Genomic DNA, 115343 nt, shown 5'->3' with positions numbered 1-115343 from the left:
ACGTTCAGTCCCTCGACGATGAGCACGTCGGGTCGGCGCACGGTGATCTGCGCGTCGGGCACGATGTCGTACGCCAGGTGCGAGTAGAAGGGGGCCCGCACTTCGGGGGCGCCGGCCTTGACCTCGCTGACGAAGCGCAGCAGGGCGCGTCGGTCGTAGGACTCGGGGAAGCCCTTGCGCGCCATGAGTCCGCGCCGCTCGAGCTCGGCGTTCGGGAACAGGAAGCCGTCGGTGGTGATGAGCTCGACCCTGGGCGTGTGCTCCCAGCGCGCGAGGAGCTCGCGCAGCACGCGCGCGATGGTCGACTTGCCGACCGCGACCGAACCGGCAACGCCGATGACGAAGGGCGTGGTCTCGACGCGTTCGCGCAGGAACTCGCCCGTGGCGCTGCGCAACGCCTTGGTGCCGCCGACGTAGAGGTTCAGGAGCCGGCTCAGCGGCAGGTACACCTCGGCTATCTCGCTCATGTCGAGGGGCTCTCCGAGCCCGCGCAGCTGCACGATCTCGGTCTCGCTGAGCGGTGCGGGCACCGATGGTGCGAGCTCCGACCAGTCGGCCCGGGGGAGCTCCATGAACGGTGAGATCTGCGCGATGGGAGTCGACGAGGTCTGCGGGTCCGGCACCTCGACAGTCTAGTGTCGGCGTCGACGAGGCGCCGGGTCGCGGCATCCGTCCTCATGCAGGGCCGGCCGCGGCATCCGCCTTCCCGCTCGCGGGGCCGGTGCCGAGCGGGCCCAAGTACAATCGAGCCCATGTGTGGAATTGTCGGTTACGTCGGGCAGCGCAGCAGCGTCGACGTGCTCATGGGAGGCCTGAAGCGCCTCGAATATCGCGGCTACGACTCGGCGGGAGTGGCGATCGTCGACGACGACGGCGCGATCGAGACGGCGAAGCGCGCAGGCAAGCTGCAGGTGCTCGCCGACGAGCTGGCGGCGCACCCGCTGCACGTCGGTCGCACGGGCATCGGCCACACGCGCTGGGCCACCCACGGCGGCCCCACCGACAAGAACGCGCACCCCCACCTCGGCGACGACGGGCGCCTCGCGCTCATCCACAACGGCATCATCGAGAACTTCGCCGAGCTCAAGCACGAACTCCTCGAAGAGGGCTTCACGTTCGAGTCCGAGACCGACACCGAGGTCGCCGCGGTGCTCCTCGGCCGTGAGGTCCGTCGTACGGGCGACCTCCGCCAGGCGTTCCAGCAGGTGGTGAATCGCCTCGAGGGTGCGTTCACGCTGCTCGCGGTGCACCGAGACGCTCCCGGCCTCGTGGTCGGCGCGCGCCGCAACTCCCCGCTCGTGATCGGTCTCGGCGAGGGCGAGAACTTCTTCGGGTCGGATGTCGCGGCCTTCGTCGAGTACACGAAGCGCGCCGTGGCGATCGGCCAGGACCAGATCGTCGCGATCACCGCCGACGAGGTCACGGTCACCGACTTCGACGGCGCACCCGTCGAGGTGGAGTCGTTCGAGGTGGCGTGGGACGCCTCGGCCGCCGAGAAGGGCGGCTGGTCCTCGTTCATGCGCAAGGAGGTCGCCGAGCAGCCCGACGCGGTGGCGAACACGATGCGCGGCCGCATCGTCGACGGCGAGGTGCGGATCCCCGAGCTCGAGTCGTTCGGCGACGACGAGCTTCGCGGCATCCGTCGCATCATCGTCGTGGCCTGCGGGACCGCGTCGTACGCCGGCCAGGTCGCGAAGTACGCGATCGAGCAGTGGGCGCGCGTGCCGGTCGAGATCGAGCTCAGCCATGAGTTCCGCTACCGGGAGCCGGTGATCGACGACGACACGCTCGTGCTCTCGATCAGCCAGTCCGGCGAGACCATGGACACCCTGATGGCCGTGAAGTACGCCCGGGAGCAGGGTGCGCGCACGATCTCGATCTGCAACACGCAGGGCGCCACGATTCCGCGCGAGTCCGACGCGGTCGTCTACACCCATGCGGGTCCTGAGGTCGCGGTCGCGTCGACGAAGGCGTTCGTGGCGCAGATCACGGCGCTCTACCTCTTCGGCCTCCACCTGGCGCGCGTGCGCGGCACCGTGTCGTCCGAGGCGCTCGGCGAGGCGCTCGCCGAACTGCAGGCGATCCCCGACAAGCTGCAGACGGCGCTCGGCCAGTCCGAGCGCGTGGCCGAGCTGGCGCACTGGATGGCGGACACGCGGTCGGTGCTCTTCCTCGGCCGCCACGTGGGGTACCCGATCGCGATGGAGGGTGCGCTGAAGCTCAAGGAGCTCGCGTACATCCACGCCGAGGGCTTCGCGGCGGGCGAGCTGAAGCACGGCCCGATCGCGCTGATCGAGCCGGGCCAGCCGGTGTTCGTCGTGGTGCCGAGCCCGCGCGGGTCGGCGAACCTGCACTCGAAGGTGGTCTCGAACATCCAGGAGATCCGTGCGCGCGGTGCCCGCGTGATCGCGATCGCCGAGGACGGCGATGCCGCGGTGCTGCCCTACGCCGACGAGGTGATCCGCATCCCGCTCGCCGCGCCGCTCTTCGAGCCGCTGCTCGCGGTGGTGCCGTTGCAGGTGTTCGCGATGGAGCTCTCGCAGGCCAAGGGCCTCGACGTCGACCAGCCGCGCAACCTCGCGAAGTCGGTGACGGTGGAGTGAGCCCGGCGGAGGCGTTCGCGTGATCGTCGGCATCGGCATCGACGTGGTCGACATCATGCGGTTCGAGCGGTCGATCGCGCGGACGCCGGCGCTCGTCGAGCGGTTGTTCGCTGAGAGCGAACGCGGACGCCCCGCTCGCTCACTCGCGGCCAGATTCGCCGCGAAGGAGTCGCTGATCAAGGCGCTCGGCGGACACGCGGTCGTGCGCTGGCACGAGATGACGGTCGTGCAGGATGCCGAAGGCAACCCCGACTTCGCGCTCAGCGGAGGCCTCGCCGAGCACGTCGCCGCGCTCGGCATCGACCGCGTGCACCTCTCGATGAGCCACGACGCGGGCATCGCGAGCGCCTTCGTGATCCTCGAGGCGAGCGGGGCGGCCCAGTGACCGTGCCGTTCCGCGAGGCCGCCGTCGACCTCGACGCCGTGCGCGCGAACATCGCCGCGCTCGCCGCCCAGGCCGCGCCGGCCGCGGTCATGGCGGTCGTGAAGGCGAACGCCTACGGCCACGGCGCCGTGCCGGTCGCGCGCGCCGCCCTCGACGCCGGGGCCGCCTGGCTCGGCGTGGCCGACCTCGACGAGGCGTTCGAGCTGCGCGACGCGGGCATCGGCGCACCGGTGCTCGCCTGGCTGCACGGCCCCGACGCGCCGTTCGCCGAGGCCATCGAGCGCGAGGTGGACCTCGGCGTCTCCTCGCTCGACCAGCTTCGACGGGTCGCGGATGCCGCGGCGCAGGTCGCGGCATCGCGGGAGTCGCGGCCGACACGAACACCGGCGGCGGTGCACCTCAAGATCGACACGGGGCTCAGCCGCAACGGCGTGCCGCCCGAGGAGTGGTCCGACGTCGTCGCCTTCGCCGCGATCCTCGAGGGGCAGGGCGGCATCCGCGTGCGCGGCGTCTTCAGCCACCTCGCGAACACCGATGCCGACGCCGACCGCGCCCAGCTCGACGCGTTCGAGTCGGCGCTCGCCGCGGCATCCGCTGCCGGACTGCGGCCAGAGGTGCGCCACCTCGCCTCGACCGCCGCCGCGGTGCGCCTGCCGGACTCGCGCTTCGACCTCGTGCGCGTCGGCATCGGCACCTACGGCATCGCGCCGTACAGCGACGGCACGACGGCGGCCGACCTCGGGCTGCGGCCGGTCATGACGCTGCGCGCCTGCGTCGCCGCGGTCCGCCGCGTCGAGGCGGGGGTCGGCGTCTCCTACAGCCACACGTGGCGCGCCGAGCGCCCGACGACCCTCGCGCTCGTGCCGCTGGGCTACGCCGACGGCATCCCGCGCCACGCGTCGGGGCGCGCCGAGGTGCTGCTCGCCGGGCGCCGTCGACCGATCGTGGGCCGCATCGCCATGGACCAGTTCGTGGTCGACGTCGGCGACGACGAGGTCGCCGTCGGTGACGAGGTCGTGCTGTTCGGCGACCCCGCGACCGGCGCCCCGTCGGCCGACGACTGGGCCGAGGCGGCCGACACGATCGGCTACGAGATCGTCACGCGCATCGGCCACCGCGTGCCCCGCACGTTCGGGAGCGGGGCATGATCCGCGCCGAGGTTCCGGATGCCGCAGCCATGGAGGAGTTCGGGCGCGACCTCGGCGCCGGGCTCGTCGCCGGCGACCTGCTCATCCTCTCGGGGCCGCTGGGCGCGGGCAAGACGACGCTGACGCGGGGCCTCGGAGCCGGCCTCGGCGTGCGCGGACCCGTGCAGTCCCCGACGTTCGTGCTCGCCCGCACCCATCCGAGCCTCGTCGGCGGTGCGCCGCTCGTGCACGTCGACGCCTACCGCCTCGGCAGCGCGGAGCTGCTCGAGGACCTCGACCTCGACTTCGCGCGCTCGGTCGTCGTGGTCGAGTGGGGGGCCGGGCTCCTCGACGACGTGAGCGCGTCGTGGCTCGAGGTCGAGATCGAGCGCCCGCAGGGTGCTGCGGTGGCCGATGCCGCGGCCGGCCTGTTCGGCGACGACACAGGCGCCGCGGGCGCCCCGGGCGACCCGGGCACCCGGGCCGACCCCGGCGACGCCGAGTTCCTCGGTGCCGACGAGCCGCGCGTCATCACGCTGCGAGGCTTCGGTCCGCGCTGGGCGGGCACCGCCTACGCCGACGCTCGGTAGGGTTGAGGCATGCTGCTCGCGATCGACACCTCGACGGGCACGAGCGTCGCCGTGGTCGACCATGACGCCGGCGTGATCGCCGAGGTCGGCACGGCCGACACCATGCGGCACGCCGAGGTCGTCGGCGAACTCATCCGCGAGGCGCTCGAGTCCGCCCACCTCCCGCCCGCCCGGCTGTCGGGCGTGGCCGCGGGCATGGGCCCCGGTCCGTTCACCGGCCTGCGCGTCGGCATCGCCGCGGCGCACGCGTTCGCCCTCGGCATCCGCAGGCCCTTCGTTCCCGTCGTGAGCCACGACGCCGTCGCCTACACCTGGTATCGCGACGGCGGCGCCGGACCGATGCAGGTCGTGACCGACGCGCGCCGGCGGGAGTTCGCGGTGTCCGACTACGACGGCATCGACGCCGACGGACTGCCGATCCGCGTGCACGGGCCCGTGCTCGTGCCGCGCAACGCCGTGCCGGAGCGCACGGGCACGAGGCTCGACGCGACGCTCGTCTCGGCCGGCGGCATCGGCATGATCGCCGAGTTCGCGTTCGCGGCCGGTCGGCTTCCGCTCACGGGAGACGCACCGCTCTACCTGCGCGCGCCCGACGTGACCCCCTCGGTCGGCAAGAAGCGGGTGCTCCGATGAGCGTGCTGATGCGGCGGGCTCGCATCGCCGACGTCGAGGCCATCATGGCTCTCGAGCGGGAGACCTTCGTGACCGACGCCTGGTCGGAGCAGCTCATGCGTTCCGAGATCGAGGGCGAGCACGGCTACTACCTCGTCGCCGTCGACGACGACGCCGAGCCCGAACAGCGGCTCATGGGCTACGCGGGCCTCTACGCGCCGGCCGGCACCGGCGACGCCGACGTGCAGACCATCGCCGTGGCCCCGTTCACGCGGGGCATCGGCCTCGGCCGCGGCCTCATGCACGCGCTCATCACGCATGCCCGTCGCATGCGCGTCTCGCGGGTGTTCCTCGAGGTGCGCGCCGACAACCCCATCGCCAAGGCGCTCTACGACTCGCTCGGCTTCGTCGAGATCGGCGTGCGTCGCGGCTACTACCAGCCCGACAACGTCGACGCGATCAGCATGCGGCTCGACGTGCCCGACGCGGTGGCGCAGCCGGCGGCGGCCGCGTCGACGCCCGCACGGCCCGGCCGCGGCACCGCGACGACCCCCCGAGGAGCGCGATGAACCGCGACGCCCCGCTCGTGCTCGGCATCGAGACCTCCTGCGACGAGACCGGCGTCGGCATCGTCCGCGGCACGACCCTGCTGGCGAACGTCATCGCCTCGTCGATGGACGAGCACGCGCGCTACGGCGGCGTCGTGCCCGAGGTCGCGGCCCGCGCCCACCTCGAGGCGCTCGGGCCGAGCATCGACGCCGCGCTCGCGGCATCCGGTGTCTCGCTCGAGGATCTCGACGCCGTCGCCGTCACGAGCGGGCCCGGACTCGCGGGTGCCCTCATGGTCGGCGTCGGTGCGGCCAAAGCCCTCGCCCTCGCGATCGAGAAGCCGATCTACGCCGTGAACCACCTCGTGGGCCACGTCGGCGCAGACCTGCTCGACGCCGATGCGCCGCTCGAGACGCCGACGATCGCCCTGCTCGTCTCGGGCGGGCACACGTCGCTGCTCCTCGTGCGCGACCTCGTCTCCGACGTCGAGCTGCTCGGCGAGACGATCGACGACGCGGCGGGCGAGGCCTTCGACAAGGTCGCCCGCGTGCTCGGCCTGCCCTACCCGGGCGGCCCCGAGATCGATCGGGCCGCGATCGGCGGCGACCCCTCGGCGATCCGGTTCCCGCGCGGACTCACGCAGCCGAAAGACCAGGCGGCCCACCGCCACGACTTCAGCTTCTCGGGCCTGAAGACGGCCGTCGCCCGCTGGGTCGAGCAGCGCGAGGCGGCCGGCGAGCCGGTACCGGTGGCGGATGTCGCGGCGAGCTTCCGAGAGGCCGTCGCCGATGTGCTCGTGACCAAGGCGATCGCCGCGTGCACCGAGCTCGGCGTGCCCCGCCTGCTGCTCGGCGGCGGCGTCGTGGCGAACGCGCGACTGCGGGAGCTCGCGCAGCAGCGGGCGGACGCCGCGGGCGTGGCCCTTCGCGTGCCGCCGTTGTCGCTCTGCACCGACAACGGGGCGATGATCGCGGCGCTCGGCGCGCAGCTCATCATGGCCGGGCACGCCCCGTCGGGCCTGTCGTTCGGTGCCGATTCGACGCTGCCCGCGACCGAGGTGCAGGTCGCCTGAGACCGGTGGCCCCGGCCCCGCTCGTCGCCCCGCCCGCATCAGCGGTGACGGCCGCGTTCGTCGCGGCGTCCGGGCCCGTCGTCATGGGATGCGCGCGGCGGAGCTGCCGCGCTAAAGTGGCGAACGGGGGCATTCGTCGCTCCCGCACGCATTCGATCCGGCGCGGTTGTCCCATCGTGTTCGGTACAGCATCGAGGAGACGACCGTGACCGACCCCAACGTTCCCAACCCGTCCGGCGAGACGCCCGAGGTCCCCGCGGCACCCGCGGCTCCGGCCGCGCCCGAGGCGGCTCCGGTTCCGCCGGTCGCACCGCCCGCCCCGCCCGCACCTCCGGCTGCGCCTGCCGCACCGGCATACGCCGCCCCGCCCGCTCCCGCGGCGCCCGCCTACGGCGCCACCGGAGCGTACGCCGCGACCGCGCCCGCCTACGGCGCGCCGGCCCCGGCGAAGACCAACGTGCTCGCGATCGTCTCGCTCGTGGCCTCGATCATCGGCTTCTTCACGGGCATCGGGTTCCTGGTCGGCATCGTCTGCGGACACATCTCCCTCAGCCAGATCAAGAAGACGGCCGAGCAGGGCCGCGGCATGGCGATCGCGGGCCTCGTCATCGGCTACATCGGCATCGTGATCACGATCATCGTCACGATCGTCTTCTTCGTGTTCCTCGCCGCACTCTCGGCGTCGTACGACTACACGTACTGATCCACCCCTCATCACGGAAGGTCGAACCATGAGCGATCCGACGACTCCCGCCGACGGCACGAATCCCACCGCGTCGACGCCCGACGTGCCGAGCGCGCCCGACGTGCCCGAGGTGCCCAGCGCCCCGATCCCGCCCGCCGCGCCCGAGCCGCCGGCAGCGCCGGAACCCCCGGTCGCGCCCGAGCCTCCGGCTCCGCCCTCGTTCGGCGCGTCGGATCCCGCTCCGGCCGCGCAGCCCTACGGCAGCACCCCGCCGGCCGCCCCGCCCGCCTACGGCAGCACGCCGCCCGCGGCACCGCCCGCATACGGCGCTCCCGCGGCCGCGGCATACGGCGCGCCCGGGTCATCCGCCGGCTCGCCGTCGTACGCTCCGGCGGGTCCCGCGAAGGCGACGCCGGTCTACAGCCTCATCTCGCTCATCGCGGGCATCGTCGGGCTCGTCGGGTTCTTCGTGGTGTTCATCCCGTTCGTCGGCGGCATCATGCAGATCTTCATCCCGGCGGCGGCGGTCGTGCTCGGCTTCATCGGCCGCAAGCGCGAGCCTGCCGCGAAGGGCATGTGGCTCACCGGCATCATCCTCGGGTTCGTCGGCATCGCGATCGGCCTGATCTCGCTGCTGTTCTGGGCGCTGATCTTCGCATCCGCGGACCCGTATTACTACTGATCGCATGACGCTGCCCCCCGAGGAGCCGTTGCGGCCCCGTTCGGTTCCGGATGCCTCCGTCGAGGCGCCCGGTGCCGATGCGCCGCGGCGGCCGATCGACGAGTCCGCGCTCCGCGCTGCGGCCCCGTCGGTCGAGGGGGCGGCCATGCCGATGGCGGTCGCACCGCGCAAGTGGGACATGCCGCTCGACACGGGCGAGCTGCGCACGGTGCCGACGGGTCAGTTGCTCATCGTGCACCGGCCCGAGGCGTTCGCCGAGGCATCCGACGACGTCGAAGAGGAAGAGACCCAGCGCCGCGTCTACAGCTGGGTCGGTGCCGTCTTCGGCGTCATCGGGGCTGCGGCGTCGCTCCTGGTCGGCTGGATGCTGCCGCTGTCGATCGTCGCGATCATCTTCGGCGTGCTGGGGCTGCGCCGTGAGGAGACCGGCCGTACGCTCGCGTTCGTCGCGATCGGCACCGGCGTCGGCGGCCTGGTCTTCTCGGCCGTGTGGATCGGCTACTACGCGATCGTGTTCGGCACGCTTCAGATCTGAGCGGGCTCGCGGGGCAGGCGCTCGACCAGCAGGGCGACGTGGCGTCCCTCTTCACGGGTCATGACGAGGGTCGCGGATGCCGCGCCCTGCAGCTTGAGCTTCGTGCGAAGCACCGCGGGGTCGATGTCGATGCCGCGCTTCTTGATCTCGAGGGTTCCGATGTCGCGGGCGCGCAACGCCTGGCGCAGCTGGCGCTCGTCGGCCGGGAGCCGCTCGAGCACCCGGAAGCCCTGCGCGAACGGCGACTGGAACGCCGTGTCGGCCGTGAGGTACGCGATGCCCGCCGAGAGCATCCACGCCCCGTGCGCCCGAGCGAGGTCGCCGATGAGCCGAGCGCGGATCACGGCGCCGTCGGGTTCGTAGAGGTAGTCGCCGAGCGGGCCGACGGGTGCGTCCTCGCTGTCGGCGGCGGCCGTGAGCTCGTCGGCGCCGTGCTCGCCGACGATGAGGGCGGCGCGACGGATGCCGGGGCGCGCGACGGCGCCGAACCAGACGCCGAGCTCGACGACGTCGCCGCCGACCGAGACCCACTGCGCCTCGGCATCGGCCGGGATGACGCCGCGGTCGGTGCCGGGCCCGAGCTTCACGCCGACGGCCATGCGATCGGCCAGGCCGAACGCGAAGTCGAGGCTCGGCGTGTAGTCCGCGGCATCCGCGAGGCGCCTGGTGCGCCCGCCGCTCGTGACGCGGCGTGCCGGGTCGAGCCACGCGCCGCCGATGCCGCCGAGGTGCACCTCTTCGGCGGTGGTGTGCAGCACGCGGGCCTGCTCGAACGGCGTGAGGTTGAAGGCGGCGATGGCCGCGGTGACCTCGTCGGCCTCGGCCGCGGTCACCTCGAGGTCGACGGCCGCGAGGGCGAGCGAGTCGCCGCCGATGCCGCATCCGAGGTCGGCCACGTGACGGATGCCCGCCCGCGAGAAGCGGCCGGCGTGCAGTGCGGCGACCCGCAGCCGGGTGGCCTGCTCGAGGCCGGCCTCGGTGAAGAGCATGCGCGTCGAGAACTCGCCGAACTTGGCCCGGGCCTTGGCGCGGAGCCTGGACTGGGTGAGCACCGCGGCCACGAGCGAGGGGGAGTGGCCCTGCCGCCGCAGGTCGGACACGGCCGAGACGACATCGGCCTTCGCGTGCCATTCGGGCAGCGAGTCGAGCAGTCGCAGCCCTTCGGGAGAAAGCAGTTCGACGAGCTCGGAGCGGTCCACCCGGCCACGCTAGCACCCTGCTCCCACGGGTTGGCACTCACGTTGCACGAGTGCCAAATCGCGCCTAGACTCGTTTTAGCACTCTCGCTCTGAGGCTGCTAACCAGTCTTCATCGAGACAGTTTTTCATCTACAGAAGGGGTGAACCGTGTCGGTTTCCATCAAGCCGCTCGAGGATCGCATCGTCATCAAGCAGGTCGAGGCCGAGCAGACCACCGCATCGGGTCTGGTCATCCCCGACACCGCCAAGGAGAAGCCCCAGGAGGGCGAGGTCGTGGCCGTGGGCCCCGGTCGCATCGATGACAACGGCAACCGTGTTCCGCTCGACGTGGCCGTCGGCGACAAGGTGATCTACTCCAAGTACGGCGGCACCGAGGTCAAGTTCGGCGGCGAGGACTTCCTCGTGCTGTCGGCTCGCGACGTGCTCGCGGTCGTCGTCCGCTGAGTCGACCCGCACCTTCCGAGGCCCGGACGCCGCATGGCGTCCGGGCCTCGTCGTGTCTGCGGTGACGACGGTCGCCGTGGAACGCGCGTCGTCGCCTCTGCGGCGGCACCAGACATCCGGGACGTGATGACGACGGATGTCGCGGGCGGCCGGATCTCGTCGAACGACGGCAGCCCGATGGTGCCCCCGTGACCGCGTGCGGGCGTACCGTTGAGGCGTGACCTCCAGCACCGACCCCAAGATCACCGGCACGACATCGAGGGGAGGCGAGGTCAGCCGTCCTGGCCTCGCCTACGCGATCGCGTCGTACGTGCTCTGGGGCTTCCTGCCGATCTACTTCCTGGCGCTCGCGCCCACGGGCCCGTTCGAGATCGTCGGATGGCGCGTGGTGCTCTCGCTGGTCTTCTGCGCCCTGCTGCTCACGGTGACGCGCGCCTGGCGGCCGTTCACCGCCCTGCTGCGCGATCGCCGCATCGTGCTCACGATGGGGTTGGCCGGCGTGCTCATCTACGTCAACTGGCAGACCTACGTCTACGCCGCCGTCTCCGGCCAGGTCGTCGAGGCCGCGCTCGGCTACTTCATCAACCCGATCGTCACCGTGTTCCTCGGCGTGCTCGTGCTGCGTGAGCGCCTGAATGCCACGCAGTGGGTCGCCGTGGGCATCTCGATCGTCGCGGTGATCGTGCTCGCCATCGGATACGGCCAGCCGCCGTGGATCGCCCTCGTGCTGGCGTTCTCGTTCGGCACGTACGGCCTGATCAAGAAGCGCGTCGGGCCGAAGGTGGATGCCGTGTCCGGCCTCACGCTCGAGACCGCGTGGCTCGCCCCGCTGGCGATCGTGATCCTCGTGGTCGTCGGGTCGACCTCGGGCATCTCGCTCGGCACGCTCGGCACGTGGCACACCGTGCTGCTGCTCTGCGCCGGAGCGGTGACCGCCGTGCCGCTGCTCCTGTTCGCGGCGGCCTCGCGCCGCCTGCCGCTCATCTACATGGGGTTCATCCAGTACTTCGCCCCGTTCATCCAGTTCCTCGTGGGCGTCGTCGTGCTGCAGGAGCCCATGCCGCTCGAGCGCTGGATCGGCTTCGGGCTCGTCTGGCTCGCGCTCCTCGTGCTGACGTTCGACCTGGTCAGGGGCGCCAGGGGCGCCAGGGCCGCCCGGAGGCAGGTCGTCGAGCTCACCTGAGCGACGGATGCCACGACGCACCCATGATCGGGGCGTCACAGCACGTCATCCGGCCGCCGGCCGCGTCAGGCGTTCACCCCCGAATCGGGGTGGTCTGGGTGGCCGAGAACGGTGGAATCGTGCGTGAAACGCCCTCGAGACGGTCGGAATGTGACGGAGAGGTAACACTTCAGACAGTGTTATCGGGTTGTGACCGGGATTCCTTTGCACAGAGCCGCTCGCCGAATACTGTGACAGGACGGCGAGCCTCAGCCCGCTGGTTTGAACCACATTCCTTCAGTCCCAAGGAGCAACATGAGCGTATTCGGCACGTCCCGACCCGCTCGTTCGCGCGGCAAGGTCTGGGCAGGGGTCGCGGTCGCCGCGACCAGCGCCCTTCTCCTGTCCGCCTGCGCGAGCGGCGAGACCGATTCCGGATCGGACGACAGCTCGGGCCAGCGCGACGAGCTGGCCCTCACCATCGGCACGGCCCTGCCGCAGACCGGTAACCTGGCCTTCCTCGGCCCGCCCGAAGAGGCCGGCGTCGCCTACGCGACGTCGCAGATCAACGCCGCAACGGCCGACACCGGGCTGACCCTCGACGTCGTCTACGGCGACTCGGGCGACACCGACAACAAGGCCTACGAGACCGAGATCCCCCGCCTCCTCGGCGAAGACGTCTCCGCCATCATCGGTGCGGCGTCCTCGGGCACCTCGCTCCAGTTCATCGACCAGGTCGTCGGTGCGGGCGTCATCCAGTTCTCGCCGGCCAACACGTCCGACGCGTTCACGACGTACGACGACAACGGCCTGTACTTCCGTACGGCTCCGTCCGACGTGCTCCAGGGCGAGGTCCTCGGCAACCTGATCGCTGAAGACGGCAACCAGACGCTCGGCCTCATCGTCCTGAACGACTCGTACGGCACCGGCCTCGCGAAGTACATCACCGAGGCCTTCGAGGCCGCCGGTGGCGAGGTCGTCGCAGCACCCACGTACAACACGGGTGACACGACGTTCGACGCACAGATCAGCGAAGTCCTCGCGGCCGACCCCGACGCCATCGCACTGGTGACGTTCGACGAGGTCTCGACCATCCTGCCCAGCCTCTTCGGACAGTTCCCGGCCGACAAGCTCTACTTCGTCGACGGCAACCTGAAGAACTTCGCGGACGCGTTCCCCACCGGCTCCCTCACGGGCGCCAAGGGCACCCTGCCCGGTCTGACGATCGACTCGATCTCCGACTTCACGGGTGAGCTCGACTCGTTCCTCGAAGAAGAAGGCACCCCGGCACTCGAGGACTACAGCTACGCAGCTGAGTCGTTCGACTCCACCGTGCTCCTCGCCCTCGCCTCGCTCGCGGCGAACTCGACCGACTCGGCGGCCATCGCCGAGAAGCTGATCGAGGTCTCCGGAGGCGCCGGCGACGGCGAGAAGTGCTCCTCGTTCGCCGAGTGCGCCGACATCATCGTCGGTGGCGGCACGGCAGACTACGACGGCATCTCCGGCCCGATCACCTTCGACGAGGTCGGCGACCCGACCGAGGCGTCGATCGGCATCTACCAGTACGGCGACGACAACAACTACGCCGCCTACGAGGGTTGATCCCCGAGTAATCAGCGGAGGGGCCCCGGTCTTCGGACCGGGGCCCTTCTGCGTGCCCGGGCGGCTTCGCCGCGAGCTTGGTGCGCTGGTCGTGCTGGCTGCTGTGGCAACCTCTGGGGGCCGGGCCGGGCCGGGCCGGTGGCGCTGGTCGCGGCTTGATCACGCTGGTCGTGCCGGCCGACCGCACTCCGGACCCGGAGTACCGACCCAGCCGCCGCGGGTCTGCGCATCCTGGATGCCGCCCTGCTTGCCGCACTGGCGCCCAGGCCGCGTGCGCTTCCCCTCGATCCCGCGCCCGACCATCGGAGGCGACACGCAGCGGGACGTCGCCGAGCGGTCACGATGTGCGGGATTCCAGGGGCGCGAATCAGCGGATTTCGACCACTCGGGGGAGTGCGCGCGCGTGGTCGGGGCCGGGGCCCTGCCGCCGACCTCGTGGGCGGGGAGCGGTCAGCGGTGCGCGACGGGTGCACGAAAGGGCGGGCCCCCGCTCTCGCGAGGACCCGCCCTTCGTGCGGTGGCGACTCGGCTCAGGTGCCGAGCGTGCCGAGGTAGAGCTCGGTGACCTTCGGGTCGTTCAACAGCTGGCGCCCGGTGCCCGTGTAGGCGTCGCGACCCTGATCGAGCACGTAGCCGCGGTCGCAGATCTGCAGGCAGCGCCTCGCGTTCTGCTCGACCATGATGCAGGTCACGCCCGCCTTGTTGATCTCGGAGACGCGGATGAACGCCTCGTCTTGACGAACAGGGGAGAGGCCGGCCGACGGCTCGTCGAGCAGCAGCACCTTCGGGTCCATCATGAGCGCACGGCTCATGGCGACCATCTGGCGCTCGCCGCCCGACAGGGATCCGGCACGCTGCTTCAGGCGCTTGCCGAGCTCCGAGAAGATGCCCGTGACGAACTCGAGGCGTTCCTTGTACATGCCGGGGGCTTGAAAGAGCCCCATCTGCAGGTTCTCCTCGATGGTCAGGCTCGGGAACACGTTGTTCGTCTGGGGGATGAACCCGACGCCGCGTGCCACCAGCTTGTTCGCCTTGAGGCCCGTGATGTCCTCGCCCTCGAGCGTGATCGAGCCCTCGCGCACGTTGACCTGCCCGAAGATCGCCTTGAGGAGCGTCGACTTGCCGGCGCCGTTCGGGCCGATGATGCCGATGAGCTCGCCCTGCTCGGCGACGAGGGAGCAGCCGTTCAGGATGTTGACCCCGGGAAGGTAGCCGGCGTGCACCTCCTCGACGACGACGACGGGCGTGCCGGTCGCGGTGGCGTTCGTCACTGGTCCTTCTCCTTGCTGTCTGCGCCGAACTCGGCTTCGGCTTCGGCGATGCCTGCGTTCGCGAGCGCCTCCGCGTCGATCGCGGTGGATGCCGCGGCATCCGTCGTCGGGTCCGCCTCTTCGGCGGTGACCCGACCGGTCACGACCCCGAGGTCGAGCTCCTGGTGGGCGCCGAGGTAGGCGTCGATGACCGCCGGGTCCTGCATGACGGTGTACGGGTCGCCCTCGGCGACCACGCGGCCCTCGGCCATGACGATCACCCAGTCCGCGATGTGGCGGACCATGTGCATGTCGTGCTCGACGAAGAGCACGGTCATGCCCTCGTCCTTCAGGTCGAGGATGTGGTCGAGCAGCGACTGCGTCAGCGCCGGGTTGACGCCGGCCATCGGCTCGTCGAGCATGACGAGCTTGGGCTCGCTCATGAGCGCCCGCGCCATCTCGAGCAGCTTGCGCTGCCCGCCTGACAGGCTGGCCGCGAAGTCGCCGGCCTTTGTGTCGAGCTTGAACTTGGCGAGCAGGCCCATCGCGCGCTTCTCGATCTGGGTGTCCTGTCCACGCCAGGCGGCGGGGATCAGGCTCTGCCAGAAGCGTTCGCCGCGCTGGCCCTTTGCGCCGAGCTTCATGTTGTCGAGCACGGTGAGCAGGCCGAGCGCCTTCGTCAGCTGGAACGTGCGCACCTGGCCCATGCGGGCGACCTTGAAGGCCGGCACGCCCGAGAGCGAGCGGCCGTCGAAGGTCCACGTGCCCTCGTTGGGCTTGTCGAACCCGGTCAGCAGGTTGAACAGCGTCGTCTTGCCGGCGCCGTTCGGGCCGATGAGGGCCGTGATGGCGCCGCGCGGGATCTCGAGGTGCTCGACATCGACGGCGGTGAGGCCGCCGAACGTGCGACGCACGCCGTCGGCGACGATGATCGGATCGACCTTGGCGACGCCGGGCTTGGCGTCGCCGACGTGCAGGCCGGTCGTCTTGGGGCGGGCGACGGGTGCGTGTCCGGTCGAGGTGCCGACCGCGGCATCCGTCTCTGGCTCGGTGGGAGCCGGAATCTCACTTGACAAAGGTCAGCTCCTTCTTGTTGCCGAGGAGGCCCTGCGGCATGAAGATCACGAGCAGCATGAGCGCGACACCCACGAGGATGAAGCGCAGGGTGCCCGCCTGGATCTGCGTCATGAACGGCAGCACACCGGCCTGCACGAGTGCGGGCAGGAAGTTGCTGAGGAAGGTCTGCAGCACCCAGAAGATGAGTGAGCCGAGCAGCGGTCCGAAGACCGTCGCCGCGCCACCCAGCAGCAGCGCCGTCCAGACGAAGAACGTGAGCGAGGTCACGTACACGCCGGGGCTGACCGCGGAGGGCAGTGCGTAGACGATGCCGCCGGCCGCGGCGAGGACGCCGCCGAGCACGAGCGCCTGCAGCTTGTAGGCGAACGCGTTCTTGCCGAGGGCGCGCACCGCGTCTTCGTCTTCGCGGATGCCCTTGAGCACGCGGCCCCACGGGCTGCGCATGAGCATCCAGACGACGAGCACGGCGATCGCGAGCGTGGCCAGGCCGAGGATGCGGACCCACCAGTCGTTCGCGTTGTAGACCCACGGGCCGAAGCCGTACGTGCCTTCGGGGATCGGGTTGGAGTCTCGGAAGCTCTGGTGATACCCGCTGAGGCCGTCGGCCGAGCCGGTGACCTCGTCGAACGCCGTCGTCAGGAACAGCAGGCGTACGACCTCGGCGGCCGCGATGGTCACGATGGCGAGGTAGTCGCCCCGCAGTCGCAGCGTCGGCACACCGAGGATGAGGGCGAAGACCGCCGATGCCGCGAGGCCGATGATCGCAGCCAGCCACCAGGGCAGGTCGAACGTCAGAATCGAGATCGCGTAGCCGTAGGCGCCGATGGCCATGAAGCCGGCGATGCCCATGTTGAGCAGGCCGGCGTATCCGAAGTGCACCGCGAGGCCGAGGGCAGCGAGCGCGTAGCCGATCGTGGCGGGGCTGAGGATCGACGATGCCGTATTGGAGAAGATCTGAATCCAGTCCATGATGCGCGCCTAACCGATTCTCTCTCGTCGGCCCAGGATGCCCTGTGGCCGGAACAGCAGGATGACGATGAGGATGACGAGGGCACCCGCGTACTTGAGGTCGTCGGGGATCCAGAGGCCGGACACCTCGACGATCACGCCCACGATGAGCGAGCCGATGAGCGCGCCGTAGGCCGTGCCGAGACCGCCGAGGGTGACCGCGGCGAACATGAGCAGCAGCACCTGCGCGCCCATGTCCCACTTGATGCCCGGACGGTAGTACGCGTACAGGATGCCGGCGAGGCCCGCGAGCGCGCCCGCGATGATCCAGACGACGCGCACGACGTGGTCGACGTCGATGCCGGATGCGGAGGCGAGCGACGGGTTGTCGCTGATGGCGCGCGTGGCCTTGCCGAGCCGGGAGCTCGTGAGCCAGATCGCGAAGCCGACGATCACGATGATCGAGATCGCGATCGACGCGATGTCGATGCCGCTGAGCTGGACCGGCCCGAACGACATCTTCGGAGCCGTCGCGTACGGCAGCTGCGTGGTGCCGCCGCCGATGAAGAACTGGAAGGTGTACCGCATCGCGAGCGAGAGGCCGATGCTCACGATCATGAGCTGCACGACGCCGACGCGCTTGCGCCGCAGCGGCCGCCAGAGGATCACGTCGAGCAGGAGCCCGAGCCCCGCGCTCACCACGACCGCGAGCGGAAGGCCGATCCAGAGCGGCAGTGCCATCGACCCGGCACTCACCAGGAAGGATGCCGCGACGGCGCCGAACGTGACCATCTCGCCGTGCGCGAAGTTCGAGATGCCGGTCGTGCCGAACACGAGCGACAGGCCGACGGCCGCGAGCGCGAGCATCAGGCCGAAGTTCAGGCCCTGCACGAAGCGCTGGATGAACTGGTCCCAGATGCTGGTGACGTTGCGTTCGCCCTCGCCGATGAAGAAGTTCACGGTCACACGCCCGCCGGCGCCGACCGTGACGTCCTTCTCATTGGGGCTGTCGTCTTCGGGATCGACGACCGCGATGCCCTCGGGAAGGCTGTCCTCGTCGAGCGTGACGGTGTAGTCGTCCTTCTCGGGCACGCTCACGCGCCACTGGCCGTTCTCGTCGGTCTCGACCTCTTGTTCACCCCCCGGACCGTCGATCACCAGGACGACGCCTTCGAGCGGTTCACCGTCGAGTTGGACGTTGCCGCTGATGCGGTACGGGTCGCCCTCGGCCGCCATGGCCGGGGATGCGGAGAGTGCGAAGACGCCGAGCATGGCGGCTGTGACGGCGAGGATGACGCCGAACAGCCTGATCATGCGACCGGGTGGGTACGCGACGGCAGGGGATGGGGATCTCACGAAACCTCCAGGTTGGGACACCACGGCGACAGGAGTCCCATCGTCCGTGAAGGAGACGTTATGAGCGTAGTGTGTCGTCCGTGTTTCGCATCCCCCACGTTCGGGAACCGCTGCCGAATCGTGAGAAACGCAACGTACCGACCGTCCCCGGCCGGTTGCGCGCACGGGATGCGCGCGGGGAATACTCCCAGCCCTCGCGCGATTAGAATCGGTAGACACCGTGCAAGGCCCTTCGCGCCGGCGGCGGTGCACTTCGATGCCGACCACGCGATAAAAGGGGCGCCCCAATGGACCAGCACGACCCGTTCGGATTCATCGGACTCACGTACGACGACGTGCTGCTGCTTCCCGGGCCCACCGACGTCATCCCGAGCGAGGCCGACACGAGTTCCCGCCTCACGCGTCGCATCACCGTCGCGACGCCGTTGCTCTCAGCGGCGATGGACACGGTGACCGAGGCGCGCATGGCGATCGCCATGGCCAGGCAGGGCGGCATCGGCATCCTGCACCGCAACCTCTCGATCGCCGACCAGGCCGAGATGGTCGACCGCGTGAAGCGCAGCGAGTCGGGCATGGTCTCCAACCCGGTCACGACGACGCCCGACGCCTCGGTCGCCGAGGTCGACGACCTCTGCGCGACCTACCGGGTGAGCGGGCTCCCCGTCATCGACGCCGACGGCATCCTCGTCGGCATCATCTCGAACCGCGACATGCGGTTCGTCTCCGAGTTCGAGAAGTCGACCACCAAGGTCGCCGACGTCATGACGAAGGCGCCGCTCATCACCGGCCGGGTCGGCATGAACCCCGACGAGGCCCTCGCGATCTTCGCGAAGCACAAGGTCGAGAAGCTGCCGCTCGTCGACGACGCCGGCCGTCTCACCGGTCTCATCACGGTGAAGGACTTCGACAAGTCCGAGCAGTACCCGAACGCCACGAAGGACGCCGAGGGCCGCCTGCGCGTGGGCGCCGCGATCGGCTTCTTCGGCGACGCCTGGGAGCGCGCGGAGGCACTGCGCGATGCCGGGGTCGACGTGATCGTCGTCGACACCGCCAACGGCCACTCCGCGGGCGTCATCGAGATGGTCCGCCGCATCAAGTCCGACCCCACCTTCGAGCACATCGACGTGATCGGCGGCCAGGCGGCCACCCGCGAGGGCGCGCAGGCGCTCATCGACGCGGGCGTCGACGCAGTCAAGGTCGGCGTCGGTCCCGGCTCGATCTGCACGACCCGCATCGTCGCCGGCGTCGGCGTGCCGCAGGTCACCGCGATCTACGAGTCGTACCTCGCGGCGCGCGAGGCCGGCGTGCCGATCATCGCCGACGGCGGCCTGCAGTATTCGGGCGACATCGCGAAGGCGCTCGTCGCCGGTGCCGACACCGTCATGGTCGGTTCCCTGCTCGCGGGCACCGACGAGTCGCCCGGCGACGTGGTGTTCCAGGGCGGCAAGCAGTTCAAGCTGTACCGGGGCATGGGTTCGCTCGGCGCCATGCAGACGCGGGGCAAGAACACCTCGTACTCCAAGGACCGCTACTTCCAGGCCGACGTGCCGAGCGACGACAAGCTGATCCCCGAGGGCATCGAGGGCCAGGTCGCCTACCGCGGTTCGGTGGCGGCCGTGACGCACCAGCTCATCGGCGGCCTGCGCCAGTCGATGTTCTACGTCGGAGGCCGCACCATCGCCGAGCTCAAGGCGAAGGGCAAGTTCGTGCGCATCACGGCGGCCGGGCTCAAGGAGTCCCACCCGCACGACGTGCAGATCGTCGTCGAGGCGCCGAACTACAAGCGCTGACCCTGACGGTCGGTTCGCTCACGCCGTGCGCGCATCGGCGAGGCGCGTGATCGCCTCGCCGAGCACCTCGGGCGAGCAGGCGAAGTTCAGCCGAGCGTGGCCGCGTCCGACCTGGGCGCCGAACGTCGGCCCGCTCATCAGGGCGACCTTCGCGCGCTCGAGCGCCACGGCGGCGGGGTCGTCGCCCCAGCCGAGCGCCGACAGGTCGAGCCACGCGAGGTAGGTGGCATCCGGAATGCGATAGCCCACGCCCGGAAGCTCCTCGGAGAGCAGGTCTGCCAGGAGCCGACGGTTGTCGTCGAGGCTGCCGAGCACGCCGTCGAGCCACGGCCCGCCGTCGGTGAACGCGGCGACGGTCGCGATGGAGCCGAACTGGCTCATGCGCCATCCGACCTCGTAGGGCATCGCCTCGCGCAGGCGGTCGCCGCGCTGGCTCGCGGTGATGATGAGCGCGGCCTTCAGCCCGGCGATGTTGAACGCCTTGGTCGCGGCGGTGACGGCCACGCCGTGTTCGCGCGCGGCATCCGACACCGTGAGGAACGGCGTGTAGGGCGTGGCCGGCTGCGCGAGCGGCCCGTGCACCTCGTCGCTCACGACCGTCGCGCCGAACGCGGCCGCGAGGTCGGCGAGCTGCGCCAGGTCGTCGCGGGCGGGCACCCAGCCGACGGGGTTGTGCGGGTTGCAGAGCAGCATCGCGCGCACGCCCGAGGCGAATGCGGCCTCGATGCCGACCAGGTCGAACGACCATCCGTCGCGGATGCCGCCCCGCAGGGGGATCTCCTCGACCACGCCGCCTGCCTCGGTCACGAGGTCGAAGAACGGCGGATAGATCGGCGAGGTCACGATCACTCGGTCGCCCGGCGCGATCACCTGCCGGAGCACCTCGACGAGCCCCATCGAAACGTCGGCCGTGCAGGTCACGCGGGCGGGGTCGAGGTCCCACCCGAAGCGCGAGGCCGCGAACCGCTCGAAGGCGTGCGCGACCGCTTCGGGGCCGGCGTTGTAGCCGGTGTCCGACCGGTCGATCGCGCGGTGCAGCGCGGCGGCGATCGGCTCGGCGAGCGGGTAGTCCATCTCGGCGACCGGCAACGGCAGCACGTCGGCGTCGTAGAGCCGCCACTTCGCGCTCGTGCGCGTGCGCAGCAGGTCGATGGGGTCGGCTTCGATGCGATGCATGCCTTGCATGCCTCCAGCATGCTGCATGGTTCTCCGGACGGCACCCGTGCTCGCGGTCGCCGGGCGAGGCATGTATCCTGATCGGCTGCCTCGGCGCCGCGACGTCCGTTCGATGACGGACCTCGTGAAGCGAAACGGATCACCCATGGGTTTCATCGACGTCAACGGCGTCTCCTTCTCCCTGCCCGACGGCAGGCCGCTGCTCGCCGACCTCGCGTTCCGCGTCGTCGACGGGCGCACGACCGCGCTCATCGGCGCGAACGGCGCAGGCAAGTCGACGCTGCTGCGCATCATCCGCGGCGACCTGCGGCCCGACGAGGGCAGCGTGCAGGTCGACGGCGGGCTCGGCGTCATGGACCAGTTCATCGGGCGTCGGGCATCCGAGGGCGCTTCGACGACGGATATCGCGGACGGCCCGGTTCCCGAGGATGCCGCGTCGACCGTCGCGGGCCTGCTGGTGTCGGTGGCGCCGACGCGCATCCGGGGCGCAGCACGCGAGCTCGAGGCATCCGAGAACGCGCTGATCGAGGCGGATGACACGGTCAACCAGATGCGGTACGCGAGCGCGCTCGCCGAGTACGCCGAGGCCGGCGGGTACGAGCAGGAGGTCGTGTGGGACCACTGCACGATCGCCGCGCTCGGCATCCCGTTCGAGCAGGCCCGATGGCGCGAGCTGTCGACGCTGTCGGGCGGGGAGCAGAAGCGGCTCGCGCTCGAGGCGCTGCTGCGCGGACCCGAGCAGGTGCTGCTGCTCGACGAGCCCGACAACTCGCTCGACGTTCCGGGCAAGCGCTGGCTCGAGGGGGCGCTGCGGGCGACCCAGAAGACCGTGCTGCTCGTGTCGCACGACCGCGAGCTGCTCGCGCGTGCCGCCGACCGCATCGTGACGCTCGAGGCGGGCGCCGCGGGCAGCACGGCGTGGGTGCACGGCGGCAACTTCAGCGGCTATCACGCCGCGCGCGAGGAGCGCTTCGAGCGCCTCGACGAGCTGCGCCGGCGGTGGGACGAGCAGCACCTCGCACTGAAGACGCTCGTGGCCAATCTCAAGGTGAAGGCGACCTACAACGACGGCATGGCCTCGCGCTACCAGGCCGCACTGACCCGGCTCCGACGCTTCGAGGACGCCGGCCCGCCGGAGGAACGCCCGCCGGCCCAGGCGGTGTCGATGCGGCTCCGCGGATCGCGCACGGGCAAGCGCTCGGTCGTGTGCGAGCAGCTCGAGCTGACCGGCCTCATGAAGCCGTTCGACCTCGAGGTCTGGTACGGCGACCGGGTCGCGGTGCTCGGGTCGAACGGCTCGGGCAAGTCGCACTTCCTGCGCCTGCTCGCGGGCGGCGGCACCGAGCCCGATCGCACGCTCGGCCATGTGACGAGCGTCGGCGAGACGCTCGCACGGGTGCCGCACGGCGGGCGGGCGGTGCTCGGCGCGCGCGTCGTGCCCGGCTGGTTCGCTCAGAACCACGAGCACCCCGAGTACCGCGGACGCACGCTGCTCGACATCCTGCATCGCGGCGACGCGAACCGCGACGGCATGGCCCGCGAGGCCGCGAGCTCCGCACTCGATCGATACGGGCTCGCCGGCTCGGCCCTGCAGCGATTCGACGACCTCTCGGGCGGGCAGCAGGCGAGACTGCAGATCCTGCTGCTCGAGCTCTCGGGCGCGACCCTGCTGCTGCTCGACGAGCCCACCGACAACCTCGACCTCGTCTCGGCCGAGGCGCTCGAGGATGCGCTCTCGCGCTTCGACGGCACGGTGCTCGCGGTCACGCACGACCGCTGGTTCACGAGGAGCTTCGACCGGTTCGTGGTGTTCCGCTCCGACGGGCGGGTCGAGGAGACCGACGCGCCCGTGTGGGACGAGGCGCGCGTGGCGCGGGCGCGCTGACGGGGTGCGGGCGGCGGTGCCGAGCGCCGCCGCGGCCGCCGCCGTTCGCCCGCGGCATCCGTTCGATAGGCTGTCATGGTGACTCAGGAGATCGAGATCGGCCGCTCCAAGCGCGGACGTCGTGTCTACGCATTCGACGACATCGCCATCGTGCCGAGCAGGCGCACCCGAGACCCCGAGGACGTCTCGACGACCTGGTCGATCGACGCGTACCAGTTCGACATCCCGTTCCTCGCAGCACCCATGGACTCCGTGGTGTCGCCGCAGACGGCGATCATGATGGGCCAGCTCGGCGGCCTCGGCGTGCTCGACCTCGAGGGACTCTGGACCAGGTACGAGGAGCCAGAGCCCGTGCTCGCCGAGATCCGCAACCTCGCCCCCGAAGAGGCGACGCAGCGCATGCAGCAGCTCTACTCAGAGCCGATCAAGCCCGAGCTCGTCACGCAGCGCCTCGCCGAGATCCGCGCATCCGGCGTCACCGTCGCGGGCGCGCTGTCGCCGCAGCGCACGCAGGAGCTGTACGAGACGGTCGTCGCCGCGGGCGTCGACCTCTTCGTGATCCGCGGCACCACGGTGTCGGCCGAGCACGTCTCGAAGAACCAGGAGCCGCTGAACCTCAAGCGCTTCATCTACGAGCTCGACGTGCCGGTCATCGTCGGCGGTGCGTCGACCTACACGGCCGCCCTGCACCTCATGCGCACGGGCGCGGCCGGCGTGCTCGTCGGCTTCGGCGGCGGCGCCGCGTCGACCACGCGCGCGACGCTCGGCATCCACGCGCCCATGGCCACGGCGGTGGCGGATGTCGCGGGCGCGCGTCGCGACTACCTCGACGAGTCCGGCGGCCGTTACGTGCACGTCATCGCCGATGGCGGCCTCGGCACCTCCGGCGACATCGTGAAGGCGATCGCCTGCGGTGCCGACGCGGTGATGCTCGGTGCCGCGCTCGCGCGCGCGACCGACGCGCCGGGCGGCGGCTACCACTGGGGCGCCGAGGCGCACCACTCCAAGCTCCCGCGCGGGCGCCGCATGCACGTCGGCCAGGTCGCCGCCCTCGAAGAGGTGCTCTACGGCCCGGCTCCGGCCGCCGACGGCAGCGCGAACCTCGTCGGTGCGCTGCGTCGCTCGATGGCCACCACCGGATACTCCGACCTCAAGGAGTTCCAGCGCGTCGAGGTCGTCGTCGCGCCGTACCAGTCCGCCTGAACTCGCTCGCTCCCACCCTCCTGATCCGGCCCTCGCTCGGGTAGCGTTGAACTCGGATCACGCGGTCGCCGTCTGCGATCGCGAGGATGGGGACGACGATGGCGACACTGAGGTCCGGATCGACGACGAAGTCGAGTGCTCGAGCGGATGCCCCGGCATCCGTGGCACGCTCGACCAAGCTCGGTCCTGAGGAGCGCACGGCGGCGATCGCGCGGCTGCGAGAGAAGGAACTCGACATCCTGGTGGTCGGCGGCGGCATCGTCGGCACCGGGGCGGCGCTCGACGCCGTGACGCGAGGCCTCTCGACCGGCCTGCTCGAGGCGCGCGACTGGGCGTCGGGCACGTCGAGCCGATCGTCCAAGCTCGTGCACGGCGGCATCCGCTACCTCGAGCAGCTCGACTTCCGCCTCGTGCGCGAGGCGCTCATCGAGCGCGGGCTCCTGCTGCAGCGCATCGCGCCGCACCTCGTGAAGCCCGTGCGGTTCCTCTACCCCCTGAAGAAGCGGTTCTTCGAACGCCTCTACATCGGCGCAGGCATGCTGCTCTACGACGTCTTCAGCTACACGGGCGGGCGTCCTCCGGGCGTCCCGCACCACCGGCATCTCTCGAAGCGCCAGGTCATGCGGGCGATCCCGTCGCTCTCGAACGACGCGCTCATCGGCGGCCTGACGTACTACGACGCGCAGGTCGACGACGCCCGCTACGTGGCCTCGCTCGCCCGCACCGCCTCGTCGTACGGCGCGCACGTGGCGTCGCGGGTCAAGGTCGAGGGCTTCATCAAGGTCGGCGAGCGCGTCGTCGGCGTGAAGGCGCACGACCTGCAGTCCGACGAGCACTTCGAGATCCGCGCCAAGCAGGTCGTGAACGCGACCGGCGTCTGGACCGACGACACGCAGCGCATGGTCGGCGAGCGGGGCACCTTCAAGGTGCGTGCGTCGAAGGGCATCCACCTCGTGGTGCCGCGCGACCGCATCCAGTCGGCGATGGGCATGATCTTCCGCACCGAGAAGAGCGTGCTGTTCATCATCCCGTGGGGCCGTCACTGGCTCATCGGCACGACCGACACCGACTGGAACCTCGACAAGGCGCACCCCGCGGCGACGACCGCCGACATCGACTACCTGCTCGAGCACGTGAACGCGCTGCTCGCCATTCCGCTCACGCGCGAAGACGTCGAGGGCGTGTTCGCCGGCCTGCGTCCGCTGCTCGCGGGTGAGAGCGACCAGACCTCGAAGCTCTCGCGCGAGCACATCGTCGCGCACACCGTGCCGGGGCTCGTCGTCGTCGCGGGCGGCAAGTGGACCACGTACCGCATCATGGCGAAGGATGCGATCGACGCCGCGGCCGATGCGCTCGACGGGCGCGTGCCGGCTTCCACGACGCAGGACATCGCGCTGCTCGGCGCCGAGGGCTACCAGGCCGCGTGGAACAAGCGCAGCAAGATCGCGCGGGCGTTCGATGTGCACAAGGTGCGCATCGAGCACCTCCTCAACCGCTACGGCACCCTGACCGACGAGCTGCTCGACCTGATCAGGGCGGATGCCTCGCTCGGCGAGCCCCTGCCCGGCGCCGACGACTACCTCGCGGCCGAGGTCGTGTACGCGGCATCCCACGAGGGGGCGCTGCACCTCGACGACGTGCTCGCCCGCCGAACCCGCATCTCGATCGAGGCGTGGGACCGTGGCGTCTCGGCGGCGCCGGTCGCCGCGAAGCTCATGGCCGGCGTGCTCGGCTGGGATGCCGAGCGCGAGCAGCTCGAGGTCGAGCGCTACCTCGAGCGCGTGGCCGCCGAGCGCGAATCGCAGCTGCAGCCCGACGACGAGTCGGCCGACCGCGTGCGGCTGGGCGCGCCAGACATCGTCAACGTGGACTGAGGCGGCGGTGCGGCGCTCGTGACGGGCGCCGCACCGGCCTCGGCTGCCGTCGCCGGGCCTCCGAGCCGCCGGCCCGGCCCCGCCAGCGCGTCCTGCCGCTCAGGCTTCGCGACGTAGACTTGTCGGCATGCCCGAAGCCCTGTCCGTCGCCCGCGCGCGAGGTCTCGGGGACTGATGCTGCAGATGATGCTGCGCCCCCGGTGGGTGCTCGCGCTCCTCTTCGCCCTCGCCGTCGCGGCGGGGTTCGCGCTGCTCGGCCAGTGGCAGATCGAGCGTGCCGTCGAGCAGTCCACGACGGTCGAGCGGCCCACCGAGGAGGTGCTGCCCTTCGGCGACTTCGTGCAGCCCGATTCGGCCACCGAACAGGTCGCGACGGCGCAGCGGGTCGAGGTGCACGGCACGTTCGTGCCGGGTGACACCGTGCTCGTCGAGGGTCGTCTGAACGACGGCGTCACCGGATTCTGGGTGGTCGCGCATCTCGAGGTGACGGATGCCGCGCCCGGAGGCCTGCCCGTGGCCCTCGGCTGGGCGGCCGACCGTGACGCCGCACAGTCCGCCGCCGACGCGTTCGACGCCGCGGCCGACGGCGCAGAGGCGCAGATCGTCGGACGCTTCCTGCCGAGCGAGGCCCCGATCGCCCCCGACGAGGAGGGCGACCCGTTCGCGATGACCACGGTCGCCGTCGCGCAGCTCATCAACGTGTGGGCCGACTACGACGACCGTCCGGTCTACTTCGGCTACGTCACGGCGACGGATGCCGCGCCCGGCCTCGCGGCGATCGCCTCGCCGCCGCCCGAGCACACGTTCGAGCTCAACTGGCTGAACGTGTTCTACGCCGTCGAGTGGGTCGTGTTCGCCGGCTTCGCGGTGTACCTCTGGTACCGGCTCGTGCGCGACGCCGTCGAGCGCGAGGCGCAGGAGGCCGAGGAGGCCGCTGCGGCGGCGGCAGTCGCTGAGGTGCCGGCCGCCGCTTCGGCCGATGCCCAGCCTGAGGCGAAGTAGACTGGGCGCATGCCCCTCGAGCCCAAATCCGCCGATCTGCCGCGCATTCGCGGGGCGCTGAAGCTCTACAAGGTCACCTCGGTCATCACCGGCGTGATGCTGCTGCTGCTCTGCGCCGAGATGCTCCTGAAGTACGTGTTCCACTACGAGCTCTTCGGGTTCGGTCCGGCCGGCTTCCTCACCCTCGCACCCGTCGTCGAGACGCCCGCAGGGCTCGTCTCCACGGGCGAGGGCGTGAACCTCTCCACCGGCATCCTGATCGCGCACGGCTGGTTCTACGTGCTCTACCTGTTCAGCGACTTCCGCCTCTGGAGCCTCATGCGCTGGCCGTTCTCGCGGTTCCTGCTGATCGCCCTCGGCGGCATCATCCCGTTCCTCTCGTTCTTCCTCGAGGTGCGCATCGCCCGTCAGGTGACCGGCTACCTCCAGGAGCGCGAAGCCCGTGAGGCCGCCGCCGCGCCCGCCGCGCCCGCCGCCCAGCCCACCCCCACCCCCGCATCCGACGCCGACCCCGTGGAGGCCCAGCCGTGACCGATCAGCCCACCGAGCAGCGCCCAGTGCTCGTCGTCGACTTCGGGGCGCAGTACGCGCAGCTGATCGCACGACGCGTGCGCGAGGCATCCGTCTACTCCGAGATCGTGCCGCACACCATCACGGCCGACGAGGTGCGCGCGCGCAACCCGATCGGCATCGTGCTCTCGGGCGGGCCGTCGTCGGTCTACGAAGAGGGCGCGCCCTCGCTCGACGAGGGCATCCTCCAGCTCGGGGTTCCCACGCTCGGCATCTGCTACGGCTTCCAGGTCATGGCGCAACAGCTCGGCGGCGAGGTCGCGCACACGGGTCACCGCGAGTACGGCGCGACCGCCGTCACCGCGCGCACCGACGACGACAACGCGCTGCTCGGCGGCCAGCCAGAGGCGCAGATCGTGTGGATGAGCCACGGCGACTCCGTCGCGGTCGCACCGGCGGGCTTCGAGGTGCTCGCCTCGACCGCCACCACCCCCGTCGCCGCGTTCGCGAACGACGAGCAGGGCTTCTACGGCGTGCAGTGGCACCCCGAGGTCAAGCACTCCGAGTTCGGCCAGCGGGTCATCGAGAACTTCCTGCACCGCGCGGCCGGCATCCCCGCCGACTGGAACTCGGGCAACGTCATCGCCGAGCAGGTCGCGCGCATCCGCGAGCAGGTCGGCTCCGCACGCGTGATCTCCGCCCTGTCGGGCGGCGTCGACTCCGCCGTCTCCACGGCCCTCGTGCAGGAGGCCGTCGGCGACCAGCTCACGGCCGTGTTCGTCGACCACGGCCTGCTCCGCCAGGGCGAGCGCGAGCAGGTGCAGCAGGACTACGTCGCCGCCACCGGCGTGCGCCTGGTCACGATCGACGCCGTCGACACCTTCCTCGACGCCCTCGCCGGAGTCACCGACCCCGAGCAGAAGCGCAAGATCATCGGGCGCGAGTTCATCCGCGCGTTCGAGCAGGCCGAGCGCGACCTCATCGCCGAAGCGGCCGCCGACGGCCAGCCCATCAAGTTCCTCGTGCAGGGCACCCTCTATCCCGACGTCGTCGAGTCGGGCGGCGGCACGGGCACGGCCAACATCAAGAGCCACCACAACGTCGGCGGGCTCCCCGAAGACCTGCAGTTCGAGCTCGTCGAGCCCCTGCGCACCCTCTTCAAGGACGAGGTGCGCGCCATCGGCCGCGAGCTCGGGCTTCCCGAGGAGATCGTCGGTCGCCAGCCGTTTCCGGGGCCAGGCCTCGGCATCCGCATCGTGGGCGAGGTCACCCGTGATCGTCTCGATCTGCTCCGCCAGGCCGATGCGATCGCGCGAGAGGAGCTGACGAACGCCGGGCTCGACCAGGAGATCTGGCAGTGCCCCGTCGTGCTCCTCGCCGACGTGCGCTCAGTGGGCGTGCAGGGCGACGGCCGCACCTACGGCCACCCGATCGTGCTCCGTCCAGTGAGCTCCGAAGACGCCATGACGGCCGACTGGACCCGCCTTCCCTATGACGTGCTCGCGCGCATCTCGAACCGCATCACCAACGAGGTGGCCGAGGTCAACCGGGTCGTGCTCGACGTCACGTCGAAGCCGCCGGGAACCATCGAGTGGGAGTGATCGCGCGAAGGCGCGGACCGGGAGGTCCGCGCCTTCGGCGTTTCAGGGGCTCGATCGAGTTCGAACTGGGCGGCCGCGAATCACTTCGAGAGTGATCTCAGCTTCGCCTCGACAGCGGTGGAGACCGCGCCCGGGCTGCCGAGGACCACGATGCGCTCGGGCCGAAGTCGTCGAAGCTCGTCGGCGACCGACTGGGGTAGCGTGTCGCGGCGGGTGAGCAGCACCGGACCGCTCGTGAGTCCCGCCACGGGTCCGGCGGCGAGTGCATCGGGGAAGTTCTCGCCACTCGTGACGTAGGCCACCGAAACGCCGGGCTCGAACCATGCCGACATGATCGCCGAGGTCTCGTAGCGGTCACGGCCGTAGAACCTGATGCTGTATGAAAGCGCGAGCGCGTCGATCTGGGCATGGGTCTCGGGGCTCACGGTGCCTCCGCCGATGATCTTGACGACCTCGGGTCGAAGGCGCTTCAACTCCGCGATGACGGAGGGATCGATGCGATTCCGCTCGACGAGGAGGATCGGCGCGCCGCCGAGGGCTGCCTGCGGCGCCGCGGCGAGGCCGTCGGGAAAGCTCGTGCCGCTCACGAGATACACCACCGGCACACCAGGTGAGAATCGCGACTTCGAGAGCGCCGCCGAGGTGGCGTAGCGATTCGAGCCGGCGATCCGGGTGACACGGCCGCTCGTGAAGGAGGCGAGCTTGGTTACGACACTGGCGCGGATTCCGCCGCCGAGGACCACGATGTTCCGGGGTTGCAGCCGTCGAAGCTCGGCGGCGACGACGCTCGGCAGCGAATCGGTCGGGGTGAGGAGCACCGGCCCCCTGGCTGCCGCCGCGACGGGAGCCGCCGCCAGAGCATCGGGGAACGACGTGCCGCTCGCGATGTACGCGGTCGCAACGCCCGGGGCGAACTGCGAGGCTGAGATACGCGCCGCCGTGGCATATCGGTCCGGTCCCGCAATTCGGCTCACTGCGCCCCACGTTCGCGACGGTGTCGCCGAGCTGAGCGTCGCATTCCGTTGGGTCACCGCCGCCTGCGGCAGAACCTGGATCGGATCGCCATTGCCCCAAGGGCGCTCGCTCCACCATTCATCCTTCAGCTTGGAGCCTTCTGGAGCGTAGAAGTAGAGCACCCACAGCCCGGGCGGAACGGCCATGATCGAGTACTCGCCATTCGCGTCGGTCGTCCCTGAGAGCCAGGCTTCGTTGTTCTTGACGCCGGTTGCTGCGGTCTGGAAGCTCTCGAGGTGCACCGTCGCGCCGGCGACCGGCAGCCTGTCCGGCCCGGTCACGCGGCCAGACATCGACCCGCCCTTGATCAACTCGGCGTTCATGTTCTTCCGGACTGAGCCGGGGGTGAACGTGAGGAACGTCGCTTGGGAGCGGTATGGCCGGTTTCCCCAATACTCGGTGACGTACCCTTCGCCGGCTGCGCCGGTTCCCCAGAACTGGAGCGTCCAGGTGCCGGCGGGGATGCGTCGAATCGTGTAGGTTCCGTCGGCGGCGAGCTCGCCCACGCTGTTGTCGAGGTCGACGGTTTCGCCGTCGAGCGCCACGAGATTGACATCGACCATGGCGGGCGGCTGTCCGTCGGGACCGATGACGCGACCCGAGACGGTCGATCCGCGCGCGAGCTGTGCGTTCATGCCGGTGCGTGCCTGACCGGAGGCCATCGTGAAATACGTGGCCTTCGATTGGAAGTACGCATCCTTCCAGAACTCGGGCACGGCGTCGATCTGGTCCGCTCCGTCACCGGGTTCGAACTGCAGCGTGTACTTGTCGGCCATGAGTCCGGTGATGCGGTAGCTGCCGTCTGCAGCGGTCGTGGTCGACATCGGCGCGTCCATGCCCCAGTCCCATGCCCACACGAAGCCGCCCGCAAGCGGACGGCCATCGTCGAGTGTGACCTTGCCCGTGATCGTGCCGGACCCGGTCGCGGTCGCGGTCGCTGCAGAATTGAGAACCTCCGTCGAGGCCGTCGCGGGCAGCGTTGCGGGTACGACGAGTGCAGTTGCGAGAACTGCGGAGATGAGCGTGCGGACCGCGGCGCGCGTCAGTGTGCGCCGGGCCTCGCGGCCGAGTCGAGACATGGGCTCCGGGTTCGGGTAGGCCGGCATCGTCGGGTCGATGCGTGGGGTGCTTGAGCATCGAACCACATGACCGACCCGCACGGAAGCCGGATGCCGGATCTGGAGTGCTCGGGCATTCCGGCGGCAACACCTGACATTCGTCGACCGCCACGGCAGGATGGAAGGGTGAATGTCGTCGAGAATGCCAAGGTCACCGTCGTCGGAGCCGGAAGCGTGGGCACCAGCCTCGCCTACGCCACGCTCATCAGGGGAGCCGCGAGCGAGGTCGCGCTGTACGACATCGCCCGCGAGAAGGTCGAGGCCGAGGTGCTCGACCTCGCGCACGGCACCCAGTTCACGGGTGCGAGCGTCAGCGGCGGGGCCGATCTCGCCGTCGTCGAGGGATCGCACGTCGTCGTCATCACCGCCGGCGCGAAGCAGCAGCCGGGGCAGACCAGACTCGACCTTGCGGGCACGAACGTGCGCATCCTCGAGAACCTGCTTCCGAACCTGCTCGAGCGCGCTCCCGACGCCATCTACGTGCTCGTCACGAACCCCGTCGACGTCATGACGGTCGTGGCGCAGCGCATCTCCGGGCTTCCGGCCAACCGCATCTTCGGCTCGGGCACCGTGCTCGACACGTCGCGCCTGCGCTGGCTCCTCGCCAAGCGCGCCGGCGTCTCGACGTCGAGCGTGCACGCCGCGATCGTCGGCGAGCACGGCGACACCGAGTTCCCGCTCTGGTCGCAGGCGGGCATCGGCCCGGTGCCGATCCTCGACTGGCGGGGCGGCGAGCCGTTCACGCTGCCCGAGCTCGACCAGATCGCCGACGAGGTGCGCAATGCCGCCTACACGGTCATCAGGGGCAAGGGAGCGACGAACTACGCGATCGGGCTCGCCGGCGCCCGCATCGTCGAGGCGATCGTGAACAACGAGCGGGCGGTGCTGCCGGTCAGCACCGTGCTCAGCGGCATCCGCGGCCTCGACGGCATCGCGCTGTCGCTGCCGAGCATTGTCGGCGGCGAGGGCGCGTTCCCGCTCGCCGAGGCGCCGATGTCCGAGTTCGAGGCCGAGCTCCTCGCGACGTCGGCCGACGCGATCCGCACGTCACTCGCCTCGCTCGGGTTCTGATCGGCCCGCCTGCACGAAGGGTGAGGGGCGGATGTCGCGTGGCCGCGGCATCCGCCCCTCGTCATGTCAGGCGGCCGGCTGCCAGGCGCCAGGCGTCAGGCGGACGGTCGCTCTCACCGGAACGACGAACGGGGCCGCCCGAAGGCGACCCCGTTCGTTCGAGCGACTCGAGTGCTAGTCGCGCGTGATCGCGATCATGCGCAGGATCTCGAGGTAGAGCCAGATGACGGTGACCATGATGCCGAAGACGCCGGTCCACTCGTACTTCTTGGGGGCACGGTTGCGCACGCCCTGCTGGATGAAGTCGAAGTCGAGCACGAGCGAGTACGCCGCCATGATCACGACGAGCACGCCGAGGATGAGGCCGAACGGGATGCCGGCGATCTCCGCGCCGCGGAGGCCCCACGGGTCGTTGTTGACGCCGGTCCACATGAGGATCATGTTGATGACCGAGAACACGAGGTAGCCGACCATCGCGATGAGGAAGACCTTCGTGGCCTTCTTCGACGCGCGGATCTTGCCAGAGGCGAAGAGCGCCAGCGTCACGCCGAACACGACGAGCGTCGCGATGACGGCCTGCGCCACGATGCCGCCGCCGTACACGGCCTCGTACCACGCCGAGATTCCGCCGACGAAGACGCCCTGCACGCCGGCGTATGCGAGCACCAAGGCGGGGGAGGGCTGCTTCTTGAAGATGTTGACCAACGCGAGCACGAAGCCGACGATGCCGGCGCCGACCCAGAGGAACGGAACCGTGTCGAGGGTCACCCAGCCGAGTGCGGCACCCACGAGCAGGAGGCCGAAGCCGACCACCGACTTCTGGATGGTGGTCTCGATCTGCATGACCTCGCGGTCGGGCAGCGTCGCGGGCTGGTTGTACATCTCCTGCAGCTGCTGCGCCGAGACGTCTTGCGCGACGGCCTGGGCTCCCTGCGATGAGAAGGCGGAATTCCGCGAGAAGGCGGGATTGTCGAGAGCCATGGTGTTCCTCTGCTTTCGGCTGTCGTCGGTGCGGGGGAAGGGGTCGGATGCTGGATCCGGTGCTGCTACCAATCTATCCGGTGATTTCCGTGACGATGCCGTGAGTTCACGCGGAATTCCGTCGTCGAGACCCTCGGCGACGGTTACGCTGAGGCGCATGTCGGACGAACGCACCCCGCATCCGCTCGTCATCGGCCATCGCGGCGCCTCCGGGTACCGCCCCGAGCACACCCGCTCGGCGTATGAACTCGCGTTCGCCCTCGGCGCCGACGCGGTCGAGCCCGACCTGGTCGCCACGCGCGACGGCGTGCTCGTGCTCCGCCACGAGAACGAGATCTCGGGAACGACGGATGTCGGCTCCCGCCCCGAGTTCGCCGGCCGCCGCACGACGCGCGAGATCGACGGGTCGCCCCTCACGGGGTGGTTCACCGAGGACTTCACGTGGGCCGAGCTCGCGACGCTGCGCGCGACCGAGCGCCTCGGCGCGCTGCGACACGCGAGCGCGAGCTTCGACGGCCGCTATCCGGTGATCCGGTTGCGCGACCTCTTCGAGATCATCGACCGGGCCGCCGCCGAGCAGGTCGCGGCCGGCCGCCGGCATCGCGTGCTGCGCATGGTGGCCGAGTTCAAGCACGCCTCCTACTTCGCCGGCATCGGGCTTCCGCTCGACGAGCTCTTCGAGGCCGAGCTCGAGGCGGCGGGCTGGGGCGATGGCGGCGACCGGCTCATCATGGAGGCGTTCGAGCCGACCGTGCTCGACGAGCTCGCGGCACGCGGCATCCGCGGGTCGAAGGTGCTGCTGATCGAGGGCTCGGGCTCGCCGGCGGATCTCGTGCGAACCGCCGGTGCGGGGGCGCCCAGGTACGACTCGTTCGTGACGGATGCCGGCCTGCGCGCGCTCGTGGGCCGGTTCGACGGGGTGAGCGTCGGCGTGCCGAGACTCCTCGACGCGGATGCCGCGGCCGCGCGCGGTGCGCAGGCTGCGCGTGGTGGCGGGTCGCCCGCCGACGCGCCCCTTCGCGGGGCCGCCCTCGTCTCTGCAGCCCACGCCGCAGGGCTCACGGTCTTCACGTGGACCCTGCGCCCCGAGAACACGTTCCTGTCCGCTCGCTTTCGCCGGGGCAAGGGCAAGTCCACGTGGGGCGACTGGCAGGGCGCGTTCGGCGAGGTCTTGGCCACGGGCGTCGACGGTGTCTTCGTCGACCAGCCCGACCTCGGGGTCGAGATCCGCGCGGAGCTGGCGAGCGGCTGAGGCTCGCCGCCCACCTCGGCGTCGGACCTTCGCCGGAACGACGGATGCCGCGTCGGGATCGCTCCCGCCGCGGCATCCGTCGTTCGTGGCTGACGCCTACTTCACCTGGTCGCTGATGACCTGCATGATCGAGGTGTCGGCGAGCGTCGTGGTGTCGCCGACCTCGCGGCCCTCGGCGAGGTCGCGCAGCAGGCGCCGCATGATCTTGCCTGATCGGGTCTTGGGCAGTTCGTTCACGATGAACACCTGGCGGGGGCGCGCAATGGCGCCGATCTGCCCGGCGACGTGCTTGCGCAGCTCTTCGCTCGCGGCGGCGACATCGGTGACCTGGGCGGCTTGGCTGGCCTTCAGGATCACGAAGGCGACGACCGCCTGACCCGTGGTCTCGTCGGCGGCGCCGACGACGGCGGCCTCGGCGGTCCAGGGGTGCGCGACGAGCGAGGACTCGATCTCGGCGGTCGAGAGGCGGTGCCCCGACACGTTCATGACGTCGTCGACGCGGCCCAGCAGCCAGATGTCGCCGTCGAGGTCACGGCGCGCGCCGTCGCCGGCGAAGTACTTGTCGCCGAACTTCTCCCAGTACGTCTCCTTGAAGCGCTCGGGGTCGCCCCAGATGCCGCGCAGCATCGATGGCCACGGTTCGGTGACGACGAGCAGGCCGCCCTCCTCGCCCTCGACGGGGGTGCCGTCGTCGGAGAGGATGTCGATCGCGATGCCGGGCACCGCGACCTGGGCGCTGCCCGGCTTCAGGTCGGTCACTCCCGGCAGTGCCGAGATCATGATCGCGCCGGTCTCGGTCTGCCACCAGGTGTCGACCACGGGGATCGAGCCGCCGCCGATGACGTGGCGGTACCAGATCCAGGCCTCGGGGTTGATGGGCTCGCCGACCGAGCCGAGCAGGCGCAGCGAGCGCAGGCTGAACGCCTGCGGGATCTGCCGGCCCAGCTTCATGAACGAGCGGATGGCGGTAGGCGCCGTGTACAGGATCGAGACCTTGTACTGCTCGACGATCTCCCACCAGCGGCCGGGGTGCGGCGTGTCGGGCGTGCCCTCGTAGAGCACCTGCGTCGCGCCGTTCGCGAGGGGGCCGTAGACGACGTAGGAGTGGCCGGTGATCCAGCCGACGTCGGCGGTGCACCAGTACACGTCGGTCTCGGGGTGCAGGTCGAACACGTTGCGGTGCGTGAACGCGGCCTGCGTGAGGTATCCGCCGCTGGTGTGCAGGATGCCCTTCGGCTTTCCGGTCGTGCCCGACGTGTAGAGGATGAACAGCGGGTGCTCGGCCTCGAACGACGCGGCCTCGTGCTCGGACGAGGCGGTGGCCACGGTCTCATGCCACCAGAGGTCGCGGCCCTCGGACCACTCGACCTCGTTCTCGCCGCGCTTGACGACGAGCACGTTGCGCACGCTGCCGCCGACGGACTTCGTGAGCGCGTCGTCGACCACGGGCTTGAGGGCGAAGACCTTGCCCTTGCGGTATCCGCCGTCGGCGGTGATGACGAGGGATGCCTCGGCGTCGTCGATGCGCGAGGCGAGGCTGTCGGCGCTGAACCCGCCGAACACCACCGAGTGGATCGCGCCGATGCGGGCGACGGCCAGCATCGAGACGACCGCCTCGGGGATCATCGGCAGGTAGATGGCGACGCGGTCGCCGGAACCGACGCCGAGGTCGGTAAGCACGTTCGCGGCGCGCTTGACCTCTGCGGTGAGTTCGGCGTAGGTGATGTCGCGGGTGTCGCCCGGCTCGCCGATCCAGTGCAGGGCCACGCGGTCGCCGTTGCCGGCTTCGACGTGGCGGTCGAGGCAGTTGACGGCGACGTTCAACTCGCCGTCTTCGAACCACTTCGCGAACGGCGGATTGGTCCAGTCGAGGGTCTTCGTGAAGGGCTTGTCCCACTGCAGCAGCTCGCGCGACTGGTCGGCCCAGAACCCGACCCGATCGGCGTGCGCGGCGTCGTAGAGGCCCGCATCGGCAACGGCATTGGCGGCGAACTCGGGGCTCGGGCGGAATCGCCTGATCTCCTCGAGCGCGTGATCGATCTGAACGGTCATGGTTCTTCAGTCGCTCCTTCGCGATATGGATCATCGGTGGGTCGCCTGCCCCAAGAGCACCCTACCTGCCGCATGCGGGACCGACGACTCGTCCATGACGACGTGCGTCGAATGTCCTTCCGTTGTGGAGAACCGACCGTTACTGTGCCTTTGCGCAGAGAAATCTGTGTGTCCGCACAAATGAGGACAAAAAGTACTTGCGAATGCATTCGCAGGCCGTATGCTGAATACCGCCCGAACATCGTTTTCGTGGCCTGCAGCGCTCGTGATTCCCCCCAATCCTTGCGCTGCCGAGGCGGCACCTGTTCCCCCCAATGGGTGCCGCCCCCTTTCGTTAAGGGGTGCCGTACCCGAACGGCACAGCACGATCGAGTCCTCCTCCACAATGACGTGGGGGAGGCTCTTTCTGTTTGTCGAGGTACCCGGATGCCTTGGGCATGCCGGCGATTCGTACCGTCGATGTCATGCCCGTCGCCCCGTTCGTCGCCACCCCATCGTGGGAGCCTCCGCGCTCGCCGGTCACGCCCGAGCCCCGTGCCGATGATCCGGCCGATGGAGCGCATCGCCGCGGTGGCATCGGCTCGAGTCCGGTGCGGGTGCCGCCGCCGCTGCCGCCCGTGCCGCCGTTCGCGGGTTCGGGTCCGCGTGCGGCGGGTGCTGGTGCTGGTGCTGGTGCTGGTGCTGGTGCTGTCGGTGCGTCGGGCGTGGCCGGCGCCGGGACGTCCGATGCGATTCGGCCCGAGGTCGCCCCGGAAGGCGCGCCCGACGCGCGGCCGGCGGCCGTGCCCGACCTCGCGGAGCTCGGGCCGCTCGCGCGGTATGCGGCATCCGGCGAGGTCACCGACCTCTTCGTGAACGGCGCGGCCGGGCTCTGGATCGATCGAGGCGCCGGGCCCGAGCCGGAGCCCGCCTGGCAGGCCGACGAGGCCGAGGTGCGCGCCCTCGCCGTGCGGCTCATCGCGCGCGGAGGCCGGCACATCGACGAGGCGACGCCCGCGGTCGATGTGCGGCTCGGCCGAGGCATCCGGGTGCACGCCGTGCTGCCGCCCGTGTCGACCACCGGAACGCTGCTGTCGATCCGCATCCCGCGGGCCGGCGGGCTGCCGTTGGCCGGTCTGGCCCGCACCGGCATGTTCGGCGCCGAGCATGAGCGGGTGCTGCGCGAAGCCGTGCGCTCGCGCAAGAACCTGCTCATCACGGGCGCGGGCGGCACCGGCAAGACCACGCTCCTCGCCGCGCTCCTCGCCGAGGCTCCTGCCGCCGAGCGCGTCGTGGTCATCGAAGACGTCGCGGAGCTGCAGGTCGCGCATCCGCACGTGGTGGCGCTCGAGGCCAGGCAGCCGAACATCGAGGGGTCGGGTCGCATCGGGCTCGACGTGCTGCTCCGCGAGGCCCTGCGCATGCGCCCCGACCGGCTCGTGGTGGGGGAGTGCCGCGGGCCGGAGCTGCGCGAACTGCTCTCCGCACTGAACACCGGCCACGACGGCGGAGCCGGCACGCTGCACGCGAACTCGCTCGACGACGTCGCCGCGAGGCTCGAGGCGCTCGGGGCGTCGGCCGGGCTGACGCCGGAGGCTGTCGGGAGGCAGGCGTCGAGCGCCTTCGACCTCGTCGTGCACCTCGATCGCGTCGAGGGCCGACGGCGGGTCGCCGGCATCGGCACGCTCACCCTCGTCGGGGGTGCGCTGTCGGTCGTGCCCCTCGGCGCGCCACCGGAGGTGGTCCAGGCAATCTCCGCGGTCCCGTCGACGCACGTGCCGACGGCCGCACGCGACGCCCATCGATCCGATCCGATCGGCGGCGAACCATGCTGAGCGAGTCTGCCGCACCCGCCGCGCCTGCCGCCGCGGTGGAGACGCGCGTTCGAGCCGGTCTCGTCCGAGCGCTCGAGGTCCTGCGCTCTCGGGTGCCGATGCTCCGCAGGGCTCCGGATGCCGCGGCCGGCGTCGATCGGGTCGCGGGCGTGGTCGAGCGGCTCGCGGTGCTGCTCTCGGCGGGCGTCCCCGCGTCGGCGGCGTGGCGCCATCTCTCCGAGTCCGGCGAGCCCGACCCGGTGCTCGACGCCGCCGCGGAGGCCGGCGAGCTCGGTGCGCCGATCGCCGCCGCGATCGCCGCCGCTCGCGGCGAACGGCCGGAGTCCGACGGATGGGCCGTGCTCGCCGCGGCGTGGCAGGTCGCGAGCGAATCCGGTGCGCCGCTCACGACGAGCCTGCGCGAGCTCGCGACCGCGATGCGCGACGAAGCGCAGGTTCGACGCGAGGTGCGCACCTCGCTCGCGGGCCCGGCGGCCAGCGCGCGCATGGTGCTCGCGCTGCCGCTGGTCGCGCTCGGCTTCGGATCCGTCCTCGGCTTCGACACCGCCTCGGTGCTGCTCGGCAACCCGATCGGGCTGGTCTGCCTCCTCCTCGGCGCCGCGTTCCTCTGGGTGGCGTTCCGCTGGAGCCGATCGCTCGCGGCGAGGGCAGCGGCGTTCGACGAGGGCGCCGGACTCGAACTCGAGCTCCTCGCGATCGGCATGGCCGGCGGCGCCTCCATCGACCGTGCGCGTGCCGTGGTCGCATCGGCGCTCGCGAGCCACGGGCTCGATCGAGGTCGCGGAGGCGGCACCGGGACATCCCGAAGGCTCGAGGAGACCGTGCGCCTGGCCGAGCGGGCCGGGGCGCCGCTCGTCGAGCTCCTCCGTGCCGAGGCGCAACGTGGCCGCCGCATCGCCCGCACCGATGCCGCGACCCGCGGCGCCGCACTCGGCGTGCGGCTCATGCTGCCGCTCGGCATCTGCGTGCTGCCCGCCTTCGTGCTGCTCGGAGTCGCACCCCTGCTCATCTCGGTCGTCACCGGCACCTTGGGTGCCGAATGAGGCCGCCCAGTCGTGCCGCCAACCGCCGGACCCCCGGCCCCACCGGAAGGAACCACCCATGCCCGATCCCAGCTCCATCACCACGAACGACCCCGCGCTCGACGCCGGCGTCCCCGGCACGATGCGCACCGGCACCGCGACCGGTGGTCGTCGAATCCTCCGTCGTGCGGTCACCGCATTCGCGGGCGAACGCGGCGCCGCGACCGCCGAGTACGCCGTGGCGACCATGGCGGCCGTCGGGTTCGCCGGACTCCTCGTGGTCATCCTCCGCGGCGATGAGGTGCGCGGCATCCTCACCGATCTCGTGCGGAATGCCCTCACCGTCGGCTGAGACCGAGCGAGGCAGCGTGACGGCCGAGTTCGCCGTCGCGCTGCCCGCGATCATGCTCGTGCTCGCGACCTGCCTCGCATCGGTGCACCTGGTGACGCTGCAGGTGCGGTTGACGGATGCCGCGGCCGCCGCGGCACGGGCGCTCGGCCGTGGAGAGGCGGTCGAGGTCGCCTCCGGCATCGCCGTCCGCATCGCCGGAAGCACCGAGCTGTCGCACAGCGACGACGGCACCTTCGCCTGCGTCACGCTCGCGGCCTCCGGAGGCGGCCTGCTCGCGCCGATCCGGCTCACGAGCGAGTCGTGCGCGATGTCGGGCGGTCGCTGATGCCGGCGGCGGCGGCCACGCGGGTCGTGTCCCGGCAGCCCATGGCGTGGCGGCTCGGCGCGGGGCTGGTCGACGTCGGCTCGCCCGGCACCGGCGGAGCCGAGGGCGAGCGGGGTGCGGCATCCGTCGTCGCCGTCGGCCTCATGGCGGCGATCGTGCTGCTCACGACGCTCACGCTGGGCGTCGCGACGACCTACGTCGACGCGCGACGTGCAGCTGCGATCGCCGATGCAGCGGCGCTCGCCGCGGCCGATGCCGTCACCGGGGCGATCCCGGGGCTGCCGTGCGAGGCCGCCGATCTCGTCGCCCGGCGCAACGGAGCCGCGCTGCGATCGTGCGAGGTCGACGGCGCGGTGAGCCGGGTCTCGGTCGCGGTCGCCGGGCGGATTCCGGGCCTCGACGCCGCGGCGTCCGCTCGCGCCGGACCGCCGGGCAGCCCGTGAGGCCGATTGCCGTGCGCGGTGTCGTCATCGACGCCGCCGCTTTCGGCCCGATGCCGTGGGGCAGGCCTCATCGCCGCAGCTCGTGCGCCCGCCCCGGGTGCGCCGGGGGCGGCGCGTCGATCAATCGAAGACGGTCTCGAGGAATCGATACTCGACCGCCGAAGGGCGGTCGTCGTTCTCGGAGGAGAACTCCAGGCCGGCGGCGCGTGCGTAGACGTAGCGCTTGCCGTGCTCGGCGCTCAGCTCGAGTCGAGGACGGGGTTCACCCGAGTCGAGGAAGGCGGTCGCTACCGTCTTGCCCTCGAGCGGACCGTCGATCAGTTTCGCGGTGTACGAGCTCGTGGTAGAGGTTTCCATGGTTCGATTCTCCTCCGGTGCCACCGGATAGCAAGGGTCCGGACGCGGCAAGCCGAGCCGGATCAGGCGGTGGACAATTCGGTGCGCTCCCGGTCTGGGTGTGTATGGTGTGGCTTGTCAGGCGGCGATCGAAGCCGTCAGGCGGCACACCGCTCGGGGGCGCGGTCCGCGTGCGATCTCCAATCATGGAATACAAGAGGAGTCTGGTGTCAGGCGCGAAGAAACTGGTCATCGTCGAGTCGCCGACCAAGATGAAGTCGATCGCCCAGTACCTGGGCGACGGCTACGAGGTGCTCTCGTCGGTCGGCCACATCCGCGACCTCATCGAGCCCAAGAACCTTCCGCCCGAACTCAAGAAGGGCGGCCTCGGCAAGTTCTCGGTCGACGTCGACAACGGCTTCGAGCCCTACTACGTGGTCTCGGACTCCAAGAAGAAGACGGTCGCCGAACTCAAGCGCGCGCTGAAGAACGCCGACGAACTCCTCCTCGCCACTGATGAGGACCGCGAGGGCGAGGCCATCGCGTGGCACCTGCTGCAGGAACTGAAGCCCAAGATCCCCGTGCGTCGCATGGTCTTCCACGAGATCACCAAAGACGCGATCCAGAAGGCCAAGGACAACACCCGCGAGCTCGACACCGCGCTCGTCGACGCCCAGGAGACCCGCCGCATCCTCGACCGCCTGTACGGCTACGAAGTCTCGCCGGTGCTCTGGCGCAAGGTCGGTCCAGGACTCTCCGCCGGCCGCGTGCAGTCCGCTGCGACCCGGCTCGTCGTCGAGCGCGAGCGCGAGCGGCTCGCATTCGTCTCGGCCGAGTACTGGGACCTGCTGGGGCGTTTCGCGCCCGTGCCGTCCGGTACCGCGTTCGAGGCGAAGCTCGTGCGCCTCGGTGGTGAGCGCATCGCCGCCGGTCGCGACTTCGACGACCTCGGCAAGCTGAAGTCGAAGGCGGCCGTGCTCGATGCGGCGACCGCCAACGCCCTCGTCGAGGCGCTGCGGGCGCCCGACGTGCGCCGCGTCGTCTCGAAGGTCGAGCAGAAGCCGTGGACCCGCCGCCCCTCGGCCCCGTTCACGACGTCGACCCTGCAGCAGGAGGCCGGTCGCAAGCTGCGCCTCTCGGCGAAGGACACCATGCGCGTCGCGCAGTCGCTCTACGAGAACGGTTACATCACCTATATGCGAACCGACTCGGTCTCGCTGTCGAAGCAGGCGATCGACGCGGCACGCGCCCAGGCGACCGCACTGTACGGTGCCGACTCGGTGCCCTCTGAGCCCCGCACCTACGCAGGCAAGTCGAAGAACGCGCAGGAGGCGCACGAGGCGATCCGCCCGTCCGGCGAGGTGTTCCGCACCCCGTCCGAACTGGCCAGCTCGCTGCGCGGCAGCGAGTTCAAGCTCTACGACCTCATCTGGAAGCGCACCGTCGCCTCGCAGATGGCCGACGCCAAGGGCCAGACGGCCACCGTGACCATCGAGGTCGGCCCGACGGCCGCTGATGCCGCCGCGCCCGAGGGTGCGACCGCCGCGGTCGGCGGCACGATCGCCGAGTTCACCGCGAGCGGCACCGTCATCACGTTCCCGGGCTTCCGCGCGGCCTATGAAGAGAGCCGCGACGAGGAGCGCAACGCCGACGACGCGTCCGGCGAGGCGAAGCTCCCGCCGCTCAAGGAGGGCCAGGAGGTCTCCCTCGACGAGCTGGAGGCCAAGGGCCACGAGACCTCGCCGCTTCCGCGCTACACCGAGGCGAGCCTCGTGAAGCGACTCGAAGAGCTCGGCATCGGCCGCCCGTCGACGTTCGCCTCGATCATCTCGACGATCCTCGACCGCGGCTACGTCACCCAGCGCGGCCAGGCGCTCGTGCCGAGCTGGATCGCGTTCTCGGTCGTGCGACTCCTCGAGGAGCACTTCGGCGACCTCGTGCAGTTCGACTTCACCGCAGAGATGGAGGACGACCTCGACCGCATCGCCTCCGGCGAGGCCGACCGCGTCGACTGGCTCAACGGCTTCTACTTCGGCAACGAGACCCACCGCGGCCTGCGTCAGGTCGTCGACAACCTCGGCGACATCGATGCGCGCGAGATCAACTCGATGCCGATCAGCGAAGGTGTGACCCTCCGCATCGGCCGGTACGGCCCCTACCTCGAGACCGTCGACCCCGAGGCCGGTCCCGACGCGACCCCGCGCCGCGTGAACCTGCCGCAGGACCTCGCGCCCGACGAGCTCACGCCCGCGAAGGCGCGCGAGCTCATCGACGCACCCGTGCAGACCGATCGCGTGCTCGGCGCGAACCCCGAGAACGGCAAGCAGATCGTCGTCAAGGACGGCCGGTTCGGCCCGTACGTGACGGAGCTCGAGCCCGAGACGGATGCCGCGAGGGTCGACGTCGCGACCGGCGAGGTCATCGAGGCGCCCAAGCCGAAGCGCGGAGCCAAGAAGCCCGTCGCCGCGAAGCCGCGAACGGCCTCGCTGTTCAAGAGCATGCAGATCGAGGAGATCGACCTCGAGAGCGCCCTGAAGCTGCTCGACCTGCCGCGCATCGTCGGTCTCGACCCCGAGTCCGGCGACGAGATCACCGCGCAGAACGGGCGATACGGCCCCTACCTCAAGAAGGGCGCCGAGACCCGCACGCTGCCGAGCGAGGACGCGATCTTCGAAATCGATCTTGCGGGAGCGCTCGAACTGCTCGCGCAGCCGAAGTACGGTGCTCGTCGTGCCTCGAGCGCGCTGAAGGAGTTCGCCGAGGACCCCGTGAGCGGCAAGCCCATCAAGGTCAAGGACGGCCGGTTCGGTCCCTACGTGACCGACGGCACGACGAACGCGACGATCCCGCGCGCCGAGACGGTCGAGGAGATCACCTTCGAGCGCGCCGTCGAGCTGCTGCAGATCAAGCGCGACAAGGGGCCGGCCGCACCGCGGGCGAAGGCGCCGGCGGCGAAGAAGCCCGCGGCGAAGAAGCCCGCAGCCAAGAAGCCAGCCGCGAAGACGAGCGCTGCGGCCAAGACCGCGACGACTGCGGCGACGAAGACTGCGGCGACGAAGACGACGGCGGCGAAGGCGACGGCTGCGAAGACGACGGCTGCAAAGGCGACTGCCCCGAAGGCCACGGCGGCGAAGAAGCCCGCAGCGCGCGCGACCACGACGAAGCCGAGCGAGGCGTGACGCGCGGCGTCTTCATCACCCTCGAGGGCGGCGACGGCACCGGCAAGACCACCCAGTCCGAACTGCTGGCCGCCTGGCTCGGCGAGCAGGGCCGCCAGGTGGTGCGCACGCGTGAGCCGGGCGGCACCGAGGTGGGCGTCGAGGTGCGCGAGATCGTGCTGCACCACCGCGGCGACATCGCACCGCGAGCCGAGGCGCTGCTCTACGCGGCCGACCGGGCGCACCACGTCGCGACGCTCGTGCGCCCCGCGCTCGAGCGCGGCGACGTCGTGATCCAGGACCGCTACATCGATTCCTCGGTCGCGTATCAGGGTGCCGGGCGGGTGCTCGACCCCGAGGCCGTCCGAGGGCTCTCCGAGTGGGCGACCGACGGTCTGCAGCCCGACCTCACGGTGCTCCTCGATCTCGACGCGGCGTCGGCGCGAGCGCGGCTCGACACGGCGCGCACGCGGTACGACCGGCTCGAGGCCGAGGCATCCGAGTTCCACGACCGCGTGCGCGCGGCATATCTCGCCCTCGCCGAACGCGAGCCCGACCGGTTCCTCGTGCTCGACGCGTCGGCCTCGGTCGACGAGATCCAGGCGCGGATTCGGGCGCGCGTCTCGGCGCTCGTCTGAGCCCGCTCGCATCGACCGGTGGTTCGTCGTCCCCGAATGTGCGTTCGCGCCCGCGGAGCACAGGTGGCCACGCGACGGCAGGCGGATGTCGCCCGGGGAAGGTAGCGTGACTCCGTGAGCGTGTGGAGCGAGTTGACCGGCCAGGAGCAGGCGATCGCCGTCTTCAGGGCCGCGGCCGAGGCATCCGGGGGCCGGGCCTCGCAGCAGATGACCCACTCCTGGCTCATCACCGGGCCGCCGGGGTCCGGGCGTTCGAACCTCGCCTACGCGTTCGCCGTCGCGCTCATCTCCGGCAAACCCGACGGCGACGAACCCACCCGCATCCAGGTCGAGGCGCGCAGCCACCCCGACCTGCACGTGCTCGCGACCGAGGGCGTGATCATCAAGCGCGACGACGTGCGCGACATCGTCAAGCGCTCGCATTTCGCGCCGTCCATCGGGCGGCACCGCGTGATCATCGTCGAAGACGCCGACCGCATGACCGAGCAGACCTCGAACTTCTTGCTCAAGGAGCTCGAGGAGCCGCCCGAGCGCACGGTCTGGATCCTCTGCGCGCCGAGCGAGGCCGACCTGATCCCCACGATCCGCTCCCGGGTTCGGTCGGTGCGACTGCTGATGCCGAGCGTCGCGGATGTCGCGGACCTGCTCGTGCGTCGCGACGGTGTCGATCCCGTGCTCGCCGAACGATCCGCCCGCGAGGCGCAGAGCCACATCGGCATGGCGCACCGGCTCGCGACGAGCGAAGACGCACGTCGTCGTCGTGAAGAGACCCTCCGACTCGCGCTGCAGGTGCGCTCGGCGGCGACCGCGGTCTCGACCGCGGCCCGGTTCCTCGCGATCGCCGGCGACGACGCCAAGGCGATCACCGCGCTCCGCGACGCCGAAGAGCGCGAGCATGCGCTGCACTCGCTCGGTATCGCGCCGGGCCAGGCGGTGCCCCCGGCGCTGCGTCCGCAGATCAAGGCGCTCGAAGACGACCAGAAGCGCCGCGCGACGCGCAGCCTCCGCGACGGCATCGACCGTATCCTCGTCGATCTCACGTCGCTGTATCGCGACGTGCTGCTGCTGCAGCTCGGCGCCGACGTCGAGCTCGTCAACCGCGAGCTCGTCGACGAGCTTCGGCGCGCCGCGGCATCCGTCGCCCCCGTGCGCACGCTCGCGACGCTCGACGCGATCCAGGAGGCACGCGAGCGCATCGAGGGCAACGTCGCGCCGGCGCTCGCGCTCGAGGCAATGCTCGTCTCCGCCATCCGACGACCCGAATCCGAACGAGGGGCCGCATGACCATCTCTTCCACCGACCCGCACTCGATGCGTCGCCGACGCCGCACGGCCGGCCGCGCCGCGGCCCTCGCCGGTGCCCTCGTGGCGCTGCTCGTGCTGAGCGGGTGCGTGCCGTCGTTCCTGAAGCCGTCGACGCTCGAGTCGACGCCGACCGGCGAAGAGGTCGCGGCCGACCTCGAGCCGTTCTACGGGCAGGTGCTGACCTGGGAGGACTGCGACAACGGATTCGAATGCGCCACCGCCAAGGCGCCGCTCGACTGGGAGGCCCCGAGCGAGGGCGAGATCGATCTCGCACTCGTGCGGCACCGCGCCACCGGTGAGCGCATCGGATCGCTGCTCGTGAACCCCGGCGGCCCCGGCGGATCGGGCTACGACTTCGTCAAGGACTCCCTCGACTACGCGGTCGGGGAGCCGCTGCAGCAGCGCTTCGACATCGTCGGCTTCGACCCGCGGGGGGTCGGCAGGTCCTCGGCGGTCGCGTGCTACGAGCCGACCGACATGGATCAGTTCCTCTTCGGCATCGTGCCGGGCGAGCGCGGCAGCGACGAGTGGATCGAGAACATGGGGCAGGTCAAGACCGACTTCGGTGCGGCCTGCGGCGAGAACACCGGTGCGCTGCTCGGCGAGGTCGACACGAAGAGCGCGGCCCGAGACCTCGACATGCTTCGCGCAGCGCTCGGCGACGAGCAGCTCAACTACCTCGGATACTCGTACGGCACGTTCCTCGGCGCGACGTATGCGGGGCTGTTCCCCGAGAAGGTCGGACGACTCGTGCTCGACGGTGCGATCGACCCCGCCGCGCAAGAGGAAGACGTCTCGCGCGAGCAGGCGGTCGGCTTCGAATCCGCCCTCCGCGCCTACCTCGCCGACTGCCTCGCAGGCACCGACTGCCCGTTCACCGGCAGCGTCGACGCGGCGATGGACGAGATCAGCCGACTGCTCGCATCCGTCGACGCGAGTCCCATGCGCGGCACCGACGGGCGCGAGGTCGGCGCCGACACCCTCGTGACCGCCATCGTCTACCCGCTCTACAGTGCAGACTCGTGGCCCTACCTCAGCGAGATGCTCGACGCCGTCATGCTGGGCGACGCCGACGCGGCGCTGAACTTCGCCGACGGATACTACGGCCGCAACGCCGACGGCACGTACAACGACAACTCGACCGAGTCGTTCCTCGCGATCAACTGCCTCGACTACGCGTACCAGTCCGACGTCGACGTCATGCGCGAGAAGGCCGCCGAGATCACGGCCGCGGCGCCCGTGATCGGTCCCTACTTCGGCTACGGCGATCTCGGATGCATCACCTGGCCGTTCCCGTCGACGGCGGAGCGCACGGCGATCCACGCCGAGGGCGCAGCGCCGATCGTCGTCGTCGGCACCACGAATGATCCCGCGACGCCGTACACCTGGGCGGTCTCGCTCGCCGACCAGCTCGAGAGCGGCGTGCTCGTGACCTACGAGGGCGAGGGCCACACGGCGTACAACAAGTCGAACGACTGCGTCGGAGGCGCGGTCGAGTCGTACCTGATCGAGGGAACGGTGCCCTCCGACGGCACGACGTGCTGAGAGTGGTCATCGGGACTCCAGAGATCCGCTAACATAGACTCTCGTGCCGATCGGTGCCGCAAGCACCGATCTCAGCACGCCGCCTTAGCTCAGTCGGCAGAGCGTCTCACTCGTAATGAGAAGGTCGTGGGTTCGATTCCCACAGGCGGCTCCACTCGAAGGCCCGGACATGTCCGGGCCTTCGGCATTTCCGCGAACGGAGCGACATGACGACGTCCGAGGCCATCACGGCGGGCAAGTACGTCGCGCTCACGACCTTTCGCACCGACGGCACCCCCGTTCCGACGCCCGTGTGGTTCGCGCTCGACGGTGCTCGGGTCGTCGTGCAGACGCCGGCCGGCACCGGCAAGCTGAAGCGGCTGCGCCGCGACACCCGCGTGCTCCTCGCCCCGTGCGACATGCGCGGGCGGGTGCGGGCCGGTGCGCCCGAGTCGGCCGGAATCGCCGAGATCGTCACGGATCCCGCCGAGGCGGAACGCCTGCAGGGACTCCTGCGCGACCGCTACGGCTTCCTCTACACCCTCGCACACGCGATCATCCGGCCTCGCGGCAAGGATCGCGCCCCCGACGTGATGCTGCGCATCACGCTCACCTGACCCGTCGGATCCGCGTGGGAGGATCGCTCCACCGAGCCGACCGCCCGTCGAGCCGATCGCTCCATCGAGCCGATCGCTCCATCGAAGTGAAGGAGAGCGGATGCCGCGCACCGGCACGTGGGCCGTGCTCGCCCTCACGATCGCGCTTGAGGTCACGGCGACCCTCAGCCTCGACGCCGCGCAGCGGCATCCGTGGCTCTACGTGATCGTGGTCGTGGGGTACGTCGGGTCGTTCGTGTTGCTCTCGCAGGTGCTGCGCATGGGCATGCCGCTCGGGGTCGCCTACGGCATCTGGGGTGCGACCGGGGTCGCGCTGACGGCCGTGCTGGCCTGGGCGCTCTTCGGCGATCCCCTCACGCCGACCATGCTCGCGGGCATCGGTCTCGTGGCGGCCGGGGTGCTGCTGGTCGAACTCGGGTCGCAGCAGGCCGCCCGGCGCGCGGCGGCATCGGCCATGCCGCTCAGCGACCGCGCCGACGGCGCTGCCGACACCGTCGGCGAGGCCGGCGCATGAGCTGGGTGCTCCTGGGGTTCGCGATCCTCTGCGAGGTCGGCGCGACGCTGTCGTTGCGCATGGCCACGCACGCCGAGCGCCGGCGGCGCATCTGGCTGATCCCGGTGGTCGTCGGCTACCTGTCGTCGTTCGTGCTGCTCGCGGCGACGCTGGCGCAGGGCATGCAGATCGGCGTGGCCTACGGGGTGTGGACGGCCGTCGGCGTCGTGCTCACCGCGCTGGCAGGCCGGCTGCTGTTCCGCGAACCGTTCACGTGGGTGATGGGCGCCGGCGTCGCGCTCATCGTCGGCGGCGTGCTGCTCATCGAGCTCGGCACCCCGGGGCACTGATTTCGATGCGGGTCGGAACCCCGTCGATTGTCGGCGCCGCAGCCGTCTAGGATCGCCACCATGCACAAGCGCACGGTGGCGATCGCCGCACTCGCAGCGGCCGCCACGATCGTGGGCGCCCTCGTTCTCGTCCCCTCGGCGCTCTCCGGCGTCGCACTGGGCTCGGAGGCGCCTGAGCCTTCCGCCGCGGCCGTCACCATCGACTTCGCTGCCCTTCCCTACACGAACGGGCTCGCCGCCGAGCAGGAGGCCGCGGCCGCAGCTTCGGAGCGGGCTCGTCTCGAGGCCGAGGCCGAGGCCGCCGAAGCCGCACGGGTCGCCGCCGAAGCCGCTGCTGCGCAGGCCGCAGCAGACGAGGCCGCCCGCGTCGCGGCCGAGCAGGCGTGGGCGGAGCAGGTGGCAGTCGAGGAGGCCGAGGCGGCGGCGGAGCAGGCCGCGGCCGAGGAGGCGGCGGCCCAACCCTCGGTCGATCCGTGCATCGTCGTCGCCGACGCCGAGGGCAACTACTACCCCTGCGGGTGTCACGACCTCAGCTGCTCGTATCGCTGAGAGGCGACGGCGGCGGCGATACTCTGCCGACGCACGTAAAGCGGCATCCGCACTCCTGCCGCAGGCGGGCGTGGCTAGGCTTGAGCGCATGACGGATCGACTGCGCTGGGGCATTCTCGCGACGGGTGGCATCGCCCACTCCTTCACCAACGACCTGAAGCTGAACGGCTTCACCGTGCAGGCGGTCGGGTCGCGCTCGCAGGCAGGCGCCGACGCGTTCGCCGCGGAGTTCGACATCCCGAACGCGCACGGCAGCTACGAGGCGCTCGTCAACGACCCCGAGGTCGACGTCATCTACGTGTCGACGCCGCATCCGGTGCACGCAGAGAACGCGCGACTCGTGCTCGAGGCCGGCAAGCACGTGCTCGTCGAGAAGCCGTTCACGCTGAACGCGGCCGAGGCGCGCGAGATCGCCGCGCTCGCCGCCGAGAAGGGCCTGCTCGCCCTCGAGGCCATGTGGACCCGCTACCTGCCGCACATGGTGCGCATCCGCGAGATCATCGCCGCGGGCACGCTCGGCGAGGTGCGCTCGCTCATCGCCGACCACACGCAGAAGCTCTCCGACGACCCGGCGCATCGCATCAACGCGCTCGAGCTCGGCGGTGGTGCCCTGCTCGACCTCGGCATCTACCCGGTGTCGTTCTCGTGGGATCTCTTCGGTGAGCCGAGCACGATCCAGAGCACGGCGACGTTCAAGGAGACGGGCGCCGACGCGCAGATCGCGGCCGTCTTCGGCTACGACGGCGGACGCATCGCGACGACGGTCTCGGCCAGCGACACCCGCGGTCCGAACGCGGCCACCGTGCTCGGCACCGAGGCGCGCGTCGACATCGACGCGGTCTGGTACACGCCGACCACGTTCCGCGTGGTGTCGCACGACGGCACCGTGCTCGAGTCGTACGCGTCCGAGGTCGTCGGCCGCGGCATGCACTTCCAGGCCGAGGCCGTCGAGCGCCTGGTCGCCGCCGGAACCCTCGGCGGCGACCTCCTCACGATCGACGAGACGGTCGCCATCATGGGCACGCTCGACACCATCCGCGAGCAGATCGGGCTGCGCTACCCGGGCGAGTGATGGTTCGCCGTGGCATCCGCCAATACGGCCGTTCAGGAGATTTTCGGGCTGTGATCAGGCTTCGGTCTGGTGCGCCGCGTAGGCTTCCCGGATGACCGACGAGACGGATGCCCCGGGCGAGCCCGATTCCGTCGGCGAACCCGAGGTCGACGACACGGCCGAGACGGCGCACGGCGGTGACGTCGAACAGGTCGCCGCGGGCGAGTCCACCGGTGAGGTCGAGCAGGTCGCCGAGACCGAGCTCCTCGCGACGACGGATGCCGCGGGCGAGCCGCTCGGCACCGGGCCCGCGAGCGGCGCCGACGCCGAGACATCCGTCATCGCCGCGACATCCGTCATCGCCGAGACATCCGCCACCGGCGCCGGGGCCGCTTCCGGCGCCGCGCCTGTCACCGAACCTGCATCCGCACCGACCGGCCGCGGCGCCTCGCTCCGCTCCTTCGCGCGGAAGCACAAGGTCGCCCTGTCGGTGACCGCTGGCGTCGTCGCCTTCGCGCTGCTCGGAGCCGGCGCGGTCTTCGCGGGCGCGGCCATGAACGCTCCCCGCGCCGTGCCCCTGGCCGTCGTGACCGAGACCCCGACTCCGACGCCCACGGCCGACCCGGGTCGACCCGTGCCCGAGGCCATGGCGGCCCCTGCCGCGATCGACACGAGGATCCGCACGTGCTCGGTCGCCGACCGCGCCGCGGATCCGCGCCTCGCGAACCTGCAGGCGCAGGTGCGCAACGCGGCGACCGGCGAGGTGCTCTACGACCGCGGCGGCACCACGTCATCGCGCACGGCGAGCGTCATGAAGGTGCTGACCTCCGCAGCGGCCCTCGACGTGCTCGGCCCCGACTACCGCACGACGACGACCGTGCTGAAGGGCGCGGAGCCGGGTTCCGCCGTGCTGGTCGGCGGGGGAGACGTGACGCTCTCGCGCACGCCGAGCGGCACCGAGACCGTGTACCCGGGTGCCGCGCACCTCGACGACCTCGCCGCGCAGGTGCAGGCCGCGTGGGCCGCCGACCCGTCGAACCCGCCCCTCACGAAGCTCATCCTCGACACGGGCTACTTCGGCGGCGACGAGTACCAGGCAAGCTGGGACACCGTCGAGCGCGACGACGGCTACATGTCGAACATCACGGCGCTGCAGGTCGACGGCGACCGCGACGACCCGTCCGCCAACACGTCGTGGCGCAGCACCGACCCGATCGGGCGCGCCGGCCAGGCGTTCGCCGACCAGCTCGGCGGCATCGCGGTCATCGAGCGCGGCACCGCACCCGCGGGCGCGCAGCAGCTCGGCGCCGTCAGCTCGCCGACGGTCGCGCAGCTCGTCGACAAGGCGCTCGTCGTCTCCGACAACACGGTCGCCGAGATGCTGGCGCGGCTCGTGGCGATCCAGACCGGGTCGGGCAACACGTTCGACGCGATCAACGCGGGGGTGCTGCAGGGCCTCCAGGCCTACGGCATCGACACCACGGGCATCACCATCGTCGACGGCTCGGGCCTGAGCGATGACAACGCCGTGCCGCCCGACTACCTGACCCAGCTGTTCATCAAGATCAACGCCCGCGAGGGCAACCTCGGCGTGCTCATGGACGGCCTCCCGGTGTCGGGCGAGCGCGGGTCGCTCTCGTACAGCGACCGGTTCGCCGGCGACAACGCCGTCGCGGCGGGCGCCGTCTCGGCCAAGACCGGCTGGATCAACAGCGGATACACGCTCTCGGGCGTGATCCGCGCGCAAGACGGCTCGACGCTGACGTTCGCGATCTATGCGCTCGGCGACGTGACCGACGAGGCGAAGCAGGCGATCGACACGCTCACCACCGGCTTCTTCCTCTGCGGCGACGACCTCTCGAACAGCTGACGCGCGTCGTGCGGCCGAACGTCGCCGCGCAGCCGACCGAGGCTCGCGGAGGAGCGGATGTCCGCGTCTGCGACGAGAATGGATGCAGACGGACACCGACGCAGGAGGCAGCCATGACCCGGGCCCTGTTCATCATCGACGTGCAGAACGACTTCACCGAGGGCGGTGCGCTCGGCGTCGACGGCGGAGCCGCGGTCGCCGCGGGCATCACCCGCCACCTCGAGGCGCACCGTGACGACTACGCGCTCGTCGTGGCATCCCGCGACTGGCACTCGGGCGAGAACGACAACGGCGGGCATTTCGCCACCGAGGCCGAACCCGACTTCGTCGACACCTGGCCGGCGCACTGCGTCGCCGGCACCGACGGGGCCAAGTACCACCCGTCGCTCGCGGTCGACGCGATCGACGTGCACATCCGCAAGGGGCAGGGCGTGCCCGCGTACTCGATCTTCGAGGGCACGGATGACGCGGGCGCGACCATCGGCGAAGTGCTCACCGCGCACGGGGTCACCGACGTCGACGTGGTCGGCATCGCGACCGACTACTGCGTGCGCGCGAGCGCCCTCGACGCGCTCGAGCACGGCCAGCACGTGCGCGTGCTCACCGACCTCGTCGCGGGCGTCGCCCCCGAGTCGTCGGCGGCCGCACTCGCCGAGCTCGGGCACGCGGGTGCCGCGATCGTGGATGCGGGCGAACCCGGACAGGGCTGACCGGCCCGCCCGCGGCATCCGCTCGCTCCGGAGGAGTTCGCGCCCGTCGGAGGCCGGATGCTGCAGGAGCATCCTCCGCTCGCGACGATCCCCTCCCACCCGGCGTGAGCCGAAGCCGGCCGGCAGGCCTTACAGCGTGTGACCCAGCTTGAAGCCCTGCTCCTGGTCGCCCGTGCGCGTGTACGAGAACCCGTCGGCGCCGATCGTGACCTCCATCTCGGAGTCGTCGGTGCGCGAGACGAGCGGCTTCGGCTGCCCGTCGAGGTCGAGCACGAGCGACGCCTCGGTGTACCACGAGGGCACGACGGGGTTGCCCCACCAGTCGCGGCGCTGGTTGTCGTGCACGTCCCACGTGACGACGGGGTTGTCGGGGTCGCCCGTCCAGTAGTCCTGCGTGTAGATCTCGACGCGGTGGCCGTCGGGGTCGCGCAGGTACAGGTAGAACGCGTTCGAGACGCCGTGCCGGCCAGGTCCGCGCTCGATGCGGTCGCTGAGCCGCAGCGCGCCGAGCTTGTCGCAGATCGCGATGATGTTGTGCTTCTCGTGGGTTGCGAACGCGACGTGGTGCATGCGCGGGCCGTCGCCACCGGTCATGGCGGTGTCGTGCACGGTGGGCTTGCGGCGCATCCACGCGGCGTACGTGGTGCCCTCGGCGTCCTGGATGTCCTCGGTCACGCGGAAGCCCAGGTCCTCCATGTACGCGACCGCGCGCGGCACGTCGGGGGTGACCTGGTTGAAGTGGTCGAGGCGCACGAGGCATCCGGGGGTCTGCAGGTCGTAGCGCCACGCGAGCCGCTCGACGTGCTCGACCTCGTGGAAGAACTCGTACGGGAAGCCGAGCGGGTCCTCGACGCGCACGGAGTCGCCGATGCCGCGGTTGTAGCCGTCGGGGTTGCGTTCGACGCGGCATCCGAGCTCCTCGTAGAAGGCGACCGCCTTGTCGAGGTCCTCGGGCGTGCGCACGCGGTAGCTGAACGCGGCGACCGCGGCGACCGGGCCCTTGCGCAGCACGAGGTTGTGGTGGATGAACTCCTCGAACGAGCGCAGGTACACCACGTCCTCGTCCTCCTCGGTGACGACGAGGTCGAGCACGTCGACGTAGAACGCGCGGCTCGCGGCGAGGTCGGTGACCACGAGCTCCATGTAGGCGCAGCGCACGATGTCGGGCGCGGGTGAGGTCGGCGTCGGGATGCGGTTCGCCGGCGAGGCGATCGGGTTCTGGTCGGTGACGACGGGTTCGGTCATGGTGGTCGTGCCTTCTCTTCGTTGAGCGGATGTCTCTGGGGTGCGGATGTCTCGGGCGAGCGGATGTCTCGGCGCGGGTCTCGATGCGGCGCCGGGGCGCCTACCCGACCGCGCTCAGGGTGCGGCGGGTGCGGCGGGCGCGGCGGGCGCGACGCCGAACCGCGGCGAGTGCGCCGTGGCGAGCGTGATGTGCACGGCCTGCTGGTCGGTGTAGAAGTCGATGGAGCGGTAGCCGCCCTCGTGGCCGAGGCCGGACGCCTTGACACCGCCGAAGGGGGTTCGCAGGTCGCGCACGTTGTTCGAGTTCAGCCACACCATGCCGGCCTCGACCGACTGCGAGAAGGTGTGGGCGCGCATGAGGTCGTTCGTCCAGATGTAGGCGGCGAGCCCGTAGCGGGTGTCGTTCGCGAGGGCGAGCGCCTCGGCATCCGTGTCGAACGGGGTGATCGCGACGACCGGGCCGAAGATCTCCTCCTGGAAGATGCGGGCGTCGGGTGCGACATCCGCGAACACGGTCGGGGCGACGTAGTTGCCGGTCTCGAGGCCCTCTGGGCGGCCGCCGCCGGCGACGAGGCGGCCCTCGGACTTGCCGATCTCGACGTAGGACATGACCTTCTCGTAGTGTTCGGGGTGCACGAGCGCGCCGACCTCGGTCTTCGGGTCGTGGGGGTCGCCGACGACGATGTTCTTCGCACGTTCGGCGTAGCGGGCGACGAAGTCGTCGTAGATCGGCCGTTCGACGAGCACGCGGGAACCGGCGGTGCAGCGCTCGCCGTTCAGCGAGAAGACGCCGAACACGGTCGCGTCGAGCGCCGCCTCGAGGTCGGCGTCGGCGAAGACGACGGCCGGCGACTTGCCGCCGAGCTCCATCGAGAGGCCCTTCAGGAATGGCGCCGCGTTCGCGAAGATGATCTGCCCGGTGCGGCTCTCGCCGGTGAACGAGATGAGCGGCACGTCGGGGTGCTTGACGAGCGCGTCGCCGGCCTCCTCGCCGAGGCCGTTCACGAGGTTGAAGACGCCGTCGGGCACCCCGGCCTCGCGGAAGATCTCGGCCCAGAGCGACGCCGACAGCGGCGTGAACTCGGCGGGCTTCAGCACGACCGTGTTGCCGGTGGCGAGGGCGGGGGCCAGCTTCCACGACTCGAGCATGAACGGGGTGTTCCACGGGGTGATGAGACCCGCGACGCCGATCGGCTTGCGGTTGACGTAGTTCACCTGGCGGCCGGGCACCTTGTAGGTGTCGTCGGACTGGGCGACGATCAGGTCGGCGAAGAAGCGGAAGTTCTCGGCAGCCCGCTGCGCCTGCCCGAGCGCCTGCGTGATCGGCAGGCCCGTGTCGAAGGTCTCGAGTTCGGCCAGGCGGGCGTCGCTCGCCTCGACGAGGTCGGCGACGCGGTGCAGCACGCGCGAGCGCTGGCGCGGCAGCAGTCGCGGCCACGGGCCGTCGGTGAAGGCCCGGCGAGCGGCGGCGACGGCCAGGTCGATGTCGGCCTGCTGGCCGGCGGCCGCCTGCACGTAGGTCTCGTTCGACACGGGGTCGAGCACGTCGAACGTCTCGCCGCCGACCGAGTCGACGAACCGGCCGTCGATGAAGTGGCGGATGCGGTCTGGAAGCCCGTCGGGCACGTGGTGGGTCATGGTGATGTTCGCCTTCGGTGAGGTCGGATGTCGGTGAGGGGGGCCGCTCAGGCGGTCTTCGGATGCCGGTGGTCGGCCTGGTACGCGAGCACCGCGTCGAGCGTGGCGGTGCGGTGGCCGCGGGCGACGAGCTCGATATCGAGCGGATCCGCGCCGGACTCGATCAGCTCGAGGATGCGCTCGTGCTCGGCGACGGACTCGTGCGCACGGGCGGGCACGAAGCTGAACGACGAGTCGCGCAGCACCCGCATGCGGTTCCATCCGCGGTGCACGAGGTCGAGGATGTGCGGGTTCGGGCACTCCTCGAACAGCACCGCGTGGAACTCGAGGTTCAGTTCGGTGAAGCGGTGGGGGTCGAAGTCGTCGAGCATGGCGCGCATCCGCTCGTTGACCTCGCGGGCGCGTCGCAGGTGGTCGGGCATCAGCGTCGGGGCGGAGAGCGCCGTCGCGGCGCCCTCGACGAGCGCGAGCGTCTGCATGGTGTGCAGGTACTCGGTCTCCTTGATGAGGGCGACCTGGGCGCCGACGTTGCGCTCGAAGGTCACGAGCCCCTCGGCCTCGAGCAGGCGGATCGCCTCGCGCACCGGCACCACGCTCATGTCGAGTTCGCCCGCGATCTGGGCGAGCACGAGCCGGAAGCCCGGCACGTAGCGGCCGTCGTCGATGCGCTCGCGCACGAACCGGTAGGCGCGACGGGACTTGCTCTCGTCGGTCATCGCCCGGAGCCCTCCGTGTCGGCGCCGCGAGAGTCGGCGTGTTCGGCGTCGTAGCGCGCTCGCCACGCCGCGTTCATCGGGAACAGCCCGTCGACGGATGCCCCGGCGGCCACCTGCTCGGCGACCCACGCCTCCTCGGCCTCCTGTGCGACGGCCTCGGCCACGACCTCGACGACGAGCTGCGGCGGGATCACGATGACGCCGTCGCCGTCGCCCACGATGACATCGCCCGGCTGCACGGCGGCGCCGCCGCAGGCGATCGTGACGTCGACCTCCCACGGCACGTGGCGTCGGCCGAGCACCGAGGGGTGCGGGCCCTGCGAGAACACGGGGATCTCGAACCCGGCGACCGCGTCGAAGTCGCGCACGCCGCCGTCGGTGACGATGCCGGCGGCGCCGCGCACCTGGGCGCGGAGGGCGAGCACGTCGCCGACGGTTCCGGTGCCGCGCTCGCCGCGGGCCTCGATCACGAGCACCTCGCCGGGCTCGACGGTGTCGAATGCGAGCTTCTGCGCGTTGAACCCGCCGCCGTGCGTCGCGAAGAGGTCGGGCCGGAACGGCACGAAGCGGAGCGTCTTCGCCAGTCCGACGATGCGACGGCCCGACCGGTTCGTGTGCACGCCCTCGATGAACACGTCGTGGTAGCCGCGCTTGCGCAGCACGACCGACAGGGTCGCGACGGCGACGCCGTCGATCGCGGCGCGGAGTTCGTCGGTGAGGGGCGAGGGGGCGGATGCCGCGGCGGGACGCACTGCCGAGGCGTGCGGTGCGGTGGGTTCGACGGGGGCGGCCGGGGCGGCAGGGGCAGCCGGCGTCGCTCGCCCGGCGGCGACCGCCGCGGCGAGCTCGGCCTCGGATCCCCAGGCCTCGATGCGCTGCGCGTCGTCGATCGAGGGCTTCGATCCGAAGTCGCCGAACGGCACGGTGCCCTGCACCACGGTCGTGACGAGTCGTCCGGTGGTGGGCGAGCCCGCGGCATCCGGTGCGTCGACCTCGACCTCGACGACGTCACCCGGCAGCACGACCGACGAACCCGCAGGCGTGCCCGTGAGGATCACGTCGCCCGGCTCGAGGGTCAGGTGCTGCGAGAGGTCGGCGACGAGGCGGCCGAACGGGAAGAGCAGGGTGTCGCTGGTATCGGACTGCACGAGTTCGCCGTTCACCCAGGTGCGCACGCGCCAGCCGTCTTCGCCGGCGGCGCTCGCCGGGATCGCGACGGGGCCGAGCGGCGTGAAGCCGTCGCCGCCCTTGTTGCGCACGTTCGAGCCCTTGTCGGCGGCGCGCAGGTCGTAGACGCCGAAGTCGTTCGCCGCCGTGACGGAGGCCACGTGCCGCCAGCCGTCGGCGGGGGAGACGTGGCGGGCGCGCTCGCCGATGACGATCGCGATCTCGCCCTCGAAGGCGAGCAGCTCGGTGCCGGCGGGGCGCTCGATGGTGCCGCCCGTCTCGGCGATCGAGGACGCGGGCTTCAGGAAGTAGCTGGCCTGGGCGGGCGTGCGTCCGCGCTGCGCAGCCCTCGACGGGTAGTTGAGGTGCACGGCGATGACCTTGCCGGGCGTGGGGATGGCGCTCATCGGCCGGATCCTTCCTGGGTGAGGTAGCGATCGGCGAGGGCTTCGGTCGCGCGGGCGAGGAGCGCGACATCCGCCCCGACGAAGACCAGTGCCGCGCCGGCGTCGACGTAGCGGTCGGCGGCGGCCGGCGCGAACGCGTTCACGACCGACGGCTTGCCGGCCGCGGTGGTCGCCGCGATGCCGGCGAGCACGGCGCCGATCACGTCGGGATGCTCCTGCTGCCCGAGCAGACCCATGGAGGCGGCCAGGTCTGCGGGGCCGAAGAAGACCCCGTCGACGCCGTCGACCGCGAGGATCTGCTCGAGGTTCGCGATCGCCGTCGCGGACTCCACCTGCACGAACAGCGAGATCGTCGACGAGGCGCCGGCGAGGTAGCCCTCGACGCGGTTCCAGCGCGACGAGCGGGCGAGGGCGCTGCCGACGCCGCGAACGCCCAGCGGCGGGTAGTGCACGGCGCGCACGATCTCGGCGGCCTGCTCGGCCGTGTCGACCATGGGCACGACGAGGTTCTGCGCGCCGAGGTCGAGCACCTGCTTCAGCGTGACGGTGTCACCCGACGGAGGACGTACGAGCGCCGTGACCGGGTAGGCGGCGACGGCCTGCAGCTGGGCGAGGATCGACTCGAGTCCGGCGGGGGAGTGCTCGGCGTCGATGAGCACCACGTCGAGGCCGGAGCCGGCCACGATCTCGGCGTTCGTCGCGCTGCCGGCGCACGACCAGGCGCCGAAGAGCGTGCGGTCGGATGCCGCGATGCGGGCGCCGAGCGTCGGCGGCAGGGTCATTCGAATCGGCATGAGACGGTTCCCAGCTCCCGGTAGTCGGCGTGCACGGTGTCGCCCCGCTCGACCCACATGGGCCGGGTGAACGAGCCCGCGAGGATGATCTCGCCGGCCTCGAGCGACTGGTCGTGCTGGGCGAGCTTGTTCGCGAGCCACGCGACGCCCATGGCGGGGTGCCCGAGCACCGCCGCCGCGACGCCCGACTCCTCGATCACCTGGTTGCGGTGCAGCAGCGCCGAGACCCAGCGCAGGTCGACCTGGTCGACCTTCACGGGGCGGCCGCCGATGACCATCGCGCCCATCGCGGCGTTGTCGCTGATGGTGTCGACGATGGTGCGGCCCGGCATCTCGACGTGCGAGTTCAGGATCTCGAGCGCCGGCACGACGTGCGCGGTCGCGTCGAGCACGTCGAAGATCGTGACGTTCGGGCCCGACAGGGGCTTCGCGAGCACGAACGCGAGCTCGACCTCGATGCGCACGTTCGAGAACCGGTCGAACTCGACGGATGCCCCGGACTCGACGACCATGTCGTCGAAGATCACGCCGTAGTCGGGCTCTGTGATGCCGGTCGCGACCTGCATGACCTTCGAGGTGAGGCCGATCTTGCGGCCGACGCGTCGGGCCCCGGAGGCGGCCCTGCGGTCGGCCCAGAGCTTCTGCACGGCGTAGGCGTCGTCGACGCCCATGCCGGGGTTGCGTGCCGTGATGAGCGGCACGACGGACCGCTCGCGATCGGCGACGAGCAACTCGTCGGCGATCGCGGCGATGCGGGATGGTTCGAGCACTGCGACTCCACTTCGTCGGGGTTCGGAGTCGATCGTATACGATCCAGCGACGTCGCGCACGCATCGGATCGCGAGCGCGCCTACGGATGCCGCGGCGGCCCCGGATCGCCGGCCCCGCCGCGCCGTTGCCGCCGCGCCGTTGCCACAGCGCCGGGCCGCGGCATCCGCTCAGCTGTTCACGCGGATGATCTCCTCCTGGTACGGCGCGACGACCGTGCCCGAGATGCGGCAGTCGAGCAGCAGGAACGGCCGGTCGGCGACGGGGCGCTCGGCCCAGCGCGCCAGCGCGTCGAGGTCGGCGAGGGAGCGCACGACGACGCCCTCGGCGCCGACCGCGGCCGCGAGCCCCGCGAAGTCGACCTCGGGGATGAGCATGGGCTCGCGCGCGAGGCCTTTCAGCCCGTACAGGTTGATCTCCGCGCCGTAGGCGGCGTCGTTCCAGACCACGGCGACGCCTCGGCCGCCCGCGGTGCGCACGGCCGACTCGAGGTCGGCGAGCGCCATGAGCCCGCCGCCGTCGCCGGTGGTGAGCACGATCGCCGAGTCGGGCCTGGCCGCGGCGGCGCCGGGAATGCTCGCGAACCCGAGCCCGATCGACTGGAACGCCGTGCCGACCATGATCATGCGATCGGGTGAGGCCACCGGCCAGTACATGTTCGCCCAGCCGATGAAGTGCCCGCCGTCGGAGACGACGACGCGGTCCTCGGGCAGCAGCTCGCCGATGCGCCGCGCGACCGCGCGCGGGTCGAGGCGGCCGTCGTCGGCAAGGCCGTCGGCACGTGAGGGCGACGGCTGCTCGCGCAGTGCCGCGACGTCGACGCTCTCGCGCCAGCCGGAGGCCTCCGCGCCGAGCGCATCGAGCTCGTCGACGATCGCGCGGGCGACCACGCCCGCATCGCCGCGCACGAAGCCGCCGACGTGCGGATGCGTCGAGGCCGCCGCGATGTCGACCTGGTAGACGCGGGCGCCTGGCGCGAACAGGTCGCCGAAGCGCATCGTGAACTGGTTCAGCGAAGCGCCGAACACGACCGCCACGTCGGCCTCGCGCACGAGCTCCATCGCGCCCTCCGCACCGAAGCCGCCCGTGACGCCGAGGTCGAAGCGCTCGTCGGGGAAGACGCCGCGTCCGAGCGCCGTCGACGCGGTCACCGCGCCCGTGGATGCGGCGAGCTCGCCGAGCGCGTCGCCCGCGTCGGCCAGCCACGCGCCGCGGCCCGCGAGCAGGAACGGCCGGCTCGCACCCGCGAGCGCCGCCGCGATCTCGGACACGACGCCGCTCGCGAACGGGCCGCGGGGCGTGAGCGGCGTCGGCAGGCGCAGCTCAGGCGGGGTCTGCGCGGCGCCCGCGTCGAGCGCGGCCACGTCGTAGGGGATCGCCAGCACCACCGGCACCCGGTAGGAGAGCGCGTGCTCGATGGCGAGGATCGTCGTGGCCGCGGCATCCGTTCGACCCACCGTGTAGGTGCGCGCACCCACCGCGGAGGCGAGCGCGATCTGGTCGACGTCCCACGGGCGCGGGCCCGACGTCGGCTCGTCGCCGACCACGAGCACGAGCGGCACGTGCGCCTGCGCCGCCTCGGCGAGGGCCGTCAGCGTGTTCGTGAACCCGGCGCCGTACGTCGCCGTCGCCGCGGCGATGCGACCCGAGGCGCGGAAGTGCGCGTCGGCCGCGACCACGCCGCCGGCCTCGTGGCGCACCGCCGTGAAGCGCACCTCGGTCGCGCGCTCGAGGGCGTCGAGGAAGTACGCGTTGCCGTTGCCCATGACCCCGAAGACGTGGTCGAGGTGGGCGGCGAGGGCCGATGCGACGTGGGCGGAGACGGTGGTGGTCGTGGGCATGACGAAGTCCTTCGAGACGATGAACGGATGCGGATTCCGTATATGTCTCGTCGGCCCCGCGGGGCCGGCTTCGTGCCCCTTTTGCGAGCACCGGCGCGCTCTTGCGCCTGGACAGGTCGAGTATACGACCCGAGGCGATCCGCTCCCATGCCGTCTTGCGAGGTCATCGCGAGGTCATCGCGAGCCGGTTGCCGGCCCGGTGGGGCAGGATGGTCGGGTGAAGACCATCCAGCTGCGCCGCTACACGCTCGTCGACGGGGAGTACGACGCCTTCGTCGCCTGGTGGGAGTCCACCATGCCGAAGGTCCGCCCCGCGGCCGGCTTCGCGATCGAGTTCGCCTACGGCCTCCGCGAGTCGAACGAGTTCGTCTGGGCGGTGAGCGCCGAGGGCGACCAGGAGGCGTTCCTCGCGCTCGAGGCGACGTACCTGGCCTCGCCCGGCCGAGCCGCCGCGTTCGAGGGCGTGCCGCAGCGGGTCGCCGGCTACGACATCCGCTTCGCCGATTTCGTCGCGTCCGCCTGACCGGCTGCCGCACTGCCACTGTCGCTGTCGCTGTCGCTGCGGCTGACGCGTCGCCGTTCACCGACGCGTCGGTTCCCGCACCCTGCGCATGACACGTCGTACAGCGCGCGCGCAGCCGGAACTCCGTACGATCGAGGCATCCCCCGAAGTGAACCCGTGGCCGATGCTGCCCACCCGCTCGCGCGGCCGCGCCTGACCCTGGTCGACGACGACGCCTCCATGCGCTCGCGCGGCCGAGAAGGATGACCGTGAGCCACGAATTCGACGCCAGCCGTGCCAGATGGATCGCCCGTGAGGAGCTCGCCGAGCGGATGATCCCGCTCATCGGCGGCCTCTACCGCGAGCACGGGGTGGTGACCTCGATCCACGGCCGCCGCCTCATCAACCGGTCGCCGATCGAGCTGCTGAAGGCGCACCGCTTCGCGCGCCAGGCCGGCGACGTCGAGCTCGACCCCGCCGACACCATGCGCGTGCTCGAGGCGCTGCGCGAGATCGGCCCGGGCCCGGCATCCGTCGACGTCGCACGCCTCGTGGCGCGGTACGCGGCATCCGGTGCGGCGGGCGTCATCGGCGACGCGAATGCCGGCGAGCGGATGCCGCTGGCCGACTTCCTGCGCGCCGAGCTCGCGCCCGTGCTCGCGCCCGACACCGCCGACGGTGACGCGCGCCCGCCGCGCGAGGGCACCGACGTCGTGCTCTACGGCTTCGGCCGCATCGGGCGCCTGCTCGCCCGCATCCTCATCGCCCACGCCGGCGACGCCACGGGCCTGCGCCTGCGGGCGATCGTCGTGCGCAAGGGCTCGGCGAACGACCTCGTGAAGCGTGCGAGTCTGCTGCGCCGCGACTCGGTGCACGGCCCGTTCGCCGGCACGATCGAGGTCGACGAGGAGGCGAACACGATCCTCGCGAACGGCACGCTGATCCGGGTGATCCACGCGAACGACCCCGCCGCGATCGACTACACCGCCTACGGCATCCACGACGCGATCGTCGTCGACAACACCGGCCGGTGGCGCGACGAGGAGGGGCTCTCGCAGCACCTGCGGTCGACCGGCGTCGCGCGCGTGCTGCTCACCGCACCGGGCAAGGGGGCGATCAAGAACATCGTGCACGGCATCAACGACGGCGACATCGCGGCATCCGACCGCATCCTCTCGGCCGCGTCCTGCACCACGAATGCGATCACGCCGGTGCTGAAGGCCGTCGAAGACGCGTACGGGGTCGTGCGCGGCCACGTCGAGACCGTGCACTCGTTCACGAACGACCAGAACCTCATCGACAACTTCCACGCGGGAGACCGTCGTGGCCGCTCGGCCGCGCTGAACATGGTCATCACCGAGACCGGTGCCGCCAAGGCCGTCGCGAAGGCGCTGCCCTCGTTCGCCGGCAAGCTCACGGGCAGCGCGATCCGCGTGCCGACGCCCGACGTGTCGCTCGCGATCCTCAACCTGCAGCTCGAACGGCCCGCGTCGAAGCCTGACATCAACCGGTACCTGCGGCAGGTCTCGCTCACCTCGCCGCTGCGCCAGCAGGTCGACTACATCGAGTCGGCCGAGGTCGTCTCGACCGACTTCGTGGGCTCGAGCCGCGCGGGCATCGTCGACGGCCTCGCCACCATCGCCGACGGCACCGACGTCGTGCTCTACGTCTGGTACGACAACGAGTACGGCTACTCGTGCCAGGTCGTGCGCGTCATCGAGGCCATGGCGGGCACGCACCCCGTCGTGCTTCCCGCGCGCGAGCCGGTCGTGCTCGAGTCGTCGTCCGCGTCGTCGTCCGCGTCTGTGTCCGCGTCCGTCGACGGGGCGGCGCTCGCCGAGGGTGAACTCGTCGCGGGCTGACGCACGCCGTGCAGCACGGCGGATGCCGCGGGCCAAGGTTCGGCGCGCGGCATCCGTTTGGGGCTACGAGGGTGTCTGATCCTGGCGGGGCAGCACGGTGAGCACCCGTTGGATGTGCTCGCGGAACTCCGCCATGAACGCTCGCAGGCGGGCTTCCATCTGAGGGTCGGTGACCGTGCCGTCATCGGCGAAGTCGTCGTGCGAGAAGCTGATGTACGCCTCGGGTGCCGTCATCTGACGCGCGTTGCAGAAGCTCAGCACGCCGCGCAGGCTCTGCTGTGCGAGGGCCGTGCCGATGGGTCCCCTGGAGGCTCCGATCACCGCTGCCGGGATGTGGTCGAACGAGGTCGGTCTCGTCGGCCGCGAGGCCCAGTCGATCGCGTTCTTCAGCGCACCGGGGATGGACCGGTTGTACTCCGGGGTGACGAAGAGCACGGCATCCGTCTCGCTGATCGCGCGCTTCAGCGCCCGCGCCTCGGGTGGGAAGTCCGCGTCGTAGTCGGGGCTGTACAGCGGCAGGTCGCGGATCGGGATCTCGGTGAACTCGAGATCGTCCGGTGCCAGCCCGATCAGCGCCCTCGCGAGGATCCGATTGATCGAGGTCGAGGACAGGCTTCCCACGAAGTATCCGACGCGGTATGTCATGGTCGCTCCCTTTGTTCAGGTTCGAGTTTCAATCTTGCCGCCCTGCACGCGGGCGGTGACCCCGGGATGAGGAACGATTCCCTCGCACGGCCGTCCCGTGGCCGGTCGGCGAACGATCGAGAGTCGCGGTTCAAGCACCGTTGCTCAATCTGTGCCCGCAAGGGATCCGGTTGCGGGCGTTGGGAGAGTCGACTTCGAGGTCGACCACGTATCCGCTGAAGCCCGAGATGGAGTCCAGCGGTGTTGGCGGGCGCTCGTTCTCTCTGGGCGGCCACGGCACCCGCGGGATCGGGTGCAGCTGCGCACTGCCGGCGACGAGTTCGCTCACGATCATGTACTCCGGGTCAGCGCCGTTCCGGGCCATCCATCCACGACCGCGCCCGCCCTGGCGTTCAGCCGCGCGAACGCGCTCTCCGCGCCTCCGAGGAGCGAACCACCCTCGCGCACGGCCTGCTGCCACGCGTCGAGCACGTCGTGGCGGTCCATCGCCATGACCGCCTCCCACGGATCGTCCTCCTCGATGGGAACGCCGCCCAAGCCCCATCGCGCCGCCTCGTACAAGAGCGGGATCGCTTCGATGCCGCGCTCCGTCGCCGAGTAGGTGACCTTGCGGCCATCTGTCTCGCTCGGGGTGCGCACAATGATTCCGCTGCGCTCGAGTCGGGCGAGGCGGTCGGTGAGCACGCTCGGACCGATGCGCTCCTCGGACCGAAGGAACTCCCCGAAGGTGTGCTTGCCCAGTGTGAGCAGGTCGCGCATGATCAGCAGCGACCAGCTGTCGCCGAAGGTCTCCACGGTGAAGTTGGTGGGGCAGGTCGACCGCCCTTCAGCTCGCTTCATGCGTCGAGTCTACGGCATTGACTTTGATCATCGTAGTGACTTACGCTTCGATCATCGAAGTGAAACAGGTGCCGCGGCGGCGGCCTGCAGCGGAGGAGCCACGATGAACGACACGACCCAGCACGAGACGCACGACCTCGTCGTGAGCCGCGACATCCCCGCCCCCATCGAGGCGGCCTGGAAGTCGTGGACTGAACCCGACCGCGTCCTTCGCTGGTGGGGTCCGAACGGCTTCACCTGCACGGTCGCCGAGCTCGACGTGCGCGTCGGCGGCACGTCCCTCGTGTGCATGAGCGCCCCCGACTGGGGGTTCCCGGCGCTGTACAGCACCTGGGCGTACACGCTCGTCGACGCACCGCACCGCCTCGAGTTCATCCACAACATCGCCGACGAGCACGGCACCACGATCGACCCTGCGACCATCGGGGCCGCCGGCATCTCGCGCGACGTGCGGCACGTCATCACGTTCGAGCCGATCGGCGACGACGCGACCCGACTCACCGTCACCGAACTCGGGTACATCGACCCCGAGCAGCTCGCGCTCTCGAAGAAGGGCCTCGAGGAGTCCCTCGACAAGCTCGTCGCGATCTACGTGTGAGCCGAGCCACCCCGGACGTGCGAGCTGCCGAACGAGCGGCGCTCCCCTCAGAGGCTGAAATCCAACTCGTGCTCGAACCCCCGCGAGCAGTTTGCGCAACCGCTCGTCGCGCGATTGCCCGATCCAGCCCACCCCAGTGCGAATCTGTGGCCGCTCAGGGATCCACTGCCGGGCACTGTCTCGGTCGCTCTTGAGTTCCGCACGCGGATCCGCTCACAGGACAGCTCTCTCGGTGAGATCTCCGGGATGATCGATGTGTGACCAGCGCTGTTGAGGTACGAGCTGCCTTCCCGATCGATGACGTCGAGCTGAGTCGTCTCCATGCAAAGGCCTTCGGCGACGCCGAGCCGACGATCCTGCCGTGGGCCGCGAGGCTCAGGAGACATTCCGTCAGCTGGGTCGGCGCCTTCGACGGCGAGCGGCTCGTCGGCTTCGTGCATGCCTGCGGTGACGGTGGAGCACATGCATTCGTCCTCGATACGGCAGTGGATCCGGACTACCAACGCCGAGGGGTGGGAGGAGCTCTCATCGAGGCGCTTCGCGTCGAGCTCATCGCGGCTGGCTGCGAGTGGCTGCACGTTGACTTCGAACCTCGGTTCCGTGCGTTCTACGAGGCGTGCGGGTTCAGTCCCACCCATGCAGGTCTGCGTCGTCTGACCGACTCGGGGACCTGACGACACCGCCCGTCGACGGGTCCGCTTGCGGCCGGTGGTGCGTTCGTCGACCTGACCGGCCGCCTCTTTCGAGAGCCCGGGTATCCGATCGGACGTCCTAGACTTCATCAACACATCCGTGGATGATGCGGCGATCTCAGACGTCGCCCACGCTTCCACGTCTCGATGATGAGGGTGTGGCCTTGTTGGTACTGGTGGGGAGTGAACATGAGCGGCGAGTGGCATCGGAAGCACCTCGGAGACGACGTGCCGGAGCAGGCTCCAGGTGAAGAGACGCTGTTGGGCGCCGCAGGCGACGAGGTTCCCCCTGGGGGAGTCGTCGCGGGTTCCTTCAGCCAGGAGTTCCCCGGCGCCGACCCGTATGCGGGCATTCCGGCCGACGAGGTCGGCCTCCCGCCGCTGAGCGAGGCCGAGCAGGAGGCCGTGGCGCGCCAGGCGGACCTGCTCGCAGACGACCCGGACGCACGTCGCAACCTCTGAGGTCCGGTCCGCGACGCTGCTGGTCCCGGTGAACCCACGACGGCGAGCGGATGCCGCGGGCCGGCGCTCGCCGCGGCATCCGCTCGCCCGGGTTCAGCGGTCGAAGACCCGCAGGTTCGCGCGCTTCAAGCTGCCGACCGTCGAGATCGCCGTCGCGTCGAGGCGCGTTGCCGCCTGAACCTGCTCGGCGAGCCGAACCTGCTCGGCGAGGCGCACCTGTTCGGTGAGGCTGGCCTGCTCGGCGACCCGAAGACGCTCGGTGACCTTGAGAGTCTCGGCGGCCTGCAGCGACTCGGCAGCCTTGAGCTGCTCGGCGATCCGCAGGCCCTCGGCGACCTTCAGCGTTTCGGCCCGCTGGAGCTCCTCTGCGCGCTCGAGCACGACCGCGTCGCCGAACTCGATCTGCAGGCGCGTGATGTCGCGCGGGTCGAACTTCGGATCGGGGGTCGGCTTCTCGAACTCCCCGGGCTTCACGCGGATGTCGAGGTCCTTGATGCGTCGGGTCCAGCAGGCGACGACCTTCGGGAAGTCGTCGCCGTTGTACCCCTCGAACCAGCCCTCTGCCTCGAAGCGCGTCTGCCCGATGGCCGCACCGCTCTGATCGGTGACCGTGCAGACCACGTCGGCGCCCAAGCGGATGCCTCCCGGCGAGGTCAGCCCGAGCTCGAAGGTGACCGGGTCGACCGTGGTGTCGACCGCGAACGTGGAGCCGTCGAACGGCACCTGCACGACGCCGTTCCCAGTCGGGACCGGTACGCCGCCGACCGTCCAGGTCGCCGTCGGCGCGGTCGCGGCGGGCTGCCCGATCCCGCCGAAGCCGACCGTCGAGACCGTGAAGATCTCGAGCGTGGAGGTCGCATACGTGCCACGGCGAACCGTGTCGCCGCACGGCGTCTGCTCGGTCGTCTCGGTGCCGACGACGCCGAGCGTGTCCTCGTTGCGCAGGCGCGACGCCACCGTCACCGTGCGGTTCGCCGGCCCGTTCGAGACGCGCAGGTCGACCCAGGTGTGGTCGACATCGACGCCGACGATCGTGACGGTGAGGTTGCTCGAGTCGACCGCCACATCGGTGTCGATCGAGTTGAGCGGCACGACGCCGCGGTACCAGATGCGCGGACCCGTGCCAGGGACATCCGTCAGCGAATGCACCAGGACGCCCTCGCGCGACAGGTCGGTGCCGACCGGGTCGAGGCCGGCGTCCCATCCGGTGGCCGTGCGGAACTCGACGTAGATGCGGCCGAGCCCGCTCGAGGGCTCGCCTGCGGGGTGGAGGATGAGCAGGGTCGGCTGGCGGCCCGAGCCCTGGCGCGCGACATCCGCCGATGCGCTGCGCAGCCGCACCGAGACGGAGCCCGTCGTCGGGAACGGGCGCTCGACGACCGAACCGGCCATCGCGTCCGGCAACTGCCGATGCAGGTGGGCGCGCGAGAGGTTCGGACCGGCCGAGCCGAATGCACCGGGCGTCGGCCATCCGGTGACCGCCGGGATGCTGCGCGTCGGCGTCGACTGCCAGCGCGGGCCGGTGCCGAGCCACCTCGAGCCGAACGAGGCCGACGACATGACGTCGAAGGGCGAGCCGTACACGGGATCGGCGACGATGGTCGCGTCGTTCGGATCCCAGTCGGCGCCGTTGTTCAGCAGACCGTAGCTGTGCTCGAAGCCGATGACGTGCCCGACCTCGTGCGTCATGAACGTGTGGTCGCTGGAGGCGATCGGAAGCGCGGCGATCGGGAAGCCGCGGACGTTCGGATTGGCGCCGCCGTCGAAGCTCTGCGTGATCGTCGCGGGTTCACCGGGCTGCCCCGCCTTCGGATTCGGGATCTGGCGCGTACCAGGGTAGGTGAGCACGACCACGCCCGCGAAGCCCGCGAGCGGGTCATGGCCCGGGAACTTCGCACGCAACGCGTCGATCGCGAGCTCCGCCTGTGTCTCGCGCCGCACGCTGTCGCCGAGGGTGATGTCCACCCAGGGCATGAGGGCGGAGTCGACGAAGTCGAGGTGCCGACGGGTGGTGTCCTCCCAGTAGCGGAGTACCGACGAGGAGCCGACCATGAAGAGGTCGATGAAGGGCTGGTCGCCGACCAGGGGTGCGGCACCGTCGTGGCGCGCCCTGATCACGGCGATCTTCGTGGGCTTGGTCATGCGCCGATCCTCCGGGCTGCGCCGGGGCGCTGGATCAGGAGCAGCCCTGAGTTCGCAGGCCGCACGTAGGCTTGGACGCATGAGCGCCGAAGCCGTCATCGTCGATGTGATCCGCACGCCGGTGGGCCGGGGCAAGCCGGGCGGCATGCTCTCGGGCGTGCACCCGGTCGACCTGCTGGCGGGTGTGCTCGACACGCTCGTCTCCCGCAACGACCTCGACCCGGGGCTCGTCGACGACGTGATCGGCGGATGCGTCAGCCAGGTCGCCGAGCAGTCGTACAACGTCACCCGCAACGCCGTGCTGGCCGCGGGGTTCCCCGAGCACGTGCCCGGCACGACGATCGACCGCCAGTGCGGATCGAGCCAGCAGGCGGCGACCTTCGCCGCCCAGGCGGTGCTCGCCGGACAGGCCGAGATCGTGATCGCCTGCGGGGTCGAGTCGATGAGCCGCGTGCCGCTCGGCTCGAGCGCGGCCGGCGCCGACCCCTACGGGTCGCGCATCGCCGCACGCTACCCCGACGGCCTCGTGAACCAGGGTGTCTCGGCCGAGCTCATCGCGGCCAAGTGGGGCCTCTCGCGCGACGACCTCGACGCGTACGCGGCTCGCTCGCACGCGCTCGCCGCGGCGGCGGGGCAGTCCGGCGCGTTCGCGACCGAGGTCGTGCCGGTGCCCGGCGTCGACGGCCTCGCCGACGAGACCGTGCGGCCCGCGACATCCGCCGCCTCGCTCGCCGGGTTGAACCCGGCGTTCCGCACCGATGCCCTCGCCGACCGCTTCCCCGACCTCGACTGGCGTATCACGCCCGGCAACTCCTCGCCGCTCACCGACGGAGCCTCGGCCGCCCTCATCATGAGCGCCGATGCCGCGTCGAAACTCGGGTTGGTGCCACGTGCGAGGTTCCGCTCGTTCGCCGTCGTCGGCAGCGACCCGCTGTACATGCTCACCGGCGTGATCCCGGCGACCGAGCGGGTGCTCGCGCGGGCCCGCCTCGGGCACGACGACATCGACGCCTACGAGGTCAACGAGGCGTTCGCGTCGGTTCCGCTCGCCTGGCTCGCCGAGACCGGGGCGGATGCCGCGAAGCTCAACCCCCGCGGCGGCGCCATCGCCCTCGGCCACGCGCTCGGCTCCTCGGGGACCCGTCTGCTCACGACCCTCGTGAACCAGCTCGAGGCCACCGGCGGACGCTACGGACTGCAGACCATGTGCGAGGGCGGCGGCATGGCCAACGCCACGATCATCGAACGCATCTGACCACCACGGCGCAGCCGACCACCACGGCCCAGCCGACCACGACGGCCCAGCCGACCATCGGCGCAGCCGACCCACCACGAAAGGACCCGAATCCATGCAGCTGACCGACGCAGGCGCGATCGTCACCGGAGGCGCCTCGGGGCTCGGGCGCGGCACGGCCGCCGTGCTCGCCGCGGCCGGAGCCGAGGTCGTCATCCTCGACCTCCCGGGCTCTCCCGGCGAGCAGACCGCGAGCGAACTCGGCGCGAACGTGCGCTTCGCGCCCGCCGACGTCACCGACGAGGCGTCCGTGCAGGCCGCGATCGACCTCGTGCTGGAGCGCGCGCCGCTCCGGGTGGCCGTGAGCTGCGCCGGCATCGCGACGGCCGGACGCACGGTCGGGCGCGACGGCCCCCTCGCGCTCGACGCGTTCGAGCGCACCATCCGCATCAACCTCATCGGCACGTTCAACGTCGCGCGCCTCGCGGCGGCGGCCATGGCGGCCAACGAGCCGGTGCTCGTGCAGGCGCTGCCGGGGGTGCCCGAGACCGCCGAGCGCGGCGTCATCGTCAACACCGCGTCGGTCGCCGCGTTCGACGGCCAGATCGGCCAGGCCGCGTACTCGGCGTCGAAGGGCGGCGTCGCGGCGATGACCCTGCCGCTCGCCCGCGACCTCTCGAAGCTGCTCATCCGGGTCGTGACGATCGCGCCCGGCATCATGCAGACGCCGATGATGGCGGGCATGCCGCCCGAGGTGCAGGCCTCGCTCGAGGAGCAGATCCCGCATCCGTCGCGCATGGGCACGCCCGCCGAGTATGCGGCGCTCGTGCGGCACATCGTCGAGAATCCGCTGCTGAACGGCGAGACGATCCGCCTCGACGGCGCGATCCGCATGCAGCCGAAGTAGCGGGTCGAACCGTCGGTCGCCGCACGCGACGGCGAACACGACGAGGGGCGGATGCCGCGGCATCCGCCCCTCGTCGTGTGCCGGTTCTCGGAGGCAGGCGCTCAGCGCCCGGTGCTGCGCTGGGCCGGGCGCGGGCTCCGGTTGCCCGGGAAGTCGAGCGTGCCGCGGCCCCCGCCCCGCGCAGCCTTGATGATGCCGTCGATCGCATCCCACGCGCTGACCCCGATGACGCCCGCGACGAAGAGCACCGAGAGCACCCACTCCGCATCGGCGTCGAGATGCGGCTCGACCACCGCGAGGAACTCGGGGCTGAACAGCCGTCCCTCGACGAAGAGCCAGACGACGGGGATCGCGAACGCGGCGTTCAGCGCGACGTTGACGAGGGCGTTGGCCCAGTTCCAGTCGCTGCGGTAGATCCACACCGCGAAGGCGGCCTCGAGCGCGATGAGCGCGAACAGGTACGGCAGCCAGAACGACCACAGGTCTGGCGCGAGCAGCGGCACCGAGGTGCGCTCGCCATCGGCCCACACGATGCCGAACTGCTGCCATACGAGGAACCCGGCGGCGATCACGAGCCAGACCAGGCTCGCGATGAGGTCGGCGCGGCGGTGCGGGCGCCGCACCTCGGGCAGCTGCGGGAGGTGCTCGGGCGTCCAGCCGAGCTCGTCATCGGTGCCCGTGCCGTATCGCTCGATCAGGGCGAACACGACAGTCGTCCAGAACGCGAGCTGCACCGCGACGTTGATGCCGATGCCGATCGCAGCGCCGATGATCTCCCACCCACCGCCCGCGATCAGCAGGCCGAGCGCCGCCACCGCGGCGACCGTCGCGGGCACGAACGACTCGAGGAAGAGCAGGAGCCGCTTCCAGATGAGGAAGTACCGCGGCCCGATCAGCACCAACGGGCGGTCGCTGTAGGTCGCCGCGAGCGACGCGGGGTGGCCGAGCTCGACGAGCGCGTCGCGCTCGGCGGTCTCGGGCGTCGAGGCGCCCGATTCGATGCGGGCGTCGATCGTGTCGGCGACGCGCTCGGCGAGGTCGCGCGAGAGGTCCTCGCGCTGCGAGGCGGGAAGGCTGCGCGTGGCCGCGAAGAGGTAGCGGTCGGTCAGCTCGGTCATGATGCGTCTCCAGAGGTCAGTCCGCCGAGGGCGTCGTCGATGCGGCGCCAGTCGGTCATGAGTGCGACGGCGAGGGCGTCGCCGGTGGGGCTCGTGCGGTAGAACTTGCGGGGCCGGGCCTCGTCGGTGTTCCACTCGCTGGTGAGCAGGCCCTGCTTCTCGAGTCGTCGCAGCAGGGGATAGAGCGTGTTGGCGTCGACGAGGATGCCGAGGCCGTTCAGCGACTCGAGCAGCGCGTACCCGTAGTCGGGGGTGCGCAGGCGAACGAGGCACGCGAGCACGACGGTGCCGCGGCGCAGTTCCTGCAGGTGCGCGACGGTCGTCTCATCGGGGTTCATGCGTCACACGATACTGTGCGTCGCACACTATTGCAACAGTCACTTCATAGTGACGGATGTCGCGATGGCCAAGGGTCGAGGGCTCGGCCGAACTCCGGATGCCGCGAGCCGGCGTCCGGCGCGTCGCGCCATGCCCGCGGCGTTTCGCCCGCCGCATCCGGAGTTCTGGCGTGCTGTGCCGGGGTGCTGGCCGTGCCCGACTACTGCTCGGCGTGCGCCTCGAGGAACGCGTACACCTCGGCGTCGTCGACGCCCGGGAATGTGCCCGACGGCAGCGGCGACAGCACATGCGCGTGCAGGCGGGCGCTCGGCCACGCGCGGCCCGACCAGCGCTCGGCGAGCTCGCCCGGCGCCCGGCGGCAGCACGCCTCGTCGGGGCACGTGGAGACCGCGCGAAGGGTGGTCTCGCGGCCGCGGAACCACTTGGCCTGCGCGAACGGCACGCCGACCGAGATCGAGAACTCCGCGGCATCCGTTCGCCCGGTCTGCGTGGCGCACCAGAACGTTCCCGCCGGGGTGTCGGTGTACTGGTAGTTCTCGGTCGTGCGGTTCGTGTGCTCGAACGCCGTGCGCGCGCTCCACTTCTTGCACACCCACTGGCCCTCGATCGAGCCCGTGACGTCGGTGGGCAGCGGCAGCCCGTCGTTCTCGTAGCCCTTGAGCAGCGCGCCGTCGCCGGCCACCCGCAGGAAGTGCACGGTCATGTCGAGGTAGGTCGTGCCGAGGTTCGTGAACCGCAGCGCCGCGGCCTCGTGCGTGACGCCGAACGCGTCGCGGAAGTCCTCGATGGCCAGCCGCTTCTCTTTCTTGGCCTGCTGCAGGAACGCGACCGAGGCGTCGCGGGGCATGAGGCAGGCCGCGGCGAAGTAGTTGATCTCGAGCCGCTGCCAGAGGAACTCGTCGTAGCTGGCCGGCGGCTGGTGGCCGAGCAGTCGGTGCGCCATGGCCTGCAGCGCCATCGAGCGCAGGCCGTGCCCGCCGGGGATCGATGCCGGCGGCAGGTAGATGCGCCCGTTCGAGAGGTCGGTGATCGACCGCGTCGAGTCGGGCAGGTCGTTGACGTAGATGAGCTGGAACCCGAGGCGCTCGGCCATGACGCTCACCTCGCGGTGGGTGACGGCGCCGGTGCGGTGCCCGGCGGCGCGCACCTGTTCCTCGGCCAGCTGCTCGATGTCGGGCAGGTGGTTGGCGCGTTCGCGCATGCGCTCGCGCAGGTCGGTGTTGGCCCGACGAGCCTCCTCGGGCGTCGCGATGGCCTGGCTCGCGCGACGCTGCAGCTCGCGGTGGAGGCCCACGATGGCCTCGAGCGTCTCGTCGCCGATGCCCCGCCCCGCGCGGATCGCCGGGAGTCCGAGGCTCGCATAGAGCGGGCTCGCCTGCGCGCGGCCGAGCTCGAGCTCGAGTGCCGCCCGCGGGCTCGGCGCCTCGCGGGCGAGCAGGTCTTCGAGCCCGACGCCGAACGCGGTCGCGAGCGCGTCGAGCGTGGAGAGCTTCGGCTCGCGCTTGCCGTTCTCGATGAGCGAGAGCTGCGAGCCCGCGAGCCCGACGGCGTCGCCGGCCTGATCGAGGGTCATGCCGCGCTCGCCGCGGAAGTGACGGATGCGCTGACCCAGGGTCGCGAGATCAGTGGTTCTGGCCTTCATGCCTTAAGCCTATAGAAAGAACAACGCTTCTTAACGTCCTGATTGGCCGTTCGGATGTCGCAATCCGGCGCATTCTGGAAACACGAACCGATTCCGGACCGCCGCCGAGCGGCCCCGGCACACAGAAGGGACGACGATGACCATCTCCGAGTTCACGCCCGGCACCGAGGCATCCGTCGAGGCAACCGCCACCGACAGCGCCCCGATCGCAGCGACGACCGCCCACGGCCTCGCGCACGGCACCACCGACCCCGACCTGCGCGCCTGGGTCGCCGAGGTCGCCGCCCTCACCAAGCCCGACGAGATCGTCTGGTGCGACGGATCCAAGCACGAGGCCGACCTGCTCACCAAGCAGCTCGTGGCCGAGGGCAAGCTCATCAAGCTGAACCCCGAGTGGCGCCCGAACAGCTACCTCGCCCGCACCGACCCGCGCGACGTCGCCCGGGTCGAGGACCGCACCTTCATCTGCTCCACCTACGAGGAGGACGCCGGCCCCACGAACAACTGGCGCGACCCGAAGGCCATGCGCGGCGAGCTCGACGACGTCTTCGACGGCTCGATGAAGGGCCGCACCATGTACGTCGTGCCGTTCTCGATGGGACCGCTCGGCGGACCCATCAGCCAGCTCGGCGTCGAGATCACCGACTCGCCCTACGTCGTCCTCTCGATGGGCATCATGACCCGCATGGGCGAGCAGGTCTACCGCCTCATCGAGGCAGGCGAGCCGTGGGTTCGCACCGTGCACTCCGTCGGACACCCCCTCGTCGACGGCATCGGCCACCGGGTTCCCGAGGTCGACTGGCCGTGCAACGAGACGAAGTACATCGTGCAGTTCCCCGACTCGCGGGAGATCTGGTCGTACGGTTCGGGCTACGGCGGCAACGCCCTGCTCGCCAAGAAGTGCTTCGCACTGCGCATCGCGAGCGTCATGGCTCGCGACGAGGGCTGGCTCGCCGAGCACATGCTGCTCATCAAGATCACCTCGCCCGAGCAGCGCACCTACCACGTGGCTGCGGCATTCCCGTCGGCATGCGGCAAGACGAACCTCGCCATGCTGCAGCCCACGATCCCCGGCTGGAAGGTCGAGACCATCGGCGACGACATCGCCTGGATGCGCCCTGGCGACGACGGCCGTCTCTACGCGATCAACCCCGAGGCCGGGTTCTTCGGCGTCGCGCCCGGAACCGGAGCGTCCACGAACCCGACCGCGGTCGACACCCTCTGGGGCAACACGATCTTCACGAACGTGGCGCTGCGGCCCGACGGCGACGTCTGGTGGGAGGGGCTCACCGACACCCCGCCGGCCGAGCTCACCGACTGGGAGGGCAACCCGTGGACGCCGGCATCCGGTCGCCCCGCGGCGCACCCGAACTCGCGCTTCACGGTGGCCGCGGCCCAGTGCCCGCAGCTCGCCGACGACTGGGACGCCCACGACGGCGTGCCGATCGACGCGATCCTCTTCGGCGGGCGCCGCGCGACCAACGTGCCGCTCGTGGCCGAGGCCCGCAGCTGGAAGCACGGCGTCTTCATGGGCGCGACCATCTCATCCGAGCAGACCGCGGCCGCCGAGGGCACCGTCGGCGAGCTGCGCCGCGACCCGTTCGCGATGCTCCCGTTCTGCGGCTACAACATGGCCGACTACTGGAGCCACTGGGTCAAGATGGGCCGCACCCTCGGCACGAACGCGCCGCGCATCTTCCAGGTGAACTGGTTCCGCAAGGCCGCCGACGGCTCGTTCCTCTGGCCCGGATTCGGCGAGAACGCCCGCGTGCTCGAGTGGATCGTCGGCCGCATCGAGGGCACCGCAGAGGTCGAGGAGACGCCGATCGGCCTGCTGCCGGCCTCCGGCGCCCTGAACGTCGACGGACTCGACCTCACCGACGAGGCGCTCGAGCACCTGTTCGACGTCGATCGCGACTCCTGGCTCGCCGAGTGCACGCTGACCGAGGAGTACTTCGAGCAGTTCGGCGACCGCGTGCCTGCCGCCCTGCGCGCAGAGCTCGCGAGCCTGCGCTACCACCTCGAGCACCAGCCGGCCTGACCGCCGGTTGCCCGGCGGTCGCTGAGCGGCCGGTCAGGCGATGCGCCCCGCCGTGTGCGGGGCGCATCGCCGCGCGCGGTGCGAGACCGTGCGACCGTGCGACCGTGCGCCCGTCGCGTGGAGAGCGGATGCCGCGGGCCGGCGTGCACGGGAAGGTGCGCCGGCCCGCGGCATCCGCTCTCCACGCCGCCTGCGCCGGGACCCGGCAGGTCGCACGCCCGAACCGCACCAGCGCCGCTAGCGTGTGGCGCAAGGGGGCGACATGGAGTTCGGCACGTTCATCGAATCGGTCGGCGAGGTCATCGACGTGCTCGGCGTCGTCGCGATCGTGCTGGGCGTCCTCTACGCGAGCCTCGACGCCGCGCTGCGCGGGGTGCGGCGGCGCAGCCCGATCTACACGCGGTTCCGGCGCGTGCTCGGTCGGGCGATCCTGCTCGGGCTCGAATTGCTCGTCGCCGCCGACATCATCAAGACCGTCGCGGTGACCCCGACCCTCGAGTCGGTGGGCGTGCTCGCGATCATCGTGCTGATCAGGACGTTCCTCAGCTGGTCGCTCGAGCTGGAGATCTCGGGCCGATGGCCGTGGCAGAAGGGTGCGGTGTCGGGCGACGCGGACGAGGGCGCTGCGGTGGCGGGCGGGAATGCTCCCGCCGTCGCGACCGACCCCAGCTGACCCTCAGCCGCTCTCACCCCATCCCACCTCCCTGGTCTCGCAGGCGCGCCGTGGCGAGCCCGCGAGGGGTCACGATCTGCTGGAATCGCGACGCGGGAAGCAGCACATCGTGACCGCTCGCGGTCAAACGCCCGGCGTGCCTCTGCGTGTCCGCGCGGCCAGTGCCCGCGCCACGACGGCGACGACCTGATCGGGACGGGCGAACTGGGCCGCGCCGATTCGGAAGCAGATCCAGCCGAGCCCCTGAAGCCGGTTGAACCGGTCGACGTCGTGCGCCCATTGCCCGCGATCGGTTCGATGATGGTCGCCCTCGTACTCCAGCAGCACACGGTGCTCGACGAACGCGAGGTCCGCGGTCGCCACTGCCCGACCATACGGGTCGCGCACCACATGAGCGGCAACCGGCCGCGGCAGTCCCGCGGCGATGATGCAGAGGCGCAGCCGAGTCTCGCGTGACGAATCGGCGTCTTCGATCGCCTCGTCGAGTGCGATGCGCAGAGAGCGGATGCCGCGGGCGCCGCGATGACGGAGCAGCATCCGTTCGAGCTGGTGCACCGTCGCGAGTGGGTGCCGCGTCCAGACGAGACGGTCCGCCGCGACGGTGAGGTCCTCGACGTCGCATCCGACCGACGCGAGGTCGAGCCACGTGCGCGCCGGAGACGTCACCTCGAGGCCATCGACCGTGACGAGTTCGTCGCGCCCCAGATCGAGGCGGTGTCCGCGCACCCCGTCGCCTCGCGGGCGCGGCAGCTCTGCTCGAACGGCCAGGTCGATGCGCTCGCGTTCGATTCGGGTGCGAGGCTCGACCTGCAGGATCCAGAATGCAGCTGCGGTGAAGTGGCTCAGGAACGCGCCCGGGTGGCGCGAGCCGAGCATTCCGGCACGGGCCACCAGATCTGGCGCGAGCCCACGCGGGTGACGGATGCCGCTCGCCGGCGTCCGCAGGTCGGCCGCGCGCAGCCGCGTGAGGCTCACACCTGCGGCGCGTGCCTCGCGGACGGTGAATCCGCTCGAGGCGAGCGACGCGGGAAGGGGTGTAGGGCGTCTCGGCATCCGACGAGCGTGACGGCGCGGGCGTCACCGTCGTGCGCGCCTCACTGCCCGCGGCCTGAACTCACTGGCGGACCCGCCTGTGCAGGACGGCTTGAGGCCCCGCCCGCGCCCGGGCGCCGCGCCGCGCGCCGCGCGTGCCGCCCGCCGCCCGCCGCGCCGCGCGCCGCGCGTGCCGCCCGCCGCCCGCCGCGCGCCGCGCCGCGGCGCGCCGTGGCGAGCCCGCGACCGGTCACGATCTGCTGGAATCACAGGGCATGAAGCCGCAGATCGTGACCGGTCGGCGAAGAAGAGCGGCGTGTCCGCCACGGCGTGACGCCAAGTCCGTCGCCGCGGGGGAGTGGCGCCCCGGTCTGCCTCACTCCAGGTGCCCGAGCACCCGCAGCAGCGCGGTGGGTGCGTAGCGGAACTCGACGGTGCCGGTGGCGCCGGGCTCGGCGGGACCGATCCAGGTGCTGGATCCCTCGTGCACGCGCACCCAGCCGTTCTCGAACAGCACCTCGGTGCCGACGACGAACGCCATGGCGGGCGACTCGCCCTGGCGCACGGCGATCGAGCCCTCGAAGACCTGCGACGCCGAGGCGTCCTGGTCGGCGCGGCAGGCCACGCCGACGAGCGGGCGCAGGATCGGCGTGCGGAATCCGGGGGCGTCGAACGGGCTGGCCTTCGCGACATCCGCGACGACGCCGAAGTTCACGCTCGTCGACACGAGGCTGAGGTCGGCCTGCCCGTCGAGCACGAGGCGGCTCGACACGCGGAAGCGGTAGAAGAGGCGGCCCGACTCGCGGGCCGGCGGCAGCACGGCGACGCTGGCCCAGTTGCGCGACCAGTTGAGCGGCCCTTCGCCCCGGGTGGGCGGGTCGTAGAGCGAGGCCGTGACGCGCACGGCGCCGTCGGGCGCCGACGACGAGGACTTGAGCCCCGACGTGCCGCGGTCGCCGGCGGGGGCGACGTCGCGCACCGGCGTGAAAGCCGGCAGGCGCTGCGGCTGCCAGGTGCGCAGCCACGCCTGCAGGCTGGACTGCACGCGGTCGAACGGGTCGCCGAGGCCGCGACGCGCGGCGCCGTCTTCGGCGACGGCGTTCGGCAGGTCCTCGATGAGGTCGACGGGCAGGCGGTCGGCGTTCGATGCGGCACGTGCGTCGCGCACGTCGCGTGCGTCTCGCAGGTCGGTCACGGGGGCGATGCTCATGGTGGGGCTTCCTTCGGTGCGGTGGCAGTCGGCATCCGAGATCCGGACGCAGAACCACACGTTACGAAGCGGCGTGCCGACCTCCATCCGAGCAGGCCCTGAGGAATGCCCGGGTCAGCCCCGAGATCTGCGCCTCCTCAACGCCGAGATTCCGCCGTCATCCCGCCCGGGAACACGGATGCCGCGGCGCATCACTCGCGCCGCGGCATCCGCCCCTCTGGTGGGCGACTCAGACGAGCAGCTGGTGCTCCGCGAGCTCGCGGTAGAGCGGAACCGAGGAGACGAGCTCGCCGTGCGTGCCCTCGCCGATGACGCGGCCGTCGTCGAGCACGACGATGCGGTCGGAGTCGATGACGGTCGACAGGCGGTGGGCGATGACGATGAGCGTGCGCCCGGCCGAGACCTGGTCGATGGCCTCGCGCATCATGCGCTCGTTGACGCCGTCGAGCGAGGACGTCGACTCGTCGAGCAGCAGGATCGGCGGGGCCGCGAGCAGGGCGCGGGCGATCGCGAGGCGCTGGCGCTCGCCGCCCGAGAGCATGATGCCGTCTTCGCCGACCGCGGCGGAGAGGCCGCGCGGGTCGCGGTCGAGCACCGAGCCGAGGTTGACGGCGCGCAGCACGTGCTCGCACTCGTCGTCGCTGGCGTCGGGGCTGCCGAGCAGGAGGTTGTCGCGCAGCGTGCCGGCGAGCACGGGGGCGTCCTGCTCGACGTAGCCGATCTGCGCGCGGAGGTCGGCGCGGTCGAGCGAGCGCACGTCGAGGCCGCCCATGCGCACGGTGCCGACCGAGGGGTCGTAGAACCGTTCGATGAGCGCGAGGATCGTCGACTTGCCGGCGCCGGAGGGGCCGACGAGGGCGATGCGCTGCCCGCGCGGCACCTGGAACGAGACGCCGCGCAGCACGGGCTGGCGGTCGGTGACCGAGGGCTCGACCACCACGGAATCGGCCGAGTCGTTCGCCGGGTCTGCGGGGTCGCTTCGGGTCGCCGCGTAGGCGAAGTGCACGTCGTCGAAGCTGATCGCCGCGGCATCGGGGAGCACGCCGGCGTTGGCCTCGCCGACCATGAGCGCGAGGGGGGCGAGCTCGCGGTCGTGCGTGCTCTCGTCGGGCAGGTCGAGGATCTCCTGGATGCGTCCGAGCGCGCCGAGCGCCTGGTTGACCGACGTGATCGCGCCGAAGAACAGGCCGAGCGGCATGATCATCATGAACAGGAACAGGATGAACGACACGAGGCTCGCGACCTCGATCGCGCCCGATGCGACGCGGAACCCGCCGACGCCGAGCACCACGAGGAACGACACCTGCATCGCGATGCCGGCGACCGGCACGATGAGCGCCGAGATCTTCGCGACGTTGACGCCCATCTGCCAGGCGCCCTCGGCCTCGCCGTCAATGGTGCGCGCCTCGCGCTCGGTCGCCCCGGCGGCGCGGATGGTGCGCACGGCGCTGATCGCGCGTTCGACGGAGGCCGCGACGTCGCCGACCTTGGACTGCGCGGCGTGCGAGGCGTCGCGCACCTTGCGCGAGAGCAGGGTGACGGTGGTGATCGCGATGAGGACGACGAGGAGCGTCAGCCCGAGCAGCACCGGGTCGATGATGAGCATCGCGATGAGGGCGCCGATGAACGTGACCGTGCCGCCGATGGCCTCGACGAGGCCCTGTGTGAGCACGGCCCGGAGCATCGTGGTGTCGCTGCCGACGCGCGAGACGAGGTCGCCGGTGCGGCGCGTGTCGAACTCGGAGATGGGCAGGTTCAGCAGCTTCGCGACGAGGCGCTTGCGACTGGAGAGCACGATGCCTTCGCCGGTGCGCTGCAGCAGGTAGTGCTGGTATCCCGAGATGACGCCGCTCACGATCACGAGCGCGACGAGGGCCCACACGATCCCGCCGAGCGGGTCGCCGGCCTCGACGACGGTGATGACCCGCCCCACGAGCAGGGGCTGGGCGAGGCTCGTGAGCGCCCCCACGATGGAGAGGGCGGCGACCCAGATGAGCACGGGGCGGTGCTCGAAGATGAACGGCAGCAGTTGCCGGAACGACGCACGGGGGCCGTCGGTCTTCGTGGGGCGGGCGAAGGGATTGCGTCGAGGGGCGGTGCGGTTCTGGGTCTGGCTCATCGTCTCTTCCTGGGCGAGGCGGCGGATGTCGATGCGACCGGATTCCGCACGGTTCGCCCCGAACAGCCTACGTCGCTCAGCTGCGCCCGTATTTCTTGTGCACCGCCTGCTTGGAGACCTCGAGGGCGAGGGCGATGAGCTGCCAGCTCGATCCGCCGGCTCGGGCCCGGCGCACGGCGACGGCCTCGGCGCGGTCGAGCGCGAGGTTCACCTCCACGCGTGCGTGGTGGAGGTCGCGGAGCGCCCGGTAGGGGTCGTCGCCGTCGGCCGCGGCGATCGCGGTGCGGAGGGTGGTGTCGTCCATGACGTCAACCGTAGTTGACGCTTCGCCCGTTCGTCAACTCAGATTGACGATCGATCGGCGCCCGCCGCCGATCCCGCCGCCGCCGATCCCGCCGCCTGCGCGCCTGGCTGCGTGAGCACGGATGCCGCGACGCGATGCCCGGCCAGGGCGGCCGCCGCGGCATCCGCCCCGCGAATGGTCGCAGCGAGGAACCCGGCTGCGAACGCGTCGCCCGCGCCCGTGAGGTCGCGGATGCCGGTGACCGGCTCGACGTCCACCCGCGCGGCCAGGCGGCCGTCGACGATCACGTCGGTCGGCAGTGCGCCGTGCTTGACCACGACGGTCGGGGCGACGGATGCCGCGAGCGGGCCGCCCCCGGCCAGTCCGAGCAGTGCGGCCTCGTCCTCGTTGGCGAAGAGCACGTCGGGCCGGATGCCGCGAACGAGGTCGAGCGCGAACGCCACGCCGAGCCCCTCGAGCAGCCCGGTCGACGAGGCGTCGATCGAGACCCCCGTGCCGCCGGTCCGCGCGAGGCCGGCGAGCCGGGCCAGTTCGCCGCGCATGGGCTCGCGTTCGAACCCGTAGGCGGGCAGGTGCAGCCAGGCGGCGCCGTCGAGCCACGCCGGATCCACGTCGGACAGCTCTGCGGAGGCGCCGCGATCGGGGTACATCGTGCGCTCGCCGTCGACGTCGACGAGCAGCACGACGGTTCCGGTGCGTCCGGCGTGCTGCACGCGCACGTCGACCCCGCTCGCGGCGAGGGCCGACTCGAGCGCGTCGCCCGCGGCATCCGCTCCGACGCGGCCGATGAACCGCGTCGGAACGAGCCCGGCCGCGAGGGCGGCGACGTTCGCCGCGCTGCCGCCGCGAGCGCGATGCACGCGCGCGGCCGTGTCGGTCGCGTGGTGCACGGGCTCGCTCGCCCACACCACGATGTCCTCGACGAGGTCGCCGGCGACCGCGAGCACGCCGCCCGCGCCGCCCGCGCCGCCCGCGGCGCCCGCGGCGCCCGCGGCGCCCGCGCCGAGGCCGTCGACGGCGGGCGCCGCGCCCGGCACGCCGGCCTCACCCCGCGACGGCACGCGCGATCTCCGCCCCGAGCGCGACGTTGCCGCGGTACACCTCGAGGTTGACCTCGAGGCTCTCGCCGCCGGTCGCCCGCTGCACGAACTCGAGCAGGAACGGCGTCGTGTCGTGCCCGGTCACGCCCTGAGCGGATGCCGCGGCCAACGCCTCGGCGAGCACGCGGTCGTGGATCGCGGGGTCGAGCTGCTTCGCCGCATCCACCGGGTTGGCCACGAGCACGGCCTGCGGCAACCCGAGCTCGTCGCGTGCGAGCGCCAGCGCCGCGGCATCCGCCGGGCTCTCGACGCGGTAGTCGAGCGCGAACCCGGAGTCGGTGACGGTGAAGGCCGGAAACCGCGAGGTGCGGTAGCCGACCACCGGGATGTTCAGCGTCTCGAGCCGTTCGAGGGTCGCCCCGATGTCGAGGATCGACTTGACGCCGGCGCTCACGAGCGTGATCGGCGTCGTGGCGAGCGTGCCGAGGTCGGCCGACTCGTCGAAGCTCTCGCTCGCGCCGCGGTGCACGCCGCCGAGGCCGCCGGTCGACATCACGCGGATGCCGGCGCGATGCGCGAGCCACGCCGTCGCCGCGACGGTGGTGCCGGCGTCGAGCCGCTTCGCGCGGGCGATCGGCAGGTCGCGCAGGCTCGCCTTGACGACGGCTCGCGCTCCGCTGCCGGATGCCGTGCAGAGCCGCTCGATCTCGTCGGGGGAGAGGCCGACGACGGGCCTGCCGTCGACGACGCCGATGGTGGCGGGCGTCACGCCGAGGTCGCGCACCCGGGCCTCGGACGCGAGCCCGACCTCGAGGTTGCGCGGGCTCGGGAGCCCATGGGTGAGGATCGTCGACTCGAGCGCCAGCACCGGCCGGCCCGCCGCGAGCGCGTCGCGGACCTCGTCGCCGATGCGGATGCCGGGGGCAGGTGTCTGCATGGGCGTCATCGTATGGCGGGGGTCGCCGCCCGAGGTCCGACGGCCCGCCGTGCGGCGTGTTTCCGCGTGTGACGGCGGCAGGCGACATCCGAGGGACGCGAGCGTAACGTGGCCGCATCGAACCCGGAGAACCCCGAGGAGCCCTCATGTCGCACCGCGAACCGCACGCCGCCGCCACGCCCGTCACGGGTGCGGTCATGGGCATGCGCGGCTGCGAGCACCCGGGGGCGTGCTCGAGCGAGCGGGCCGGCCACGGGCTGAACGCCGTGCAGCAGCGCCTCGCCACGGTGGCCGCGAGCAAGTGGATCGACGCGATCGTCACGTCGGTCGACGCGAACGGGTTCGCCTGGCTCGCGACGCTCGACGGCGGCATCCGCCGCGTGTGGCAGCACGACGCGTTCGCGGGCGCGCTGCAGGTCGGCGACCCGGTCGCACTGCACGGCGTCTACGGCGTGCTCGCCGCGGGCGCGCAGCAGTTCAGCGTCGCCGACGCCTGAGGCGCCAGGCGGCGTGCACCGCGAAGCTCCCGCACGCCGAAACCGAAACGGACGGCTCACGCCATCGGCATGGCCTCGCTCATCATGCCCATCATCTTCTCCATCGCCATGACCAGCTGATCGCAGGCCATCGCGCACATGCGGCAGTGCTCGCTCATCTCGGCGTGCATCATGCACTCGGCCGAGCAGGCGCGCGCCATCATGGTCGTCGACTGCATCATCGACATCATCACGCCCATGTCCCAGCCGTGCATGCGCAGCATCATCCGCATCATGGTGTCGCACATGTCGGCGCAGTTCGAGCACATCGACGCGCATCGGCCCATGCCCTCCGCGGCGTCGGCATCGGCGCACATGACGCACGCCTGCATGCAGGCCGAGAGGGCCTCGAGACACTCCTGCATCATCATCGGGTCCATGCCGCTCATCGGCATCTCCGACGACGACATCGCGCCCTTCATCATGTCCATCGTCATGTTCATCGCTGCACGCTCGCTTCCGGGCTCCGAGTGCCGGCCGGCGGCGGCGGATGCCCCGGCTGCCCTGTTACGTCATGTTACGTCGGGCCGGTTCGGCCGTGAAGGGGTGCGCGTGACGTTCGTGTGAACGCTCGCTCACACCGGCTCCGACCGCACGGCAGAGGGGCGGATGCCGCAGCACCCGCCCCTCGTCACGCATGACGGATGCCGCGGCATCCGTTCGACCGAACGCTACGCGTCGATGTCGACGTCCTTCGTCTCCTTCGAGACGATCAGCGCGATGAGCGTCAGCACGGCCATGACCGACAGGTAGATGCCGACCCAGAACGGGCTGCCGCCCCCGGCCTGCCAGAGCGCGACCGCGATGAACGGCGCGACCGCGGCGCCGAGGATCGACGAGACGTTGTACGAGATGCCGGACCCGGTGTAGCGCACGTTCGTCGGGAAGAGCTCCGGCAGCAGCGCGCCCATCGGGCCGAACGTGAGGCCCATGAGCGAGAAGCCGACGACGAGCCAGGCCATGACGCCGGCGAACCCGGCGTTCAGCAGCGGCACCCAGAGCAGGCCGAAGACGATGATGCCGAGCGTGACCCAGATGAGCGTCTTGCGGCGTCCCCATCGGTCGGCGAGCGGCCCGGACACGAGCGTGAACACGCCGAAGAACAGCACGCCGCCGATGAGCATGAGCACGAACGTGCTGTACGAGTAGCCGAGGCCGGGCAGGGCGCCGTCGACCGCCTCGACCGGGGCGCGGCCGTAGCTCAGCGAGAACGTCGTCATCAGGTAGAAGAGCACGTAGGTCGCGAGCATGAAGAACGTGCCGAGGATCAGCTTGCGCCAGTGGTCCTTGAAGACCGTGGCCAGCGGCAGGCGCTTCAGCTTGCCCTGCTCGGAGGCCTTCGAGAACGCGGTCGACTCGACGAGGCGCAGTCGCACCCAGAGGCCGACGATGACCATCACGACCGAGAACAGGAACGGGATGCGCCAGCCCCAGTCGAGGAACGCCTGCGACGGCATCGACGGGTCGTCGGACGGGAGCACCGCGGCGATGACGAGGAACAGGCCGTTCGCGATGATGAAGCCGATCGGCGCGCCCAGCTGCGGGAACGTGCCGTACCAGGCGCGCTTGCCCGCCGGGGCGTTCTCGGTCGCCACGAGCGCGGCGCCCGACCATTCGCCGCCGAGCGCGAAGCCCTGTGCGATGCGGAGGATCACGAGGAGCAGCGGAGCCAACCAGCCGACCATCGCGTAGGTCGGCAGCACGCCGATGAGGAACGTCGCGATGCCCATGGTGAGCAGGGCGGCGACGAGCGTCGCCTTGCGGCCGTGCTTGTCGCCGAGGTGGCCGAAGACCACGGCGCCGAGGGGGCGCGCGACCATGGCCGCGCCGAACACGGCGAACGAGGCGAGCAGCGCCGTCGTGGGGTCGCCGGTCGGGAAGAAGAGGTGCGGGAAGACGAGCACCGCGGCCGTGGCGTAGACGTAGAAGTCGTAGAACTCGATCGTCGTGCCGATGAGGCTCGCGAGCACCACGCGACTGCGCGGATTGGCGGGGGTGTTCGGTGCAGAGGATGCGGCCGTGGCCGCGGATGTTGCTGACATTGCTGTCGAGGACTCCAGTGTGGTGACGGAACACTGCACCACGAGGCGGTCGGTCTGGCGTTGAGCGGGGCAGGCTGTTGGGAATCGTCGCTTGTGGCAACCGGCCCAGCCTACGCTCGGCTCCCTCGGCCCCCGTGGCCGGGAAGCGGGGGATGCGACGAGCGGCGCGGATGCTGCGACGAACGGTCGCCCGGGCCTAGCGCCAGATGACCGCGATGGCCGCGTTCAGCAGCGTCAGGATGCCGATCGCCCAGAAGAGTCCGCGCGGCACGGCCTCGTTGCGACGCTGTCGTGCGGAGCCGATGCCGATGAGGGCTCCGATCACGATCAGCACGACGAGCTTCGTGCCGATCTTCACGTAGTTCAGCTCGTACGAGATGCCCCACGGGGCGGCGAGCGCGAGACCTGCGACTCCGGCGATCAGCAGTCCCCAGTTCATGAGGCGGGTGACGCCGTACCGGCGGTTCACCGCCTCGACCGCCCAGGCGCCGAAGAGCAGGGCGAATCCGACGAGGTGGATGAACACGACGATGTGGCGCAGGGTCTCCATATGGCGAGTCTAGATTCTACGGAGCGTCGAAGTCGACCCGACGAGTGCGTCGAACGCCGGCCGGTGCCGTCTCGAGCGCCGGTCGACGCCGCCGGTCTCGAGACGCTCCTGCGGCGCTACTCGGCAGACGACCACACCGCGCGCAGCGCGCGAGCGGTCGCGATCGCGGCCTCGGCGGCCTCGCGGCCCTTGTCCTCCTTCGAGCCGGGCAGGCCGGCGCGGTCGAGACCCTGCTGCTCGTCGTCGAGTGTGAGCACGCCGAAGCCGACGGGCTTGCCCGTGTCGAGGGCGACCCGCGTGAGGCCGTCGGTCGCGGCCGCCGAGACGTACTCGAAGTGGGGCGTGCCGCCGCGGATGATCACGCCGAGCGCGACCACCGCGTCGGCGCCGGCCTCGAGGACCGCCTTCGACACCACGGGCAGCTCGAAGCTGCCGGGCACGCGCACGAGCGAGAACGACGCGCCGGCCGCCTCGAGGGTGCGCGTCGCGCCGGCGATGAGCGCGTCGGTGATCTCGTCGTGCCAGCTGCCGGCGACGATGACGACCTCGAGTCCGGTGCCGTCGATGTCGAGGGTGGGGGAGCCTGCTCCGCTCATGATGCGTGTCCTTCCAGAAGGGCCTCAGCCGCGGCATCCGCGAGCTGGGCGTCGTCGATCGCGTGGCCCATGCGGCGACGCTTGGTGTCGAGGTACCCGGTGTTGACCGCGCCGACGCCGACGACGAGCGGCAGCCGCTCGGTGACCGCGATGCCGTGGGCTTCGAGCTGCCGCACCTTCTCGGGGTTGTTCGTCAGCAGTCGCACGCGCTCGATGCCGAGGTCGGCGAGGATGGCGCTCGCGGCGCGGTAGTCGCGCGCGTCGGCGGGCAGGCCGAGCGCGACGTTCGCGTCGAGCGTGTCGAGGCCGTCCTCCTGCAGGCGGTAGGCCCGCAGCTTGTTGATGAGGCCGATGCCGCGCCCCTCGTGTCCGCGCAGGTAGACGACGACGCCTCCGAGACGCTGGATCTCGCCAAGGGCCGCGTCGAGCTGCGGCCCGCACTCGCACTTCAGCGAGCCGAACGCCTCGCCCGTGAGGCACTCGGAGTGCACGCGCACGACGGCGCCCGCGGCATCCTTCGCCGGTTCGCCGGAGATGAAGGCGACGTGGTCGGCGCCCGTCTCCTGGTCGCGGTAGGCGCGCACGCGGAAGTCGCCGTGCACGGTCGGCAGGCCGGTCTCGACCTCGAAGCTCACCCGCGAGGACTCGGGCACCGCGGTGAGCACGGGGCCGGCGAGGTCCTGCCCGGCGTGCCAGGTCGAGAGCCAGTCGATGAGGGCCGCGACCGTCGTGACCGGCAGGTGCTCGCGCTCGCCGAACTCGATGAGGCCGGGCAGGCGCATCATGTCGCCGTCGTCGGTCACGATCTCGCCGATGACGCCGACGGGGGAGAGCCCGGCGAGGCGCATGAGGTCGACGGCCGCCTCGGTGTGCCCCGCGCGCTCGCGCACGCCGCCGTCGACGGCGCGCAGCGGGATCACGTGGCCGGGCCGCACGAGCCGGTCGGGCGTGGATTCGGGGTCGGCCAGCACGCGGAGGGTGTGCGCCCGGTCGGACGCGCTGATGCCGGTCGACGTTCGGTCTGAGGCGTCGACCGTGATCGTGTACGCCGTGCTGCGCACGTCTTCGTTGCGCGCGACCATGAGCGGCAGCTCGAGGCGGTCGGCGAACTCGTTCGGCATGGGCGCGCAGAGGTAGCCGCTCGTGTGGCGCACCATCCAGGCGATCCACTCGCGCGTGGCGAACTCGGCGGCCATGATCGCGTCGCCCTCGTTCTCGCGCCCTTCGTCGTCGGCGACGATCACGGGCTTTCCGGCGCGCAGCGCCTCGAGCACCTCGGGGATGGTCGCGAGACTCATCGTGCAGCTCCTGTCGTGGCGGTCTCGGGCTCTGCCGGTGCCGACGGCAGCGATCGGTGCGCGTCGAGGCGCAGCATCCGCTCGACGTGCCTGGCGAGGATGTCGGTCTCGATGTTCACGCGGTCGCCGACGGCGAGGCCGCCGAGCGTCGTCGCCGTGAGGGTCTCGGGGATGAGCGAGACCTCGAACCACGAGCCGTCGACCTCGTCGCCGAGCCCGCTGACCGTGAGCGACACCCCGTCGACCGCGATCGAGCCCTTGTCGACGACGAGTGGCGCGTGCGCGGCGTCGAGCGAGAAGCGGATGACGCGCCAGGCGTCGCCGGGGCGTACCTCGAGCACCGTCGCGGTGCCGTCGATGTGGCCCTGCACGATGTGCCCGCCGAGGCGGTCGCCGACGAGGGCGGCGCGCTCGAGGTTGACCCGGCGGCCCGCCTCGACCGTGTCGAGCGTCGACATCTCGAGGGTCTGCGCCATCACGTCGGCCGTGAACGACTCGTCGTCGAACGCGACGACCGTGAGGCACACGCCAGAGACCGAGATCGAGTCGCCGTGCTTCGCGCCGGTCACGGCGAGGGGGCCGCGCACCGTGAGGCGTGCGGCGTCCGCGCTGTGCTCGACGCCGGTGACGGTGCCCAGGTCTTCGATGATTCCGGTGAACATGTCAGTTCCCTTCGGTGGGTCGGGGGTGGGCGACGAGCAGCACGTCGTCGCCGAGCCGCTCGATGGCGGCGAAGTCGTAGCGGCGGGCCTCGCCGATGGTGGTCACGCCGAGGTCGCCGAGCGCGAGGCGCCCGCCGCCGAGCAGCGCGGGCGCGAGGTAGACGAGCACCTCGTCGGCGAAGCCTGCTGCGATGAAGGCGCTCGCGAGGGTCGGTCCGCCCTCGACGAAGAGCGAGCGGATGCCGCGGCGCGCGAGGTCGCGCAGGTCGGCCTCGAGGTCGGTGCCGTCGGCGCCGACGAGCTCGTGCGCGCGTGGATGCCGCGTGATCGCCGCCTCGACCGGCACGGGACGCCGGCCGAACACGACCGGGATCGGCTGGTCGCCCAGCAGTCCGCCGTCGGGGCCGCGGGCGGTCAGCGACGGGTCGTCGGCGAGCACGGTGCCCGTGCCGACCGCGATCGCGTCGCTCGCCGCCCGTCGCACGTGCACGTCGGCGCGGGCCTCGGGGCCGGTGATCCACTGGCTCGTGCCGTCGTCGGCCGCGGCGCGCCCGTCGAGGCTCGACGCCCACTTGACGGTGACGCGCGGGCGGTGGGTGCGCGCCGCGAACAGCCAGTCGCCGAGGAACGACTCGGCGGCCTCGACGAGGTCGGGGGCGGCGAGCTCGACGTCGACGCCGGCCGCGCGCAGTCGCCCGGCCCCGCCGGAGGAGTGCTCGCCGGGGTCGGCGACCGCGTAGACGACCCGGGCGACGCCGGCGTCGATGAGCGCTTCGGCGCACGGGCCCGTGAGTCCGGTGTGGTTGCAGGGCTCGAGCGTGACGATCGCGGTGGCTCCGGTGGCCTCGCCGGCGGCGAGGCGGCTCAGGGCGTCGACCTCGGCGTGGGCCGTGCCGGCTCCACGGTGCCATCCCTCGGCGAGTACGGCGCCGTCGGCGGCGAGCAGCACGCATCCGACGCGGGGGTTGACGCCGCGGGCCGGGCCGCGCTCGGCGAGCTCGAGCGCGCGCCGCATGGCGGCCGACTCGAGCGCGCGTCGATCGATCGCCGCGCGGTCGCGCGCTGCATGATCGTCGTGGTGCGCCGCCGTCGTCATCCGTGGTCCTGTCGTCAGGCTCCGGGGATGTCGGCAACGCCGAGAACGCCGACAGCGCACTGCGCTGCCGACACGTGCCGCCTCCCATCCGGACTTTCACCGTCGGTTCCGGAATTCCACCGGATCAACCAGGGGCGTGAGGTCGAGGACCTCGCACCCGCAGTTCGCGGACTGTCACCGCCGGCTCGGAATTACACCGACCCCGGAGCACGTTGTTCGTGTCGATTCTACTCAACGCCGCATCCGCCGTCCTATTCCCCGTCGCACGGCGCAATGCGCGCGCTCAGTGCTCGACGAGCGCGCGCGCCGTGCCCTCGTCGACGATGAGGTCGGTGATCAGGTCGGCCGCGAGCGCGCCGCGCAGGCTCGCGAGCTTCGCGCGGCCCGACACGACGCAGATGCGACGCGGCGCACGGCGGAGTACGGCGAAGTCGGGGCCGGTCGCACGTTCGTTCAGCGCGATGCCGTCGGTGCTGCCGTCGGCGCGGTAGAACACCGTGGCCACGTCGCCGACCGCCCCCTCGCGGCTGAGGCCGGCGTAGTCGGCGGGGTCGAGGTAGCCGCCCTGGTACACGTGGCTCGGCACCTCGGCGAACGGCGAGCCGACGCCGAAGAGGGCGACATCCATGCCGGCCTGCACGTCGAGGAGGCGCTGGGTGCTGCGCTCGCGCCAGAACGCCCGTCGGGTCTCGGGGTCGTCGAAGAAGGCGGGCACCGGGAACTGCTGCACGCGCGCGCCGAACGCGTCGCCGAACCGGCGCAGCAGCTCGCTCGCGTAGACGATGCCGGTCGTGCGGCCGTTGCCGGCGCCGTTCAGCTGCACGATCTCGGAGTTGTGGGTCGACTTCGGCACGAGGTGCCGGCTCATGGCGCTCATCGTCGAGCCCCAGGCGACGCCGATGGTCTGGTTCGAGTCCACGAATCGTCCGAGAATCCGTGCAGCCGAGAGCGCGACGCGGTCGAGGCGGTCGACGTCGCTCGCGTGATCGGGAACGGGCACGACGTGCGCGACGATGCCGAACCGACCGAGGATCTCCTGCTCGATCCGGCTCGGCAGGTCGTGCGGGGAGTGGATCGAGATCTCGACGAGGCCGCTCGCCCGTGCATGGCTCAACAGGCGTGAAACCGAGGATCGCGAGGTGTGCAACTCGTGCGCGATGGCGTCCATGGTCAGGTCCTGCATGTAGTACAGGTGCGCCGCTCGCAGCGCTTCGCGTGTCTTGTCGGGGACCGCCGCAGCCCCTTCGGTCGCATCCGGCCGGTGCTTCTCGTTCATTCCCCTACCCTTGCACGTTTGTGCACGCGGCTTGCAACTGCGTGCGGACGAGTTGACGATGTATTCATCCACACCGGGGCCGTCTCGCGCAAGCCGTGACGGCGCCCACGCTCGAACCGAGAGGACAGCGATGTCATCGCACCCGATCACGCCGCAGGACACCACGCAGAACACCACCCACAGCCCCGCCGGCACCCCCGCCACCCGCGCCGAGGTCACCGCGCTCCGCGCACGGCCCAGCGCCTCGGTGCTCATCATCGGCGCCGGCATCAACGGCATCGCCACGTTCCGCGACCTGGCGCTGCAGGGCGTCGACGTCGTGCTCGTCGAACGCGACGACTTCGTCTCCGGCGCCTCGTCGGCGTCGTCGCACATGATCCACGGCGGCATCCGCTACCTCGAGAACGGCGAGTTCCGGCTCGTGAAGGAGTCGGTGACCGAGCGCAACGCGCTCATCCGCATCGCGCCGCACTACGTCAAGCCCCTCGAGACCACCGTGCCGATCTACTCGACGTTCTCGGGCATCCTGTCGGCGCCGATGCGATTCCTCACGCACAGGCAGGGCAAGCCGACCGAGCGCGGCGCCGCCCTCATCAAGACCGGGCTGACGATCTACGACGCCTTCTCGCGCGACGGCGGCTCCGTGCCCCGCCACCGCTTCCACGGTCGCAAGCGTTCGCTCGCCGAGCTGCCCGCGCTCGACCCCGCCGTCAAGTACACGGCCACCTACTACGACGCGAGCATGCACGACCCCGAGCGCCTCGCGCTCGACGTGCTCTTCGACGGGCTCGCCGCAGGCCCCCATGCCCGCGCGGTCAACCACCTCGGCGCCGTCGGATTCGGCGCGGACGGCGTGCGCGTGCGCGACGGCCTCACCGGTGAGGAGTTCTCGATCGCCGCCGACGTGGTCGTGAACACCTCCGGCCCCTGGACCGACCTCACGAACGCCGACCTCGGCCGCAGCACGACGTTCATGGGCGGCACCAAGGGCTCGCACATCGTGCTCGACCACCCCGAACTGCTCGCCGCGACCGGCGGACGCGAGATCTTCTTCGAGCACGAGGACGGCCGCATCGTGCTGATCTACCCGCTGAAGGGCCGCGTCATGGTCGGCACGACCGACCTCGAGCACGACATGCGCGAGCCCGTGGTGTGCACCGACGCCGAGGTCGACTACTTCTTCGAACTCATCGCGCACGTTTTCCCAGGCATCGCCGTCGACCGCTCGCAGATCGTCTACCGCTTCTCGGGCGTGCGCCCGCTGCCGCGGCACGACGACACGCAACCCGGCTTCGTCAGCCGCGACTACCGCATCGAGCGAGCGGATGTCGCGGCGCGCCCCGGCACGACGCTGCTGAGCCTCGTCGGCGGCAAGTGGACCACGTTCCGCGCACTCGCCGAGCACCTCTCCGACGAGGTGCTCCAGCTCCTCGGCCGTGAGCGCACCCGGTCGACCGAAGGACTCGCGATCGGCGGCGGGGCCGGCTACCCGACGACCGACGACGCACGACTGGTGTGGCTCGTCGGCCACGACGACGAGGTCGGGCGCGCTCGCGCCGAGATGCTGCTCGAGCGCTACGGAACCCGCGCCGAGGCCTACCTCGACGAGGTCGACGGCGAGACCGAGCGCACGCTCGAGCACCACGTCGACTACACGCGGGGCGAGATCACGTGGCTCGTGCGCAATGAGCGCGTCGTGCACCTGACCGACCTCGTGCTGCGCCGCACGAGCATCGCGTTCACGGGCACCCTCACCGCGCCGCTCCTCGGCGAGCTGGCCGACCTCGCGGGCGACGAGCTCGGCTGGGACACCGAGCGTCGCGCCGCCGAGATCGACGCGACACGCACCCTGCTCGCGGAGCGTCACGGCGTCGTGCTCGAGCAGCTCGCGGCGGTCGCGTAGCACCCGACGCAGGAGGGCGCGTCTCGAGACCGGCTCGCGCTCGGTCTCGAGACGCGCCATGCGCACTCGACCCGCGGTGGCGCGAATCTGCACGGATGTGCACCGCGAAACGCCCGGCATCGGGCTTTTCGCCGGTTACGTTTCATCGGGGCCGCCCGGCCCGCACCACACCAGAAAGGTCAACGTGGACAATCTCGGAATCGACTTCCTGTCGGAACTCGTCGGCACGGCGATGCTCGTGCTCCTCGGCTGCGGCGTGGTCGCCAACGTCATCCTCGCCAAGACGAAGGGCTTCGGCGGCGGCACCCTCATGATCAACATCGGCTGGGGCCTCGCGGTCTTCGCCGGCGTCGTGGTCTCGTACGCCTCCGGTGCACACCTGAACCCGGCGGTCACCCTCGGCCTCGTCGCGAACGGCGCCACCGAGTTCGGCCAGGGCGTCCCCGTGAACGGTCTCTCCGTGCTCACCTATATCGGCGCGCAGATGATCGGCGCGATGCTCGGTGCGGTCTTCTGCTGGCTCGCCTACAAGCAGCACTTCGACGCCGAGCCGGATGCCGCGACGAAGCTCGGCGTGTTCTCGACCGGCCCTGCGATCCGCTCGTACGGCTGGAACCTCGTCACCGAGATCATCGGCACCTTCGTGCTCGTGTTCGTCATCATCGGCTTCACCAACGGCGGAACCCCCGCCGAACTCGGTGCGATCCCCGTCGCCTTCCTCGTGATCGCGATCGGCGCGTCGCTCGGCGGACCGACCGGCTACGCCATCAACCCCGCGCGCGACCTCGGCCCCCGTATCGTCCACGCCCTCCTGCCGATCAAGGGCAAGGGCGGCAGCGACTGGTCGTACTCGTGGGTGCCCGTCGTCGGTCCGATCATCGGCGGCGTGCTCGCCGGCTTCGCGGCCGTGCCGCTGCTGCCGATCCTCGGCTGACCGCGGCATCCGCACCTCACCACCTCACCCGATCCGATCCCGCACCGGGTCACCCGATTCACCTCGTTCTCGGGAGACTCGTGCAACATCGGACACCCATTCACTGACAGCAACGGAGTTCTCAGATGAGCGACTACATCCTCGCGATCGACCAGGGCACGACCTCGTCCCGCGCGATCATCTTCGACAAGGCCGGCTCGATCGTCTCGACCGGGCAGCTCGAGCACGAGCAGATCTTCCCCAAGGCGGGCTGGGTCGAGCACGACGCGACCGAGATCTGGCGCAACACCGGTGAGGTGATCGGCCAGGCCCTCGGCAAGGCCAAGCTGACCCGGCACGACATCGCCGCGGTGGGCATCACCAACCAGCGCGAGACCGCCGTGGTCTGGGACAAGAACACCGGTCAGCCGGTCTACAACGCGATCGTCTGGCATCGCCGCGGTGGGCATCACCAACCAGCGCGAGACCGCCGTGGTCTGGGACAAGAACACCGGTCAGCCGGTCTACAACGCGATCGTCTGGCAGGACACGCGCACCCAGTCGATCGTCGACCGCCTCGCGGCCGACGGCGGCGTCGAGCGCTTCAAGCCGAAGGTCGGCCTGCCCCTGGCGACCTACTTCTCGGGCACGAAGATCGTGTGGATCCTCGAGAACGTCGAGGGCGCACGCGAGAAGGCCGAGGCCGGCGACCTGCTCTTCGGCACGACCGACACCTGGGTGCTCTGGAACCTCACCGGCGGCGTCGAGGGCGGCGTGCACGCGACCGACGTCACGAACGCCTCGCGCACCATGTTCATGGACCTCGAGACCCTGCAGTGGGACGACGAGATCCTCGCCGCGTTCGACGTGCCGCGCTCGATGCTGCCCGAGATCCGCTCCTCCTCCGAGGTGTACGGCATCGCCAACGAGCACTCGCTGCTGCGCGAGACGCCCATCGCGGGCATCCTCGGCGACCAGCAGGCGGCGACCTTCGGCCAGGCGGCGTTCGAGGCCGGCGAGGCGAAGAACACCTACGGCACCGGCAACTTCCTGATCTTCAACACGGGTGAGGAGATCATCCACTCGAAGAACGGGCTGCTCACCACCGTCGGCTACAAGCTCGGCGACGAGCCCGTTCACTATGCGCTCGAGGGTTCGATCGCCGTCACGGGGTCGCTGATCCAGTGGCTGCGCGACAACCTCGGCCTGATCTCCTCGGCCTCCGAGGTCGAGGCGCTCGCCAACAGCGTCGAGGACAACGGCGGCGCGTACTTCGTGCCCGCGTTCTCCGGCCTGTTCGCGCCCTACTGGCGGCCCGACGCCCGAGGTGCGCTCGTGGGACTGACGCGCTACGTGAACAAGGGACACATCGCCCGCGCAGCCCTCGAGGCCATCGCCTTCCAGACCCGCGACGTCGTCGAGGCCGTCAACGCCGACGCCGGCATCGACCTCACCGAGCTGCGCGTCGACGGCGGAGCCACGTCGAACGACACGCTGCTGCAGTTCCAGGCCGACATCCTCGGCGTTCCGGTGGTGCGCCCCGTGGTCGCCGAGACCACCGCGCTCGGCGCCGCGTACGCCGCCGGACTCGCGGTCGGATTCTGGTCGGGCCTCGACGACCTCGCCAAGAACTGGCAGGAGGACAAGCGCTGGACTCCGTCGATGGACGAGGCCGAGCGCGAGCGCCTCGACCGCAGCTGGAAGAAGGCCGTCACGAAGACCCTCGACTGGGTCGACGGGGACGTCGCATAACCCGCTCTGCAGGCTACTGTGGAGCGACGGGTCGGTCGCATGGGGGTGCGACCGGCCCAATCCCGTCTCGGGGCGGGTCGGTCACCCCTCGACCGGCGATGAGCTCCATCGGCTCGTGAGGCGTTCGGCGAGCCGGGCGAGGCTCGGGATCACGATGACGCCGGCCTCGAGCACGGCCGATGCGTCGTCGTCGCCGAGCGCGGTGGCGTGCCGATCGAGCCACACGCCGTCGAGACCGGCACCGGCCGCGCCGAGCGCGTCGGTGCGCAGGCGGTCGCCGACGTAGGCGGCGCGATCTACCGGGGCGTCGGCGGCGAAGCGCTCGACCGCCAGGTCGAAGATCCGCCGGTCGGGCTTGGTCACCCCGATCGCACCCGACGCGATGACGTGTGCGAACCGCTCGAGGATTCCGAGCCGCTCGAGCTTGGCTCGCTGGAAGTCGGGTTCGCCGTTCGTGATGATGCCGAGGCGCACTCCGGGCAGGGCGGCTTCGAGCTCATCGAGTGCCGGGACGGCGTCGTCGTGCAGGCGCCAGGCGTCGCGATACCGCTCGAAGTAGCGGTCGAACCACGCACCCGCGTCGACCCCGTCGAGCGCCTCGCCGTGCGCGAGCGCGAAGTCGCGGGCGCGGGCGCGGCGCTGGCCCTCGAAGGTCAGCTCGCCGGCGAGGTAGGAGTGGTAGTGCCGCTCCTCGAGTTCATGCCAGAGCCGCTGCGCCGCGCTGGTGTCGCCCACGTATGCGCGTTCTCGCATGTGCAGCACGATGCCGTCGGCGACGGCCTGACGATGCGCCATGAGCGTGTCGTCGAGGTCGAAGAGCACGACCGGACCGGCGTGGGCGGGCATCAGGCCGCGCCCTCGAGGATGCCGCTCCAGCTCGCCTCGGCGCGAGGGTCGATCTCGGCCTCGCGCACCCCGTACCAGGCCGGGAGCGTGCTGCCGTCGCGGGTCGGAACCGTGGCGTCCGCCGGCTCGATGCGCCGGAATCCCGCGGATCTGGCGACCTTCGCCGAGGCCGTGTTGCCCTCGACGGCGCGCCAGAAGACGGTCGACGCCCCATCGATGCCGCCCGCGAGCACCCAGTCGCACACCGCCGCCGCGGCCTCGCTCATGAGGCCGTGGCCCCGGTGCTCGGAACCCATCCAGAAGCCGATCTCGTTCTGGGTCTCGCGCACGCTGACCACGCCGAGCAGCGGGCCCCCGTGCTCGGCTCGAATGGCCCAGGTGAGTTCGGAAGCCGAGGCCCAGCCCGACGGCACATACGTCGTGAGGAATGACTCGGCGTGCGCACGCGTGTAGGGCCAAGGGGTCGTGAGGTACCGCTGGAACAGCGGGTCTTGGCAGAAGCGCGTCACGTCGTCTGCGTCGGCCGGCACCGGCAGGTCGAGCAGCAGCCGCGCCGTGCGGATCTCGACGGGAAGCACGCCGCCGCCGATCAGCGGCGGCGGACGAAGCCGACGCGGTCGTACACCGTGCGGAGTACGACCTCGGCGCGCTCTGCAGCCTTGTCGGCGCCGATGCCGAGCAGTCGGTCGAGCTCGGCCGGGTCGTCGAGCAGCTCGAGCGTGCGTGCGCGGATCGGCGTGAGGCGATCGACGACGACTTCGGCGAGGTCCTTCTTGAAGTCGCCGTAGCCTCGCCCGTCGTACTCGGCCTCGAGCTCGGCGACCGGTCGGCCGACGAGCGCCGAGTAGATGTCGAGCAGGTTCGAGATGCCGGGCTTCTCGTCGCGGTCGTAGCGCACCTCGCGACCCGTGTCGGTGACGGCGCTCTTGAACTTCTTCGCGGTGACCTTCGGGTCGTCGAGGAGCTTGACGAGCCCCGCTTCGGACGCGGCCGACTTCGACATCTTCGACGTCGGGTCCTGCAGGTCGTAGATGCGCGCCGACTCCTTGGGGATCAGCGCCTCCGGCACGACGAAGGTCTCGCCGTACCTGGCGTTGAACCGGCCCGCGAGATCGCGCGTGAGCTCGAGGTGCTGGCGCTGGTCGTCGCCGACGGGCACGGCGTTCGTGCCGTAGAGGAGGATGTCGGCGGCCATGAGCACCGGGTAGGTGAAGAGGCCGACCGTGGTCGCGTCGGCACCCTGCTTGGCCGACTTGTCCTTGAACTGCGTCATGCGCCCGGCCTCGCCGAAGCCCGTGATGGTGCTGAGCACCCAGGCGAGCTCGGCGTGGGCCGGCACGTGCGACTGCACGAACAGGGTCGAGCGCTCGAGGTCGACACCGGAGGCGAGGTACTGGGCCGCGGTGCGGCGCACGTTCTCGCGCAACGCCTTCGGATCCTGCGCGACCGTGATCGCGTGCAGGTCGACGACGCAGTAGATGGGGTCGTAGTCGTCTTGCAGGGCGACCCAGTTCACCAGCGCGCCCAGGTAGTTGCCGAGGTGCAGCGAGTCGCCGGAGGGCTGCATGCCGGAGAAGATGACGGGGCGGGCGGAGTTCATGGTCGTGGTTCTTTCGTCGAGAGGTCGAGGTTCGTGGGAACGGCCGCGCGCGGCATCCGCTCAGATGGCGTAGTCGACGACCACGGGGGAGTGGTCGGAGAAGCGGGCGTCGTAGGTCGCCGCGCGGTCGACGGTGTAGTCGGTCACGAGGTCGGCGAGGGCCGGCGTCGCGAGCTGGTAGTCGATGCGCCAGCCGGTGTCGTTGTCGAACGCCTTGCCCCGGAACGACCACCAGGTGTACGGCCCGTCGACCTCGCCGGCGAAGCGGCGACCGACGTCGACCCAACCGAGGCCGTGGTCGTCGGAGCCCTCGGCGCCCACGAACCGATCGAAGTACGCGCGCTCCTCGGGGAGGAACCCGGCGCGCTTCACGTTGCCCTTCCAGTTGCGGATGTCGAGCGTGCGGTGCCCGACGTTGAGGTCGCCGACGACGAGCGCGAGCTCGGAGTGCGCCGCGAGCTCGGGGAGACGGGCCTGCATCGCGTCGAGGAACTTGAACTTCTCGGCCTGCTTCGGGGTATCGGCCTCGCCCGAGTGCACGTAGGCGCTCACGAGCGTGACTATGCGGCCGCCGACCTCGTAGTCGGCCTCGAGCCAGCGGCCGGCCGAGTCGAAGTCGGGGCTGCCCAGCTCGACGCGGTGGATGCTCGCCCGGCGCCGGCTCGCGATGGCCACGCCGGCGCGGCCTTTCGCGGTGGCCGGGTCGTGGAGGATCGACCATTCGTCGCCGAGCAGCTCCTGCAGGTCTTCGGTCGACGCACGCACCTCCTGCAGTGCCAGGAGGTCGACGTCGCGGCCCTCGAGCCACTCGCCCATGCCGCGCCGATACGCGGCTCGCACTCCGTTCACGTTGACGCTGGCGACACGGAGACGGGAGGTCGAAGGCATGCCCTCGATCCTATTCGAGAGGTCCGACACCGAGCGTCGCCCGGTGCCCGCCCTCAGTCGACGAAGGTGCGCCGCCGCGGCGCCAGGCGCTCAGCCGTCGCCTCGGCCTGGTCGAGCTCGAGCTGCGCCCTCGACACCGCACGGCGCGCCTTGAACCCGCCGAACCAACCGGCGGACGCGGCATCCGCCTCCGCCTCGCGGAGCCGCACCCTGGCGACCGTGACCGCGGCGCGGGCCTCGGCCGCGCGTCGCTCGGCCTCGCGCTGTTCGGGCGTGAGCGCGCGGAGGCTCTCGTTGGCGTCGGATGCCTCGACCGCGATCCAGCTCGCCGCCACGAGGATCACGATGCTCGTGATGCGGAACCAGAAGAGCAGTGCGATGAAGACCGCGAAGGTCGCGAGAAGCGGGTTGCTGCTCGCGAACGTGATGAGGAAGGCGCCGAGCATCTGCGCGACCGAGAGCGCAGCCGATCCGAGCAGCGAGCCGATGACCAGGCGACGCCACGGCATCGCGGCACCGGAGAGGAAGCGGAACAGCACGGCCAGGGCGACCGTGTCGATGACGAAGACCACGACGATCGCGCCGACCTGCACGAAGAAGGTCATCCAGCCGGAGTCGCCCTCCAGCCCGAGCAGTCCGAGCAACCACTGCATGAAGCCGGTGGTGGCCACCGAGAGGGCCGCGGCGAGCATGAGCACGATGCCGAACGCGAGGCCGGCGAGCAGGTCGCGCGCCTTGAGCAGCAGGTACGAGCGCTCGTCCTTCGGCAGCCCGAACATGCTGCGCACGCCGATGCGCGTGTAGGTGACCCATCCGATGGCCGTCCAGATCAAGCCGATGAGGGCCACGCCACCGGTCCAGCCCAGTGTGCCGGCGCTCTCGGCCGTGATCGCGACGAGCTCGTCGGTGGAGATGATGCCCTCGTCGCCGATGAGGCCCGGCGCGTACGTGTTCAGCAGCGTCGCGAACGCATTCATCGTCTGCTCGTTGCCGGTGAGCCAGATGCCGAACACCGCGAACACGACGTAGATCGCCGCGAAGATGCCGAACAGCGCCTGGTAGCTCATGCCGGACGAGAGGATGAAGCCGTTCTGCGCCAGGAAGTACCGCCAGACGCGCACCGGGAAGAGCTCCATCGTGCGGTGCGTGATCCGCGTGACCCGGCCGATCGGCTCCTCGAAGCGGTCGCGCAGGGGGCTGCTCAGCTCGTCGAAGCGCTCGCGGGCGGTCAGCGGCACGGGGCCGTCGAGTGGCACGTCGTCGGATGCCGCGGCAGACGCGGCGTCGGCGGCTGCGCCCGGCGGCGGCGCACCCGATGGGCGCCGCTCGTGGGGGTCGGTCGAGGTGCTCCGGGTCACGCTCCAACAGTACTGAGCGGGTCGCCCGCCGAACGCGGCGGGAGCCTCCGGCGTGCCGGAACCGCCATTCCATGCGCATGCATCGGACCGCCGGGCTCGGGTCCGGAGAGCGCATTCCCGGCACACCCCCGTCTGGGGGGTGCCGATTCGGGTGCCCTGATTTTCCGGGGATCCTGCGCGAAGTGCCCCCCGTATTGGTTACGCGTTCACCCTGTCGGAGGTTCCCTCGGCAGTGCTTGACTCGGGGACACCTGCGTATTCCTCACATTTCTGCAGTCTGACCCGACGCGAAGGTTCGATGATGAAGAGCAACTGGTCCGGTATTCGAAGCAACGACGGCGATCAGCGCCCGCGGCGGGCACGACGTCGGCGCGAAGCTGAACGGGCTCGAACCCTTCGGGGCGTGATCGCGTCGATCGCCGTCGGTGGTCTGCTCGTCGTCGGCCTGCCGACCATGGCATTCGCCGAGGTGACCGATCCGACCGACGACCCGACGACGACCGCGGAGACCACCGAGGCAACGGATCCCGCGACGCCGACCGAGTCGACCGAGCCGACGGATGCCGCGGAGCCGACCGAGGAGGCGACCGAGGCCCCGAGCGAGGAGCCGTCCGAGACTCCCGCAGAGGAGACGCCGACCGAGGAGGCGCCCGCAGAGGAGACGCCGACCGAGGAGCCGGTGAAGACGCAGGCACCGCTGAAGTCTGCGAAGGCCGCACCGCTGGCCGCGCAGGACGAGGTGCAGGCGTTGGTCGAGCCGACGGACACCACGTCGGTGGTGCGAGTGACGGTCGGCGACGACCGGTCCCTGGCGAACGCCGGTACCATCAACCCGCTCCCCGGAGTCACGCTCGCGCTGTTCGCGGCCGAGACCGGCGGCAGCCAGCTCGCCGACCCCTGGGCGACCTGCGTCTCCGACGACGACGGCATCTGCGAATTCGTCATCCCGGCCACGAACGTCAACCCGCCGACGGGCAACCGCGACCGACAGCTCTGGGTGCGACAGGTCGGCGTGCCGACCGGCTACTTCTCGAACCCGCTCATCCGCACGGGCGACGCCGACGGAACCAACAGCCAGCAGACGCCCTACAGCTACCGCATCGGTGCGAACACCTCGGCGAACCCGGCCAACTACAACATCCGGGCCGGCAACACCTACACCAGCACCTCGAACTTCATGGTCAGTACTGGCAACTCGAACCGCAAGGCCTCGGGCGGCACCTGGCAGAACTCGCGGAACAACATCGCGCTTCCCCAGCAGTGCGGCCTCGACGTCGCGCTCGTCATGGACCTCTCCGGTTCGGTGACCCCCTCGATCGGGCAGGCCCGCGCCGCAGGTGTCAGCCTCGTGCAGGCCCTCGAGGGCACCCCGTCCCGCGTCGGCCTCTTCACCTTCGGCCCGACGGCGCCCCAGTCCGGAGCCAACAACCAGAACCGGCCGATCACCGCCGTCTCGACGCCCGCGGGCGTCTCGACCGTATCGGGCTGGATCAACGGCCTCACCTCGACCGGCTCCACCAACTGGGATCGAGGCATCTACCAGGTCGCGACGAGCGCGGCGAGCTACGACGTCGCCATCATTCTCACCGACGGCAACCCGACGGTGTACGGCACCGAGACGCAGCCCGGCGACTTCACGAGAACGCGCGAGGTCGAGAACGCGATCTTCTCGGCGAACGCCGTGAAGAAGGAGGGAACCCGCGTCATCGCGCTCGGCGTCGGCAGCGGTGTCACCGCCGCGGCCACCGCGCTCAACCTCGCGGCCATCTCGGGCCCGACCAAGTACAACGGGTCGAACTCGGCCGCGGCCGACTTCTACCAGGAGGCCAGCTACTCGGCCGCCGCCGCGGCGCTGCGCGCGCTCGCCCTCGGCAACTGCACGGGCGGCGTCAGCGTCGTCAAGCAGGTCATCCCGCCGGGCGGCACGATCGCGACCGCGCAGCCGGCCGCCGGCTGGTCGGTCAGCGCGACCAACCCGAACCCCGGCACGATCACGGTCGGCACGCCCAACCCGGCGAACGGCCAGACCGACAACACCGGTGCCGTCAACTACCCGCTCGACTTCCCGGGCGGCGTCTCCGGCACGGTCACGATCCGCGAGACCCAGCAGCCCGGCTACACGATCGCGCAGCAGGGCGGGGTCAACGCCGTCTGTCGCGACCTGTCGACGAACCCGGCGACCAACGTCGCGGTGACGAACGCCTCGGTGATCGCCGGACAGCCCGGTGTCGTCGTGCCCGTCTCGGCGACCTCGGCCATCAGCTGCACGTTCTACAACCAGGCGCCCAACCCGGCAGCACAGGTCGTGGTCAACAAGCTCTGGGCGGTGAACGGTCAGCCGCCCGTCGCGAACGGATTGCAGGACCCCAGCCTCAGCGGCATCTCGACCGTCAACGGCGCCCAGGTCGGCTTCGGCATCCAGACCGGCGGCTTCACGCAGGGGCAGACCATCCCCATCGGCGAGTCGCTCGGCGCCCTGCCCACCCTCTGCACGATCGACAGCCAGCGGTTGACGAAGTCGAACGGCAACACGGTCAACATCGACGTGAGCGGCGCGAACACGTATCCCGCGACGCTCGCCGGCGGCCTGAACACCTACGAGATCACGAACACGGTCACGTGTCCCACGAAGCTCACCCTGCTCAAGGACGTGCAGGGCGGACCGGCCGCGACGGGCGACTGGACGCTGACGTCCCTGCCGCCGGTCGACGGACCGGGCGGGCCGTACCTGCCCGGGCCGACCGGACAGGACACCGGTTCGGGGGTCGTCGCGAACGTGACGCCCACCGCCTACTACCCGCTGGCGGAGGCCGGGAACACGGCCGACACCGCGCTCTACACGCAGGTCGACAACCGGAATCCCGACCTCTCGGTTCCGGGCTCCACGGGCAGCTGGAACTGCGTCACCCTGAACGCGAACGGCGGCACCGACGGAGCCGGCAACAACGCCGGTGGCCTCAACGGCGGCGTGCGCGTGCCGTTCGGCACCTGGGTCGGCTGCACCGCGGTGAACCAGACCTCGCAGGTCGAACTGCGCAAGGTCGTCGATCCCGCCAACGGCGGCACTGCCGTCCCGGCGGACTGGGACCTGCGCACCACGCCGACCAGCACCGCCAACGGCGAGGTGACGACGACCGTGAAGAGCGGCTCGACCGTCTTCCTCCGTCCGGGCAGCACCTACGGCCTCTCCGAGCTCAACGGCCCCGACGGTTACGACCAGGTGTCGCTGCAGTGCAACATCGGCCCGAACGACACCTACGTCGACGTCACGGACATCAGCCTCGTGGCGACCCACTCGGCGATCTGCGTGTTCAAGAACATCGCGGAACTGCCGCGGCTCTCGCTCGACAAGGTCGTCTCGCCCTCCGGCGTCGCCGACAAGACGGCGTGGACCCTGAGCGCGACCCGTGCCGACACCAGCGCGGTCGTCGCGACCGGCGCCGGCGGCACGTCGGGCTTCGTGGACGTGCCCTCGGGCGTGGCCTTCAACCTCGCCGAGACGACGGGACTCCCGAACGCGGGCGAGTTCCAGCCCGGCACCTGGCAGTGCACGGTGAACGGCGGCGCGCCGATCGGCGGAACGCTGCTCCCGGCGCTCGCTCCGGGCGATGAGGCGGAGTGCGTGGTCACCAACACGCTGAAGCCGGTCGTTCCGACCATCACGAAGACGGCCGCGATTCCGACGCCGAACGCGAACGGCTCGTGGACCATCGACTACGACATCGTCGTGACGAACCCGAGCAACTTCCAGGACCTCACCTACGCGCTCACCGACCAGCTGCAGTTCGGCAGCAACGTCACCGTGAACAGCGCCTCCTACCAGCGCACGCTTCCGGCACCCCCGGGCGCGAGCACTCCGTGGAGCGTGGCATTCGGTGCGGTGCAGGCCTTCGCCGGTGAGCCGTCGCTCGTCAAGGGCACCTCGCACACCTGGCACGTGACCGTCAATGCGACCGTGGCTCCGGGGGCGGACTTCGGGGGCACCAGCCCGACCGCGTGCGACGCGGGCACCCCCGGCACCGTCGGATTCCTGAACACGGCGACCATGACCGTCGCTGGCGTCGACTACCCGGCGCAGGACTGCTCGATCCCGGTGAAGCCGACGATCACCAAGGTCGGCGGCACGGCCGTCGACAACGGTGACGGCACGTGGACGCTTCCGTTCACGATCACGGTGACGAACCCGTCGGCTTCGACCGGCGTCGTCTACGACCTTCGGGACAAGCTGGCACTGCCCGCCTCGGCGACGCAGGTCGGCACCCCGACCGTCGTCGCGAAGCCGGCCGGCGTCACGACCGAGCCGACCTGGACCGGCGCCGTGCCGAACGACCTGCTCGCCAACGACATCGCCCTCGCGGGCGGCGCCGCGGCCCACGTGTACCAGATCTCCGTCGTGGTGAGTCTCGACGCCGGCGACCCGACCTACACGTGCCCCAGCGACACCGGCCTGAACAACACGGCGACGCTCGTCTCGGGCAACCAGACGACCGATGCCACGGGCTGCGTCGTCATCAACTCGCCGAAGATCACGCACACCAAGGTGGTCGTGCCTGGCTCGGTCTCGCAGGGCAGTGACGGCACGTGGACCATCGCGTACGACATCGCGGTGACGAACACCGGCCCGGTCGGCGGCGTGTACACGCTGGCTGACGCGCTGCACTTCGGCACGGGCGTCGACCTCGTCGCGGCGACCTACGCCGTGACGAAGGACGGCGCGCCCTACGCGACGTTGTGGACCGGCAGCGGCACCATCGCAGGCAACGCCTACCTGGCGGCTGGCACGGCGACGACCTACCGCATCACCATCGGGGGCATCGCGCTCGCCGGTCCCGACCTGACTCCGGCGCAGTCCGCATGTCCGGGCGGCACCAGCAACGGCGCGTTCAACAACACCGCGACGCTGAAGGTGGCTGGAGTCGACACCGACGCCTCGGCCTGCGACTCGCCGAGCGCCCCGACGATCGTGAAGTCGGGTGCGACCTCGTCGCAGCGGCTTGACGGCACGTGGGATGTCTCGTACACCCTCACGGTGTCGAACACCGGCCCGGGTGCCAAGCCGTCGTACTACACGCTGAACGACGACCCCGCGTTCCCCGCGGGCGTCGCGTACCTCAGCTACGCGATCGACGGTGGGGCTCCGGTGAGCCCGTACGACGGTTCCGCATTCACGGTCGCCTCGAACAAGGCGATCGCGGCCGGGGCGACCGACGTCTACACGGTCCTGCTCAACGTCGATGCGCCGGTCGGCGACATCGAGCCCGATGAGCTCGAGTGCGCGACCGAGGGCAACCCCGATGGCGTCGGCTTCCTCAACGAGGCGATCGTCACGTCGGGCGAGATCGTTCGCACCGACGACGACTGCACGAACATCAGCCGTGGTGGCGAGCCGACGGTCGTCAAGGACGACCCGACCGTGACCCAGGACGGCGACGGCCTCTGGACGATCGTGTACGACATCACGGTCACCGGAAACGCCGAGTTCGTCTCGAAGTACACGCTCGACGACACCCTCCGCTTCGGACCCGACGTCGACATCGTGTCGGCCTCGTGGTCCGGTGAGGGCGACGACGACACGTGGAGCGACCCCGAGACCGACCCGACGACCGAGATCGTCTCCACCCCGAAGGTCATCGGCATCGACGAGGTGCACACGTACACCGTGACGGTCACGGCGAATGTCGACGCTGCGGCGTTCGAGGACCCGGCGACCAACACCTGCGCTCCGACCGAGGTCGAGCCGAACGTCGGCTTCCTCAACGAAGCGGCGCTCACCGCCAACGGCATCACCTCGACCGACACGGGTTGCGGCCTTCCCGCCCAGCCCGAGGTGCTGAAGACCACGAGCGGCGACGTCACGAAGGTCGGAGACCATTGGGAGGCCTCGTACCTCATCACGGTCACCAACCTCAGCGGAGACCAGGACCTGGTCTACGACCTCACCGACACCCCCGACTTCGCGGGTGACGTCACCGTCACCGACCGCGAGGTCAGCAGCTCGGATGTCACGGTGAACCCGGCCTGGAACGGAGCCGACGCGGCGACCGACGTGGTCGTCGAAGACGAGACGCTGCCGGCCGGCGCGACGCACACGTTCACCGTGGTCGTCTCGTTCACCGTCGCCGACGCCGAGGGCAGCTCCGAGCTGCTCTGCGACGTCGAAGGCGGCAAGGGCCTCCTGAACGGCGCGGTGGTCGTCTCCGGCGACGACTACGAGAGCGACGCCTGCTTCGACGTCCCGGTGGTCGTCGAGATCCACAAGGACTGGGTGATCAACGGCAGCGACCCGATCGCCTGGGACAGCAGCGACCTGCCCGAGGGCTTCGTCGCCCAGGGCACGCTCGACGGCCAGCCCGTCGATTGGGACTCCGAGCAGGGGCCCTACGCACTGAACGACGAGGTGTCGATCGGTGAGACCGACGTCCGCGTTCCCGAGGGCTGCACGCTCGAGGAATCGACCGGGCTCGGCATCGAGGAGCTCGTCGACACGTACAACACCTTCACGGTGGAGAACGTGGTCGAGTGCGTCCAAGAGGTCACGCTCACCAAGATCGTCGACAACCAGCACGGCGGCGACGCCGTGGCGGCCGACTGGACGGTTTCGGCGAGCGGACTCGATGACGGCTTCGGAGGACTCGGCACTGCGTCCGGCCCCGTCGATGTCGGCGTCGGCTACACGCTCAACGAGGTCTCGACCATCTGGGAGAACGGCGTCGAGTACGAGGTCTCCGCAACGTGGACCTGCGAGTCCGAGAGCGGCGAGGACGCGTTCACCCTGGTGAGCACGCCCGGCTCGACCAACGCCACCCTCACGGTGAACACCTACGGCGCGAGCGTCGACTGCGAGATCGAGAACACGGACATCGCGCCGAACCTCGAGCTCGAGAAGTTCGTCGCACCCGACGAGGTCGCCGCGGACTTCCCGCCGACGCTCTGGAACCTCAGCGCGAGCGACAACGGAACCCCGGTCATCGAGGGTGCCGGCGGCGCGAGCGGCGAGGTCGAGTCGAACGTGGCCTACGACCTGGCTGAGAGCGCCGACTTCCCCGAGGCCGGCGAGTTCACGCCCGGTGCCTGGCAGTGCCTCGTCACGAGCGAGGACCCGGCTGTTCCGGTCGTCCTCGACGACGACGCGGTGACGCTCGAGCCCGGCCAGGACGTCTACTGCTCGATCACGAACACGGCCAACCCGGCCACGTACGAGGTCGACAAGACGGTCTCCTCCGCCGAGCAGCAGCCCGACGGCACCTGGCTCATCACCTACGAGATCACGGTCGAGAACACGAGCGGCGTCTCGCCGCTCACGTACGACCTGGTCGACGACCTCTCGAACTTCGGAGACGGCATCACCATCGACGAGGCCAGCTGGAGCGGCGACAACGGCGAGTCCGGCAGCTGGGAGGGCCTCGGCGAGGATCCGCCCGTGCTCGAGACGACGTTCGTGACCGACTACCCGCTGGGCGCCGGTGAGACCGACACCTACGAGGTCGAGGTCGTGGCCACCGTCACCGAGGAGGCATGGACCGAGGAGACGACGGCCTGCACCACGGGCGAGGGCTTCGGCGAGGGCGGCTTCCGGAACGTGGCCGAGGTCACGATCGACGACCTGCCCACGGTCGTCACGGACTGCGACGAGCCTGGCCGCTCGACCGCCGAGAAGACCCTTCTCGACGACGAGCAGCCGACGCTGAACCCCGACGGAACGTTCACGGTGGCGTACCAGATCGTCGTGACGAACCCGAGCTCGAAGGATCTGTACTACGACCTGAGCGACACCCCGGCGTTCCCCGCCGGCACGACGTTCACGGCGACGGCCACGGACCCCGACGGCAACGAGGTCGCCGACTGGACCGGTGTCGCACCCGACACCGTGCTCGCCGACGACCGGGTCATCCCGGCAGCCGACGGTGAGCCGTCGACCGAGACCTGGCTGATCACGGCCATCGTCGACGTCGACACCATCACCGAGATCGACGACGTGCTCTGCATCGAGACCACGGAGGGCAAGGGCTTCTTCAACGGCGGGGTGTTCTCGTCCGGCCGGATCGAGACCGAGCTCGAGGCCTGCGTCGACATCCCGGTGGCGAAGCTGACGCTCGTCAAGCACGTCGACAACTCCGCACTCGGCGCTCTGCCGATCACGGGCGGGGTGGCGAGCGACTGGACGCTCTTCGCAGACGGACCGACGAGCGTGCTCGACGTGACCGGCAGCGAGGATGGCGTGTCGACGATCGTCCCGGTCGGCGGATACGACCTCTCGGAGGCCGCGATCCCCGACCCGTCGAGCCCGCTCGTGCCCGACTACTACGAGGCATCCGACTGGACCTGCGAGCCGAACGCGGTCGAAGGGGTGTCGGTGACGCTCGAGGCCGGTGACGACGTGACGTGCGAGATCACGAACACGTTGTTCCCGACGGATGTCGGCATCGAGAAGGAAGCCGACCTGCCCGATGGCGTGACCGCGGTGGACGACACCGAGGACAACACGTTCGACTGGGTGCTCACGGTCACGAACAACGGACGAGCGGTCGCGAACCTCGAGGTGACCGACCTGATCGATCCGCAGCTCGAGATCACGGGCCCGGCGACCTTCGAGCCGGCCGAGAACTGGACCGAGGACACTGAGGACAATTCCTTCAGCGCCACCTACAACGGCATCTACGCGGCCGGCCAGGTGACGACGATCCGGATTCCGGTGAAGGTCCTGCCCGTGGAGGTCGAGGCCCCGCCCGCCGTCGGTCCCGACGATCCCGCGCCGGTCCTGCCGCCGCTGGACACGGACCCGATCCCGAACGAGGCGTGCGTGGCCATCCTCGGCATCGACGAGGAGCCGTCGCTGGCGGCGAAGGTCGACCTCGGGGCTGCTCCGTTGAACGCCAGCCTGCTGGACCTCGATCCGACGAACGACTGCGCTGACGCGGAGGTGCCGGTCAAGCGAGTGAATGCCGGCGCCTACGTCCGATGCGTCGCGGATGTCCCGTGGCTGTACTTCGACGTGCAGGCGACCGACAACGTCACCCCCGGCGATATCACGGTCACCTGGACCTCGGCCGACGGCACGCAGACCAAGGTGCAGACCATCCCGTGGGACGCCCGCACAGGCCGGCTGCTGTGGCCGGGTGCAGCGGTCGACGCCGACGGCTTGCCGTACCAGTTCCCGGGTTGGCGCCCGATCACCGAGGAGGACCTCACGAACCCGCCGACTCCCGGCACCCGGTTCCTGGACCTCATCCTCGATGACTCGCTGCCCAGCTATGCCTGGCGCGATACGGAGAACCCGGCCTCGATCGAGTTCTCGGTGAACCCGAGCCAGACCGTGCTCGCGGTCTACCCGCAGGCGCTCCCGACCTGCGCGGTCGACCGGCCGGCCGAGCTCCAGATCGACAAGACGGCGAGCGTCACCAGCACGAAGGCGGGCGGCGACTACAGCTACTCGCTGCAGGTGACGTCGGTCGGCACCGGCGCGACGAACCCGACCGAGGTGTTCGACGAGATCCCGGCGAACCTCCGGGTCGACTCGATCACGACGGCTCCGGCTCCCGCATTCCCGCGTTGGGAGGACTGCGAGGTGACGGGCAAGGACTCGTCCGGCTACGGCGGCACGCTCCACTGCGAGCTGCTCGGCCAGCTGGGACCGAACTTCACGACGGCGCCGGTCATCGACCTGGCGGTGCACGTGAAGGAGGGCACCACGGTCTCGACGATCGAGAACACCGGTGAGGTCTGCTGGCAGACGGCGGATGATCCCGACCCGGTCACGGAGTGCGCGGACGACACCGTCCCCGTGACGCTCCTCGGCGGAACGGCGATCACCGGGTTCGCGTCCGGCCCGTGGGTCTGGGGAGCCGCAGGCCTCCTGGTCCTCGGCGGCCTGGCCGTGACCTGGGTCATCATCCGGCGGCGCCGGGAGGCGGCCGGCGACTGATTCGCGGCGACCCGGCGGTGGGTGAACCCGCCGGGTCGCCGTGACCGACATCCCGGCCGCGAGGGGGAACGCGACCGGGAACGAAGAAGGGCCGATGCGATTCGCATCGGCCCTTCTTTTCACGGCGACGAGGTCGCGTATGTGTTCGTCAGGGCTTGCCCCGCATGATCGCCTGCTTGACCTCGGCGATCGCCTTGGTCACCTCGATGCCGCGGGGGCATGCGTCGGTGCAGTTGAAGGTCGTACGGCAGCGCCAGACGCCCTCCTTGTCGTTCAGGATGTCGAGGCGAACGGATGCCGCGTCGTCACGGTCGTCGAAGATGAAGCGGTGGGCGTTCACGATGGCCGCGGGGCCGAAGTACTGGCCGTCGGTCCAGAAGACGGGGCACGACGAGGTGCACGCGGCGCAGAGGATGCACTTCGTGGTGTCGTCGAAGATCTCGCGCTTGGCGATGGACTGCACGCGCTCCTTGCCGGCCTCGGGCTTCGAGTTGGCGATGAGGAAGGGCTGCACCTCGCGGTAGCTCGCGAAGAACGGCTCCATGTCGACGATGAGGTCCTTCTCGAGCGGCAGGCCCTTGATGGCCTCCACGTAGATGGGCTTCGAGATGTCGAGGTCCTTGATGAGCGTCTTGCACGCGAGCCGGTTGCGCCCGTTGATGCGCATCGCGTCGGACCCGCAGATGCCGTGCGCGCATGAGCGACGGAACGTCAGGGATCCGTCCTGCTCCCACTTGATCTTGTGCAGGGCGTCGAGCACGCGGTCGGTGGCGAACATCTCGACGTCGAAGTCCTGCCAGCGCGGCTCGGTGTCGACGTCGGGGTCGAACCGGCGGATCAGGAACGTCACGGTGAACGACTGGATGGCGGCCTCTGCGGCCGGGGGCTGCTCGAGCGTGGTGGTGCTCACGATCAGTACTTCCTCTCCATCGGCTGGTATCGGGTGATGGTGACCGGTTTCCAGTCGAGCCGGATGTGGTCGGCGGCGTCGGCCGAGTGCGCATCGCCCGAGAGGTAGGCCATCGTGTGCTGCATGTAGTTCTCGTCGTCGCGCTTCGGGAAGTCGTCGCGCATGTGGCCGCCGCGGCTCTCCTGACGATTGCGCGCGGAGTAGACGACGACCTCGGCGAGGTCGAGCAGGAAGCCGAGCTCGACGGCCTCGAGCAGGTCGGTGTTGAACCGCTTGCCCTTGTCCTGGACGGCGATGTTCTTGTAGCGCTCGCGCAGGCCGGCGATCACGTTCGTGACGTGGGCGAGGGACTCGTCGGTGCGGAACACCTGGGCGTTCTTGTCCATCTCGTCTTGCAGTTCCTTGCGGATCGCGGCGATGCGCTCGGTTCCGGCGGAGTCGCGCAGCAGCTGGAGCATCTCGCGGATGCCGGCGGCCGGGTCTTCGGGCAGCGGCGTGAAGTCGACGCCGGAGTTGACGTACTCGACCGCGTTGCGGCCGGCGCGCTTGCCGAAGACGTTGATGTCGAGCAGCGAGTTGGTGCCGAGGCGGTTGGAGCCGTGCACCGAGACGCAGGCGCACTCGCCCGCGGCGTACAGGCCGGGAACGACGGTGGCGTTGTCGCGCAGCACCTCTGCCGCGACATTGGTCGGGATGCCGCCCATGGCGTAGTGCGCGGTCGGCATCACGGGCACGGGCTCGTAGACCGGGTCGACGCCGAGGTAGGTGCGGGCGAACTCGGTGATGTCGGGGAGCTTGGTCTCGAGCACCTCGGCGCCGAGGTGGGTGCAGTCGAGCAGCACGTAGTCCTTGTGGGGACCGGCGCCTCGGCCTTCGGCGACCTCCTGCACCATGCAGCGCGCGACGATGTCGCGGGGTGCGAGGTCCTTGATGGTGGGGGCGTAGCGCTCCATGAACCGCTCGCCTGAGGCGTTGCGGAGGATCGCGCCCTCGCCGCGGGCGCCCTCGGTGAGGAGGATGCCGAGCCCGGCGAGGCCGGTCGGGTGGAACTGGAAGAACTCCATGTCCTCGAGCGGCAGGCCCTTGCGCCAGATGATGCCGACGCCGTCGCCCGTGAGGGTGTGCGCGTTCGAGGTGGTCTTGTAGATCTTGCCGAAGCCGCCGGTGGCGAAGATGATCGCCTTGGCCTGGAAGACGTGCAGCTCGCCGGTCGCGAGCTCGTAGGCGACGATGCCGGAGGGCTGCTCGACGCCGTCGACCTCGGTCATGATGAGGTCGAGCGCGTAGTACTCGTTGTAGAACTCGATGCCGAGGCGCACGCAGTTCTGGAAGAGCGTCTGCAGGATCATGTGGCCGGTGCGGTCGGCTGCGTAGCACGCACGGCGCACGGGCGCCTTGCCGTGATCGCGGGTGTGACCGCCGAAGCGGCGCTGGTCGATCTTGCCCTCTGGCGTGCGGTTGAACGGCAGGCCCATGTTCTCGAGGTCGATGACCGCGTCGATCGCCTCTTTCGCGAGGATCTCGGCTGCGTCCTGGTCGACGAGGTAGTCGCCGCCCTTGACGGTGTCGAAGGTGTGCCACTCCCAGCTGTCCTCCTCGACGTTCGCGAGGGCGGCGGCCATGCCGCCCTGCGCGGCACCCGTGTGGGAGCGCGTCGGGTAGAGCTTGGAGATGACGGCCGTCTTCGCGCCGGGGCCGGCCTCGATCGCCGCCCGCATGCCGGCGCCGCCGGCGCCGACGATCACGATGTCGTACTGGTGGTAGTGGACTCCGTCGACGACCTGCGTCTCGACGTGTGCGCTCTGGGAAGTCACGGTTCTCCTAGACGGCGGGGCAGAACGAGGGAAGCAGGTCTGCGGGGGAGCCGGCGGGGCACGGGTCGAAGGTGAAGACCACGAGCGTGCCGAGCACGATGAGCACGGCTGCGGCGACGAAGAGGGCACCCTTCAGCACCTTCTGCGTGGTGCCGGGGTTCGTGTAGTCGTTCACGATGGTGCGCATGCCGTTGGCGCCGTGGATGAGGGCGAGCCAGAGCATCGCGACATCCCACCACTGCCAGAACGGGTCGGCCCACTTGCCGCCCACGAACCCGAAGTCGATGGCCTTGACGCCCTCGCCGACGAGGAGGTTCACGAACAGGTGGCCGAAGATGAGCACGAGCAGCACGACGCCGCTCGCGCGCATGTAGATCCAGCCCCACTTCTCGAGGTTGAGGCCGCGCTTGCGTGCGGGGCGTGCCTGACTGCGAGGCGCTTCGATGACGGACATGTCGGCGGCTCCTTAGTGGCTGAAGACGTTCATGAGGTGGCGGGGCGCGAAGCCGAGCATCGTGACGACCCAGAGGGCGATGACGATGTAGAAGAGCAGCTTCTGGTGGCGCGTCGCCCACGCCCACAGGTCGACGAGGATGATGCGCACACCGTTGAAGGCGTGGAACACGATCGCGCCGACGAGGGCGACCTCGCCGAGGCCCATGATGGGCGTCTGGTAGGTGCCGATGACGGCGTTGTAGGCCTCGGGGCTCACCCGCACCAGTGCGGTGTCGAGGATGTGCACCAGGAGGAAGAAGAAGATCGCGACACCCGTGATGCGGTGCAATACCCAAGACCACATTCCCTCGCGGCCGCGATACAGCGTGCCGCCCGGCTTCTGTTTCGCCGGCTTCGCGGGTGCGGCCAGGGTTCCTGCCGAGTTCTCTGGCATGAACAACCCTCCCTGGCTGTGTGAAGAGCCCTGATTCGAAGGGCGCGAACGGGCAGACGGCCCGATGCGATTGTAGTCCCGAGGCCGTTCCGCCGCCGCTTAGGGCTGCCTAACTCTCTCGATGTCGAGATATCCGCAGGGGCTAAGACGGCGACGGATGCCGCATCCGAACGGATGTCGACCGCTCCCGCTATCCTCGGACTCATGTCAACGCGCGCCGAACCCCTCGACGACTTCTACAGCGTGATCCCCGCGGGCGGGGTCGGTTCCCGGCTGTGGCCGCTGTCGCGCGCAGACGCCCCGAAGTTCCTGCACGATCTCACGGGCTCGGGCCAGACGCTGCTGAAGGACACCTGGGATCGCCTCGCGCCGCTCTCCGGCGATCAGCGCATCATGGTCGTCACCGGTCGCGCGCACCGCGCTGCGGTCGAGGCGCAGCTGCCCGACCTCGTCGACGAGAACGTCGTGCTCGAGAGCGAGCCGCGCGACTCCACGGCCGCGATCGGGCTGGCCGCCGCGATCCTCGAGCGCCGCGAGCCCGGCGTGATCATCGGGTCCTTCGCCGCCGACCACGTCATCTCGGGCGCCGCGCTGTTCCGTTCGGCGGTGGCCGA

The 115343-nt window shown here is 70.7% G+C and carries 100 protein-coding genes, 1 tRNA gene, 1 pseudogene and 1 riboswitch (2 of these 103 cut by a window edge); of the genes and pseudogenes, 55 read left to right on the top strand and 47 right to left on the bottom strand.

Annotated elements, in window-relative coordinates; all coding sequences use genetic code 11:
- Positions 1-572 carry the 5' portion of a type I pantothenate kinase gene (coaA, locus tag ASE68_RS14545; protein ID WP_055861448.1) on the bottom strand. 334 nt of this gene lie to the left of the window's left edge, so the window shows 572 of its 906 coding nt (coding positions 1-572); the start codon lies at positions 570-572; the stop codon falls past the left edge of the window.
- 180 nt (positions 573-752) lie between these two features.
- Here coaA and glmS point away from each other — a divergent pair, with 180 nt between their 5' ends.
- The 10 genes from glmS to ASE68_RS14495 all read left to right on the top strand — a co-directional run bounded on the left by glmS (position 753) and on the right by ASE68_RS14495 (position 8840).
- Positions 753-2603, top strand: a complete 1851-nt coding sequence (gene glmS, locus ASE68_RS14540; protein WP_055860101.1) for a glutamine--fructose-6-phosphate transaminase (isomerizing) — start codon at positions 753-755, stop codon at positions 2601-2603.
- A 19-nt stretch (positions 2604-2622) separates the two neighbouring features.
- Positions 2623-2988, top strand: coding sequence for a holo-ACP synthase (locus ASE68_RS14535; protein WP_055860098.1), 366 nt, complete (start codon positions 2623-2625; stop codon positions 2986-2988).
- Positions 2985-4136 (top strand): alanine racemase, encoded by a 1152-nt coding sequence (alr, locus tag ASE68_RS14530; protein ID WP_055860096.1) that lies wholly within the window; start codon positions 2985-2987, stop codon positions 4134-4136. Before ASE68_RS14535 ends, alr begins: the two co-directional genes overlap by 4 nt.
- Positions 4133-4705 (top strand): tRNA (adenosine(37)-N6)-threonylcarbamoyltransferase complex ATPase subunit type 1 TsaE, encoded by a 573-nt coding sequence (gene tsaE / locus ASE68_RS14525; RefSeq protein ID WP_055860094.1) that lies wholly within the window; start codon positions 4133-4135, stop codon positions 4703-4705. Before alr ends, tsaE begins: the two co-directional genes overlap by 4 nt.
- A 9-nt stretch (positions 4706-4714) precedes the next feature.
- Positions 4715-5338 carry a tRNA (adenosine(37)-N6)-threonylcarbamoyltransferase complex dimerization subunit type 1 TsaB gene (tsaB, locus tag ASE68_RS14520; protein ID WP_055860092.1) on the top strand — a complete coding sequence of 208 codons (624 nt, stop codon included), beginning with the start codon at positions 4715-4717 and terminating at the stop codon, positions 5336-5338.
- Positions 5335-5886 carry a ribosomal protein S18-alanine N-acetyltransferase gene (gene rimI, locus ASE68_RS14515; protein ID WP_082462275.1) on the top strand — a complete coding sequence of 184 codons (552 nt, stop codon included), beginning with the start codon at positions 5335-5337 and terminating at the stop codon, positions 5884-5886. Before tsaB ends, rimI begins: the two co-directional genes overlap by 4 nt.
- A complete protein-coding gene (gene tsaD / locus ASE68_RS14510; RefSeq protein WP_055860090.1) occupies positions 5883-6938 on the top strand; it encodes a tRNA (adenosine(37)-N6)-threonylcarbamoyltransferase complex transferase subunit TsaD in 1056 nt (351 codons plus the stop codon). The genes rimI and tsaD overlap by 4 nt, the downstream gene beginning before the upstream one ends.
- 205 nt (positions 6939-7143) lie before the next feature.
- Entirely contained in the window at positions 7144-7641 is a 498-nt protein-coding gene (locus ASE68_RS14505) for a DUF4190 domain-containing protein (protein WP_082462385.1), read from the top strand.
- 28 nt (positions 7642-7669) lie between these two features.
- Positions 7670-8305 carry a DUF4190 domain-containing protein gene (locus ASE68_RS14500; RefSeq protein WP_055860084.1) on the top strand — a complete coding sequence of 212 codons (636 nt, stop codon included), beginning with the start codon at positions 7670-7672 and terminating at the stop codon, positions 8303-8305.
- 4 nt (positions 8306-8309) lie between these two features.
- The gene (locus ASE68_RS14495) at positions 8310-8840 is read left to right on the top strand and encodes a DUF4190 domain-containing protein (RefSeq protein ID WP_055860081.1); all 531 of its coding nucleotides are present in this window, start codon (positions 8310-8312) and stop codon (positions 8838-8840) included.
- Here the strand turns inward: ASE68_RS14495 and ASE68_RS14490 are convergent.
- Positions 8831-10039 (bottom strand): hypothetical protein, encoded by a 1209-nt coding sequence (locus tag ASE68_RS14490; protein WP_055860078.1) that lies wholly within the window; start codon positions 10037-10039, stop codon positions 8831-8833. The two genes, ASE68_RS14495 and ASE68_RS14490, sit on opposite strands and share 10 nt — an antisense overlap.
- A 147-nt stretch (positions 10040-10186) precedes the next feature.
- On the opposite strand from ASE68_RS14490, the gene groES reads away from it, so the two are divergent.
- The 3 genes from groES to ASE68_RS14475 all read left to right on the top strand — a co-directional run bounded on the left by groES (position 10187) and on the right by ASE68_RS14475 (position 13247).
- Positions 10187-10483, top strand: coding sequence for a co-chaperone GroES (groES, locus tag ASE68_RS14485; RefSeq protein WP_022889766.1), 297 nt, complete (start codon positions 10187-10189; stop codon positions 10481-10483).
- Positions 10484-10724: 241 nt separating this feature from the next.
- Positions 10725-11666, top strand: a complete 942-nt coding sequence (gene rarD / locus ASE68_RS14480) for an EamA family transporter RarD (RefSeq protein ID WP_055861444.1) — start codon at positions 10725-10727, stop codon at positions 11664-11666.
- 294 nt (positions 11667-11960) lie between these two features.
- Positions 11961-13247 (top strand): ABC transporter substrate-binding protein, encoded by a 1287-nt coding sequence (locus ASE68_RS14475; RefSeq protein WP_055860075.1) that lies wholly within the window; start codon positions 11961-11963, stop codon positions 13245-13247.
- Between the two features lie 530 nt (positions 13248-13777).
- Here the strand turns inward: ASE68_RS14475 and ASE68_RS14470 are convergent.
- The 4 genes from ASE68_RS14470 to ASE68_RS14455 all read right to left on the bottom strand — a co-directional run bounded on the left by ASE68_RS14470 (position 13778) and on the right by ASE68_RS14455 (position 17836).
- Positions 13778-14518: an ABC transporter ATP-binding protein gene (locus ASE68_RS14470; protein ID WP_055860072.1), complete on the bottom strand. Its 741-nt coding sequence runs from the start codon at positions 14516-14518 to the stop codon at positions 13778-13780.
- Positions 14515-15474 (bottom strand): ABC transporter ATP-binding protein, encoded by a 960-nt coding sequence (locus tag ASE68_RS14465; protein WP_055861442.1) that lies wholly within the window; start codon positions 15472-15474, stop codon positions 14515-14517. The genes ASE68_RS14470 and ASE68_RS14465 overlap by 4 nt, the downstream gene beginning before the upstream one ends.
- Positions 15475-15562: 88 nt before the next feature.
- Positions 15563-16543, bottom strand: coding sequence for a branched-chain amino acid ABC transporter permease (locus tag ASE68_RS14460; protein ID WP_055860069.1), 981 nt, complete (start codon positions 16541-16543; stop codon positions 15563-15565).
- 9 nt (positions 16544-16552) lie between these two features.
- Positions 16553-17836 (bottom strand): branched-chain amino acid ABC transporter permease, encoded by a 1284-nt coding sequence (locus ASE68_RS14455; protein ID WP_055860067.1) that lies wholly within the window; start codon positions 17834-17836, stop codon positions 16553-16555.
- 329 nt (positions 17837-18165) lie between these two features.
- Here ASE68_RS14455 and guaB point away from each other — a divergent pair, with 329 nt between their 5' ends.
- Positions 18166-19668 (top strand): IMP dehydrogenase, encoded by a 1503-nt coding sequence (gene guaB / locus ASE68_RS14450; protein ID WP_055860064.1) that lies wholly within the window; start codon positions 18166-18168, stop codon positions 19666-19668.
- 18 nt (positions 19669-19686) lie between these two features.
- On the opposite strand, the gene ASE68_RS14445 is transcribed toward guaB, so the two are convergent.
- A complete protein-coding gene (locus tag ASE68_RS14445; protein ID WP_055860061.1) occupies positions 19687-20844 on the bottom strand; it encodes a MalY/PatB family protein in 1158 nt (385 codons plus the stop codon).
- A 145-nt stretch (positions 20845-20989) separates the two neighbouring features.
- On the opposite strand from ASE68_RS14445, the gene ASE68_RS14440 reads away from it, so the two are divergent.
- From ASE68_RS14440 to guaA, 6 genes are all read left to right on the top strand, one after another.
- Complete coding sequence (locus tag ASE68_RS14440) at positions 20990-22729, top strand: ABC-F family ATP-binding cassette domain-containing protein (protein WP_055860058.1); 1740 nt, start codon at positions 20990-20992, stop codon at positions 22727-22729.
- A 75-nt stretch (positions 22730-22804) separates the two neighbouring features.
- On the top strand, positions 22805-23932 hold the full coding sequence (locus ASE68_RS14435; RefSeq protein ID WP_055860055.1) for a GuaB3 family IMP dehydrogenase-related protein: 1128 nt from the start codon (positions 22805-22807) through the stop codon (positions 23930-23932).
- 98 nt (positions 23933-24030) lie between these two features.
- Positions 24031-25806 (top strand): glycerol-3-phosphate dehydrogenase/oxidase, encoded by a 1776-nt coding sequence (locus ASE68_RS14430; RefSeq protein ID WP_082462274.1) that lies wholly within the window; start codon positions 24031-24033, stop codon positions 25804-25806.
- A gap of 186 nt (positions 25807-25992) precedes the next feature.
- Positions 25993-26808, top strand: a complete 816-nt coding sequence (locus ASE68_RS14425; RefSeq protein WP_162238282.1) for an SURF1 family cytochrome oxidase biogenesis protein — start codon at positions 25993-25995, stop codon at positions 26806-26808.
- 9 nt (positions 26809-26817) lie between these two features.
- Positions 26818-27339, top strand: coding sequence for a DUF3817 domain-containing protein (locus ASE68_RS14420; RefSeq protein ID WP_055860047.1), 522 nt, complete (start codon positions 26818-26820; stop codon positions 27337-27339).
- Positions 27336-28919 (top strand): glutamine-hydrolyzing GMP synthase, encoded by a 1584-nt coding sequence (gene guaA, locus ASE68_RS14415; RefSeq protein WP_055860046.1) that lies wholly within the window; start codon positions 27336-27338, stop codon positions 28917-28919. The genes ASE68_RS14420 and guaA overlap by 4 nt, the downstream gene beginning before the upstream one ends.
- A gap of 80 nt (positions 28920-28999) precedes the next feature.
- Here guaA and ASE68_RS14410 read toward each other — a convergent pair whose 3' ends face one another.
- A complete protein-coding gene (locus ASE68_RS14410; protein ID WP_157421664.1) occupies positions 29000-31336 on the bottom strand; it encodes a cell wall-binding repeat-containing protein in 2337 nt (778 codons plus the stop codon).
- On the opposite strand from ASE68_RS14410, the gene ASE68_RS14405 reads away from it, so the two are divergent.
- Entirely contained in the window at positions 31226-32122 is an 897-nt protein-coding gene (locus tag ASE68_RS14405) for an L-lactate dehydrogenase (RefSeq protein ID WP_200921763.1), read from the top strand. The genes ASE68_RS14410 and ASE68_RS14405 overlap by 111 nt on opposite strands.
- 174 nt (positions 32123-32296) lie before the next feature.
- On the opposite strand, the gene ASE68_RS14400 is transcribed toward ASE68_RS14405, so the two are convergent.
- Entirely contained in the window at positions 32297-33103 is an 807-nt protein-coding gene (locus ASE68_RS14400) for a Bax inhibitor-1/YccA family protein (RefSeq protein ID WP_055860038.1), read from the bottom strand.
- Positions 33104-33260: 157 nt separating this feature from the next.
- Here ASE68_RS14400 and ASE68_RS14395 point away from each other — a divergent pair, with 157 nt between their 5' ends.
- On the top strand, positions 33261-34355 hold the full coding sequence (locus ASE68_RS14395) for a glycerophosphodiester phosphodiesterase family protein (RefSeq protein WP_055860035.1): 1095 nt from the start codon (positions 33261-33263) through the stop codon (positions 34353-34355).
- 96 nt (positions 34356-34451) lie between these two features.
- Here the strand turns inward: ASE68_RS14395 and acs are convergent, their stop codons facing one another.
- Positions 34452-36407, bottom strand: a complete 1956-nt coding sequence (acs, locus tag ASE68_RS14390; protein ID WP_055860032.1) for an acetate--CoA ligase — start codon at positions 36405-36407, stop codon at positions 34452-34454.
- A gap of 782 nt (positions 36408-37189) precedes the next feature.
- On the opposite strand from acs, the gene ASE68_RS14385 reads away from it, so the two are divergent.
- From ASE68_RS14385 to ASE68_RS19910, 5 genes are all read left to right on the top strand, one after another.
- On the top strand, positions 37190-38221 hold the full coding sequence (locus tag ASE68_RS14385; RefSeq protein WP_162238281.1) for a TadA family conjugal transfer-associated ATPase: 1032 nt from the start codon (positions 37190-37192) through the stop codon (positions 38219-38221).
- Entirely contained in the window at positions 38215-39264 is a 1050-nt protein-coding gene (locus ASE68_RS14380) for a type II secretion system F family protein (RefSeq protein WP_235480864.1), read from the top strand. The genes ASE68_RS14385 and ASE68_RS14380 overlap by 7 nt, the downstream gene beginning before the upstream one ends.
- 121 nt (positions 39265-39385) lie before the next feature.
- The gene (locus tag ASE68_RS14375; protein WP_055861436.1) at positions 39386-39595 is read left to right on the top strand and encodes a DUF4244 domain-containing protein; all 210 of its coding nucleotides are present in this window, start codon (positions 39386-39388) and stop codon (positions 39593-39595) included.
- Positions 39596-39611: 16 nt separating this feature from the next.
- The gene (locus tag ASE68_RS14370; protein WP_157421663.1) at positions 39612-39920 is read left to right on the top strand and encodes a TadE family type IV pilus minor pilin; all 309 of its coding nucleotides are present in this window, start codon (positions 39612-39614) and stop codon (positions 39918-39920) included.
- On the top strand, positions 39896-40363 hold the full coding sequence (locus ASE68_RS19910; RefSeq protein ID WP_082462273.1) for an Rv3654c family TadE-like protein: 468 nt from the start codon (positions 39896-39898) through the stop codon (positions 40361-40363). Before ASE68_RS14370 ends, ASE68_RS19910 begins: the two co-directional genes overlap by 25 nt.
- Before the next feature lie 120 nt (positions 40364-40483).
- On the opposite strand, the gene ASE68_RS14360 is transcribed toward ASE68_RS19910, so the two are convergent.
- Positions 40484-40720: a hypothetical protein gene (locus ASE68_RS14360; protein WP_055860026.1), complete on the bottom strand. Its 237-nt coding sequence runs from the start codon at positions 40718-40720 to the stop codon at positions 40484-40486.
- Between the two features lie 206 nt (positions 40721-40926).
- On the opposite strand from ASE68_RS14360, the gene topA reads away from it, so the two are divergent.
- From topA to ASE68_RS14300, 12 genes are all read left to right on the top strand, one after another.
- A complete protein-coding gene (gene topA / locus ASE68_RS14355; protein ID WP_055860024.1) occupies positions 40927-43878 on the top strand; it encodes a type I DNA topoisomerase in 2952 nt (983 codons plus the stop codon).
- Positions 43875-44495, top strand: a complete 621-nt coding sequence (gene tmk, locus ASE68_RS14350) for a dTMP kinase (RefSeq protein WP_055860021.1) — start codon at positions 43875-43877, stop codon at positions 44493-44495. The genes topA and tmk overlap by 4 nt, the downstream gene beginning before the upstream one ends.
- A 114-nt stretch (positions 44496-44609) precedes the next feature.
- Positions 44610-45779: a DNA polymerase III subunit delta' gene (locus ASE68_RS14345; protein WP_055860018.1), complete on the top strand. Its 1170-nt coding sequence runs from the start codon at positions 44610-44612 to the stop codon at positions 45777-45779.
- Positions 45776-47344 carry an alpha/beta hydrolase gene (locus tag ASE68_RS14340; protein ID WP_055860014.1) on the top strand — a complete coding sequence of 523 codons (1569 nt, stop codon included), beginning with the start codon at positions 45776-45778 and terminating at the stop codon, positions 47342-47344. Before ASE68_RS14345 ends, ASE68_RS14340 begins: the two co-directional genes overlap by 4 nt.
- Positions 47345-47422: 78 nt before the next feature.
- Positions 47423-47498: transfer RNA gene (locus ASE68_RS14335), tRNA-Thr, on the top strand.
- A gap of 52 nt (positions 47499-47550) precedes the next feature.
- Entirely contained in the window at positions 47551-47940 is a 390-nt protein-coding gene (locus ASE68_RS14330) for a PPOX class F420-dependent oxidoreductase (protein ID WP_055860011.1), read from the top strand.
- 100 nt (positions 47941-48040) lie between these two features.
- Entirely contained in the window at positions 48041-48454 is a 414-nt protein-coding gene (locus ASE68_RS14325) for a multidrug efflux SMR transporter (protein WP_055860008.1), read from the top strand.
- Entirely contained in the window at positions 48451-48783 is a 333-nt protein-coding gene (locus tag ASE68_RS14320) for a multidrug efflux SMR transporter (protein ID WP_055860005.1), read from the top strand. The genes ASE68_RS14325 and ASE68_RS14320 overlap by 4 nt, the downstream gene beginning before the upstream one ends.
- Positions 48784-48843: 60 nt before the next feature.
- A complete protein-coding gene (locus ASE68_RS14315; RefSeq protein ID WP_055860002.1) occupies positions 48844-49332 on the top strand; it encodes a hypothetical protein in 489 nt (162 codons plus the stop codon).
- A gap of 88 nt (positions 49333-49420) precedes the next feature.
- On the top strand, positions 49421-50404 hold the full coding sequence (locus ASE68_RS14310; RefSeq protein WP_055859998.1) for a Gfo/Idh/MocA family protein: 984 nt from the start codon (positions 49421-49423) through the stop codon (positions 50402-50404).
- 91 nt (positions 50405-50495) lie between these two features.
- Positions 50496-52253, top strand: coding sequence for a D-alanyl-D-alanine carboxypeptidase/D-alanyl-D-alanine-endopeptidase (locus ASE68_RS14305; RefSeq protein ID WP_082462271.1), 1758 nt, complete (start codon positions 50496-50498; stop codon positions 52251-52253).
- 113 nt (positions 52254-52366) lie between these two features.
- Positions 52367-52963 carry an isochorismatase family protein gene (locus ASE68_RS14300; protein WP_055859995.1) on the top strand — a complete coding sequence of 199 codons (597 nt, stop codon included), beginning with the start codon at positions 52367-52369 and terminating at the stop codon, positions 52961-52963.
- 129 nt (positions 52964-53092) lie between these two features.
- Here ASE68_RS14300 and hpaD read toward each other — a convergent pair whose 3' ends face one another.
- From hpaD to ASE68_RS14265, 7 genes are all read right to left on the bottom strand, one after another.
- A complete protein-coding gene (gene hpaD / locus ASE68_RS14295; protein ID WP_055859992.1) occupies positions 53093-54208 on the bottom strand; it encodes a 3,4-dihydroxyphenylacetate 2,3-dioxygenase in 1116 nt (371 codons plus the stop codon).
- Between the two features lie 114 nt (positions 54209-54322).
- Positions 54323-55846: a 5-carboxymethyl-2-hydroxymuconate semialdehyde dehydrogenase gene (gene hpaE, locus ASE68_RS14290; protein WP_055859990.1), complete on the bottom strand. Its 1524-nt coding sequence runs from the start codon at positions 55844-55846 to the stop codon at positions 54323-54325.
- A 47-nt stretch (positions 55847-55893) separates the two neighbouring features.
- Positions 55894-56562 (bottom strand): GntR family transcriptional regulator, encoded by a 669-nt coding sequence (locus ASE68_RS14285; RefSeq protein WP_055859987.1) that lies wholly within the window; start codon positions 56560-56562, stop codon positions 55894-55896.
- Positions 56559-58136 carry a fumarylacetoacetate hydrolase family protein gene (locus ASE68_RS14280; RefSeq protein WP_055859984.1) on the bottom strand — a complete coding sequence of 526 codons (1578 nt, stop codon included), beginning with the start codon at positions 58134-58136 and terminating at the stop codon, positions 56559-56561. The genes ASE68_RS14285 and ASE68_RS14280 overlap by 4 nt, the downstream gene beginning before the upstream one ends.
- Positions 58133-58930 (bottom strand): HpcH/HpaI aldolase/citrate lyase family protein, encoded by a 798-nt coding sequence (locus ASE68_RS14275; RefSeq protein WP_055859981.1) that lies wholly within the window; start codon positions 58928-58930, stop codon positions 58133-58135. Before ASE68_RS14275 ends, ASE68_RS14280 begins: the two co-directional genes overlap by 4 nt.
- Positions 58915-59700 carry a fumarylacetoacetate hydrolase family protein gene (locus ASE68_RS14270; RefSeq protein WP_055859978.1) on the bottom strand — a complete coding sequence of 262 codons (786 nt, stop codon included), beginning with the start codon at positions 59698-59700 and terminating at the stop codon, positions 58915-58917. Before ASE68_RS14270 ends, ASE68_RS14275 begins: the two co-directional genes overlap by 16 nt.
- A 168-nt stretch (positions 59701-59868) precedes the next feature.
- A complete protein-coding gene (locus ASE68_RS14265; RefSeq protein WP_055859976.1) occupies positions 59869-61539 on the bottom strand; it encodes a thiamine pyrophosphate-binding protein in 1671 nt (556 codons plus the stop codon).
- A gap of 217 nt (positions 61540-61756) precedes the next feature.
- Here ASE68_RS14265 and ASE68_RS14260 point away from each other — a divergent pair, with 217 nt between their 5' ends.
- Positions 61757-62062: a hypothetical protein gene (locus tag ASE68_RS14260; protein WP_055859973.1), complete on the top strand. Its 306-nt coding sequence runs from the start codon at positions 61757-61759 to the stop codon at positions 62060-62062.
- Positions 62063-62304: 242 nt separating this feature from the next.
- Positions 62305-63903 (top strand): glyceraldehyde-3-phosphate dehydrogenase, encoded by a 1599-nt coding sequence (locus tag ASE68_RS14255; RefSeq protein ID WP_082462270.1) that lies wholly within the window; start codon positions 62305-62307, stop codon positions 63901-63903.
- Positions 63904-63966: 63 nt separating this feature from the next.
- On the opposite strand, the gene ASE68_RS14250 is transcribed toward ASE68_RS14255, so the two are convergent.
- Positions 63967-64548 carry an NADPH-dependent FMN reductase gene (locus ASE68_RS14250; RefSeq protein ID WP_055859970.1) on the bottom strand — a complete coding sequence of 194 codons (582 nt, stop codon included), beginning with the start codon at positions 64546-64548 and terminating at the stop codon, positions 63967-63969.
- 330 nt (positions 64549-64878) lie between these two features.
- Positions 64879-65388 carry a helix-turn-helix domain-containing protein gene (locus ASE68_RS14245; RefSeq protein WP_055859965.1) on the bottom strand — a complete coding sequence of 170 codons (510 nt, stop codon included), beginning with the start codon at positions 65386-65388 and terminating at the stop codon, positions 64879-64881.
- A 103-nt stretch (positions 65389-65491) separates the two neighbouring features.
- Between ASE68_RS14245 and ASE68_RS14240 the strand changes: the two genes are divergently transcribed.
- The 3 genes from ASE68_RS14240 (at position 65492) to ASE68_RS14230 (ending at position 67140) form a co-directional block, all read left to right on the top strand.
- Positions 65492-65986, top strand: coding sequence for an SRPBCC domain-containing protein (locus tag ASE68_RS14240; RefSeq protein WP_055859963.1), 495 nt, complete (start codon positions 65492-65494; stop codon positions 65984-65986).
- Positions 65987-66243: 257 nt separating this feature from the next.
- A complete protein-coding gene (locus ASE68_RS14235) occupies positions 66244-66660 on the top strand; it encodes a GNAT family N-acetyltransferase (RefSeq protein WP_055859960.1) in 417 nt (138 codons plus the stop codon).
- A gap of 207 nt (positions 66661-66867) precedes the next feature.
- The gene (locus ASE68_RS14230) at positions 66868-67140 is read left to right on the top strand and encodes a hypothetical protein (protein ID WP_147309186.1); all 273 of its coding nucleotides are present in this window, start codon (positions 66868-66870) and stop codon (positions 67138-67140) included.
- 93 nt (positions 67141-67233) lie between these two features.
- On the opposite strand, the gene ASE68_RS14225 is transcribed toward ASE68_RS14230, so the two are convergent.
- On the bottom strand, positions 67234-69282 hold the full coding sequence (locus ASE68_RS14225) for a hypothetical protein (protein ID WP_055859955.1): 2049 nt from the start codon (positions 69280-69282) through the stop codon (positions 67234-67236).
- A 79-nt stretch (positions 69283-69361) separates the two neighbouring features.
- Here ASE68_RS14225 and ASE68_RS14220 point away from each other — a divergent pair, with 79 nt between their 5' ends.
- On the top strand, positions 69362-70537 hold the full coding sequence (locus tag ASE68_RS14220; protein WP_055859952.1) for an acetyl-CoA C-acyltransferase: 1176 nt from the start codon (positions 69362-69364) through the stop codon (positions 70535-70537).
- 94 nt (positions 70538-70631) lie between these two features.
- Complete coding sequence (locus ASE68_RS14215) at positions 70632-71423, top strand: SDR family NAD(P)-dependent oxidoreductase (protein ID WP_055859949.1); 792 nt, start codon at positions 70632-70634, stop codon at positions 71421-71423.
- A 101-nt stretch (positions 71424-71524) separates the two neighbouring features.
- Here the strand turns inward: ASE68_RS14215 and ASE68_RS14210 are convergent, their stop codons facing one another.
- From ASE68_RS14210 to ASE68_RS14200, 3 genes are all read right to left on the bottom strand, one after another.
- Positions 71525-72541 (bottom strand): permease prefix domain 1-containing protein, encoded by a 1017-nt coding sequence (locus ASE68_RS14210; protein ID WP_055859946.1) that lies wholly within the window; start codon positions 72539-72541, stop codon positions 71525-71527.
- Positions 72538-72879 carry a PadR family transcriptional regulator gene (locus tag ASE68_RS14205; protein ID WP_055859943.1) on the bottom strand — a complete coding sequence of 114 codons (342 nt, stop codon included), beginning with the start codon at positions 72877-72879 and terminating at the stop codon, positions 72538-72540. The genes ASE68_RS14210 and ASE68_RS14205 overlap by 4 nt, the downstream gene beginning before the upstream one ends.
- A gap of 200 nt (positions 72880-73079) precedes the next feature.
- Positions 73080-74522, bottom strand: coding sequence for a helix-turn-helix domain-containing protein (locus ASE68_RS14200; RefSeq protein WP_055859941.1), 1443 nt, complete (start codon positions 74520-74522; stop codon positions 73080-73082).
- A 136-nt stretch (positions 74523-74658) separates the two neighbouring features.
- Between ASE68_RS14200 and ASE68_RS14195 the strand changes: the two genes are divergently transcribed.
- Together ASE68_RS14195 and ASE68_RS14190 are read left to right on the top strand one after the other, a co-directional pair.
- A complete protein-coding gene (locus ASE68_RS14195; RefSeq protein WP_082462268.1) occupies positions 74659-76563 on the top strand; it encodes a phosphoenolpyruvate carboxykinase (GTP) in 1905 nt (634 codons plus the stop codon).
- Between the two features lie 262 nt (positions 76564-76825).
- Entirely contained in the window at positions 76826-77236 is a 411-nt protein-coding gene (locus ASE68_RS14190; RefSeq protein ID WP_055859939.1) for a DUF1622 domain-containing protein, read from the top strand.
- Positions 77237-77359: 123 nt separating this feature from the next.
- On the opposite strand, the gene ASE68_RS14185 is transcribed toward ASE68_RS14190, so the two are convergent.
- From ASE68_RS14185 to ASE68_RS14160, 6 genes are all read right to left on the bottom strand, one after another.
- Complete coding sequence (locus ASE68_RS14185) at positions 77360-78289, bottom strand: hypothetical protein (protein WP_157421662.1); 930 nt, start codon at positions 78287-78289, stop codon at positions 77360-77362.
- A 355-nt stretch (positions 78290-78644) separates the two neighbouring features.
- Complete coding sequence (locus tag ASE68_RS14180) at positions 78645-79478, bottom strand: hypothetical protein (protein ID WP_055859934.1); 834 nt, start codon at positions 79476-79478, stop codon at positions 78645-78647.
- Positions 79479-79707: 229 nt separating this feature from the next.
- Complete coding sequence (locus tag ASE68_RS14175; RefSeq protein WP_055859930.1) at positions 79708-81597, bottom strand: ABC transporter ATP-binding protein; 1890 nt, start codon at positions 81595-81597, stop codon at positions 79708-79710.
- A 76-nt stretch (positions 81598-81673) separates the two neighbouring features.
- The gene (locus tag ASE68_RS14170) at positions 81674-81901 is read right to left on the bottom strand and encodes a hypothetical protein (RefSeq protein WP_055859927.1); all 228 of its coding nucleotides are present in this window, start codon (positions 81899-81901) and stop codon (positions 81674-81676) included.
- 38 nt (positions 81902-81939) lie between these two features.
- The gene (locus tag ASE68_RS14165) at positions 81940-82962 is read right to left on the bottom strand and encodes a carbohydrate kinase family protein (RefSeq protein ID WP_235480863.1); all 1023 of its coding nucleotides are present in this window, start codon (positions 82960-82962) and stop codon (positions 81940-81942) included.
- Positions 82946-83878 (bottom strand): pseudouridine-5'-phosphate glycosidase, encoded by a 933-nt coding sequence (locus ASE68_RS14160; protein ID WP_055859924.1) that lies wholly within the window; start codon positions 83876-83878, stop codon positions 82946-82948. The genes ASE68_RS14165 and ASE68_RS14160 overlap by 17 nt, the downstream gene beginning before the upstream one ends.
- A gap of 146 nt (positions 83879-84024) precedes the next feature.
- On the opposite strand from ASE68_RS14160, the gene ASE68_RS14155 reads away from it, so the two are divergent.
- Positions 84025-84375, top strand: coding sequence for a hypothetical protein (locus ASE68_RS14155; protein ID WP_055859921.1), 351 nt, complete (start codon positions 84025-84027; stop codon positions 84373-84375).
- Positions 84376-84431: 56 nt separating this feature from the next.
- Here the strand turns inward: ASE68_RS14155 and ASE68_RS14150 are convergent, their stop codons facing one another.
- Positions 84432-84803: an aldehyde dehydrogenase gene (locus ASE68_RS14150; RefSeq protein ID WP_200921717.1), complete on the bottom strand. Its 372-nt coding sequence runs from the start codon at positions 84801-84803 to the stop codon at positions 84432-84434.
- Here ASE68_RS14150 and ASE68_RS20440 point away from each other — a divergent pair.
- Positions 84793-84981, top strand: coding sequence for a hypothetical protein (locus ASE68_RS20440; RefSeq protein ID WP_162238227.1), 189 nt, complete (start codon positions 84793-84795; stop codon positions 84979-84981). The genes ASE68_RS14150 and ASE68_RS20440 overlap by 11 nt on opposite strands.
- Positions 84982-85085: 104 nt before the next feature.
- On the opposite strand, the gene ASE68_RS14145 is transcribed toward ASE68_RS20440, so the two are convergent.
- The 7 genes from ASE68_RS14145 to ASE68_RS14115 all read right to left on the bottom strand — a co-directional run bounded on the left by ASE68_RS14145 (position 85086) and on the right by ASE68_RS14115 (position 91934).
- The gene (locus ASE68_RS14145) at positions 85086-86456 is read right to left on the bottom strand and encodes an MFS transporter (protein WP_055859918.1); all 1371 of its coding nucleotides are present in this window, start codon (positions 86454-86456) and stop codon (positions 85086-85088) included.
- A 196-nt stretch (positions 86457-86652) separates the two neighbouring features.
- Positions 86653-87006, bottom strand: coding sequence for a hypothetical protein (locus ASE68_RS14140; RefSeq protein ID WP_055859907.1), 354 nt, complete (start codon positions 87004-87006; stop codon positions 86653-86655).
- Positions 87007-87122: 116 nt separating this feature from the next.
- Positions 87123-87602, bottom strand: coding sequence for a 6,7-dimethyl-8-ribityllumazine synthase (gene ribH / locus ASE68_RS14135; RefSeq protein WP_055859905.1), 480 nt, complete (start codon positions 87600-87602; stop codon positions 87123-87125).
- Entirely contained in the window at positions 87599-88900 is a 1302-nt protein-coding gene (locus ASE68_RS14130; RefSeq protein ID WP_055859901.1) for a bifunctional 3,4-dihydroxy-2-butanone-4-phosphate synthase/GTP cyclohydrolase II, read from the bottom strand. The genes ribH and ASE68_RS14130 overlap by 4 nt, the downstream gene beginning before the upstream one ends.
- Positions 88897-89562, bottom strand: a complete 666-nt coding sequence (locus ASE68_RS14125; protein WP_055859898.1) for a riboflavin synthase — start codon at positions 89560-89562, stop codon at positions 88897-88899. The genes ASE68_RS14130 and ASE68_RS14125 overlap by 4 nt, the downstream gene beginning before the upstream one ends.
- Before the next feature lies 1 nt (position 89563).
- Complete coding sequence (gene ribD, locus ASE68_RS14120; protein WP_055859895.1) at positions 89564-90658, bottom strand: bifunctional diaminohydroxyphosphoribosylaminopyrimidine deaminase/5-amino-6-(5-phosphoribosylamino)uracil reductase RibD; 1095 nt, start codon at positions 90656-90658, stop codon at positions 89564-89566.
- A 70-nt stretch (positions 90659-90728) separates the two neighbouring features.
- Positions 90729-90873, bottom strand: a riboswitch (FMN riboswitch).
- Positions 90874-90941: 68 nt separating this feature from the next.
- Positions 90942-91934, bottom strand: coding sequence for a sugar-binding transcriptional regulator (locus ASE68_RS14115; RefSeq protein ID WP_055859892.1), 993 nt, complete (start codon positions 91932-91934; stop codon positions 90942-90944).
- 130 nt (positions 91935-92064) lie between these two features.
- On the opposite strand from ASE68_RS14115, the gene ASE68_RS14110 reads away from it, so the two are divergent.
- The 3 genes and pseudogenes from ASE68_RS14110 (at position 92065) to glpK (ending at position 96502) form a co-directional block, all read left to right on the top strand.
- Positions 92065-93837, top strand: coding sequence for a glycerol-3-phosphate dehydrogenase/oxidase (locus tag ASE68_RS14110; RefSeq protein WP_082462267.1), 1773 nt, complete (start codon positions 92065-92067; stop codon positions 93835-93837).
- Positions 93838-94069: 232 nt separating this feature from the next.
- Positions 94070-94771 (top strand): MIP/aquaporin family protein, encoded by a 702-nt coding sequence (locus tag ASE68_RS14105; protein ID WP_055861418.1) that lies wholly within the window; start codon positions 94070-94072, stop codon positions 94769-94771.
- Between the two features lie 125 nt (positions 94772-94896).
- Positions 94897-96502 (top strand): annotated as a pseudogene (gene glpK, locus ASE68_RS14100) (glycerol kinase GlpK).
- Between the two features lie 81 nt (positions 96503-96583).
- On the opposite strand, the gene ASE68_RS14095 reads toward glpK, so the two are convergent.
- The 5 genes from ASE68_RS14095 to ASE68_RS14075 are packed head-to-tail and all read right to left on the bottom strand — an operon-like array spanning position 96584 to position 101194.
- On the bottom strand, positions 96584-97348 hold the full coding sequence (locus ASE68_RS14095) for an HAD family hydrolase (protein WP_055859889.1): 765 nt from the start codon (positions 97346-97348) through the stop codon (positions 96584-96586).
- On the bottom strand, positions 97348-97926 hold the full coding sequence (locus ASE68_RS14090) for a GNAT family N-acetyltransferase (RefSeq protein ID WP_055859886.1): 579 nt from the start codon (positions 97924-97926) through the stop codon (positions 97348-97350). The genes ASE68_RS14095 and ASE68_RS14090 overlap by 1 nt, the downstream gene beginning before the upstream one ends.
- A gap of 11 nt (positions 97927-97937) precedes the next feature.
- A complete protein-coding gene (gene trpS, locus ASE68_RS14085; protein ID WP_055859883.1) occupies positions 97938-98948 on the bottom strand; it encodes a tryptophan--tRNA ligase in 1011 nt (336 codons plus the stop codon).
- Between the two features lie 60 nt (positions 98949-99008).
- Entirely contained in the window at positions 99009-99836 is an 828-nt protein-coding gene (locus ASE68_RS14080; RefSeq protein WP_055859880.1) for an exodeoxyribonuclease III, read from the bottom strand.
- Positions 99837-99889: 53 nt separating this feature from the next.
- The gene (locus ASE68_RS14075) at positions 99890-101194 is read right to left on the bottom strand and encodes a YihY/virulence factor BrkB family protein (RefSeq protein ID WP_055859876.1); all 1305 of its coding nucleotides are present in this window, start codon (positions 101192-101194) and stop codon (positions 99890-99892) included.
- Positions 101195-101597: 403 nt separating this feature from the next.
- Between ASE68_RS14075 and ASE68_RS14070 the strand changes: the two genes are divergently transcribed.
- Complete coding sequence (locus ASE68_RS14070; protein WP_055859873.1) at positions 101598-111116, top strand: hypothetical protein; 9519 nt, start codon at positions 101598-101600, stop codon at positions 111114-111116.
- A gap of 148 nt (positions 111117-111264) precedes the next feature.
- On the opposite strand, the gene ASE68_RS14065 is transcribed toward ASE68_RS14070, so the two are convergent.
- From ASE68_RS14065 to sdhC, 4 genes are read right to left on the bottom strand one after another with little or no spacing between them, the layout of a single operon-like run.
- Positions 111265-112026, bottom strand: coding sequence for a succinate dehydrogenase iron-sulfur subunit (locus tag ASE68_RS14065; RefSeq protein WP_055859870.1), 762 nt, complete (start codon positions 112024-112026; stop codon positions 111265-111267).
- Positions 112027-112028: 2 nt separating this feature from the next.
- The gene (gene sdhA / locus ASE68_RS14060; RefSeq protein WP_055859867.1) at positions 112029-113840 is read right to left on the bottom strand and encodes a succinate dehydrogenase flavoprotein subunit; all 1812 of its coding nucleotides are present in this window, start codon (positions 113838-113840) and stop codon (positions 112029-112031) included.
- A 7-nt stretch (positions 113841-113847) separates the two neighbouring features.
- Complete coding sequence (locus ASE68_RS14055; protein WP_055859864.1) at positions 113848-114294, bottom strand: succinate dehydrogenase hydrophobic membrane anchor subunit; 447 nt, start codon at positions 114292-114294, stop codon at positions 113848-113850.
- Between the two features lie 12 nt (positions 114295-114306).
- Entirely contained in the window at positions 114307-114729 is a 423-nt protein-coding gene (gene sdhC / locus ASE68_RS14050) for a succinate dehydrogenase, cytochrome b556 subunit (protein WP_082462379.1), read from the bottom strand.
- Between the two features lie 204 nt (positions 114730-114933).
- Between sdhC and ASE68_RS14045 the strand changes: the two genes are divergently transcribed.
- Positions 114934-115343, top strand: the start of a protein-coding gene (locus tag ASE68_RS14045) for a mannose-1-phosphate guanylyltransferase (RefSeq protein WP_055859861.1). Its footprint extends 715 nt past the window's final position; the window shows 410 of its 1125 coding nt (coding positions 1-410); the start codon lies at positions 114934-114936; its stop codon lies off the right edge, out of view.

It is taken from the genome of Agromyces sp. Leaf222 (genome assembly GCF_001421565.1).
Taxonomy (GTDB): domain Bacteria; phylum Actinomycetota; class Actinomycetes; order Actinomycetales; family Microbacteriaceae; genus Agromyces.
The sequence above is the reverse complement of the archived record's forward strand: the minus strand, read 5'-3'. Positions and strand labels throughout refer to the sequence as shown.

Excerpts from the sequence above, each read along its gene's own strand:
- glmS (WP_055860101.1), top strand. The coding sequence starts at position 753 with ATGTGTGGAATTGTCGGTTACGTCGGGCAGCGCAGCAGCGTCGACGTG.
- tsaE (WP_055860094.1), top strand. The coding sequence starts at position 4,133 with ATGATCCGCGCCGAGGTTCCGGATGCCGCAGCCATGGAGGAGTTCGGG.
- tsaB (WP_055860092.1), top strand. The coding sequence starts at position 4,715 with ATGCTGCTCGCGATCGACACCTCGACGGGCACGAGCGTCGCCGTGGTC.
- rimI (WP_082462275.1), top strand. The coding sequence starts at position 5,335 with ATGAGCGTGCTGATGCGGCGGGCTCGCATCGCCGACGTCGAGGCCATC.
- tsaD (WP_055860090.1), top strand. The coding sequence starts at position 5,883 with ATGAACCGCGACGCCCCGCTCGTGCTCGGCATCGAGACCTCCTGCGAC.
- ASE68_RS14500 (WP_055860084.1), top strand. The coding sequence starts at position 7,670 with ATGAGCGATCCGACGACTCCCGCCGACGGCACGAATCCCACCGCGTCG.
- ASE68_RS14495 (WP_055860081.1), top strand. The coding sequence starts at position 8,310 with ATGACGCTGCCCCCCGAGGAGCCGTTGCGGCCCCGTTCGGTTCCGGAT.
- ASE68_RS14475 (WP_055860075.1), top strand. The coding sequence starts at position 11,961 with ATGAGCGTATTCGGCACGTCCCGACCCGCTCGTTCGCGCGGCAAGGTC.
- ASE68_RS14460 (WP_055860069.1), bottom strand. The coding sequence starts at position 16,543 with ATGGACTGGATTCAGATCTTCTCCAATACGGCATCGTCGATCCTCAGC.
- ASE68_RS14455 (WP_055860067.1), bottom strand. The coding sequence starts at position 17,836 with ATGATCAGGCTGTTCGGCGTCATCCTCGCCGTCACAGCCGCCATGCTC.
- guaB (WP_055860064.1), top strand. The coding sequence starts at position 18,166 with ATGGACCAGCACGACCCGTTCGGATTCATCGGACTCACGTACGACGAC.
- ASE68_RS14445 (WP_055860061.1), bottom strand. The coding sequence starts at position 20,844 with ATGCATCGCATCGAAGCCGACCCCATCGACCTGCTGCGCACGCGCACG.
- ASE68_RS14440 (WP_055860058.1), top strand. The coding sequence starts at position 20,990 with ATGGGTTTCATCGACGTCAACGGCGTCTCCTTCTCCCTGCCCGACGGC.
- ASE68_RS14435 (WP_055860055.1), top strand. The coding sequence starts at position 22,805 with ATGGTGACTCAGGAGATCGAGATCGGCCGCTCCAAGCGCGGACGTCGT.
- ASE68_RS14430 (WP_082462274.1), top strand. The coding sequence starts at position 24,031 with ATGGCGACACTGAGGTCCGGATCGACGACGAAGTCGAGTGCTCGAGCG.
- ASE68_RS14425 (WP_162238282.1), top strand. The coding sequence starts at position 25,993 with ATGCTGCGCCCCCGGTGGGTGCTCGCGCTCCTCTTCGCCCTCGCCGTC.
- ASE68_RS14420 (WP_055860047.1), top strand. The coding sequence starts at position 26,818 with ATGCCCCTCGAGCCCAAATCCGCCGATCTGCCGCGCATTCGCGGGGCG.
- ASE68_RS14400 (WP_055860038.1), bottom strand. The coding sequence starts at position 33,103 with ATGGCTCTCGACAATCCCGCCTTCTCGCGGAATTCCGCCTTCTCATCG.
- ASE68_RS14395 (WP_055860035.1), top strand. The coding sequence starts at position 33,261 with ATGTCGGACGAACGCACCCCGCATCCGCTCGTCATCGGCCATCGCGGC.
- acs (WP_055860032.1), bottom strand. The coding sequence starts at position 36,407 with ATGACCGTTCAGATCGATCACGCGCTCGAGGAGATCAGGCGATTCCGC.
- ASE68_RS14380 (WP_235480864.1), top strand. The coding sequence starts at position 38,215 with ATGCTGAGCGAGTCTGCCGCACCCGCCGCGCCTGCCGCCGCGGTGGAG.
- ASE68_RS14375 (WP_055861436.1), top strand. The coding sequence starts at position 39,386 with ATGCGCACCGGCACCGCGACCGGTGGTCGTCGAATCCTCCGTCGTGCG.
- ASE68_RS14360 (WP_055860026.1), bottom strand. The coding sequence starts at position 40,720 with ATGGAAACCTCTACCACGAGCTCGTACACCGCGAAACTGATCGACGGT.
- ASE68_RS14340 (WP_055860014.1), top strand. The coding sequence starts at position 45,776 with ATGACCATCTCTTCCACCGACCCGCACTCGATGCGTCGCCGACGCCGC.
- ASE68_RS14330 (WP_055860011.1), top strand. The coding sequence starts at position 47,551 with ATGACGACGTCCGAGGCCATCACGGCGGGCAAGTACGTCGCGCTCACG.
- ASE68_RS14325 (WP_055860008.1), top strand. The coding sequence starts at position 48,041 with ATGCCGCGCACCGGCACGTGGGCCGTGCTCGCCCTCACGATCGCGCTT.
- ASE68_RS14320 (WP_055860005.1), top strand. The coding sequence starts at position 48,451 with ATGAGCTGGGTGCTCCTGGGGTTCGCGATCCTCTGCGAGGTCGGCGCG.
- ASE68_RS14315 (WP_055860002.1), top strand. The coding sequence starts at position 48,844 with ATGCACAAGCGCACGGTGGCGATCGCCGCACTCGCAGCGGCCGCCACG.
- ASE68_RS14310 (WP_055859998.1), top strand. The coding sequence starts at position 49,421 with ATGACGGATCGACTGCGCTGGGGCATTCTCGCGACGGGTGGCATCGCC.
- ASE68_RS14305 (WP_082462271.1), top strand. The coding sequence starts at position 50,496 with ATGACCGACGAGACGGATGCCCCGGGCGAGCCCGATTCCGTCGGCGAA.
- ASE68_RS14300 (WP_055859995.1), top strand. The coding sequence starts at position 52,367 with ATGACCCGGGCCCTGTTCATCATCGACGTGCAGAACGACTTCACCGAG.
- hpaD (WP_055859992.1), bottom strand. The coding sequence starts at position 54,208 with ATGACCGAACCCGTCGTCACCGACCAGAACCCGATCGCCTCGCCGGCG.
- hpaE (WP_055859990.1), bottom strand. The coding sequence starts at position 55,846 with ATGACCCACCACGTGCCCGACGGGCTTCCAGACCGCATCCGCCACTTC.
- ASE68_RS14285 (WP_055859987.1), bottom strand. The coding sequence starts at position 56,562 with ATGACCGACGAGAGCAAGTCCCGTCGCGCCTACCGGTTCGTGCGCGAG.
- ASE68_RS14280 (WP_055859984.1), bottom strand. The coding sequence starts at position 58,136 with ATGAGCGCCATCCCCACGCCCGGCAAGGTCATCGCCGTGCACCTCAAC.
- ASE68_RS14275 (WP_055859981.1), bottom strand. The coding sequence starts at position 58,930 with ATGCCGATTCGAATGACCCTGCCGCCGACGCTCGGCGCCCGCATCGCG.
- ASE68_RS14265 (WP_055859976.1), bottom strand. The coding sequence starts at position 61,539 with ATGCCCACGACCACCACCGTCTCCGCCCACGTCGCATCGGCCCTCGCC.
- ASE68_RS14255 (WP_082462270.1), top strand. The coding sequence starts at position 62,305 with ATGACCGTGAGCCACGAATTCGACGCCAGCCGTGCCAGATGGATCGCC.
- ASE68_RS14250 (WP_055859970.1), bottom strand. The coding sequence starts at position 64,548 with ATGACATACCGCGTCGGATACTTCGTGGGAAGCCTGTCCTCGACCTCG.
- ASE68_RS14245 (WP_055859965.1), bottom strand. The coding sequence starts at position 65,388 with ATGAAGCGAGCTGAAGGGCGGTCGACCTGCCCCACCAACTTCACCGTG.
- ASE68_RS14240 (WP_055859963.1), top strand. The coding sequence starts at position 65,492 with ATGAACGACACGACCCAGCACGAGACGCACGACCTCGTCGTGAGCCGC.
- ASE68_RS14230 (WP_147309186.1), top strand. The coding sequence starts at position 66,868 with ATGAGCGGCGAGTGGCATCGGAAGCACCTCGGAGACGACGTGCCGGAG.
- ASE68_RS14225 (WP_055859955.1), bottom strand. The coding sequence starts at position 69,282 with ATGACCAAGCCCACGAAGATCGCCGTGATCAGGGCGCGCCACGACGGT.
- ASE68_RS14220 (WP_055859952.1), top strand. The coding sequence starts at position 69,362 with ATGAGCGCCGAAGCCGTCATCGTCGATGTGATCCGCACGCCGGTGGGC.
- ASE68_RS14215 (WP_055859949.1), top strand. The coding sequence starts at position 70,632 with ATGCAGCTGACCGACGCAGGCGCGATCGTCACCGGAGGCGCCTCGGGG.
- ASE68_RS14210 (WP_055859946.1), bottom strand. The coding sequence starts at position 72,541 with ATGACCGAGCTGACCGACCGCTACCTCTTCGCGGCCACGCGCAGCCTT.
- ASE68_RS14205 (WP_055859943.1), bottom strand. The coding sequence starts at position 72,879 with ATGAACCCCGATGAGACGACCGTCGCGCACCTGCAGGAACTGCGCCGC.
- ASE68_RS14200 (WP_055859941.1), bottom strand. The coding sequence starts at position 74,522 with ATGAAGGCCAGAACCACTGATCTCGCGACCCTGGGTCAGCGCATCCGT.
- ASE68_RS14195 (WP_082462268.1), top strand. The coding sequence starts at position 74,659 with ATGACCATCTCCGAGTTCACGCCCGGCACCGAGGCATCCGTCGAGGCA.
- ASE68_RS14190 (WP_055859939.1), top strand. The coding sequence starts at position 76,826 with ATGGAGTTCGGCACGTTCATCGAATCGGTCGGCGAGGTCATCGACGTG.
- ASE68_RS14185 (WP_157421662.1), bottom strand. The coding sequence starts at position 78,289 with ATGCCGAGACGCCCTACACCCCTTCCCGCGTCGCTCGCCTCGAGCGGA.
- ASE68_RS14180 (WP_055859934.1), bottom strand. The coding sequence starts at position 79,478 with ATGAGCATCGCCCCCGTGACCGACCTGCGAGACGCACGCGACGTGCGC.
- ASE68_RS14175 (WP_055859930.1), bottom strand. The coding sequence starts at position 81,597 with ATGAGCCAGACCCAGAACCGCACCGCCCCTCGACGCAATCCCTTCGCC.
- ASE68_RS14170 (WP_055859927.1), bottom strand. The coding sequence starts at position 81,901 with ATGGACGACACCACCCTCCGCACCGCGATCGCCGCGGCCGACGGCGAC.
- ASE68_RS14160 (WP_055859924.1), bottom strand. The coding sequence starts at position 83,878 with ATGCAGACACCTGCCCCCGGCATCCGCATCGGCGACGAGGTCCGCGAC.
- ASE68_RS14155 (WP_055859921.1), top strand. The coding sequence starts at position 84,025 with ATGTCGCACCGCGAACCGCACGCCGCCGCCACGCCCGTCACGGGTGCG.
- ASE68_RS20440 (WP_162238227.1), top strand. The coding sequence starts at position 84,793 with ATGCCGCTCATCGGCATCTCCGACGACGACATCGCGCCCTTCATCATG.
- ASE68_RS14150 (WP_200921717.1), bottom strand. The coding sequence starts at position 84,803 with ATGAGCGGCATGGACCCGATGATGATGCAGGAGTGTCTCGAGGCCCTC.
- ASE68_RS14145 (WP_055859918.1), bottom strand. The coding sequence starts at position 86,456 with ATGTCAGCAACATCCGCGGCCACGGCCGCATCCTCTGCACCGAACACC.
- ASE68_RS14140 (WP_055859907.1), bottom strand. The coding sequence starts at position 87,006 with ATGGAGACCCTGCGCCACATCGTCGTGTTCATCCACCTCGTCGGATTC.
- ribH (WP_055859905.1), bottom strand. The coding sequence starts at position 87,602 with ATGAGCGGAGCAGGCTCCCCCACCCTCGACATCGACGGCACCGGACTC.
- ASE68_RS14130 (WP_055859901.1), bottom strand. The coding sequence starts at position 88,900 with ATGAGTCTCGCGACCATCCCCGAGGTGCTCGAGGCGCTGCGCGCCGGA.
- ASE68_RS14125 (WP_055859898.1), bottom strand. The coding sequence starts at position 89,562 with ATGTTCACCGGAATCATCGAAGACCTGGGCACCGTCACCGGCGTCGAG.
- ribD (WP_055859895.1), bottom strand. The coding sequence starts at position 90,658 with ATGACGACGGCGGCGCACCACGACGATCATGCAGCGCGCGACCGCGCG.
- ASE68_RS14115 (WP_055859892.1), bottom strand. The coding sequence starts at position 91,934 with ATGAACGAGAAGCACCGGCCGGATGCGACCGAAGGGGCTGCGGCGGTC.
- ASE68_RS14110 (WP_082462267.1), top strand. The coding sequence starts at position 92,065 with ATGTCATCGCACCCGATCACGCCGCAGGACACCACGCAGAACACCACC.
- ASE68_RS14105 (WP_055861418.1), top strand. The coding sequence starts at position 94,070 with ATGCTCGTGCTCCTCGGCTGCGGCGTGGTCGCCAACGTCATCCTCGCC.
- ASE68_RS14095 (WP_055859889.1), bottom strand. The coding sequence starts at position 97,348 with ATGCCCGCCCACGCCGGTCCGGTCGTGCTCTTCGACCTCGACGACACG.
- trpS (WP_055859883.1), bottom strand. The coding sequence starts at position 98,948 with ATGAACTCCGCCCGCCCCGTCATCTTCTCCGGCATGCAGCCCTCCGGC.
- ASE68_RS14080 (WP_055859880.1), bottom strand. The coding sequence starts at position 99,836 with ATGCCTTCGACCTCCCGTCTCCGTGTCGCCAGCGTCAACGTGAACGGA.
- ASE68_RS14055 (WP_055859864.1), bottom strand. The coding sequence starts at position 114,294 with ATGTCCGTCATCGAAGCGCCTCGCAGTCAGGCACGCCCCGCACGCAAG.
- sdhC (WP_082462379.1), bottom strand. The coding sequence starts at position 114,729 with ATGCCAGAGAACTCGGCAGGAACCCTGGCCGCACCCGCGAAGCCGGCG.